Source organism: Leeuwenhoekiella sp. CH_XMU1409-2, assembly GCF_037029365.1.
In the GTDB taxonomy this organism is placed as follows: Bacteria; Bacteroidota; Bacteroidia; order Flavobacteriales; family Flavobacteriaceae; genus Leeuwenhoekiella; species Leeuwenhoekiella blandensis.
In genome coordinates, this window is the sequence record NZ_JAYMEI010000011.1 from 57,672 (window position 1) to 165,689 (window position 108,018).

The 108,018-nt window shown below is 41.5% G+C and carries 88 protein-coding genes and 1 tRNA gene (1 of these 89 cut by a window edge); 39 read left to right on the forward strand and 50 right to left on the reverse strand.

All coding sequences use genetic code 11. The features are described from left to right. The 3 genes in view from WA338_RS12470 to WA338_RS12480 are tightly spaced (each overlapping or abutting the next) and all read left to right on the forward strand, a layout consistent with a single transcriptional unit that may run on beyond the window. Window positions 1–670 carry the 3' portion of a DegT/DnrJ/EryC1/StrS family aminotransferase gene (locus WA338_RS12470; RefSeq protein ID WP_272985649.1) on the forward strand. The gene continues 431 nt to the left of window position 1, outside the view, so only the last 670 of its 1,101 coding nucleotides appear in the window; the start codon falls outside the window, past its left edge; its stop codon occupies window positions 668–670. Next, complete coding sequence (locus WA338_RS12475; RefSeq protein WP_272985650.1) at window positions 663–1,955, forward strand: O-antigen translocase; 1,293 nt, start codon at window positions 663–665, stop codon at window positions 1,953–1,955. The genes WA338_RS12470 and WA338_RS12475 overlap by 8 nt, the downstream gene beginning before the upstream one ends. Further along, a complete protein-coding gene (locus tag WA338_RS12480) occupies window positions 1,949–2,956 on the forward strand; it encodes an acyltransferase family protein (protein WP_272985652.1) in 1,008 nt (335 codons plus the stop codon). Before WA338_RS12475 ends, WA338_RS12480 begins: the two co-directional genes overlap by 7 nt. On the opposite strand, the gene WA338_RS12485 is transcribed toward WA338_RS12480, so the two are convergent. Beyond that, window positions 2,874–4,076, reverse strand: coding sequence for a glycosyltransferase (locus WA338_RS12485; protein ID WP_272985654.1), 1,203 nt, complete (start codon window positions 4,074–4,076; stop codon window positions 2,874–2,876). The genes WA338_RS12480 and WA338_RS12485 overlap by 83 nt on opposite strands. Before the next feature lie 58 nt (window positions 4,077–4,134). Here WA338_RS12485 and WA338_RS12490 point away from each other — a divergent pair, with 58 nt between their 5' ends. Both WA338_RS12490 and WA338_RS12495 read left to right on the forward strand, forming a co-directional pair. Continuing rightward, complete coding sequence (locus WA338_RS12490) at window positions 4,135–5,214, forward strand: glycosyltransferase (RefSeq protein ID WP_262494762.1); 1,080 nt, start codon at window positions 4,135–4,137, stop codon at window positions 5,212–5,214. Further along, the gene (locus WA338_RS12495) at window positions 5,207–5,599 is read left to right on the forward strand and encodes a sugar 3,4-ketoisomerase (RefSeq protein ID WP_009780885.1); all 393 of its coding nucleotides are present in this window, start codon (window positions 5,207–5,209) and stop codon (window positions 5,597–5,599) included. Before WA338_RS12490 ends, WA338_RS12495 begins: the two co-directional genes overlap by 8 nt. Here the strand turns inward: WA338_RS12495 and WA338_RS12500 are convergent. The 3 genes from WA338_RS12500 to WA338_RS12510 are packed head-to-tail and all read right to left on the reverse strand — an operon-like array spanning window position 5,586 to window position 8,097. After that, window positions 5,586–6,515 carry a glycosyltransferase family 2 protein gene (locus WA338_RS12500; RefSeq protein ID WP_009780884.1) on the reverse strand — a complete coding sequence of 310 codons (930 nt, stop codon included), beginning with the start codon at window positions 6,513–6,515 and terminating at the stop codon, window positions 5,586–5,588. The two genes, WA338_RS12495 and WA338_RS12500, sit on opposite strands and share 14 nt — an antisense overlap. Further along, window positions 6,502–7,398 (reverse strand): glycosyltransferase family 2 protein, encoded by an 897-nt coding sequence (locus tag WA338_RS12505; RefSeq protein ID WP_009780883.1) that lies wholly within the window; start codon window positions 7,396–7,398, stop codon window positions 6,502–6,504. The genes WA338_RS12500 and WA338_RS12505 overlap by 14 nt, the downstream gene beginning before the upstream one ends. A 15-nt stretch (window positions 7,399–7,413) precedes the next feature. Beyond that, window positions 7,414–8,097: a cell division ATP-binding protein FtsE gene (locus tag WA338_RS12510; RefSeq protein WP_009780882.1), complete on the reverse strand. Its 684-nt coding sequence runs from the start codon at window positions 8,095–8,097 to the stop codon at window positions 7,414–7,416. Window positions 8,098–8,330: 233 nt separating this feature from the next. On the opposite strand from WA338_RS12510, the gene WA338_RS12515 reads away from it, so the two are divergent. The 3 genes from WA338_RS12515 (at window position 8,331) to WA338_RS12525 (ending at window position 14,880) form a co-directional block, all read left to right on the forward strand. Further along, the gene (locus WA338_RS12515) at window positions 8,331–11,354 is read left to right on the forward strand and encodes a tetratricopeptide repeat protein (protein WP_009780881.1); all 3,024 of its coding nucleotides are present in this window, start codon (window positions 8,331–8,333) and stop codon (window positions 11,352–11,354) included. A 29-nt stretch (window positions 11,355–11,383) separates the two neighbouring features. Further along, window positions 11,384–13,147 carry a TonB-dependent receptor gene (locus WA338_RS12520; protein WP_230199268.1) on the forward strand — a complete coding sequence of 588 codons (1,764 nt, stop codon included), beginning with the start codon at window positions 11,384–11,386 and terminating at the stop codon, window positions 13,145–13,147. Window positions 13,148–13,245: 98 nt separating this feature from the next. Beyond that, entirely contained in the window at window positions 13,246–14,880 is a 1,635-nt protein-coding gene (locus WA338_RS12525) for an amidohydrolase (protein ID WP_272985657.1), read from the forward strand. A gap of 3 nt (window positions 14,881–14,883) precedes the next feature. Here WA338_RS12525 and WA338_RS12530 read toward each other — a convergent pair whose 3' ends face one another. From WA338_RS12530 to WA338_RS12550, 5 genes are all read right to left on the reverse strand, one after another. Then, window positions 14,884–15,549, reverse strand: coding sequence for a hypothetical protein (locus WA338_RS12530; protein WP_154648939.1), 666 nt, complete (start codon window positions 15,547–15,549; stop codon window positions 14,884–14,886). Window positions 15,550–15,665: 116 nt separating this feature from the next. Continuing rightward, entirely contained in the window at window positions 15,666–15,899 is a 234-nt protein-coding gene (locus WA338_RS12535; RefSeq protein ID WP_009780877.1) for a hypothetical protein, read from the reverse strand. Window positions 15,900–15,938: 39 nt separating this feature from the next. Continuing rightward, window positions 15,939–17,063, reverse strand: a complete 1,125-nt coding sequence (locus WA338_RS12540; protein ID WP_009780876.1) for a lactonase family protein — start codon at window positions 17,061–17,063, stop codon at window positions 15,939–15,941. Window positions 17,064–17,270: 207 nt separating this feature from the next. Further along, entirely contained in the window at window positions 17,271–18,074 is an 804-nt protein-coding gene (locus WA338_RS12545) for an MBL fold metallo-hydrolase (protein WP_272985663.1), read from the reverse strand. 72 nt (window positions 18,075–18,146) lie between these two features. Further along, a complete protein-coding gene (locus WA338_RS12550) occupies window positions 18,147–18,608 on the reverse strand; it encodes a GNAT family N-acetyltransferase (RefSeq protein WP_272985665.1) in 462 nt (153 codons plus the stop codon). Window positions 18,609–18,738: 130 nt separating this feature from the next. Here WA338_RS12550 and WA338_RS12555 point away from each other — a divergent pair, with 130 nt between their 5' ends. The 3 genes from WA338_RS12555 (at window position 18,739) to WA338_RS12565 (ending at window position 20,850) form a co-directional block, all read left to right on the forward strand. After that, window positions 18,739–19,914 carry a trans-sulfuration enzyme family protein gene (locus WA338_RS12555; RefSeq protein WP_009780873.1) on the forward strand — a complete coding sequence of 392 codons (1,176 nt, stop codon included), beginning with the start codon at window positions 18,739–18,741 and terminating at the stop codon, window positions 19,912–19,914. 56 nt (window positions 19,915–19,970) lie between these two features. Beyond that, entirely contained in the window at window positions 19,971–20,687 is a 717-nt protein-coding gene (gene bshB1 / locus WA338_RS12560) for a bacillithiol biosynthesis deacetylase BshB1 (protein ID WP_273017150.1), read from the forward strand. An 87-nt stretch (window positions 20,688–20,774) separates the two neighbouring features. Next, a tRNA-His gene (locus tag WA338_RS12565) sits at window positions 20,775–20,850 on the forward strand. A 51-nt stretch (window positions 20,851–20,901) separates the two neighbouring features. On the opposite strand, the gene WA338_RS12570 is transcribed toward WA338_RS12565, so the two are convergent. The 5 genes from WA338_RS12570 to WA338_RS12590 form a co-directional block, all read right to left on the reverse strand. Next, window positions 20,902–21,468, reverse strand: a complete 567-nt coding sequence (locus WA338_RS12570) for a hypothetical protein (protein WP_009780871.1) — start codon at window positions 21,466–21,468, stop codon at window positions 20,902–20,904. A gap of 56 nt (window positions 21,469–21,524) precedes the next feature. Then, window positions 21,525–22,070, reverse strand: coding sequence for a DUF1697 domain-containing protein (locus WA338_RS12575; RefSeq protein ID WP_273017151.1), 546 nt, complete (start codon window positions 22,068–22,070; stop codon window positions 21,525–21,527). Further along, window positions 22,067–22,675, reverse strand: a complete 609-nt coding sequence (locus WA338_RS12580) for a GNAT family N-acetyltransferase (RefSeq protein ID WP_273017152.1) — start codon at window positions 22,673–22,675, stop codon at window positions 22,067–22,069. The genes WA338_RS12575 and WA338_RS12580 overlap by 4 nt, the downstream gene beginning before the upstream one ends. 95 nt (window positions 22,676–22,770) lie before the next feature. Continuing rightward, the gene (locus WA338_RS12585; RefSeq protein WP_273017153.1) at window positions 22,771–23,817 is read right to left on the reverse strand and encodes a M28 family metallopeptidase; all 1,047 of its coding nucleotides are present in this window, start codon (window positions 23,815–23,817) and stop codon (window positions 22,771–22,773) included. A gap of 103 nt (window positions 23,818–23,920) precedes the next feature. Continuing rightward, on the reverse strand, window positions 23,921–24,616 hold the full coding sequence (locus tag WA338_RS12590; protein ID WP_273017154.1) for an HAD family hydrolase: 696 nt from the start codon (window positions 24,614–24,616) through the stop codon (window positions 23,921–23,923). A gap of 169 nt (window positions 24,617–24,785) precedes the next feature. Here WA338_RS12590 and WA338_RS12595 point away from each other — a divergent pair, with 169 nt between their 5' ends. Then, the gene (locus tag WA338_RS12595; protein ID WP_336093574.1) at window positions 24,786–30,053 is read left to right on the forward strand and encodes a CHAT domain-containing protein; all 5,268 of its coding nucleotides are present in this window, start codon (window positions 24,786–24,788) and stop codon (window positions 30,051–30,053) included. A 20-nt stretch (window positions 30,054–30,073) separates the two neighbouring features. Here WA338_RS12595 and WA338_RS12600 read toward each other — a convergent pair whose 3' ends face one another. Then, entirely contained in the window at window positions 30,074–30,730 is a 657-nt protein-coding gene (locus WA338_RS12600; protein ID WP_272985677.1) for an endonuclease III domain-containing protein, read from the reverse strand. Between the two features lie 89 nt (window positions 30,731–30,819). On the opposite strand from WA338_RS12600, the gene bcp reads away from it, so the two are divergent. After that, complete coding sequence (gene bcp, locus WA338_RS12605) at window positions 30,820–31,275, forward strand: thioredoxin-dependent thiol peroxidase (RefSeq protein WP_040532804.1); 456 nt, start codon at window positions 30,820–30,822, stop codon at window positions 31,273–31,275. 181 nt (window positions 31,276–31,456) lie between these two features. Here the strand turns inward: bcp and WA338_RS12610 are convergent, their stop codons facing one another. Then, window positions 31,457–32,542 carry a M57 family metalloprotease gene (locus tag WA338_RS12610; RefSeq protein ID WP_272985679.1) on the reverse strand — a complete coding sequence of 362 codons (1,086 nt, stop codon included), beginning with the start codon at window positions 32,540–32,542 and terminating at the stop codon, window positions 31,457–31,459. Window positions 32,543–32,672: 130 nt separating this feature from the next. Between WA338_RS12610 and WA338_RS12615 the strand changes: the two genes are divergently transcribed. The 3 genes from WA338_RS12615 (at window position 32,673) to WA338_RS12625 (ending at window position 34,774) form a co-directional block, all read left to right on the forward strand. Continuing rightward, window positions 32,673–33,716 carry a cytochrome-c peroxidase gene (locus WA338_RS12615; RefSeq protein WP_050759329.1) on the forward strand — a complete coding sequence of 348 codons (1,044 nt, stop codon included), beginning with the start codon at window positions 32,673–32,675 and terminating at the stop codon, window positions 33,714–33,716. A 74-nt stretch (window positions 33,717–33,790) separates the two neighbouring features. After that, entirely contained in the window at window positions 33,791–34,153 is a 363-nt protein-coding gene (locus tag WA338_RS12620; protein WP_009780859.1) for a hypothetical protein, read from the forward strand. A 111-nt stretch (window positions 34,154–34,264) separates the two neighbouring features. Next, window positions 34,265–34,774 carry a hypothetical protein gene (locus WA338_RS12625; RefSeq protein ID WP_009780858.1) on the forward strand — a complete coding sequence of 170 codons (510 nt, stop codon included), beginning with the start codon at window positions 34,265–34,267 and terminating at the stop codon, window positions 34,772–34,774. A gap of 76 nt (window positions 34,775–34,850) precedes the next feature. Here the strand turns inward: WA338_RS12625 and WA338_RS12630 are convergent, their stop codons facing one another. Together WA338_RS12630 and WA338_RS12635 are read right to left on the reverse strand one after the other, a co-directional pair. Then, the gene (locus WA338_RS12630; protein ID WP_009780857.1) at window positions 34,851–37,097 is read right to left on the reverse strand and encodes a S9 family peptidase; all 2,247 of its coding nucleotides are present in this window, start codon (window positions 37,095–37,097) and stop codon (window positions 34,851–34,853) included. A gap of 3 nt (window positions 37,098–37,100) precedes the next feature. Further along, window positions 37,101–38,492, reverse strand: coding sequence for an aminopeptidase P family protein (locus tag WA338_RS12635; RefSeq protein WP_009780856.1), 1,392 nt, complete (start codon window positions 38,490–38,492; stop codon window positions 37,101–37,103). A 317-nt stretch (window positions 38,493–38,809) separates the two neighbouring features. On the opposite strand from WA338_RS12635, the gene WA338_RS12640 reads away from it, so the two are divergent. After that, window positions 38,810–39,388 carry a hypothetical protein gene (locus WA338_RS12640; RefSeq protein ID WP_009780855.1) on the forward strand — a complete coding sequence of 193 codons (579 nt, stop codon included), beginning with the start codon at window positions 38,810–38,812 and terminating at the stop codon, window positions 39,386–39,388. Window positions 39,389–39,480: 92 nt separating this feature from the next. Here WA338_RS12640 and WA338_RS12645 read toward each other — a convergent pair whose 3' ends face one another. The 5 genes from WA338_RS12645 to WA338_RS12665 form a co-directional block, all read right to left on the reverse strand. Next, a complete protein-coding gene (locus WA338_RS12645; protein WP_009780854.1) occupies window positions 39,481–39,873 on the reverse strand; it encodes an acyl-CoA thioesterase in 393 nt (130 codons plus the stop codon). A 170-nt stretch (window positions 39,874–40,043) separates the two neighbouring features. Next, window positions 40,044–40,523, reverse strand: a complete 480-nt coding sequence (locus WA338_RS12650; protein WP_009780853.1) for a hypothetical protein — start codon at window positions 40,521–40,523, stop codon at window positions 40,044–40,046. A gap of 22 nt (window positions 40,524–40,545) precedes the next feature. Further along, window positions 40,546–43,569, reverse strand: a complete 3,024-nt coding sequence (locus WA338_RS12655) for an AAA family ATPase (RefSeq protein ID WP_009780852.1) — start codon at window positions 43,567–43,569, stop codon at window positions 40,546–40,548. 1 nt (window position 43,570) lies between these two features. After that, window positions 43,571–44,788 (reverse strand): exonuclease SbcCD subunit D C-terminal domain-containing protein, encoded by a 1,218-nt coding sequence (locus tag WA338_RS12660; RefSeq protein WP_009780851.1) that lies wholly within the window; start codon window positions 44,786–44,788, stop codon window positions 43,571–43,573. Between the two features lie 108 nt (window positions 44,789–44,896). Then, on the reverse strand, window positions 44,897–45,961 hold the full coding sequence (locus tag WA338_RS12665) for a ligand-binding sensor domain-containing protein (RefSeq protein WP_336093579.1): 1,065 nt from the start codon (window positions 45,959–45,961) through the stop codon (window positions 44,897–44,899). Window positions 45,962–46,153: 192 nt separating this feature from the next. Here WA338_RS12665 and WA338_RS12670 point away from each other — a divergent pair, with 192 nt between their 5' ends. Next, window positions 46,154–47,710 carry a M61 family metallopeptidase gene (locus tag WA338_RS12670; RefSeq protein WP_336093581.1) on the forward strand — a complete coding sequence of 519 codons (1,557 nt, stop codon included), beginning with the start codon at window positions 46,154–46,156 and terminating at the stop codon, window positions 47,708–47,710. 36 nt (window positions 47,711–47,746) lie between these two features. On the opposite strand, the gene WA338_RS12675 is transcribed toward WA338_RS12670, so the two are convergent. Beyond that, on the reverse strand, window positions 47,747–48,931 hold the full coding sequence (locus WA338_RS12675; protein ID WP_336093583.1) for a BamA/TamA family outer membrane protein: 1,185 nt from the start codon (window positions 48,929–48,931) through the stop codon (window positions 47,747–47,749). 200 nt (window positions 48,932–49,131) lie between these two features. Between WA338_RS12675 and WA338_RS12680 the strand changes: the two genes are divergently transcribed. From WA338_RS12680 to WA338_RS12690, 3 genes are all read left to right on the forward strand, one after another. After that, window positions 49,132–49,596: a (2Fe-2S)-binding protein gene (locus WA338_RS12680; protein WP_009780847.1), complete on the forward strand. Its 465-nt coding sequence runs from the start codon at window positions 49,132–49,134 to the stop codon at window positions 49,594–49,596. A gap of 6 nt (window positions 49,597–49,602) precedes the next feature. Beyond that, window positions 49,603–51,792 carry a xanthine dehydrogenase family protein molybdopterin-binding subunit gene (locus WA338_RS12685; protein ID WP_336093586.1) on the forward strand — a complete coding sequence of 730 codons (2,190 nt, stop codon included), beginning with the start codon at window positions 49,603–49,605 and terminating at the stop codon, window positions 51,790–51,792. Window positions 51,793–52,271: 479 nt separating this feature from the next. Continuing rightward, window positions 52,272–53,735 (forward strand): alpha/beta hydrolase family protein, encoded by a 1,464-nt coding sequence (locus tag WA338_RS12690; RefSeq protein WP_009780845.1) that lies wholly within the window; start codon window positions 52,272–52,274, stop codon window positions 53,733–53,735. A gap of 452 nt (window positions 53,736–54,187) precedes the next feature. Here WA338_RS12690 and WA338_RS12695 read toward each other — a convergent pair whose 3' ends face one another. The 3 genes from WA338_RS12695 to clpB form a co-directional block, all read right to left on the reverse strand. Continuing rightward, entirely contained in the window at window positions 54,188–54,442 is a 255-nt protein-coding gene (locus WA338_RS12695; protein ID WP_009780844.1) for a hypothetical protein, read from the reverse strand. A gap of 328 nt (window positions 54,443–54,770) precedes the next feature. Beyond that, window positions 54,771–56,180, reverse strand: coding sequence for a KAP family P-loop NTPase fold protein (locus tag WA338_RS12700; RefSeq protein WP_009780843.1), 1,410 nt, complete (start codon window positions 56,178–56,180; stop codon window positions 54,771–54,773). A gap of 177 nt (window positions 56,181–56,357) precedes the next feature. Further along, window positions 56,358–58,961: an ATP-dependent chaperone ClpB gene (gene clpB, locus WA338_RS12705; RefSeq protein ID WP_009780842.1), complete on the reverse strand. Its 2,604-nt coding sequence runs from the start codon at window positions 58,959–58,961 to the stop codon at window positions 56,358–56,360. Between the two features lie 203 nt (window positions 58,962–59,164). Between clpB and ytxJ the strand changes: the two genes are divergently transcribed. Beyond that, window positions 59,165–59,557: a bacillithiol system redox-active protein YtxJ gene (gene ytxJ, locus WA338_RS12710; RefSeq protein ID WP_272985689.1), complete on the forward strand. Its 393-nt coding sequence runs from the start codon at window positions 59,165–59,167 to the stop codon at window positions 59,555–59,557. A gap of 190 nt (window positions 59,558–59,747) precedes the next feature. Here the strand turns inward: ytxJ and WA338_RS12715 are convergent, their stop codons facing one another. Continuing rightward, window positions 59,748–62,192, reverse strand: a complete 2,445-nt coding sequence (locus tag WA338_RS12715) for an outer membrane beta-barrel family protein (protein ID WP_336093593.1) — start codon at window positions 62,190–62,192, stop codon at window positions 59,748–59,750. Between the two features lie 489 nt (window positions 62,193–62,681). Between WA338_RS12715 and WA338_RS12720 the strand changes: the two genes are divergently transcribed. Beyond that, window positions 62,682–63,047, forward strand: a complete 366-nt coding sequence (locus WA338_RS12720) for a CoA-binding protein (protein ID WP_336093595.1) — start codon at window positions 62,682–62,684, stop codon at window positions 63,045–63,047. Here the strand turns inward: WA338_RS12720 and WA338_RS12725 are convergent. Then, entirely contained in the window at window positions 63,018–64,463 is a 1,446-nt protein-coding gene (locus WA338_RS12725; protein WP_009780838.1) for a sodium:solute symporter, read from the reverse strand. The two genes, WA338_RS12720 and WA338_RS12725, sit on opposite strands and share 30 nt — an antisense overlap. A gap of 194 nt (window positions 64,464–64,657) precedes the next feature. On the opposite strand from WA338_RS12725, the gene WA338_RS12730 reads away from it, so the two are divergent. From WA338_RS12730 to WA338_RS12745, 4 genes are read left to right on the forward strand one after another with little or no spacing between them, the layout of a single operon-like run. Continuing rightward, a complete protein-coding gene (locus tag WA338_RS12730) occupies window positions 64,658–64,888 on the forward strand; it encodes a hypothetical protein (RefSeq protein WP_009780837.1) in 231 nt (76 codons plus the stop codon). Then, window positions 64,889–65,461: a phosphatase PAP2 family protein gene (locus tag WA338_RS12735; RefSeq protein WP_336093597.1), complete on the forward strand. Its 573-nt coding sequence runs from the start codon at window positions 64,889–64,891 to the stop codon at window positions 65,459–65,461. A gap of 1 nt (window position 65,462) precedes the next feature. After that, the gene (locus tag WA338_RS12740) at window positions 65,463–66,407 is read left to right on the forward strand and encodes an NAD-dependent epimerase/dehydratase family protein (RefSeq protein ID WP_336093599.1); all 945 of its coding nucleotides are present in this window, start codon (window positions 65,463–65,465) and stop codon (window positions 66,405–66,407) included. Window positions 66,408–66,418: 11 nt separating this feature from the next. Next, the gene (locus WA338_RS12745) at window positions 66,419–66,682 is read left to right on the forward strand and encodes a hypothetical protein (RefSeq protein WP_336093601.1); all 264 of its coding nucleotides are present in this window, start codon (window positions 66,419–66,421) and stop codon (window positions 66,680–66,682) included. Here the strand turns inward: WA338_RS12745 and meaB are convergent. Further along, window positions 66,679–67,716: a methylmalonyl Co-A mutase-associated GTPase MeaB gene (meaB, locus tag WA338_RS12750; RefSeq protein WP_336093603.1), complete on the reverse strand. Its 1,038-nt coding sequence runs from the start codon at window positions 67,714–67,716 to the stop codon at window positions 66,679–66,681. The two genes, WA338_RS12745 and meaB, sit on opposite strands and share 4 nt — an antisense overlap. A gap of 176 nt (window positions 67,717–67,892) precedes the next feature. Here meaB and WA338_RS12755 point away from each other — a divergent pair, with 176 nt between their 5' ends. The 5 genes from WA338_RS12755 to WA338_RS12775 all read left to right on the forward strand — a co-directional run bounded on the left by WA338_RS12755 (window position 67,893) and on the right by WA338_RS12775 (window position 72,123). Next, window positions 67,893–68,318: an organic hydroperoxide resistance protein gene (locus WA338_RS12755; protein ID WP_009780832.1), complete on the forward strand. Its 426-nt coding sequence runs from the start codon at window positions 67,893–67,895 to the stop codon at window positions 68,316–68,318. 224 nt (window positions 68,319–68,542) lie between these two features. Next, entirely contained in the window at window positions 68,543–69,034 is a 492-nt protein-coding gene (locus tag WA338_RS12760; RefSeq protein ID WP_009780830.1) for an RNA polymerase sigma factor, read from the forward strand. Continuing rightward, window positions 69,018–69,617, forward strand: a complete 600-nt coding sequence (locus WA338_RS12765; RefSeq protein WP_273017158.1) for a hypothetical protein — start codon at window positions 69,018–69,020, stop codon at window positions 69,615–69,617. Before WA338_RS12760 ends, WA338_RS12765 begins: the two co-directional genes overlap by 17 nt. 4 nt (window positions 69,618–69,621) lie before the next feature. Beyond that, window positions 69,622–71,340, forward strand: a complete 1,719-nt coding sequence (locus WA338_RS12770; RefSeq protein ID WP_336093607.1) for a hypothetical protein — start codon at window positions 69,622–69,624, stop codon at window positions 71,338–71,340. A gap of 90 nt (window positions 71,341–71,430) precedes the next feature. Then, entirely contained in the window at window positions 71,431–72,123 is a 693-nt protein-coding gene (locus tag WA338_RS12775; RefSeq protein ID WP_009780827.1) for a peptidoglycan DD-metalloendopeptidase family protein, read from the forward strand. Here WA338_RS12775 and WA338_RS12780 read toward each other — a convergent pair. Next, on the reverse strand, window positions 72,120–72,965 hold the full coding sequence (locus WA338_RS12780; RefSeq protein WP_272985698.1) for an AraC family transcriptional regulator: 846 nt from the start codon (window positions 72,963–72,965) through the stop codon (window positions 72,120–72,122). The two genes, WA338_RS12775 and WA338_RS12780, sit on opposite strands and share 4 nt — an antisense overlap. Before the next feature lie 464 nt (window positions 72,966–73,429). Between WA338_RS12780 and WA338_RS12785 the strand changes: the two genes are divergently transcribed. From WA338_RS12785 to eutB, 4 genes are all read left to right on the forward strand, one after another. Beyond that, window positions 73,430–75,760: an alpha-L-arabinofuranosidase C-terminal domain-containing protein gene (locus WA338_RS12785; protein ID WP_272985700.1), complete on the forward strand. Its 2,331-nt coding sequence runs from the start codon at window positions 73,430–73,432 to the stop codon at window positions 75,758–75,760. Window positions 75,761–75,772: 12 nt separating this feature from the next. Then, entirely contained in the window at window positions 75,773–78,469 is a 2,697-nt protein-coding gene (locus WA338_RS12790; RefSeq protein WP_272985702.1) for a DUF5695 domain-containing protein, read from the forward strand. 3 nt (window positions 78,470–78,472) lie between these two features. After that, complete coding sequence (locus WA338_RS12795) at window positions 78,473–80,143, forward strand: M1 family metallopeptidase (protein ID WP_336093611.1); 1,671 nt, start codon at window positions 78,473–78,475, stop codon at window positions 80,141–80,143. A 241-nt stretch (window positions 80,144–80,384) separates the two neighbouring features. Further along, window positions 80,385–82,724: an ethanolamine ammonia-lyase subunit EutB gene (gene eutB, locus WA338_RS12800; RefSeq protein ID WP_336093613.1), complete on the forward strand. Its 2,340-nt coding sequence runs from the start codon at window positions 80,385–80,387 to the stop codon at window positions 82,722–82,724. A gap of 9 nt (window positions 82,725–82,733) precedes the next feature. On the opposite strand, the gene WA338_RS12805 is transcribed toward eutB, so the two are convergent. The 11 genes from WA338_RS12805 to WA338_RS12855 form a co-directional block, all read right to left on the reverse strand. Further along, on the reverse strand, window positions 82,734–83,345 hold the full coding sequence (locus tag WA338_RS12805; protein ID WP_336093615.1) for a DUF1684 domain-containing protein: 612 nt from the start codon (window positions 83,343–83,345) through the stop codon (window positions 82,734–82,736). 70 nt (window positions 83,346–83,415) lie between these two features. Next, window positions 83,416–84,183, reverse strand: coding sequence for a hypothetical protein (locus WA338_RS12810; protein ID WP_336093617.1), 768 nt, complete (start codon window positions 84,181–84,183; stop codon window positions 83,416–83,418). Between the two features lie 186 nt (window positions 84,184–84,369). After that, window positions 84,370–87,612: a S41 family peptidase gene (locus tag WA338_RS12815; RefSeq protein ID WP_336093619.1), complete on the reverse strand. Its 3,243-nt coding sequence runs from the start codon at window positions 87,610–87,612 to the stop codon at window positions 84,370–84,372. Between the two features lie 33 nt (window positions 87,613–87,645). After that, a complete protein-coding gene (locus WA338_RS12820) occupies window positions 87,646–90,345 on the reverse strand; it encodes a prolyl oligopeptidase family serine peptidase (protein ID WP_009780818.1) in 2,700 nt (899 codons plus the stop codon). Window positions 90,346–90,524: 179 nt separating this feature from the next. After that, complete coding sequence (locus WA338_RS12825) at window positions 90,525–91,010, reverse strand: hypothetical protein (protein ID WP_009780817.1); 486 nt, start codon at window positions 91,008–91,010, stop codon at window positions 90,525–90,527. 209 nt (window positions 91,011–91,219) lie between these two features. Continuing rightward, a complete protein-coding gene (locus tag WA338_RS12830; RefSeq protein WP_009780816.1) occupies window positions 91,220–92,548 on the reverse strand; it encodes a DEAD/DEAH box helicase in 1,329 nt (442 codons plus the stop codon). Window positions 92,549–92,719: 171 nt separating this feature from the next. Continuing rightward, window positions 92,720–93,598: a transglutaminase-like domain-containing protein gene (locus WA338_RS12835; protein ID WP_009780815.1), complete on the reverse strand. Its 879-nt coding sequence runs from the start codon at window positions 93,596–93,598 to the stop codon at window positions 92,720–92,722. A 44-nt stretch (window positions 93,599–93,642) separates the two neighbouring features. Continuing rightward, window positions 93,643–94,518: a CPBP family intramembrane glutamic endopeptidase gene (locus tag WA338_RS12840; protein WP_009780814.1), complete on the reverse strand. Its 876-nt coding sequence runs from the start codon at window positions 94,516–94,518 to the stop codon at window positions 93,643–93,645. 17 nt (window positions 94,519–94,535) lie between these two features. Continuing rightward, window positions 94,536–95,546: a hypothetical protein gene (locus tag WA338_RS12845; protein WP_272985711.1), complete on the reverse strand. Its 1,011-nt coding sequence runs from the start codon at window positions 95,544–95,546 to the stop codon at window positions 94,536–94,538. 137 nt (window positions 95,547–95,683) lie between these two features. Then, the gene (locus WA338_RS12850) at window positions 95,684–96,880 is read right to left on the reverse strand and encodes a DUF418 domain-containing protein (RefSeq protein ID WP_009780812.1); all 1,197 of its coding nucleotides are present in this window, start codon (window positions 96,878–96,880) and stop codon (window positions 95,684–95,686) included. 38 nt (window positions 96,881–96,918) lie between these two features. Further along, entirely contained in the window at window positions 96,919–97,962 is a 1,044-nt protein-coding gene (locus WA338_RS12855; protein ID WP_009780811.1) for a serine hydrolase domain-containing protein, read from the reverse strand. Window positions 97,963–98,186: 224 nt separating this feature from the next. On the opposite strand from WA338_RS12855, the gene WA338_RS12860 reads away from it, so the two are divergent. Then, window positions 98,187–99,554: an alpha-L-fucosidase gene (locus WA338_RS12860; protein WP_040532794.1), complete on the forward strand. Its 1,368-nt coding sequence runs from the start codon at window positions 98,187–98,189 to the stop codon at window positions 99,552–99,554. Window positions 99,555–99,693: 139 nt separating this feature from the next. Here WA338_RS12860 and WA338_RS12865 read toward each other — a convergent pair whose 3' ends face one another. From WA338_RS12865 to WA338_RS12875, 3 genes are all read right to left on the reverse strand, one after another. Then, window positions 99,694–100,245: a DinB family protein gene (locus WA338_RS12865; RefSeq protein ID WP_009780809.1), complete on the reverse strand. Its 552-nt coding sequence runs from the start codon at window positions 100,243–100,245 to the stop codon at window positions 99,694–99,696. 17 nt (window positions 100,246–100,262) lie between these two features. Continuing rightward, window positions 100,263–100,922, reverse strand: a complete 660-nt coding sequence (locus WA338_RS12870; protein WP_230199264.1) for a CPBP family intramembrane glutamic endopeptidase — start codon at window positions 100,920–100,922, stop codon at window positions 100,263–100,265. Window positions 100,923–101,086: 164 nt separating this feature from the next. After that, a complete protein-coding gene (locus WA338_RS12875) occupies window positions 101,087–101,476 on the reverse strand; it encodes a hypothetical protein (protein WP_009780807.1) in 390 nt (129 codons plus the stop codon). A gap of 276 nt (window positions 101,477–101,752) precedes the next feature. On the opposite strand from WA338_RS12875, the gene WA338_RS12880 reads away from it, so the two are divergent. Further along, window positions 101,753–102,595: a tyrosine-type recombinase/integrase gene (locus tag WA338_RS12880; protein WP_336093628.1), complete on the forward strand. Its 843-nt coding sequence runs from the start codon at window positions 101,753–101,755 to the stop codon at window positions 102,593–102,595. Beyond that, a complete protein-coding gene (locus tag WA338_RS12885; protein ID WP_272985715.1) occupies window positions 102,595–103,746 on the forward strand; it encodes an IS91 family transposase in 1,152 nt (383 codons plus the stop codon). Before WA338_RS12880 ends, WA338_RS12885 begins: the two co-directional genes overlap by 1 nt. Window positions 103,747–104,036: 290 nt before the next feature. Here WA338_RS12885 and WA338_RS12890 read toward each other — a convergent pair whose 3' ends face one another. From WA338_RS12890 to WA338_RS12910, 5 genes are all read right to left on the reverse strand, one after another. Further along, window positions 104,037–104,753, reverse strand: coding sequence for a carboxypeptidase-like regulatory domain-containing protein (locus tag WA338_RS12890; protein ID WP_272985716.1), 717 nt, complete (start codon window positions 104,751–104,753; stop codon window positions 104,037–104,039). Window positions 104,754–104,978: 225 nt separating this feature from the next. Beyond that, the gene (locus WA338_RS12895) at window positions 104,979–105,620 is read right to left on the reverse strand and encodes a DUF6843 domain-containing protein (RefSeq protein ID WP_272985718.1); all 642 of its coding nucleotides are present in this window, start codon (window positions 105,618–105,620) and stop codon (window positions 104,979–104,981) included. A 152-nt stretch (window positions 105,621–105,772) separates the two neighbouring features. Continuing rightward, window positions 105,773–106,336 carry a hypothetical protein gene (locus WA338_RS12900; protein ID WP_272985720.1) on the reverse strand — a complete coding sequence of 188 codons (564 nt, stop codon included), beginning with the start codon at window positions 106,334–106,336 and terminating at the stop codon, window positions 105,773–105,775. Between the two features lie 176 nt (window positions 106,337–106,512). Then, a complete protein-coding gene (locus WA338_RS12905) occupies window positions 106,513–107,376 on the reverse strand; it encodes an IS3 family transposase (RefSeq protein WP_272985721.1) in 864 nt (287 codons plus the stop codon). Continuing rightward, window positions 107,373–107,753, reverse strand: a complete 381-nt coding sequence (locus WA338_RS12910; RefSeq protein ID WP_272985723.1) for a helix-turn-helix domain-containing protein — start codon at window positions 107,751–107,753, stop codon at window positions 107,373–107,375. The genes WA338_RS12905 and WA338_RS12910 overlap by 4 nt, the downstream gene beginning before the upstream one ends. Between the last annotated feature and the right edge of the window lie 265 nt (window positions 107,754–108,018).

The window sequence follows — 108,018 nt, forward strand, 5'->3', positions numbered from 1 at the left end:
TGCTGCCGCTTATGCTCAAAAACACAATTTATTGTTTATCGAAGATGCGGCTCAAGCGCACGGAGCCACTTTCAATACCAAGAAAGCAGGAAATTTTGGCGATGCGGCAGCTTTCAGTTTTTACCCTACTAAAAATCTGGGTGCATTGGGAGACGGCGGAGCAGTAACTTCTAATGATGAAGCTTTAATAGCGGTTATCAAAAGCTTACGTAACTACGGGAGAACGTCTTTTGCTGAAAATAGTCATGCCGGTTTCAATTCGCGTCTCGATACCTTACAAGCGGCTTTTTTAAGTGAAAAACTGAAAAACTTGAATGCTGACAATCTGCAACGCAGAGCGATCGCAACACGTTACCTCGCTGAAATCACCAATCCGAAAATCACTTTGCCGTTTTGGGATACATCAGCGCAGCATGTTTTTCATCTCTTTGTCGTTTTGGTAGAAAACCGGGAGCATTTCCTCGATTATTTGAAATATTCTGAAATCGGTTTTGGAGTGCATTATGCCATTCCGCCGTATCAGCAAAAAGCATTGAAAGCCTATAACCATTTGAAATTTCCGCTAACCGAAAAGGTAGCCCAGACCTGCGTGAGTATTCCTTCGAATCCAACTTTAGATGCTGAAGCAGTGACTCAAATCATCAGCGTTTTAAATAGGTATAATGCTTAAATTTTTACGCCAACTTATCGCGCAACATGTTCTGCTTAAAGTCAGTTCGTTTAATGCTGTGGGTGTTGGTGTGCGCTTGGTTTGCGGACTTGTAACGTCAAAACTTATTGCCTTTTATTTGGGGTCGACCGGGATGGCGGTACTTGGCGATTTACGCAATTTTATAAGCTCGGTGCAAAGTATAGGACAATTGGGCATCAGCAACGGTGTGATCAAATACAGCGCCGAATTCAAAACAGATAAAACCCGATTACAAAAACTGATAAGTACGGTTTTGAAAGTCGGTTTTCTAACTTCGGTATTTTTGGGTGTTTTGCTCTTTTTTACGGCTTCAGTCATCAACACCCAAGTTTTTAATGCTGGAACAAACTACACCACGATCATTAAGGTATTTGCGGTGGTGCTGCCGTTTTTTACACTCAATGCATTAATGCTGAACATCATCAACGGCATTGGGAATTACAAAAAAGTAATTCTGATCAACAGTATCACCAACGTGGCCGGTGTAGCACTTAGCGTGATATTAATTGTCAACTATCAGCTTTATGGGGCGATGCTCGCCGTGGTGCTAAGTGCGGGTATTGGTTTACTCATTACGCTGAGCACTGTTTTTAAAAAGCAACGTCTTTTTAGGGAATTGCTTCAAGAACAGATTGATGGCTCTATGCTTAAAAGATTAGCTTCTTACGGCGGAATGACCCTGTTTTCTGCAATTGTTTCTCCTTGGGTGTACATCGCGATTCGCCAAGAAATTATTGCAGTTGACGGACTAGAAAATGCAGGATATTGGGATGCGATGCTTCGGTTGTCTGATTATTATTTAATGTTCGCGACTACCTTGCTTACACTTTACATTTTACCGAAACTGTCTGCTGCGACATCAAAAAGGGAATTCAGAGCTGAAGTATTTCGGTTTTACAAGACGTTTTTGCCACTATTTGGAGCGGGATTGATCGTTCTGTTCTTTATAAAAACTTGGATTATCCGGCTGGTTTACAGTCCTTCTTTCTTAGATATGCAGCCTGTTTTTATCTGGCAGTTGGCGGGTGATTTCTTTAGAGTCGCAAGTTTGGTGATCGCCTACCAAATGCTAGCAAAAAATAAATTCTGGCTTTTTATAGGTACGCAAGTGCTCTCGCTGAGTATTATTTATTTTAGTAGCGTCTTCTTTATTCAGGATTACGGTTTTGTGGGCGCAGCAATGGGACATTTTCTAAGTTATGTGCTGTATTTGTTGGTATTGTTGCTTATTTTTCGAAACGCTTTATTCGGTAAGTTGTGTTAAAATCTCTGGCCTCATTACGATTTGTTTTTGCGTTTTTGGTGTTTTTGCATCATATAAATGTGCTGCAGGATGCTTTAGGTCACGCCTTTTTTTACGCTTTAAGCGGTTTTATATTGTCTTATGTGTATGCCGAACGCTTCGCGGAACAGCAAATTAGTTTAAGCCGGTTTTTAAAATTGCGCTTAAGCAGATTATATCCGCTTTATGTGTTGACTTTGTTGGCTGCGGTTCCGTTGAGTTTGGGATTTTTAGCGAGTAATGCAGAACAGTGGATGCTTCAGTTTGTGGCAAATTTGTTTATGTTGCAAAGCTTTATCCCAAATGCCGAATATTACTTTGCATTCAACAGTCTGGGCTGGAGTATTTCAGATTTATTCTTTTTTTACACGCTGTTTCCCGCGTTATTATGGGGATTCAGAAAATATACGCATCGAATCATTAATGGAGTTTTCGGCTTATTTTTTCTGCTGATCTTAAGTTTGATGTATATCGTTCCACAGGAACTGCAGCACTGGTTTTTCTACATCAATCCGTTATTGCGTCTTTTTGATTTTGCTTTAGGAATGTTGCTTTTTCAGCTCTTAAAGAAAGCTTCCTTCGGAAAATTCGATTCGAGATTTACCTGCTATGAAATTGGGTCGCTTGTATTGCTCGTGATCTTTTACGCTTCCGCAGCTTTTTTTCCGAAAGTACTAAGATATTCTGTGTATTACTGGTTGCCGATGTTGGCCGTGATCGGAGTTTTTGCACAGCAGAAAGGTGCGTTGTCAAAACTACTTTCAAAACCGGTGTTTCTCTTTTTAGGCAATTTAAGCTTTGGATTTTACCTCTGGCATCAGCTCATTTTAAGATACGCACGACGCGCTGTGAACCATTTTGAAATCACACTTGCAGATTGGCAATTCTACAGTTTCAGTTTTATGCTAATTCTGTTGGTTTGCTATTTTTCGTATCGCTTTTTTGAGCTTCCGATGAAGCAGAAACTGCGTCGTCACTTTTGATACTTTTCCACGTGTTAACATAGTGCTCAGCGACTTTTAAATAGTCGTGATGCTCTTGAACAAAACGCATGGCACGAGTTCCTATTTCAACAATTCGTTGGGGATTTAGAATAAGTTCTTCCAAGTCTTGAGCGATTTTTTCAGCGTCCGGAATGGTGTGAATCGCTACGCTGTTGGGTTCTACTTGGTAACGCTCACAAAACGAAGCTCCGGCGCCGGTGAACACCACTTTGCCTTGAGCCATCGCCTCCAAGGCATTATAACCTTGATCTTCAGCATAGGTTTGATCAAGGATGATATCGGCCTCACGATAGGAGTCAATATATTCTGCATAGGGGAGACTGGTTACGCAAATGAGTTTAATGCGATCACTGAATTTTTGCCGAATGATACACAAAGCCGAATCAAAGTAGTAATTGCCCTTTTTGTAATAATTACTTCGGTTAACACCGTGAAAAATAACAATGCGCTTGTTGGCTGTGTTTTTTAGATTGTCGAATTTATCAAGCTTGATCGGATTCGGAATTAGACCGAAATAATCTGTTCGGCCTTTGTAAATAGGGTGATAATCCAGATCTGTGCTGATGATCAAATCTTTCAGTTCAAATACCAATTCGTGATACTTTTTATGTGCCGCAGTTAAATATTTTTTGCTGTACGGAAAGTCGATATCCGGGTGTTGTAAAATAGGATGATAGGTCAGTTGATCAATGTTGTTCAAATAGATATAATCATCGCCGCAGGCTAAAATAACGAGTTTTGGTGTAAGCTGTCGCAAGCGTTTTATAATGCGTCTTTCAATAAAATAGGGTGTTTTGAAAGGATATTCATTGATAAGCTGAATGACATCAAATTGGGTTTGATCAACCAGCCAATCGAGCGTGCGATAACCTATTTCTAGTGTGGCAATATCGAATTTGGTGATTTTGAAAACTCCTTTTCTAAGCGTCTGCAATAGGCGACTTTCTTCAATGCGTTTGGCCTTGATCAGCACATCTGAAGGAAGTTTCTTAAACGCATCGCCAGTACTTATGAGTGTGACCTCGTGTCCGTTTGCGAGCAAGCCTGCTTGCAAACTATTATGCAAATTGCTGTATTCTCCCACTAAAAGAATTCTCATAAATGCGCTACATTTAAAGCGAAAAGATACGTAAACTCTGAAATCAAAACCTCAAAATATTTGTGTTCTCGTTGAATCACTTGCCGGCGGTGGGGCAGAGCGTTCGGCGGCTTTGTTGACCCAAATGCTTTCAGATCTTGGTTTTGAGATTCACCTCGTCACGATCACCGATAAAATAGGTTATGAATTTTCGGGTAGGCTTTTCAATCTGGGAAAATACAAGAATGCAACCAACGGCATCTTCAATAAATTAAAACGGTTCCGTCGTTTTAAAAAATACTTGCACGAGCAGGAAATTGATGTTGTTCTGGACTTTAGAATGCGTCGCAATGCCTTAAAAGAATTTTTAATTCAGCGGTATTTGTATCCGGGATTTAAAGTTGTGTTTATGGTGCGTAGTGCTAATTTTGGCTATTATTTTCCGGAGCCAGATGTTGTTGCAAAGCAACTTTTTAAAGATGCAGAACTCTGCGTACTTACCGAAGCTATGAAGCAAAACATAGAGCGACGTTTTGGTTTTGAAAAAATTAAGGTACTTCCCAATGCAATTGAGTTGTCTGCTTACGAGCGAAATTATCCTGAACCCAATGATGTAACTCATCCGTATATTCTAGCGAGTGGAAGGTTGCAAAGAGGGGTGAAGCAATTTGATAAGCTTATTGAAACCTATGCAAAAAGTGAATTGCCAAAACTAGGCATTGACCTGTATATTTTGGGACAAGGCGAAATGCTTTCAGGACTTCGGCAACTTGCTAAAGATTTGAATATAAGCGATAAAGTTGTTTTTAAAGGTTTTATAAATTATCCCGAACCTTATGTAACCCATGCGCTATTTTCAGTTTTGTGCAGTGCTTTTGAAGGTTTTCCGCGGGTGATCTTAGAAAGTCTCGCGTGCGGAACTCCGGTAATTTCAACAGATTGTCCTACCGGTCCGCGCGAACTTCTTGACGGTACCAATGGAATTCTGGTTCCGCATCAGGATTTTGAAGCTTTAAAGGAGGCGATGAATTGTCTGGCGCAAGAGGAGCACACAAGAAACCGATTTAAAGCTGCAGCCCGAGCGAGTATTCGTAAGTTTGATGTCGCACAGATTGCACCGCAATGGCAAGGCTACCTTAACGCACTGTATAATGATTGAACGTATAAAACTCCCTAAAATAGAAGATCGAAGAGGTAACCTTTCGGTGCTTGAAAAGGATATTGTGCCTTTTGAATTCAAGCGGGTGTACTACTTGTATGACGTGCCCAGTGGTGCATCTCGTGGTGGACATGCCCATATCGAGCAGAACGAATTTTTAATCGCGCTTTCGGGAAGTTTTGATGTGGTTATTCACGATGGGAACAATACCCAAACATACACGCTTAATAAACCGGATGAAGGTTTATTGATTCCCAACGGCTATTGGCGCGAGCTTCATGATTTTTCGAGTGGAGGTATTTGCCTGGTTCTGGCGAGTGCTGTTTTTATCGAAGCAGATTATATACGGGATTTTGAAGCATTTCTCCAGTTTAAAAAGCAGTAAGGCGAATCCCGCGCTTTAAAAAGAAGATCTTCACTTTTCTAATACTCACAAGTAGGATGCGTGGAGCATATAACAGAAAGCGTTGTTTTTTATTTAATACTGAAGTATCAAGTTTGGCCTTCAGTTTTTTGAAGAGATCTTTTCTGCCTTCCGTTTTATAAAAGATACAGAGAAAATAGCGTTTGGTATGAATGTAAATGCGCAACGATTGATGATCGGGATGTGCTCGTAGCAGTTTACCAAATTTAGGTGCTTGCAACTCGCTCTTCTTTTGACTACTGATCTGCCCCGGGACTTCGGTACGGTAGGTACAGGTGATCTCAGGATGAAATGCGGTTTGAAACTCTAGATGCGCTCTGATCAAAAAATCTACATCTTCAGAATAAGTAGTTTGCTCATTAAATCCTGCCAGCGTGTTGAAACTTGCTTTTGTAAAAGCCAGTGCGCTGGGAATGATCAGGGGTTGATACAAACTTTCGGTAAAAAAATCAGTGAGTATATACGGGTGCTTGTGTGCCGTATTTAATTTGGGTTTTACAGTCTTCCCGGAGTTGAAGAGCTCTTGATAACCTGTCGCAAAAAGCTGTGCTTCAGGAAAATTTTCAGACAGTTCTACGAGGTGTTTCAGATGATTAGGTAACCAAAGATCGTCTGCGTCGAGAAGGGCGATAAGTTCGTATTGGGCTTCCGCTACTCCGCGATTCCGGGTTTTTGATAGTCCGTGATTTTTCTGATCGATGATACGTATGCGTGTATCCTCAAAGCTTCGCATAATGTTGAGGCTGGCGTCTGTAGAACCGTCGTTAATAAGTAAGAGTTCAAAACTGGAGTAGGTTTGTTGGAGTACAGACGTGATGGTTTCTATCAGATACGCCTCTTTATTAAAAACCGGAATGACGATACTAACGTGTTTCATCTTCTCGCTTTAACTTTAAATAATAGCACAGCCGGTACAGGTCAAAAAGTCTTAAGTTGGGATTGCTTCCGCAGAGATTTTTTAAAATACGATGCTCGTAACGCGTAAACTGTCGAAGTAAAAAGGGGGCTAGTTTGCGTTTTTCCAGGGCTTGTCTCACGCGCTGAAGCGGGCGATAATCTGGCGGAATCAACTGTTGCTCTTCTAAATGAACAAGCGTCTCCAGGGCCTGATGCGTTTTTAATAAATAAGCAGCCGAAGTTTCAATGCCGTGATGCACGGTGGGATTGTCTAGATGTAAAACCGAAACCTGTTGTTGCTCTAAACGATGCGAAAAATAGGGATCCAATCCGTAGGCTTTTTCTTGAGCCGGATTGCATTTTAGGAATACCGATTTTTCAATAACTAAATGCTGACTGATTAAAGCCAAATAGGTTTTTTGATTACGCTCAGACACCGATTTTACCTCCCGGTTTTTACCATACGTATAATGCAAGGCATTTTCCTTTTGAGGAAGTGTGTTAGGATAGGCGATACCGCCAAAAACCACCTGAGCTTGATCAAGATGTTCAACACACGACGTTAAGAAGTTTTTCCGTAACGGAAGCACATCGGCATCGAGAAAGAGTAAATGATCGTAGTGCGCTTGGGTTGCAAGAAATTGGCGTGTTGCGGTTCTGCCACGATTTTCACTAAATCGGGTATACCGGCAATTATGCTGCGCTGCAAGTAGCTTATTTGCTTTTTGAATTTCACTAGCTGTCGAAGCATCATCTGCAATACAGATCTCAAAAGCGATCTGCAAATCGCCGGTCATCTTAGACAAGCCGGCTAAAAGTTTATCTAGTGCATCATTGTAGACGGGTATGAGAATGGATAACATATCCCGAAATTAGAATTAAATCGTCTTTTGTACGACTTCAAAGATTTTATTTCCGTCGCATTTGAGGGTTTTGGAAGGGTATTTTAAAAGCAGTGCATAATCGTGCGTAGCCATTAAAATGGTATTTCCGTTTTTGTTGATCTCCTGCAAAACACCCATAACTTCTACAGAAGTTTGCGGATCGAGATTTCCGGTTGGCTCATCGGCAAGAATCAATTCTGGGTCGTTCAAAAGCGCACGCGCGATAGCTACCCGTTGCTGCTCACCGCCAGAAAGTTGGTAAGGGTATTTAAAGCCTTTAGTTTTCATTCCTACTTTATCCAGCACCTTATCGATTTTGTCGTCCATCTCGTTTTGGTTTTTCCAGCCTGTGGCTTTCAAAACAAACTTGAGATTTTCTTTTACGGTGCGATCATTCAGCAGTTTAAAATCCTGAAAAACAACGCCCAGTTTTCTGCGTAGGTATGGGATTTGCTTTTCTTTTAAAGTCGTCAGGTCAAAGTCTACAATGGTTCCCTGGCCTTGCTGTAATGGGAGATCACCGTAAAGCGTTTTCATAAAACTACTTTTACCGCTTCCGGTTTTCCCTATGAGGTACACAAATTCGCCTTTATTGATCGTAAGGCTTACTTCAGAAAGAATAAGACTTTCGCGTTGAAAAATAGAGGCATTTTGAAGTTGCAGAACCGGTGTAGACATAAAGAAGCTTCTAATATTTGATAATTAGCTAACGTCAAAAGTACAATAACTATTTCATTTGTATAGTAGCTTTAGGGTCTATTGAATGAAGCCTTTAAATTCCTGAAAGGAAGTTCTTTTTAAGAAGCCTACTGTAGATATAATTATCCTAGTTTTGTAACGTTATTAACAGTAGTCACTTTTTAAAAAACATACTTTTGAACGTGCTGCTTTTGCAACTTAACCTAGAACATATGATCAAGAAATATGCCTGTATAGGGCTTCTCACACTGCTCACAATGCCGCTTCTCTTGGCACAGCAGTCTGCCGCTTTTACAAACGATCTGGCAAAATACAACAAGGCGCTCTCGCTGTATAACAGCAAACAATACCTCGCCGCGCAAACACTTTTCAACGAAATAAAACAGGAAGCAGACGATCCTACGATCAAAGGAGATTGTGCGTATTATATCGCAAATGCTGCGGTGCGCCTCAACCAAAGTGGTGCCGATGCCGCGATGCAAAAATTTGTTGAAGAATATCCTACGAGTACCAAGCGCAATTCTGCTTATAAGGATGTCGCCGATTATTACTACGAGAACGGGAAATATTCGGTAGCTAAGCGCTGGTATGAGCAAGTAGACCTGTCTCGCTTGAACTGGAGCGAGCTCGAGCGCTATAATTTCAATATGGGGTACATTCATCTAAAAACCAACAGACCTCAGGAGGCCAAAGTGTATTTTAGCCGTGTGCGCAATTCTGAAAAGTACGGAGCGCAGGCGAAGTATTATGAAGGTTTTATGGCGTATGAAAATGATGATTATGAAGAGGCGAGTCAGCTTTTTGAAGAAATAGAAGCCGAAGAAGGAACCCGCGAAGACCTGAGTTATTTTAAAGCCGATCTAAACTTTAAACAAGGTAATTTTGAAGAAGCGATCCAATTGGCCAAAGAACAACTTCCTACTGCAAACCGACTCGAGCAATCTGAATTGAATAAGATCATTGGAGAGAGTTATTTCAACTTAGGACAATTTGATGAAGCGCTTCCTTACCTAAAAGAATATCGCGGTAAACGTGGACGTTGGAGCAACACCGATTACTATCAACTGGGCTATGCGTATTACAAGCAAGGTGATTATGACAGCGCCATAGGGGAGTTCAATAAAATTATAGATGGAAAAAACAGCGTTGCTCAAAATGCGTATTACCATCTTGCTGATGCCTATTTAAAAACCGGTAAAAAGCAGGAAGCTTTAAATGCGTTTAGAAATGCTTACCAAATGGATTTTGAACCGAAGATCAAAGAAGATAGCGGACTCAATTACACCAAGTTGAGTTATGAGATCGGGAATGCCTATGAGCCGGCTCCGCAAGCCATTGGTAACTATTTAGAACAATATCCTGACACTCCCGAGCGTCAGCAATTGCAAACTTTACTCATCGACTCGTACATCACTTCTAAGAATTATGAAGGAGCGATGGAACTCATTGAGAATAACCGAAATTTTGAAGATAAAGTAGCCTATCAAAAGGTGGCTTTTTACCGCGGAATCGAACTTTATAATGACGGCGACTACCAAGAGGCGATCATCAATTTTGAAAAATCTTTAAGTGAACCACGCACTCCGGAGTTCACCGCACGCGCGCTATATTGGAAAGCCGAAAGTGAATACACCATAAACCGTATTGATGATGCGTTGTTGACGTTTAAGCAGTTTGAACAGAACAGCGCCGCACGCTCGTTACCAGAATATGACAACCTAGCCTACAACTTGGGCTATGCCTATTTCAAAAAGAAAAACTACAATCAGGCGACAAAATACTTTAGTCAGTTTACCCAATCGGGAACGGATGATAATGTGAGAAAGATGGATGCCTATATGCGTCTGGGTGATAGCCATTTTATTGAAAGTGAGTATTGGCCGGCGATGGAAGCTTACAATGCCGCTATCGCAATGCCTGGTGGAAATAAAGACTATGCGACTTTTCAGAAATCGATAAGCTACGGTTTTGTAGATCGCAACGCGCAAAAGATCGAAGGCTTAAGCAATTTTGCTAACGTTTTTCCACAGTCGAGCTACAGAGATGATGCTTTGTATGAATTAGGAAACACTTACGTTGCTACAGGTGATAATGAGCGTGGTATTCAGGCCTACGATCGTCTGGTGCGTGAGATTCCAAAGAGCAAGTTCGCAGCAAAAGCCCAGCTTAAAAAAGCGCTTATTTACGACAATACCAGTAGAAGCGATCAGGCATTGAATTTATTCAAGCGTGTAGCTCAAGATTACCCGGGAACGCCTGAGGGTGTGCAGGCGGTAGCTTCAGCAAAACTAATTTATATAGACAAAGGTCAGGTTGATGAATACGGAAGATGGGCCAATACCCTAGATTATATTTCGGTTGAAGATTCAGAATTGGACGATGCGGCTTTCTCTTCTGCAGAGCAGCAATTGGTAGGAAGCAACAACGCGCAAGCAATTCAGAATTTCGAAAAATACCTGAGAGAATACCCTAACGGACAACGTGCGATGGAAGCACATTTTTACTTAGGTCAGCTTTATTTTGGTCAGAATGAATATGCAAAAACAAAGTCGCATTATAAATATGTGATCGACAAAGAACGCAGCGAATTTACCGAGCAGGCCCTGGCACGATTGGGTCAGGTGTATTTGAGTGAAAGCAATTATGCCGATGCGGTTCCTGTTTTAAAACGTCTGGAGACCGAAGCGGATAGTGCACAGAACGTGATTTTTGCACAAAGTAACTTGATGAAATCCTATTACGAGTTGCAGCAATATGCCAATGCTGTAAGTTATGCCGATAAAGTATTGGCGAATTCCAAAATCGATAATAATGTAAAAAGTGATGCGCAGGTGATTATCGCGCGTAGCGCAATGCAAACCGGTGATGAGAATAAAGCAGCCGCAGCCTATCGCGAAGTTTCAAAAATTGCAACTGGTGCCTTAGCCGCAGAAGCCTTGTACTACGATGCGTATTTTAAGAACAAGAACGCTGACTATACCGGTTCTAATGCATCGGTACAAAAGCTGGCTAAAGATTATAGTGGTTATAAAGAGTACGGAGCAAAAGGTTTGGTCTTGATGGCTCAAAACTTTTATGAGTTGGATGACGCGTATCAAGCGACTTATATATTAGATAACGTGATCACCAATTTTACAGATTATCCTGAAGTTGTTGCTGAAGCGCAACAAGAACTTACCCGTATTAAAGCTGCAGAATCTAAAACCAATTCTTCTTTAGAGGAAGGAAATAACTAAAGTTGAGGTTTATGTGCAAACAATCATTAATGAAAACATCTATGAAGATTCAATATATAAAATCCATTTTCACGCTCACGTTGATGCTGGCAGGGCTAAGTCTTGCGCAGGCTCAGGATAAAGGGAATCTGGGAACCGAAGTAGTAAATGTGGTTAAGCCCTACACTCCAGAGATTGGTGATGCATTTAAAGTCAAAGCGACTCCGGCTTTAAATGATTCTTTAAATACGGCTAAGAAAAAAGTAACCTACGGTATTTTTTCGGTACCGGTAGCTTCTACTTTTACGCCTGCAAAAGGAAAGGCTGCTCAGGTAGAAAAAGCAAAACCTGTAAAATTATACGACAATTATGCGCGTTTGGGCTTTGGTACCTATACCACTGCTTTGGCTGAATTTTACAGCAATTTTGAGATCGACCGGGATTCTAATTTCGGAATATACCTCAATCATAATTCGTCTCAGGGAGAAATTGATGGTGTTGTGCTGGATAATCAGTTTTACGATACCGATTTGAATTTGAGTTATGCTACACGAGATCGCGATTATAATTGGTATGCAGATCTTGACCTGGGCCACAAACTTTTTAATTGGTACGGCCTTGATGAGTTTGTAGCGGCTTCACCTACATTGGTTGAAAGTATAGATCCTGTACACAGCTATTTCCAAGCCGGATTAAGCGGAGGTGTTGAATTTAACGAAGGCTTTTTTGAAGGAGCCACAGCACGTTTGGGATATTTTGGTGACTCATATGAGTCGAGCGAAATACGCGCAGTCATTGCTCCGGAATTTATGATTCCTATTACCGATCAGAAAATAAGCATCGATCTCAAATTGGATTATTTAAGTGGAAGTTTTGATCGTAACTATCGCAATTCAGAAGCTATAGAATACACGCATTTTATAGCGAGTGCCAATCCTAGTTTGCAGATTTTATTAGAGGATCTTAGGCTGGATCTGGGAGTCAATGTAGCCGCAGATCTAAATCCTGACGCAGACAAAACAGATATCAATATTTATCCAAGTGTACAGGCTTCCTACAATGTGGTAGATGAATATTTTATTGCTTATGGTGGTCTTGAAGGAGGTCTGATGCAAAACAGCTATCAGGAGCTTGCTGCCGAAAATCCGTTTGTGTCTCCAACATTAGATTCACTTTCACCAACCGATCAGAAATACGATCTATTTGCGGGAATTAAAGGAAAGTTAAGCAGCGCAATGAGCTATAATTTACGCGCCAGCTATTTGGCAGAGGACAACAGATTATTGTACAAAAACAACTTCAGATCGGTAAGTGAAGGAACACTTGCAGGAGCAGAAAATTATCAGTTTGGTAATTCTTTTGGTATCGTGAATGACAACTTGAAAACACTTTCCATTTTTGGAGAGCTCAACTTTGATGTGAATAGCAATTTAAAAATGCGCATCAACGGGGAAGCTTTTAGCTACGATACAGATATGGAAGAAGAAGCCTGGAATTTACCCGATTTTCAAGCTTCATTCTTTGCAGATTACCAGATCGATGAACATTGGTTTGCCGGGGTGACGTTGTTCTATGTGGGCGCACGTAACGATCAGGTAGATGTACAAACCAGTTCGATTGTGTCTAATCCGCAGTTGGTGGAGTTAGAGAGTTACTTTGATGCTAATGCGCACGCGGGTTATCGCGTTAATGATCAGTTATCATTTTTTGCGCGTGTAAACAATGCTTTTGGTAATAATTATCAGCGTTGGGTTAACTATCCTGTACAAGGAATTCAGGGAATGGCAGGTGCTACCTACCGCTTCGACTGGTGAAAAATCAGGACCATTACAATATAAACTCCCAATTTTGGGAGTTTTTTTGTTTTAGGCAATGCCGTCTTAATTTGTACATTCGCAAAAAAATACAGACTATGCGCAATGTTCTTTTTGGTTTATTAGGTTTTCTGGTGTTGTTGAGTTGTGAAGATAAGGCTTCAGATAAGGTTGAGGTCGATGCTATTTTTTACAACGGAAATATATATACTGTAGATTCGGGTTTTTCTAAGGCCGAAGCTTTTGCAGTAAAAGATGGGAAATTTGTAGCAGTAGGTTTAACCGATTCTATCCAGGCAAACTATTCGGCTAAAACGATGACCGATCTTGCCGGAAAGACCGTACTTCCGGGACTCATCGATGCGCATTGTCATTTCTACAGATTTGGTGAGTCGTTGCAAAATGCAGATCTGGTAGGTACCCAAAGTTATGACGAGATCATAGATCGACTTGCCGCTTTTCAGAAGGAAAAACCTAGTGATTTTGTTTTTGGTCGCGGTTGGGATCAAAACGATTGGGAAAATAAAGCCTTTCCTACTAAAGCAAAACTAGATTCTCTTTTTCCGGATATTCCTGTAGCGCTTCAGCGTATTGACGGTCACGCCTTATTGGTAAATCAGAAAGCTTTAGATCTTGCTAAAATTGATAACACCACAATTACCGAAGGCGGCGAAGTCATTCAGGAAGGCGGAGAAGTAACCGGCGTTTTGATCGATAATGCAATGGATCTGGTCTATAATGTCATGCCAAAATTAAGTAGAGAACAAAGTATACAAGCGCTAAAGGATGCACAAGACTATTGTTTTGATTATGGTTTGACCACGGTAAATGATGCCGGTCTCGATCGAAACACGATTTTACTTATAGATAGTTTACAAAAGGCAGGAACGCTTGAGATGCGTATGTATGCGATGATCAGCAATACCGCAGCCGATGTAGATTATTTTATTGAGAACGGAATTTTAAAAACTGAAAAACTCAATGTAAGATCGGTTAAAGTCTATGGCGACGGAGCTTTAGGTTCTCGTGGTGCTGCTTTGCGTGCACCGTATTCTGACCGTCATAACCACTATGGAGCGATGGTAACGCCGGTAGACAGTATTTACAGTTTGGCTAAAAAATTGGCAAAAACCGATTTTCAAATGAATACGCATGCGATTGGTGATTCGGCAAATACGGTGATCTTAAACGCCTATGCCGAAGCTTTAGAAGACCAGTCTGATCGTCGCTGGAAGGTAGAGCACGCTCAGGTGATCTCGCCAGATGACTTTGATTACTTTGATGATAATATTTTGCCATCGGTACAGCCTACACACGCCACCAGCGATATGTATTGGGCAAAAGAGCGTTTGGGAGAACGCCGAATGAAAGGCGCTTATGCGTATAAAAAACTATTGAATGAAGCCGGAGTGATCGCATTAGGAACCGATTTTCCGGTAGAGCGTGTCAATCCATTTTACACGTTTTATGCTGCCGTTGCCCGTAAGGATCTGATGCAGTTTCCTGAAGGTGGTTTTCAGAAAAAAGATGCTTTAACGCGTGAAGAAACCTTACGTGGTATGACCATCTGGGCTGCCTATTCCAATTTTGAAGAGAACGAAAAAGGAAGTATCGAAGCCGGTAAGTTTGCAGATTTCATCATAATGGATCAAGATATTATGACCATCGATGAAGATGCTATTCCTAATCTAAGTGTCAATCAAACCTGGCTAGGCGGGAAGCAGGTCAAGTAAGGATTAGATACAGCTGTTTTTAGCATAGGAGAAAACGGCTCTACCCAGCTCAATAATTTTACCGTCTGAATCAATGCGCAAATGAACTTGGTCTGTTTGATAAGGAAGGCAGCCACTTACAAGTTCAGAAACTAAAAGTTCAAAATGGTCGTCTACTTTTCGGATGGCCCCCGTTTCTTTACTGCTAGAACTGTGGGAATACCCGTTTACATTAGCCCAAAGTATAGCTTCAGATGCACTGTCTATTGTACCTAAGAATGTCAAAAGTTGCTCTGGCGTGTTCAAAATTGCATTGGTGCCCTCTTCTTGCAATTTGATATATAGAAAACAATAGGAAGGTAGACAACCTCCTGCAAAACCAAACATCGTCTCCATAGCGTTGAATGATTCAGCACACGTATCAGCATCAGAAACATTAGCGCAAAGAGTACCTTCGGAGGTAATAAGTTCTTCATCTGCATTACCTTCTATTGAATACAAAAGTTCATAGTAATTAAAGGTAACCTCCGGATTCAAATCGGTATATGGAAAACGTTCAGTAATTGTATCGAACTTTGATAAGTCTACGTGTATCGAATCATCTTTACTACAACCTAATACAACAATTGAAAGAAAAAGGTAGCTGAATATTTTGGCCATACAAACAGTGCGTTTTGAAAATAAACTCATGGAGTTTATTTTTCAGTTATTAAACTCTTATTAAGATGCTTAACTGTTTGATTGGTTGCGTAGAAATGTCGTTGTTTTTCAGATTATGTTGACGAATCAGTAAGTGAACAGCACGTTTAAACCACCCAACTTTTACCCACAAGCATCCAGGAGATCAGGGTTTGTTTTTTACCCAATTGGGAATCTATTTTTTGAATTCGTGGCGTTAAGATCACAGTAACTACAGCACAAGTTGCGGCTTTAACTGCACCATCAAAGCTAGGAAACAGCCACTGCAGCAAATACCAAATGCCTACATAGCTGATAAAGAAAGCAAACGTACTTAGAAAGATAACTGTAAAACGGTTCATGGTTATAAGATTTTGTTTGAGATAAGATAAAAAATAGATCTATTCAAACAAAATACAAACCGGAGTAGGAGCAGTGATTTCTGAAGCGTAGGTCATCAAACCGCTTTCAGGATCTCGGGTGTAAGAAACGAGGTTATTGCTGTTTTGATTGGCTACGATCACAAACTTTTCATCCGGTGTCAATTGAAAGTTACGCGGATCTTTTCCTTTTGTAGGCTCGTTTGCAATTAGGGTTAAACTTCCGTCTTCTGTCACCTCAAGAATAGCGATGCTGTCGTGACCGCGGTTTGAAGCGTAAATAAACTTGCCGTCTTTACTGATGTGTATATCGGCTGCTTTACTGAAGGCATCAAAGTCCTCAGGTAGTATCGAAGTCACTGTTTTAACGCTATAACGCTCATTCTCTTTACCTATTTGTGCTACGGTGTTGTCTAACTCATTCAACACATAGATAAAGCCGTTGGATGGATGAAAAACCAAGTGCCGCGGACCAGCACCTTCTGGTAAATCCAGCTTTTGTGGTTCAGCAGGTTCGAGTTTATTTGTTTGTGTGTTGATCTTTGAAAACCATAATTGGTTGGTTCCTAAATCAGCAGAGACGATTCCGCTACCATCGGGTAAAAACCAAGCGGAATGTGCGTGTGGTCCTTCCTGACGATCGGTAGTGCCTTGGCCTTCGTGTTGTTCCACATCAAGCAACTCTGAAAGACTGCCGTCTTGTTCATTCAATTTTAAAAGTCCGACGTTTCCCCCGGTATAATTAGCAACCAGTACATAATTGGCTTCGTTTATCGTTACAAAACACGGATTTGCGCCGCCACTGTTTTGTTCGTTAATCGGTGTTAAGGTATCGCCTGCAACTTTAAAAGTTCCTATTTTCCCTTGTTCCCTTTCGGTAACCGAAAGCAAAATGTCTTTAGCATCATTAAATGCGAGGAAAGAAGGGTTAGCAACTTCTGCAGCAAGTACCGGTTTGGTAAAGGTGCCATCTGCTTCAAGACTTGCTTTATAGATTCCTTGGCTATCGCCATCGGTATAGGTGCCAATATAAAAGCTGGTATGCTCCGTATTTTGAGTTTCAGTCATTGGAGTTTCCTTTTGAGATTCGGTGTTTTTACAGGAAATTAGCGCAGTTAAGCAAAGACTTAAGAATACAGCTTTCATGGATTGTTTTTTTAATTATTCCGCTTTAGCGAACTTTAAAAATACTGTATTTATTGGCGTCGCCAAAGGATTTATTTCTCATAGGCTTGCCTTGAAATAGATTACTTGATCCTTGAAGCTAATGCTTTTCCACTTAGGTTGCCCTAAAAGAGTATTGCATAAAAAAATCCCAACACGTTGTATTGGGATTTTATACTTTTTGAAAGTTTATTCGGCGCCGTTAGGATACCAATCGAGTAGCATCACTTCGGTGCCAACATTTGCAGAATCTACAATTCCTTTAAATTTTTCTACATCGCTTAAGCCGTCCTGACCTCTAAAATGATACGGATACACCTCTTTCGGTTTGAATGCGATCACACCATCTGCAGCACTCTCAACAGTCATCGTATACGGAAGATTCATACAAACGTATGCTTTATCGATGTTCTCTAGATTACGCATCTCTGGGATATCTTCGGTATCTCCTGAGAAATAAACGCGCATTCCATCTTTTTCAAGTACATAGCCATTACCTCTTCCCTTAGTGTGAAATTGTTTGGCTTCTTCTCTCAAGTTATACATAGGTATCGCGGTCAACGTATAGCCATCCCAAGATTTAGATTCTTCATTATTGATTACGGTTACTTGAGCGCGTATAGGACCTTCAAGTTGATCAAATACCGCTTGCGGCGCATAAATTGTAGTCTCAGACGTCGCAACAGCCTTAAGTGTGGCTTGATTTAAATGATCGCCGTGAATGTCTGTAACCAGAATTACGTCTGGAGCCGGTTGGCCTTCAAAAGCTTCTGCACCACCTACAGGATCGATATAAAAAACGCTATCTCCAAATTCAAAAACAGCAGTAGCGTGCTCAATAGGTGTAAGGTTGAATTCTGCTTCTGCTTCTGAAGTTTCAGTGGTCATCGCTACTTCTTCGGTTTCTTTGGTAGCATCATCTGCGGTCTTGTTTTCATTTTTACAGCTGAATAAAGCGGTAGCTGCAAAAACAGAAAGTATTAATTTTTTCATAGTCGTATTAAATGGTTTAGCTACAAAGGAACTAAGAAAAATGAGCTTTATCTATTAAAAAAATCGTAAACCTTAAAGCTTGATTTTCATTTTAATATCGGCACGCTCATAGGGATTTGGGGTTTCTAAAGGGATTTCTTCAAAGCCGAATTTACGATAGAGGTAAATCGCATTACCTAACTTTCGGTTCGAATATAAGATGAGTTGGTCAAGACCTTTAGCGCGTGCAAAATCAAGCGTATACTGCAATAATTTTTGACCTATTTTTTGTCCTCGAAGGTTTGAATCTACGGCCATTTTTGTCATTTCAAAGACTCCATTCTCATCGGGCATTAAGGCTACTACACCGGCAACCTTTTCTTCTAAGAGAACCACGAGAATATCGCCGCCGGGTTCAATAATGAAACGATACGGATCGCTCAGTACTTCATCGTCGTGTGGTTCTACCACAAAGTATTGCTCCAGCCAATGCAGATTAAGTTGTTTGAAAGGAGCATCATATTCAGTCTTATAGGTGTCAAAAACAAGTTTCATAGGGTAAATTTAGGGCTGCAAAGTTAATACAGAAGGAATTGACGCATTCAATTTGATGCTAATTAAAGCAGTCTTAACGCGATGTTCAGTCGGCTTTTTGTAAATTCGAAGCAGACTAAATAACCCTATTATGACCGATCAAAAATTAGGTTTAAATACCATTTGCACTCACGTGGGTGAGGTGAAAGATGAGCAATTCAAAGGCGCAGTGTCGCCCATATATATGTCTACTTCTTACGCTTATGAAGATGTTGAAGTAAAGCGTTATCCAAGATATTTCAATACGCCTAACCAAGAGATGCTGGGTAAAAAGATCGCTGCCCTTGAGGGTGCCGAAGCCGGGATGATCTTTGGTAGCGGGATGGCTGCGGTGAGTACCGCTTTACTCGCTTTTTTAAATGCGGGCGATCATATTGTATTACAAAAGACGCTTTATGGCGGCACCTTTAATCTCGTGGAAGAAGAATTCTCAAAAATGGGAATCGAGTATACGTTCACTTCTGGGCTAGAGCAAGCCGACTTTGAAGCTGCAATCAAAGAAAACACCAAAGTGGTGTATATTGAAACACCATCAAATCCGTTGATGACGGTGACCAATATGCAAATGGTAGCAGATCTGGCAAAGGCTAAAGGCATAATCACGATGATTGATAACACCTTTGCTTCTCCGGTTAATCAGAATCCGGCTGAATTTGGCATCGATATTATTTTGCACAGTGCAACCAAATATATGGGCGGTCACAGTGATATTCTTGCCGGTGCTGTTGCCTGTTCTGAAGCGCATATGGATAAGATCTGGAATAAAGCCAAGAACCTGGGCGGAAGCTTAAGTGACTTTTCGGTTTGGATGCTTGAACGTAGTTTGAAGACGATGGTTTTGCGCGTAAAGCAACAAAATAAAAATGCTAAGAAACTTGCGAAATGGCTTGAGCAAAACGGGCATGTAAAAGCGGTGTATTATCCCGGTTTAAAAACTCATCCCGATTATGAACTCGCTAAAAAGCAAATGAGCGGTTTTGGCGGAATGCTTTCTTTTGAACTTTCAGACGAGTTGGATGCTTCTGCTTTTATGAAAGAATTGAAGTTGATCAAACCCTCGATGAGTCTTGCAGGTGTTGAGTCGACCATTCTTTCGCCTACACAAACCTCACATGCTTTGTTAAGTGCTGAAGAACGCGAAAATCAAGGAATCGCAGACGGCTTGTTGCGTTTTTCTGTAGGCATCGAAGAGAAAGAAGACTTGATTGCCGATCTCAAGCAAGCGCTTGAAAAAGTGGTGAAAGACAGTTTAAACTTTAGTATTTAAGTTAGGTTCGCTGTTGCTTGCCGACAGAAAATAGATACGATTTAAAATAACAACTATTGAAATTAGATATACTTGCCATTGGTGCGCATCCTGATGATGTAGAACTTTCCTGCAGTGGTGTTCTTGCCAAGGAAGCCAGCCGCGGAAAGAAAACAGGAATTCTAGATCTTACACGTGGCGAACTGGGAACACGCGGTTCAGCAGCAATCAGAGATCAGGAGGCAGCTGCCGCAGCAAAAATTTTAGGATTAAGCGTGCGCGAAAACATCGCTTTGGCCGATGGTTTCTTTGCCAATGATAAAGAATCACAGTTGCGTATTATTGAGATCATACGTAAATACCGCCCGGAGATTGTGCTGTGCAATGCTATTGATGATCGACATATCGATCACGGTAAGGGAAGCAAATTGGCCAGCGACGCGTGTTTTTTAAGCGGTTTGAAAAAGATCGAAACAACCTTTGAAGGCGAAGCTCAAGAAGCCTGGAGACCTAAACACGTATATCATTACATTCAATGGAAAAACTTGCAGCCCGATGTTGTGGTAGACATTAGCGGTTTTATGGATGTAAAGATGGAATCTGTACTTGCTTACGGTTCGCAGTTTTATGATCCTAATAACCCGGATAACAATACGCCGATATCGAGCAAGAACTTTCAAGATAGCGTAAAATATAGAGCGCAAGACTTGGGAAGACTTATAGGAACAGACTATGCTGAAGGCTTTACGGTAGAACGTTATCCTGCGGTAGATTCAATTTTTGACTTGATCTAAATTTTTTTGATAGAATGTATTGCTCATAATGTGGATTTGCATTACATTTGCACCCGCATAAATCGCTAGCGAAATATGCTTTTAAATGGTGGTTGTAGCTCAGTTGGTTAGAGCGCCTGATTGTGGTTCAGGAGGTCGTCGGTTCGAGACCGATCTTCCACCCGAAAGTAAGAATCCTCACAGCAATGTGGGGATTTTTTCGTTTAGGGCGGTTTTAGATTTCTTCAATTAGTCTGTCAAAAACTTCAAAGTGATGTTTATCTGATCTCAGCTCAATACTAAGTTCTTCATTTTTCATATTTACCTCATAGAGTTCTTTGGAAGAAAATAAGCTTTCTAAGCTGGTTAAAATCTTATGGTAGAGACTGGGTAGTCCATTTTTGTATTCGACAATATACTTAGGATAGTGTTCTACCTTTTTCAATTTTGTATTGAAAAGCATTTTGATGCCATCAGTAGTTGTTTGCTTTCTAATCTTAAAGTCATTCGCTTCTCGTGAAACATATTTTGTTTTCCATTCAGCAGCGACCAGTAAACTCTCATAGTTTGATGAGAGGAATAAGTTTCCTGTAGATGTAAATGTTGCTTTCTTGTAGCCTAACGTCCACAATTTTGGATGAGCAACCTCTCCAAAAATCAAATAGGATGAAGCATTAAAGACGCCTTTAACCTTTCCATTTTTATTGGCTATAAAATGTTCAAAATGATTACAGAATTCTTCGTTGGCCTTAAAAAAGGGAGAACTCGTCTCTTGAGGAGAAGCGTTTGATTTGATTATCATTGGTTAAATTGAAGTGCTACAATACATTAGTAATACTTAAACAGATTTTGTTACTATTAATATGCTTGTAATAACTCACTCAACTTCAACACCGTCTTCCAATTGCGGGTGGTGGCGCTAACTTTAAGTTTTTTCTCAAACAGGGCGTTAGAGAGCTTGGTTTTATGGTATTTCCCGGGAATGTTTAAATAGATCCATGTGTTTTGATGATCAAATTGATCCGGAGCATAATCCATTGCTTCTAATGCCGTTACCTGTGATTCCTCTGGTGTTTCACTTAAAAAAGTAAGATGTAAGTTTTCTATCGGAGTGCTTTCGGTAGCAAACGGATTGTTCTTTACAGCGTGTTGAAGCCTTGCTGCCTCCAAGCAGATTACAGGAACCTCAAAACCAAAGTACTCCAAAATCGCTTTCTGAATCTTTTCTGCAAGTTGCACGGTGTCCTTTGTGTCAGTATTAAAAATGATATTTCCGCTTTGGATATAGGTCTTGACCTGATCAAAACCCAAATCGGTCATCAATTGGCGCAATTCGGCCATTGGGACTTTTCGGTGTCCGCCTACGTTGATTCCGCGTAACAGGGCAATTTTGGTCGCACTCATAAGCTTGCTTTATAGGTTTGCATTTTATATTCTAGATTTTTCTTGACTCCGTGCCACTCTGAATTTGTTATAGAGAATACCACAGTGTCCCTGTAGCTACCATCGGCATTAATACGGTGATTGCGTAAAACACCGTCTTGTTTAGCTCCTAGTCTGGCGATGGCTGCACGCGATCTTAGATTGAACCAGTCGGTTACAATTTGAACAGCAATACAGTTAAGTTGTTCAAAGGCGTAACCGAGTAACAGTCGTTTGCAGGTTGTATTCACACCGGTACGTTGTACACTTTTTGCATACCAGGTGTAGCCAATTTCCAGTCGTTTGTGCTGGGGTTGCATCCCATAAAAGCGTGTGCATCCTATGATCTTTCCGCTTTGCGCATCAATAACAGTAAAAGGATATTCTTCGCCTTTTTCTTTTTGATCCAGTGCGGTTGCAATATACGTGTCTATTGTAGCTTCAGAAGGTACCGAAGTATACCACAGTTCCCATAAATTTCCATCAGACGCAGCAGCAAGTAAGCCATCGCGATGCTGCTTTTTCAGCGGAATAAGTTTAACAGTATCATCCCCTAATTCCAGTGGATGTTTGATCCATTTAGACATAAAATAGGTGTTCCATTCTTATTTATAAAACTACTAGAAATGCATAAAAAAAGCCTCTTAAAAAGAGGCTTTTGTAGTTTCAGTCAATTAATTCCTTACGGAGCTTTATCAACAATGATACGGTCTTCGCGATTTGCAACTTCCCAAGCGGTTAAGAAAACGAGCTGCGCACGTTTTGCAAGCATGGGATAATTGATCTTATCTGGTGTGTCAGATACTCTGTGGTAATCTTCGTGAGTCCCATTAAAGTAGAAAATGATAGGCACACCTTGCTTCGCAAAGTTGTAATGGTCAGAACGGTAGTAAAAACGATTAGGATCGTTCTCATCATTGTAGGTATAATCCAGATCGATGTTCATATACTTGTTATTTACAGCAGTCGAAATGCTGTCTAGCTGCGTACTTAACTTGTCTGAACCAATTAAATAAACATAGTTCTCATTGTCTTTATGTGCATCGTCTACACGACCTATCATATCGATGTTAAGATCTGCTACCGTATTCTCGATAGGGAAAATAGGATTTTCGGCATAGTATCTAGAACCGTAAAGTCCTTTTTCTTCACCGGTTACGTGCAAGAAAACAATAGAACGTTGTGGTCTGTAACCTGCTTCAACCGCTTTATTAAACGCTTCAGCGATCTCAAGAACCCCTACGGTTCCCGAACCGTCATCATCGGCACCGTTAAAAACTTCGCCATCATCACGTACCCCTACGTGGTCTAAGTGTGCTGAGATCACAACATACTCTTCAGGTTTGGTACTTCCTTTAATAAAAGCCACTACATTTTCAGAAGCTTTGATTCCGCTTCCTGCTCTAAAGAAACTCTCAGGAACGGTTTGAAAGTAAGTATCTTCAAGTGCAGAAGGTATTCCTTGATCGATATAATAGTCTTTAAGATATTCTACAGCTTTCTTTTGTCCAGGCTCTCCGGTATTACGTCCTTCAAACTCATCAGAAGCATATACATAGAGCATTTCTTTCAGTTCCTCTGGAGAAATACTTTCGGCAAATGGCATAGGATCAACATCGGTCAACGCGACATTTTCTCCGGAATGACTTCCAGACTCGGTCATTTTTGGCCCACAATTTACTAGCAATACGCTGGCAAGAATGCTGGCTGTATAAACAATTTGTTTCATAGGTTATTTTATTATTTGTGCGATAAAAATACGTTTTAGTAAAATGCTTTTAACAGAAATGAAAAGATTTTTCTGTACGGCACGCTTTAAATGCTGAAAAATTCTAAACGTGCAGGTAAAATTTACCGTCTGCTTCTTTGGTAAGTTTTAAATCTCGATAGTCAAGCATAAAATGCTTGATCTGCTCAATATGTGCAAATTCGTCCTGAGTGTGGGTTGTATTGAGAATGATAGACTGTGCATTTCCGTTTGCTGCGGCTTTTGCTCCGGTGGGGCTGTCTTCAAAGATCAAACAGTCTTCGAGGTCAACCTGAAGCCGTGCTGCAACCATCTCAAATACTTGTGGATCTGGTTTTCCGCGATCTACCATATCAGAATGCACGACGGTTTGAAAATAAGGTTCAAGATGTAAAGCTTCCACAGCAAATTCGGCATTTTCTTTAGGTGCAGCAGTACCAATGCCCATAGGGATCTGTAATGCTTTTGCAGTATCTAAAAACTGTTGAAGCCCCGGAAGCATTTTGATCTTATCAGCATAAATTTCACGATAGGCAGCTTCTTTGTCCCAAGCGATTTGTGCGATTTCTTCTTCATTAAATCGATCACCAAAAAGTCGCTTAATGATCTCGCTGTTCACCCCGTGAATATCCCGTTTGACTTCGTCTAAGGTCATTTCCAGCCCCAGTTCTTTTAGTTTTTTTTGCCAGGCCCGGTGGTGAATCATCATGTTATCGATCATTGTGCCATCCATATCAAAGATGAGCGCTTTTACCGGTATTTTGTGTGTTGCTGTTGCCAATATGTAGAATTAAAAGTAATGGCTCAAAGATACGGAAATGGTCTGCGTAAGCTAAAATTTACGCGTTTCCCCCTTGGTAAAAGGGGCGTTTGCCCCTAATTAAAGCGGTTAAGGTTTTGATAATGTGTGTTTTATTAATTTAGTTTTAGTCTTTTAAACCAATCTTGTCATGAGCAAAGCACTTGTTTACGGAACTGAGCAAAAGCCGGAAGAAACCAAACTATCGGGGATTTATGCTGAATTTGAAACGGTAAAAACCATTCGGTTGGCACAAAGCAGAGCCGAAAGTAAAGCCATTCCGCTAGATCTAAAAGAGGAAGATATTATTCAACTGACTTTTGCTGATGATACTACGTGGATTGGTAATGCGCTCGATATTGAAGAAATCTATTCAAATCCTGCAAAAAGCAGCAGGTCTGAAGCGCTTTTTGTAATTGATGCCCAGGTGACGGGTACGGCGGCTTCTCGTGGCGGAATAGGCAGTGTGCTTATAAAAGCATTGCATTTATTAAGACCTAAAGTTGCTGACGTGGCAGCACAAACCGCCGCAAAACTAGCTGTGGCCTACGATAAAAAGTTGATGCCGCAACCGGGAGTTTTCAAGATGGATGCATCGTTTCAATACATACCGGCAGGAAAAGTGGTTGTGCAACCCAGCCCTTATCTGTTACTCATCCACGGGACGATGTCCAACACTTTTGCTGCTTTTTCAGAATTGCGCGTAGGAGGGAACCCCATTTGGGATCAGCTGCGAGCGCATTATCCTTCAGGCGTTTTAGCTTTAGAGCATCGTACGCTTTCGGTGAGTCCGTTGCAAAATGCACTTGATTTTTTAGAACAGCTCGATAAAAATATAAGCATTGATATTTTAAGCCATTCGCGTGGCGGTCTTGTAGCTGATATTTTAGCAAAATGCGATTGTCGCAATCCTATTGTAGGCTTTAGCGATCTTGAATTGGAGATGATGCGCAAGGAAGATGATGCGTCTTATAAGCTTATGCTCAAGATCAATACGCTGGCAGCAAAGCTTCAGCTTACAGTTAATAAAATCATACGTGTTGCGGCGCCTGCCAGCGGCACGACGATACTTTCTAGACGCTTAGATCATTTTCTTAACGTTGTGATGAATGCGCTGGGTCTGGCACTTGGAGCGCAGGCAAACGTACTTTATACCACGGTACGCACGTTTTTGCTCGAAGTGATCAAGCAGAAAGCAAATCCCCAAGCGATGGCGGGTTTATACAGTATGGTCCCCGACAGCGCTTTTCAAAAAATGTTGAATTATTCTTCAAATGCGGTGGTTAACGAACTCTATGTTATTGCAGGTGATGCTGAGGTGGGTGCCGGTCTGGTAGATGCTATGAAAGTAATTCTTGCCAATCTGTTTTACTGGAAAGCCAATGACCTTGTTGTAGATTCTAACCGTATGGAGCAAGGCGTGCCGCGCTTGAATGGAATCAACTATTTGCTTTCAAAAGACGCTGCGACTAATCATTTTAACTATTTCAGTAATCAAAATACCTGTGATGCTATTTTGCAAGCGGCGCTTACGCAAGTGGGAGAAACTGCAAATTTCTTTGTGCGTAAAACTCCGGCTGTTGCCAGCAGAGGCGTACTGCTCAGTTTAGTGTCTATGAAAGGCGTTCATTATGATAGCGTAAGCGGAAACAAGCGTATAGCCGTTGTGATCCCGGGAATAATGGGCTCAAGCCTTGATCATAACGGAAATCCGCAATGGATCGATTTTAGAGAACTGAACCGCGGTGCGATCAAAGATGATCTACATATTAAAACCAGCGATGTTTCGGCAAGTGGTGTGATCAAAAAGTATTACGATGATTTTATACAGCATTTGACGAAAACGCACGATGTGGTGACTTTTCCTTTTGATTGGCGTAAAAGCGTTTCTTTAGCAGCTAAAGCTTTTTCAGAAAAGATGGAGGAATTGCTTCAGCACAACCAACCGGTACAACTCATTGCGCATTCTATGGGCGGACTCGTAGTACGACAGTTTATGATCGATTTTCCGCAGCAATGGAAGACGTTTATAGAAAAACCTTCTAATAAGTTTGTGATGCTAGGTACGCCCTGGCTGGGTTCTTATCTAATTATGGAAGTGCTCACCGGCCACAGCAGCCGCGTCAAGCAATTGGCGATGATGGACTTTAAAAACAGCAAAAAAGAGTTGCTTCAAGTGTTTAGAGAATATCCGGGTATTTTTGAATTGCTTCCTATCGAAAACAATGAAAAACGCCCGTTTTGGGAAACGCAATTTTGGAAAGAACGCCAGGAAGAATGCGATGATGCGATGGTGATTCCGCTTAAAAAAGAACTGGATGCTTTTAAGAAATACCGAAAAACCGTTCTGGATTTTGTTACTCAACTGAAGGATGACGACCTCAAAGATGTATATTATATCGCAGGTCACGCTGAGCAAACCGTTTATGATTACACCACAAAAAAGCGGTTCTGGTCTAAAAAGAAAAAACTGGTCTATCTCGCGACTACTCACGGTGACAGTAGTGTGACCTGGGTCACGGGAATCCCTTCGCGCTTGCCGGAGAACAATTTGTATTATAGCGAAACCTCACACGGCGAACTCGCCAACGATCCCAAATTATATGACGGTATTGTTGATATTTTACTCGAAGGAAAAACCAACCGCATCTCAAAAACCAAACCCGTAAGCAGAGCAGGAGAAGTTATTACCGAAGTGTACAGCACTCCAGAACCCTTTAGCGATCTAACGACTGCGGGAGATGCTGTTTTTGGAATTCCGGCGAAGCCTGTTGTTGCTGCGAGTGCACAAACCAAATTTAAAGTAGAAGTCATCAACGCCGATTTGAAAGTGGCGCGTTATCCTGTGATGGTAGGCCATTTTAATAATGATGGCGTGCACAGTGCAGAAAAAGCACTCAACCGTTGTCTCGGCGGGAGGTTGATGCAGCGCTACGATATGGGGTATTATCCGGGGAAAATTGGCGAAAGTGAAGTCTTTTTCAATTTGAACACCAAGCCTCACGGTGCCATCGTTTGTGGTTTGGGCAACACTCAGGAACTAACCCATTATTTATTGGCCAAAACCACCGAGATGGCAACTTTAAAATATGCCATGTTTATGCGCGATAACTACACATTACCGCGTGCCAAATCCTTTGCTGAAGGTATCTCTTTTATTTTTATAGGCACTGGGTATGGCAGATTGCAGGTAGAAGATTCGCTAAAAGGAATTTTGCTCGGTGTGAGTAATGCCAACGCTTACATACGCGATCATAAAAATGGATTGATGGAAATTAAGCATATTGAACTGATCAATCATTACGAATCCTTATCTAGCCAGGCGTATTGGGGACTCACCCGATTGAAGCACGCTGATAATCGCTTCAGTTTTGAGTTGGTAAAAGGGGTGAAAAGTAAAGAAGGCGCCAAGAAAAAAAGAGCCTTTATAAGCGATCGGGATGACTGGTGGCATCAATTCAATATAGAGAGTATTCTTACGCAAGATTGTGTCAAAGGTTTTGCATTTAATTCCTCAAGCGGTCTGGCACGTATTGAAGAGGAAGAAGTGCATAATGGCTTAGATCAGGTTGAGGTGTTGCTAGAACGTATGTCACACAGTTCAGTTTGGGATAAACGCTTGTCAAAAACCTTGTTTGAGTTGCTTATTCCCAATCGCTTTAAAGATATCATTCGCAATCAAAATAACATTTTGCTCAAACTCGATCTGGAAGCGGCACAATTTCCATGGGAATTGTTTCACGATTTTGAGTCTGATGAAACACCGGCAGCTGTCAATAGCGGATTGATCAGGCAGCTGCTCACCTCAGAATATGAGTCGATGCAGCTACGCGCGGCAACAGATTCTGCTTTGATCATAGGAGATCCCATTTATGAGGAAGAAGCCTTGCCGCAGTTGCCGGCCGCTAAGCAGGAAGCGCAGTTGGTTGATGCTAAGTTGAACGAGGCTTCTTTTGAAACCCATGCGCTCATTAATGCGCAAGCTGCCGAGATTATGCTGGAGTTGTACACGCGTCCTTATAAAATCCTTCATTTTGCCGATCACGGTTTGTACGATATGGAAAACGATCGCGTGGGTATCGCCATTGGTGGCGGAATTTGTATCAACCCGGCGATGATCAAACAATTGAGTTATGTGCCCGAGTTCGTTTTTATCAATTGCTGCTATTCAGGAACCTTAAATGCAAAGGATGCAGCGTATACGCAGTCTCGCTTTAAACTGGCAGCAAACGTAGGTACACAGCTGATTCGTATGGGAGTCAAAGCGATCATCATTACGGGCTGGGCAGTCGATGATGCAGCGGCAGCAACTTTTTCAGAAAATTTTTATAAACGTATGCTTATGGGCTATGAATTTGGTGAAGCGGTACAATTTGCACGTAAAAAATGCTATCAGAATCACGGCCATACCAATACGTGGGGCGCCTATCAATGCTACGGAAATCAGCACTATAAGTTCAATGACCGAAGCAAGCAACAGGAAGACGATTATGATTATGTGCTCAGTTCGCAAGTGTACATCGATTTGGAAAATCTGTATTCTGAGATCAAACAAAATGCGTCAAAACCTAAACGTGGTAAAAAACGACTCCAAGCTATTTTGGCTAACGCAGAACGCAACTACCTTATTGATGGCGTGATCAGAGAAAAAGAAGCTTTGATCTACGATGAGTTGGGCGACCCCAAAAAAGCTTTAGAAACCTTTAGTTCTGTATTATTGCTTGAAGATGCTAACTTCTCGATGAAAGTGCTCGAGCATTTCTGCTTGTTACGCTCGCATAATTTTTCTGACAAAGCAGAAGAACGGCTTGAGCAGTTAGAACAAGTCACCAAGTTGGCCATGATAGGTAAGACCACACTGCGCCTGGGCGTTGTGGGGAATGCCTATAAATTTGCCTCGATGAAGGAAACGCCCAAGAAACGCGATCTCTACCTGAAGTTTGCGCTAGATTATTATTCTGAAGCCTTTTTGATGAATAATGATCTTTACGACGGGAACAGCCTGGATGCTTTTTCAAATATGGTGTTCATCGGTTATATCTTGCAAGGGTATGAGCAAGCCGATTTGTCAAAGATTTTCCAGCAGTTTACAGATAAAGATCCGCTGACGTATCTAAAAGACTTTCATAAGAATCTCGATGATTTTGACCCCGAAGATCTGGATATCTCGGTACTCTTAGGAATGACCGAAGTAAGCTTTTGTTTGTTATTGCTTCAGGAGGACGGTCAGGAAGATCAGACGCTTTTAGATGAAATAAATAAGCGTTTTTCTGAAACCTTCTCGCTGCTGCACAGCACCCGGCAAATACGCATCGAGATCGCCCAAATTGATTTTTTACTGAGTCACCCACAGGTGATCGACCAGAATAAACAAGATGTACTTTCAAAGATACGCGAAGCCTTGTTGCGTTATAAATAGCAGCAGTATTTAAAAGCAGCTTACTTTTTTCCTTTGTAGTATTCTTTTAAAACGCTTTTGCGACCAATGGTTGCTGTGATAATATCTTTTTCCAGATCCCAACCGCGCGCCGGACTGTACTGTCGCCCGTACCAGATGATCTGTAGGTGCAGTTCGTTCCAAAGATCTTTTGGGAAAAGACGTTTGGCATCTTTTTCGGTTTGTACTACGTTTTTTCCATTGGTTAAATTCCAGCGATACATAAGGCGATGAATATGCGTATCAACGGGAAAGGCAGGAATATTAAAGGCCTGAGAAACCACGACACTTGCTGTCTTATGACCAACCGCAGGGAGCTGTTCTAAAGCTTCTATACTCTCGGGAACTCTTCCATCGTATTTATCGATCAGAATCTGAGAAAGTCCGTGAATGCCTTTTGCCTTCATCGGCGATAATCCCACCGGCTTGATGATCTCCCGTATTTCTTCCACAGAAAGCTTGATCATATCATACGGATTATCGGCAACTTCAAAAAGAAGCGGCGTGATCTGATTGACCTTAACATCGGTACTCTGCGCACTCATCAAAACGGCGATAAGTAAAGTGTACGGATCTTTATGATCTAACGGAATGGGAATCTGCGGATAAAGTCGCTTTAACGTATCTATAACAAAGGTTACCTTCTCGGCTTTAGTCATTATCTGTAATTTTGAAAACGAAAATACAAAGAAGCGAATTTTTGATATCTTAAAAAGAATCAATTCTACACATTTAAATATAGAAAACCATGAATATGCTAAAAGAAGGAGATCAAGTACCTGCATTTACAACCAAAGATCAGGACGGAAACGAAGTACAATGGAGCGATTATGCAGACAAAAAAGTCGTTGTGTTTTTCTACCCAAAAGCGTCAACGCCGGGATGTACCGCAGAAGCTTGTAACTTAAGAGATAACTATAAAGAATTACAAGCAGAAGGCTATGAGTTACTCGGTGTAAGTGCCGACTCAGAACGTCGCCAGACCAATTTTAGAAACAAGTATGAGTTTCCTTTTCCGCTCTTAGCTGATGAAGATAAAACCGTGATCAACGCCTTTGGTGTTTGGGGTCCTAAAAAATTTATGGGTAAAGAATACGATGGAATTCATCGCACCACCTTTATCGTAGAAAACGGAACCGTAACCCGTGTAATAGGTAAAGTGAAGACTAAAGATCACGCCGCGCAGATTCTGAACTTGGGGTAAATTTTTAATAAAAAAGGAGTGGCTAGAAAGAAAATAAACGCGCTGAGAATAGATTTTTTGAGAATTTTTCTCAATTAATAATACCTACCCGAATAAAAAGAGGCTGTCTTGACTTTATTAGACAGCCTCTTTTAATACTTCTTAAATAAGGTTAAGAATTTAATTTTAAATCAAGATCTCCTTAGTCAACAAACATATTGAAATTTACTTCAAAGAAATTATTTGGATTGTCAATTGAAGATATTCTTAGTCTAAAATTTCCATCATTATCATTGTTCCCACCACCAAATTTTCCACTTGGATAATACCAGCTACCATCATTCTTTACGTTTTCATTAATTCTTAAAACTTCATTGCCAGAACCAAATTGATCAAAATAGACTTTTATATTAACATAATCTTCTTGACAAAAATAATGAGGTGTCCAAGAGGTAGACCAATCTCCACTTCCAGAAACTAACTCATCACCTTCTTTAGGGTATTTTATAGCGATATTATCATAAAGCCAAAGAGTTGCTTTTTCGTCATAAATAGAGAAACCATCCCAAGAATTTAAAGCTGTACCTCCGTTCATAACAGAGTTTGAATCTGTATCAGGTGTACCCACAATCTTTTGTAAATACCAAGTATTTGGAGAGTTTGTATGACCAAAACCAATATTATGTCCTATTTCGTGAACCATATTATAAACTTTTTTTGAATGAGGTACATTATAATTGTTATAAAAATCTAAGTTTATAATAATTGTTGAACCAACGTTACATCCAATTGGAACTGATCCCATAGCTATGGTGCCATTTTGTAATTGACCATAATCAGATCTTACGATAATATCAGAATTTGTACTATTAGAATAGGATATATTTATTTGAGATGATGTTCCTTGATACTCTAAACTATTCCAAAGATTAGCTGCTTCTTGAACAGCAATTCTCCAGTTATCTGTACCCGAAGACGGGATCGAATTGTCAACATAAATAGTAATATTATTTATATTCTCTTTAGAAACTAATGAATCATTTTTCCAACTAAATTGTTTTGACTGATTTTTTGAAAAAAGTTTCTCTTTAGGTATCATTATATCTCCCTCTATAACTATATAATTTTCAAAATCAAAGGTATCTACAGGAATAGAAACGTTTGATTTGATTACATCCAGATATTCTATATTTTCTGAATTAGATAGTGTATTATCCTGATCTATTGAACATCCGTTTATCAAGATAGAAGAGGTAAACAAAATTAAAAGGTAGCGATTTTTCATCATAAATTGTTTAAAAGGTTTGTTGGAGTAAATTGCCAGATTTCTATAAGTTTTTTATTTACAAACAGTTATATTTTTTTTTATTCACTTGTTATTTTTACATTAATATTTTAACCCCATTACGCGCAGTTGGGTGGCGATACGCAAAGCTTCAGACTTGTGGGAACCGGTAACCAACAAACCTTATAATTTTGATGCTCCAACCTTCTTTGAAGAAGATTCTTTTAATGTAGAATACTTTCGAGCGATCACCAATCGCAATCCTTCTGAAGCAAAAATCGCTCTGGGAAAATGCCTCTTTTTCGACAAAAACTTTTCTAAAGGAAAAGATATGGCTTGTGTGACCTGCCACGATCCCAAACTGGCTTACACAGACGGGAAGGTGACCAATATGAATAATACCGGTTCGCCGTTAAAGCGCAATTCACCTACCCTGATCAATTCAGTTTTTCAACGGGCATTTTTTTGGGATGGCAGAGCGGAAACTTTACTTGCTCAAATTTCAGGCGTATTTACTAACAAAGAAGAATTCAACAGTACGGTACACGAATTTTCTGAAGAAGTCTTAACCGATTCGACCTATTTTGAAGCGTTTAAAGAAGTATTTGGTACGCGCAGAAGCTGGACCAACGAGGAGACCATCAAAGCACTTTCGGCATACATCAGTACACTTAATGGGTTCAGTTCGAAATTCGACAAGAATATGCGGGGTGAAGCAAACACCTTTACTCCAGAAGAACAACTGGGATTAAATCTGTTTATGGGAAAAGCGCTTTGTGCTACCTGTCATTTTATGCCGCTCACCAGTGGGACGGTTCCTCCTTTTTTTACTGATACCGAGAAGGAAGTGATCGGAGTTCCGGAAACTTCAGCCAATAAAAAACTCGATGATGATCTTGGTTTTTATTTTATGTACGAAGAGCCCATTCAATTAGGAATGTTCAAGACGCCGACTGTGCGCAACGCAGCACTTACCGCACCCTATATGCATAACGGTGCGTATCAAACTTTAGAAGAAGTTATTGATTTTTACAACAAAGGTGGCGGTGGCGGTCTTGGTTTTGATCTGCCACATCAAACGCTTCCTTTTGACAATCTTGAACTTACCGACGAAGAACAACAAGCGCTTGTTGCCTTTTTAAAAACCTTGACAGATATACCAGAGGAGTATAATTAGTTAAATAAAGCCTATAAAAATTTAAAAACTTTAGCAGCAACTTAACAGGTTGCTGCTTTACCTTTGTGCCTGAAATGAAAGCAATTATCTATTCATTATTTATGTTTTTGTTCTTGCTCTTAGGAGCAGGACAAACTTCGTATGGTTTTGATATAGATATGAGGTTGCCTCTAGACAGCTCAGAGCATACTGCAAGTGTTGAGCGCGCCAATGATAAAGCAGTTGCCGTAGAACAGCTCACGCTGACAGCGCCAGAAATCTCTGTTAATTCAGAGGAGTCTTATGCACTCTCCGGGCTTGATCTTTGGGCCGGCAATTCAACGTCTTCCACTGCGATAGCAGACGTTGTAGATCTCAACTATTTAAGCTTCAGTGCTTCGATCATACCATCGTTAAGCCGTTTGGATCTCATTTTTCCTTTTCACCTTTTTCCGTAAAGATTATACTACGTAGTTCAAATTCTGAAGTTTAGAAATCCATCTGATCTCTAAACACCCTGAAGATGCTTGCATCTCAACATTTTAAACAACAGTATATTCTTTTACATTATGAAATTAAATATGATCTTGGTTTTTGCCCTTGTGGTAGGAGCCGTAGCAATACCCTATATCTTTTTTGTTTTTTCGGCCTCCAATGCAAAAAAGCTGAGTAACTTTTTTAAGGCACAGGCTGCAAAACAAGGCTTGTCCTTTAATTTGAAAGAGCAGTGGAGCAACCGAATCATCGGGATCGATACTTCAAAAAACGTATTGCTCTACACCCAGTTTATACAGGGCGAATTCAAACATCAACAGCTTGACTTGAATGCAGTAGCCCGAGTACATATTCTTGAAGATCTGCAATCTAAACGCATTGAAGGAAAGCTTAGTTCTACCTTAGAAAACCTTGCTCTAGAACTTGTTCTAAAAGGAAATGAGGCTTCTATTATTCTTAATTTTTACGATTCGTTGCTTGATGCTTCACAAAATTTTGAAATGAAGCGCGCCAATAGCTGGAAAACCACAATTGAAGATCTATTAAAGCAAAATGAAAAGGCTACACACGTGCGTGCAGCCTAAAGTGTCTTTTACCCCTAAAAGACCAAAGCCTCAGTCTTGATAGACTGAGGCTTATTTTTTTGGAATATGCTCTAAATTACTTTCCGTTGTGCTCAAAAAGATAATTGGTGAGCAAGGTATATAAATGTCTGCGGGTATTCATTCCTTCGTAAATTCCGTGGGAGCGGTTAGGATACGACATCATCGTAAACTGCTTGTTTTGTTTGATGAGTTCGTTTACCAAATATTCCATATTCTGATAATGCACGTTATCGTCGCCGGTACCGTGAACCACCAGTAGATTGCCTTCTAAATTCTTAGCATAAGTTACCGGTGAACCTTTAATAAAATCTTCGCGGTTTTCCTGCGGAAGTCCCATATAACGCTCTTGATACACGTTGTCATAAAACAGCTGATTGGCCACTGCGGCTACCGCCATTCCGGTTTGATAAATTTCAGGATAGCGGAATAGTAAGTTCAACGTCATCGAGCCACCACCGCTCCAGCCCCAGACTGAAATGCGATCTTCATCAAGAAAACTCCATTTTTCCAATAAAGCTTTGGTTGCCATCGCCTGATCACGCGAATTGATCACACCCACTTTGCGATAAATAGATTTACGCCACGCACTACCTTTTAAAGAAGGTGTGCCGCGGTTATCCATATTGATGATCACAAAGCCTTGCTGGGCTAAAAAGATATCGTACAAGCCGATAAAATTGTCGGTGGCCATTTGTCCCCAAGGTTCGCCATATACGTGAAAAAGCACAGGATATTCCTGAGATTCATCAAAACCTACAGGTTTGGTGATTCTACCTTCAACTAGAACGCCATCTTCAGTCTCTACCTGAAAAAATTCGGTTTTAGGAAGCGCCAAGCTGCTTAGTTTTTCTTTTAAACCGGCATTGTCAACCAAGACTTTTATGGTTTTGTGATTGGGCAGACTTATCAACCGTACAGTCGTTGGCTCATCAACACTGGTATGCGAATGAATCGCATACTTACCGTTGGGAGCGATTTGATAGGTATTGATCCCTTCAAACTCTTCAGGCGTAAGGCGTTTGGGAGTGCCTTTTCCTTTTAACGAAGTCGAAAACAAATAACGCTGCGCAGGATCTTCCGGCGAAGCCGAAAAGAATACTTCCTTGTTTGTTGCGGTATAAAAAGCCGCCACATCGTAGTCACCCGGAGTTAATAGTTTACGCTCGCCGGTTTCTAAACTTACTTTGTAAATATGACGCCACGCATCATTTTCGGTCATTCTTAAAAACTCAGACTTATCTGGCGTTAGGAGCAAATCATTTTTACCCCATTGGTTGGCAGAAACATCGGGATAATCAAGATCTACCCAGGTTTCTTCGGTTTCGGTATATACTTCTTTTAGGGCTTTAGAAGAAGGTACATAGGTGTATATCTTCAGTGTGTTTTGCTTGCGGTTCAACTGCTGAATCAACAAAAGATCTTCATCAATCCACTGTAAAGCCGGTAAATAATGCTGTACAGGATCACCGGGAACCGGAATCCAAGTAGTCTCTTTGGTCTTAGTATTTACAATGCCCACTTTAGTCGAAGAAGGGTCGTAACCTACTTTTGGGTACTGCAACGGAATAGGCTTTGCATACACAGAATCGGTGGTGTTGATCATATAGAAGGTTCCGATTCCTGAAGCGTCCAGTTGCCAGTAGGCGATGTGTTTTCCGTCAGGATTCCATCTAAAACCATCACGCGCACCAAATTCTTCTTCATAAACCCAGTCAAAGGTTCCGTTGATGATATCGCCCGTTCCGTCTGTCGTAAGCTGGGTTACTTCGCCGGTTTTAAAGTTCTCTTCATAAAGATTGAAACCCGAAACATAAGCTACATGTTCATTAGAATCAGAAAACTTAGCAAACATCAACGAGGACGAAGGAAGCGCCGCGCCCAATTGCTTCAAAGCTTTGGTATCCAGATCATACACCCAATAGTCACCTTTGGTATTTGAGCGCCAAACCCGACTGGTGTTGGTGAAAATAAGCACCTTGCTTTCATCGTTAGAAAGACTGAAGTCGGCTATTTGTAGCGCTTGATCTTCACCCGATGGCGTAAGGGCTTCCGCGCTTAAAAAGATCTCTTGAGCATTTGATTTACTCTCATACTTGATGAGTTGGTCTTGGCCGTCTTCGGTTTGCTCGATGGTAACAAAGGCATCTCCATCATGGATCCAACTTATAGATCGTGCGCTTTCTCCGCGAAATTCAGAGGAATAAATGCGATCTAGTGTTAATTGAGAGGCGTCCTGTGCAATTGCTTTGCTATTTAGTGCAATAGTAAATAGGCAAAGCAGGCCTAGTTTTATAGCTTTCATAGGTTAGTTGTTTCTTAGTTTTTCGATGGCTTCAGGTGTTTTGGCAAGTGGTTCGCCCAATAGTTTGCTTCCGTCTTTAGTAATGACAAAATCCTCTTCGACGCGTATGCCGCCAAAAGATTTGAATTTTTCCACTTCGTCATAATTCACAAAGTCCATATACTTTTTCTGTGCTCTGCGCTCATCGATCAAGAATGGATTGAAATACAAGCCGGGTTCTACGGTAAGCACAAAATCCTCCTGTAGTTCTTTCCCTAGACGTAGTGACTTTAGTCCAAACTCAGTGCTTTTCTTCAGCTCAGGAGTATAGCCCACGTATTGTTCCCCCATATTTTCCATGTCGTGAATGTCTAAGCCCATCATATGACCTAAACCGCATTGAAAGAAAAGCGTGTGAGCACCTGCGGCAACTGCCTCGTCAGCGTCGCCTTTCATCAGGCCAAGATCGGTAAGACCTTCTACAAGTTTCTTGGAGGCCAACAAATGAATATCTTTAAAACGCGTGCCGGGTTTTAAGGCATCAATGGCGCTTTCGTGCGCATTAAGCACGATATTGTAAACGTCTTTTTGCAACGGACTGAACGTTTTTCCGGCAGGGAAGGTGCGGGTCATATCACCACCGTAGCCCATCGTATTATACGCGCCGCAATCGCAAAGCACCAGATCGCCTTCACTCAATACCGCGGTGGTTGCGTGATTGTGGAGATATTGGCCGTCTTTAGTCAAAATAATGGGGAAAGCGAGTCCGCCACCGCCGCTTACCGCGATACCGTTAAGTGTTCCTGCCATTTGCATTTCGGTCATTCCCGCTTTAGTATTGATGATCGCATACTCGTGCATTTTGCGGGTAATATTCACTGCTTCTTCAAGTTGTACCAATTCTTCAGCCGACTTGCGCTCGCGTTGTGTAACGATCGCTTGAATCAAGGCTACAGATTTTTTAGCTTCTACTTCTTGAATCGGAATATCTAAAAGTTCGCTGATCGCAATTTTTTGAGCCGAACGATAGGGTGGAAGGTAATGCACCTGTTGCCCTTTGGCTACTTGCGTTTTTAGATAAGAAGCTACCTGATCTAAAGGTTTTACAGTGCTGAAGCCTGACTTTTCAGCAAAGCTTTCTAATTTTTCAGCAGAACCGATCCAAACTTTTTCTTCCGGAGTAGCATTGTTTCCGAAGAGGATCTCTTCGCCGGTATCGATGTTGATCAGGAAATACAGATCAGGAATATGATCGATCCCCGTATAATATAAAAAGCTGCTATCCTGTTTAAAAGGATACCAGTTATCGGCATAATTCATCGAGCTTTCTCCATTGCCGGGAAAGAGGATGATGCCACTTTTAAGCGTTTGTTTTAGGGTATTTCGTCTATTGACGTAGGTGTTTTTAGGAAACATAAATTGAATTAATTTTTTAAAAGTCAAAGTTTGAAGCCCTGCAAAAAAGGCCGGTTTTGACGATTTGCTGCTAAATTATCGAAATGCAATTAGAAACAATTACCGGTAATTGCCCATTTGTATGCATTTGTTAGCAGTATTTCACGCTTTTTTTGAATTATCAGGTGAATTTTTAATCTGCCTTATGCTTATTTGCTTAAATCCTTTAACATTTAACCTTATCAAGGTTAATAACGTATCAATTGAGAAGCTTTTAACGGAGCTGCGGAAAGCTACCCTTTAAATTGCGTTCAGTTACTAACCAATAAATGATAACTATGAAAAGAATTATTTTACCAATAGGATTAGCATTAGCACTATTTACAAGCTGTGATATCAACAAAAAAGATTCAGCAGAATTGCCTGAAGTCGATGTTGATGTAGAAACTGAAGCAGGTGAGTTACCCGAATATGATATCGAATGGGCAGATGTAGACATCAGCACCAAAACAGAAACGGTAGAAGTGCCTAAAGTTGTGGTTGTGATGGAAGAAGAAGAGGTTGAAGTACCTACCATAGACGTAGATATGCCCGATGAGGAAAATGTTGAACAAAGCCTTGTCGTAGAAGCTGAAATCACCGATACCGAAAAAGATCTTGAAATTCAGGAAGTACGTGCTAGCAATAAGATGCTATATGTAATTGCCAATCTTGAGGATCTTGGAACCGATATCGAAGATCAAACCATGCGTATTCAAGATCAGGTAAACTTAAATGCTCCTGATATGAGTGTAAAATATATCATCGTAGGAGAGCGTCCAGACCGTGTATTCAATAATAAAGATGCATATTATAACACGATGAGCGACTTGCCACAAAAAATTCAAGAGGCTGATGTGATCTATTCAAGAAGCTAATTTATACTAAGAGATATAATACAGAAATAGTACAGAAAGAGAGACCACATTTGTGGTCTCTTTCTTGTTTCAGTTGTTTGCCATTTATAAATCTATTTATCCTCCAAACGGTCTTTTACGTATTCTACTTTTGTTTTTCCGTGGGGTTTGGCGTTTCCGTTTTCATCTAAGCCTACCATCACGATCTTATCGATGGTGATGATGGTCTCGCGCGTCATTTTGTTACGTACCTCACATTTTAAGGTCAGGGAAGCGGTACCAAATTTTACCGGTTCGATACCAATTTCGACAATATCCCCTTCGCGAGCACTAGATTTAAAATCTATTTCACTGATATATTTAGTAACCGTTCGCGGATTCTCTAATTGTATGATGGCGTAAAGCGCCGCCTCTTCGTCGATCCATTCTAAAAGTCGGCCTCCAAAGAGCGAACGATTGGGATTAAGATCTTGCGGTTTGATCCATTTTCGGGTATGAAAATTCATAGTTTTTTCTCTTAAAATTCTAACGTAAAGTTAGGATTTATCAAGGCTTAAAAGAGCTTCATACGGAAGCTTTAGCCTATGCTATGATAACCAATTTATATAGGATTATACGATTTTCAAACTGCTATAACCCTGCCCATTTTGCGTAAGATTAATTAGTTAGATGTAGATTAAGAATCTGGTAAATAAGTAGTCTCTATTTTGTATATTTCATTCAATAGAATTTCTGTTGAAGTTTCTAAAACCGTCTCAATTGTTGTTTTCTCATTAGTTAGTCGAAGAGTTCCTGATCCATTTATTGTTTCACTATAAACAATTTCTGCTTCTAAACCTTCAATCTCAATTTCCTGTCGAGCATCCCTGAAGTATTTATAATCTGCCAAGTATATAATTTTATTTTTTTGAAGATAAAGAGTTTCTTTTCCAAAAGAATTCCATAAATAGCTGCGTAGCATCATAAATCCTAGTCCCCAAAAAAGAAAGAAGATAAAAAACACACCTATATGCAGACCTTTACGATTGAGAATTACCACGCTCAAAGCAACTATCGGAATAAGCGCGCAGACTAGCACTAATAATCCTAGAAAGAACCTTATTATTAATGGGGTTTGCTTGTGATGAAATGTTATAATATCTAATTGCTCATTCATATTTATCGTATTAAAAGATTGATCAAACCACCTTTAAACTGCTATAACCCTGCCCGTTTTGTGTAAGTTGAATTTGCGTTGCAATACGCTCTTTTAAACTGTCTACGTGACTGATCACGCCGATCATTTTTGAGGATTCGGCTTGCAAAACTTCAAGTGTATCTAGTGTTTGGTCAAGGGTTTCGGGGTCGAGGGTACCAAAACCTTCATCAATAAATAAGCTGTTGATCTCGATATTGCGGGATGCTAGATCAGATAGTGCTAAGGCCAGTGCCAGACTTAGAATAAAAGTCTCACCACCGCTCAGCGTTTTGATCGAGCGGCGTTGCCCGCCCATATGCTCATCAATCGCAACCAGACTGTCATCTTCATCCTCAGCCGGTTGGTCTATTTGATAACGGTCGGTAAGGCGCATTAGACGTTTGTTAGCCAGTTGCAGCAGTTGTTGCAGCGTTAAATCCTGGGCAAAATTGTTGAATTTATCTCCTTTTGAATCTCCGATTAGATCAAACAACACTTGCCAATGCTTAGACGATTCTAATTCTTGATCGATCTGTTTTTGAAGTTTTCTAATCTGCTCCAGATTGTCCTTGTGATTTAATAGTTGGCGAGATAAAACGGAAGCTGAATGTTCATTTTGTTGATGCGCTTCTGTTTGTTTCTGATGTTCCTCTTGAAGCGCTTCAAGCGGTGTTTCGCCCACGGTATCTTTTAAGATTTGAATTTCTTCAATGAGCTTATTGCGCAGGGTTTTTAGACGTAAAGCATCTTGTTTGATCTGTTCTAGTTCGTGCTTCCAGGTTTGAGCCGTTGCAGCATTCAAGCGCATTTGCAATGCATCTTCAATAGCATCATAGCCTTTCTCTTTCAATTGATCTAGCAGGCTAACCGTGAGACTTTCTAATTTTTTTGCAAGATCACGTTCTGCTTCTTTAGCTGCATTGAGCAGCTGTTCTTGCTGCTTTGCTGTTTGCTCGTTACGATTCCAGGAGGTTTCCAACTGACTGACGTCTTGCTCAAAATCTTTACCAGAATACACTGCGGAAATGGACGCTGCTATTTTTTTGCCTTTGGCCAAGAGCGCTTTTAAATCGCTTGTTTGCTGCTCAATTTGCCCAAGTGTTTTGATGTTTTGCTGAAGTTTTTCAGCGGAATTTAATTCCTGTTCTTGCTGTTCCAGTTGGAGCTCCAATTCGTTAAACGTGGCGTTACCTTTGGTTTGCATCAGGTTTTTAAATTGGGCATCAAAAGTGGTTTGCTGAGCACTCAGTTCTTCATCGAGAACTTTTATACGCTGTTCGAGCTGTTGTGTTTGTTGCGTTAATTGCTGAAGCGAACTTTCTTTAGTCGCGAGTTCTTTGTTCAGCGTTTTTAATTCGTGTTCTAATTGAAGCACCGCAGCTTTGAGTCCGTTTTCTTCTTGCGGAATATGGGCTGCGAAAGGATGATCAAGGGAACCACAAAGCGGACAAGGTTCATTATTTTGTAGGTCTTTGCGGTAATCCTCAAGTTGTTTTTGTAGCTGCGCTACTTCCAGAGTTTTTTGCTTAGCGGTGTGCTGAGCTTCTTTTAGCTCGATCTGCTGTTTCAGCTGTTTGATCTCTTCCGGTAGAGGGGCTTGTTGCTTTTGCAGAGCAACGTGTTCTTTGCTGCGTTCTTTGCGTTGGGTTTCTAAAGTGCTTAAAGCCGTATGCGCTTTTTCAGCTGCGCGGATGTTTTTCAGCTTAGATTGAATTGCTGCCAGACGTTCTGCTACCGAAGCATTTTTGAGGTCAAAGCGGTTCTCTAAATCTGCATATGCAGATTTAGTCTTCGTAAATTTCTCCTGTAAAGCAGTTTCAAAACCCTTGAGATCTTTTAGGTCTAAACGTAAATCGAACTCCCTAGCTGCCGTTTGCAACGGATTTTTACTGGTTTCGAAAGCGGTGCGCAAGGCATTGCGCTCATCGATCAAGGCACGGACTTCCGCTTTATAACGTTCCATTTTTTCCGGAAAATCAGTTGGCGTGACCGTAAGTTTGAATTGCTCGCTAAGTTGTTGCGTTAAGCGCTCTCGTCGGGTTTTTGCAGCTTCTAAAGCTTCCGTAGCCCTAGTGATTTCGGTTTGCTTTTCTTTTTGCTTTTCCTGCAAACTTTGCCAATGATTGAGTTCTTCTGCAAAAAGTTGAATTGCTTCGTGATGCTTCAGTGCATCTCCTTTTTCTTTTTCGAAGTTTTCCTGAAGCGAGACCACTTCGCTTAATTCTTTCTGTGTTTTTTGCAGTTCGCCTTCTTCGACTTGCAGTTTCTTTTTAAGCTCGATCTCTTTGGTAAATTGTTCGATCGATTGCTTTAATTCCTTTTGCCTCTCGGCTAAAGTTTCAGCTTCTTTTTGCTTTGCTGCGAACGAATCTTCTTCCAACAATTGCTCCCTGAAAGTCTCAATTTTAGCGCGTTTAGCATCAATTTCCTTAGCACGCTCTTTATTCCGAAGAAACACTTCTATCCCAATTCTGCGATAGATATCAGTGCCCGTGATCTTCTCAAGAAGCGCGCCACGTTCCTTTTTGGGCACTTGTAAAAATTTAGCAAACTCGCCCTGCGCCAATACAACAGACTTGATAAACTGATCATAATTCAAACCGATCAGCTCCTCATTTTTTCCCGGCACATCCGACTTTTTTAAATCGAGAATTTCGTTGCTTACTGTGTTTATGAGCTCCATATGATAATCGCGCAGATTACCATTTCGGTTGGTCGAAATTTCCCAGCGCGAGGTAAAAATCCCTTGATTGCATTGATAGGTAATTTGCGCATTTGCGTCTTCCTGATTGCGGGTAAGAATAGCTCCTTTTTTGAGCACCTCGTTCGTACTCATCTTCCCTAAACGTGGCACGTGATTGAATAACGCCAGGGAGATCACATCAAGAATCGTGGTTTTTCCGCTACCGGTTGGGCCTGTGATCGCAAAAAGACTGTTTTGCAAAAAGGGTTCTTGGGTAAAGTCGATCTCGTACTCTCCGCGTAGCGAATTGATGTTTTTAAAAGCAATTTTTAATATCTTCATGTTAAGCGGGATCTGCGGTATTGAGGTGTTCTACAAGTTCTTGAAACGCTAAAGTTACTTGCGTCTTGGTTTCTTCATCATACGAGTTTTGCTCGAGCATTTTGGTAAATACTTCCAGCGGTTTTAGGTCTTCCAAATGTTGCTGGGCGTCAAACAATTTTCCGGTTGCTTTTAGTCGGTTTTTAAAGGTCGCGCGATGCTTGACGATCTCGAGTCCCGGAGTGTCAAATTCGGTAACCAGCGTGTCGAGTTGTGCAATACGATGGGCATCAAAGTTCTCTTCGATCAACTCCACTTCGATGAGGTTGGTGAGTTCACCTTCAGGAGTCAGCGTTTGCAATTTGCTTTGTATACGTTCCAGATCGCCGCTCACTTTGTTCAGCTTTCTAAACGTAGGAATCGCAACACTTTTAGGTTCAAAACCCGTTGAAGTATTTAAGATCAACACCCGTTTTTCATCGGTACGCTCGCTGAAGGAAAGTGGTAAAGGTGAACCACTATAAAAAGCGGGAATTGCTGCGCTTACGCGTTGGGGTTTATGAATATGCCCCAGCGCTACATAGCTAAAATACTCCCCAAACTGACTCGCCTGAAAAGCAGCCTGATTACCGATCTGTATGTCGCGTTCACTCTCTGAAGGCTCAATGCCTGCTGCATACAAATGCCCCATAGCGATCACCGGTAGTCCGGGGAATTTTTGCTTGCAAGTTTCTGCCGCTTGCGTAAAGACGGCTTCAATTCCTTTTCTAATGGCTTCAATGCGGTTTTCATAGGTAACGCCAGATTCTGCCGCACGAATATCTCCATCCCGTAAAAACGGAATTGCAGCAACGACAAGCTTGTCATTATCCTGTTTTCCTTGAACGGGAATCAAGCAGTCTTCCAGATTTTCCGGCATTCCGCCAAGGATATGTACATTTAATGCTTCGAGTATTTCGCGAGGCGCATCGAGCATCGACGGTGAATCGTGATTTCCACCGGTAATGATGAGTTTACAATTGAGATTGCTCAACTGTTTTAAAGCTTTGTAGTATTGTTTGCGTGCTTCAGCAGAAGGATTAGCGAGGTCAAAAACATCTCCGGAAACCAAAACGAGTTCGATGTTTTCCTCTTGAATAATTGCAATCAGCCAAGAGATAAAGCGTTCAAAATCGGTGTATAAATAGTGTTTGTGCAGCTTTTTGCCAATATGCCAGTCGGCCGTATGCAAGATTTTCATGGGCTTAGATTTAATCGCGTAGGAGGAAGCGTGAAGTTACGAAAATTGAGAGGTAAAAGGGATTGTAACTTTTGAGTAATTCTAAGGGTTCATGAAAAGGAAGCTTTTTCAAAACACCTTATCAAAACGCATCCCGTTAAAGGCATAAACTTCACCATTGTATAACCCAAAAAGAAGTCGGTTTGTAGTGTCTTTGTAAATGCTCCAGATCATTATGGAATCTAGAGTATTGTTTATGGAATGATGTTTTACTGATTTTCCATCATAACTCCAGGCGCCGGTGTCCCGATCTCCAAACCAAATGTTTCCGTGAGCATCTTCAGCAATTGAAAAAACGTGCTCTAAAGTACCGGCTGGAGAATGTGCCCCTCTTCTGGAACTTTCGGGATGTATGAGTCCGTTTTCTTCTGAAAAATTGATAACAGTGTCTCCATCGATCAATAAAACGCCAATCCCGTTATTGCCTACCCAAATACGCCCTTTAGAGTCGGCAAACACGCTTCTTATATGAATGTAATCTTCAGGAAGTAGTGCCTTTTTGATCTTCTCAACCGGTAGTAGGTTTTGCCCATCAAAGACGAATAATCCGGCATAGGTACCAAACCAGACCTGGCCTTGGTTGTCTTTTGAAATCCCGGTAATTGCATAAGAATTTTCAAGATCGTCAGAAATTGGTTTAGGAAAGGGTACGTAATTCAGCTGTTGCCCATCCCACCAGTTAACGCCCGGCAGATTCCCGGCATTAAACCATAGGTTTTTTGAAGAAGCTTTAGCAACAGGTTCTGGAAAACCTGTTTCGGTAGTGTAATTTGTAAAGTGTGTACCGTTGAATTTACTTACGCCGTCTGCGGTGCCCAGCCAGATATTGCCTTGCGCATCTTCCTGAATGCTGCGGATTTGATTCTCGGCCAAACCATTTGCCGTGGTAAAGTAGCTAAAGCGCGTTCCGTTATAAACAGCCAAGCCTTCGTTGTGACTTCCTAGCCAATAATTCCCATTTGAATCCTGAAAGATCGCACGAACTCCTGAGGTGAATTTCAACGTATCAGATGTCAGTGGTTGTATCAATTCAGTAAGAGCAGCTGCGTCTGTTTTTTTTGTTTTCTTTTGGGTGCAGGAAGTACTCGTAAAAGCAATACACAGCATAGGGAGTAGGAAGATAAAGGCTTTCATATGGTTTGATTGACGCTCTAAATATAGTCTTTAAATGTTTAAAAATAAGTAAACTAAGCGTGGTGGATGTTTTGAATAAATGGGGTGAAGCGGTTAATATCGTATCAGCACTTGCGAATAATAGACCGTAAGGAGTTCGCGTTTTTCAATCTGCAATCTGTAATTTTCCTAAGGATATAAAAATTGAATATTATGGTTTGCAGAGCATATGCTTTACTTGTATTGTTTTTGTTTGCAGAAACTCTTTTTGCGCAGAAGGGCGATCCACAAATGCAGTATCAACTATCCTTTCCTCAGGCGGAAGCGCATTATGTTGCAGTGGAGTTGCATCTGGACCAGCAGGATACTACCGAAACCACACTCGTTTTGCCGGTTTGGACTCCGGGATATTATATGATTCTCGATAACCCTGCGCATATTATTGATTTTGAGGTGCAAGCTTCTGAAGGTGTTGCGATAGCCTGGAAGAAAACTTCTAAAAACAAATGGACGATCACACATCCTAAAAATACCGAATTAGAGGTAACCTACAGGGTTTATGCTAATCGTACTTCGGTAGCAGAATCTAATGTGAAGGATAGTCGGGCTTTTCTCGCGAACACCGATATATTTATGTTTCCTGAAGGGCGAAAGGAAGCACCCATTTTGGTAAGCTTTCAACTTCCTGAAGCTTGGGAAAACATCGCTACGGGACTCGAAAAAGTAAACCAAAATACCTTTTACGCCGTATCGGCAGATGTGCTTTATGACAGTCCGTTTTACCTCGGAAATCAAAAAATGATCGCGTTTCAGCAATTGGGCAAAGACTTTAGTCTGACCATTGCAACTCCCAAAGGTTTGAATGAGCAACAGTTTGTGGGTGATTTGCGAAAGATCATTTTACGCACAACCTATTTGATGCAGCACATTCCTTTTGAGGAATATGCGTTTATTATGATGGAACCCGGCGGCGGCGGACTCGAGCATGCCAATTCGCAAGCGGTATTTACCTACGGAAGTTTTGATTTTAAAACCGATGCCGATTATAAGGCGTTTCTCAATTTTATCACCCACGAGTATTTTCATCTATATAATGTAAAAGCTTTGCGACCTATTGAATTAGGACCTTTTGATTACAGCAAAGAAAATTACACAACGATGCTTTGGGTGGCTGAAGGCTTTACCGTGTATTACGAATATCTCATTATGCGCGATGCAGGATTGATCAGTGAAGCCGAGCTGCTAAAGTATTTAAGCAGCCATTTTAAGGCGATCGAAAATAAGGAGGGAAAAGAACATATGTCTTTAGAACGCTCCAGTTATGATGTGTGGAATCACTTCTTGAATACTGACGCCATTACCGATGCCACTACGATCTCCTATTATCATAAAGGCCCAATGCTCGGACTTTTGCTTGATCTTGCCATTCGTCACGAGAGTGCAAATGAAAAGTCTCTAGACGATGTGATGCGCGAAATGTATACTACTTACTATCGGGAACAACAACGCGGTTATACCGAAGAAGAATTTTGGGATACGGTAGCGCAAATGGCAGGTAAGCCGCTAACCGAATTGCGTCGCTATGTAGAAACAACCGAAACACCAGATTATGAGAAGTATTTGAGCTATGGGACCTTGTCCTTAGATCTAAGCCTAAACGATGATCCGGAAACAGAACGTATAGAACGCGCTTATGAATTGCAGCGCAAAGCCCCCGAAAATAAACTGCAAGAAGAAATCCGTAAGACGCTTTTTAGAAATCGTCTTTAACCTAAATTCAAGATTTTAATGCAATGAAGTGACATCCTAAAAGGCTTCACCTATGCTTAGGTAAAAATTGCTTCCGTCTCTGGTAAAGGCATAATCAAAGCGAATAAAAATATCTTTTTCTCTAAAGATCAGGAAACGCGCACCGGCACCGGCAGACCATTTGATCTTGTTCATCTCCAGTTCGTTCCAATCGTCAAAAACTTCGCCTACACCGGTAAAAACAGTCGCTCCTAAACGGTCTGTAAAACCGAGTTTAAGCGGTAGGAAACGGTATTCTACTTGCGCAGCGATCTGATTGCGGTCTCTAAACCTTCCGCTAAAATAACCGCGCATAATACTCTCTCCACCTAAGTATGAAAGTTGGTTGAATGGAACATCACCACCAAAGCTAAACTGACCAATAACCTGAGCCGCCAGCACATCTCGCTTGCCTATAGGTGTAAAAAAACGGTTGTCTGTAGTGATGGTCTGATATTTAACATCGCTTTTCCAGAACGGATTGTAATTGAGGTAAGCCAATTCGCTAAAAAAGGCATTCCGCTCATTCAATACATTGTGCCGGGCATCGTAAACCAGACCGGCACCCATACCAAAGCTGGTCGTTCCTTCGGCACCAAAGGGAAGCTCAATGTCCAGAGCTTCGTCGCTGTCTTCGGGAGCTTCAAAAGAAACGTTAGACAGACTTCTAAAGTCGGTCTCGAGACCTACATAAAAGTTCTTTACAACCTTGCGTAATACCCGTTCTTTAATCTGAATTTGCGTTGCATCTACTAATGCGATATTGTCTTTAGGAACATCATTCCCTATCCCGTAATATTTTAGCGGAAAGCGTTCTGCATCAAGATCTCCTAAGAAAAACCATTTGTCCTGGTCAGAATAGACAGCATGATTGATGCGTATGCCATATTGCCCGTTGAAGGTAAAAAAGGCATAAGTGTTGATCTCGCTAAGGCGGTTGTTAATATCCTCATTGGCATAAAACACAAAGAGTGGTGCCACGGCAAATTCCAGACCTGTTTCAGGACGTATACCTAACACCGGATAGATCAGGAATTGTGGTTTTTCCTTAGATACGGTATCATTAAACACCCTATTGAGGTAGCGGGAAATAAACCCTTTTTTGGGAGTTTCATTAGGAATCGTAGTCTCCTGTGCTTGCAGTTGTAATCCCATAAGCAAGAGACCTAGTGTACATAAAAGAAGACGTAATGTTCTCGGCATTGTCAATTTTCAGGTAAAAGTAGCCTTTTAGTCACGGAACGAATCAGCTCAAATTGTAAGGAAATGCTAATTTTTAAGCGGAGGCCATCCCACATTTGGTTTGAAAAGTGTAAGGAGTGATCGTTAAAATTAGTTAACTTTAGAGCAGTGCGTTTTGCTATAACGCTTAAAAACAGACGTTTCATTAAAATCATAATGCTATGCCACAGTATAGTTTGTACATTAACGAGAAAGAACATCAGGTTGATGTTGCTGCAGATACCCCGGTGCTTTGGGTCTTGCGGGATCATCTTAATATGGTAGGAACCAAATATGGCTGTGGTATTGGCCAGTGTGGTGCGTGCACCATTCACCTTAATGGTAATGCCGTACGCTCGTGTTCGCTCCCTGTAAGCGCCATTGCAAACGCTTCGATGAAGATCACCACGATAGAAGGACTTTCAGAAAGCGGTGAGCATCCTGTGCAACAAGCATGGATCGAAGTTGATGTGCCGCAATGCGGGTACTGCCAGGCAGGACAAATTATGAGTGCAGCAGCCTTGCTCAATCGCAATGCGAATCCTTCTGAAGACGAGATCAAAAACGCGATGAGCGGTAATCTCTGCCGATGCGGAACCTATACACGAATCAATAAAGCTGTCGCACTGGCAGCAACAAAAAAATAATCGATTATGGCACTTATCAAGACAAAACACAACCGTAGATCGTTTTTAAAAGTTTCTGCAGCCGGGGGCGCAGGACTGATGTTGCAGTTCAGTTGGTTTTCAGGTTTGGCACAAGACACAGCAACTCCTGCTGAGGCTGCCTTTGACCTCAATGCTTACATCAAAATGAATGAAGACGGGACGGTGACTATTTTTTCACCCAATCCTGAAATCGGTCAAAATGTAAAAACCTCGATGCCGCTTATTGTAGCCGAAGAGTTGGATGTGGCCTGGGATCAGGTTAGCGTAGAACAGGCACCATTAGATACAAAAAAATTCAGTCGTCAAATCGCCGGTGGAAGTCAGTCTATTCGCGCCGGTTGGAACGGATTGCGTATGGCCGGGGCTACCGCGCGTTATCTTTTTGTGAGCGCCGCTGCAAACCTGTGGAATATTCCTGCAGAAGATCTGGTAACCGAAGCGGGTATGGTAAAGCACTTGCCTACCAATAAAAGCATCGCGTATAAAGAGTTGATCGGTGATGCTATCAGTATCGAACTTCCTGAAGAAGTGAAGCTGAAAGAACCTAAAGACTTTAAACTTATTGGGACCGCGGTTAAAAACGTAGACGGGGTTAAGATCGCTACGGGAAAACCATTGTTCGGTTTAGATTATATGGAAGAAGGCGCCGCCATTGCGATGCTTATTCATGCGCCTGCTTTTGGGATGCAACTTAAAAGCTTTGATGCTGCCGAAGCGAAAGGGATGCCGGGGATCAAAGAGGTGTTTACGATAAATACCTCGTTAGAAAAACCCAGTTGGGCAGATGTGAATGCATTTAACGAACTCATCGTAGTCGTGGGCGACAGCACCTGGCAGGTGATGCAGGCGAAGAAAGCGGTAAAAGCCGAATGGGAACGCGTATCTGCCGCTGAAAGTTCTGCAGCGCATTTGGAGCAATTTGCTTCTGTGTTTGAAGGAAAGGGAGAAGTAGCCCGTCAAGATGGAGATCCTGATGTAGCTTTTGCCAATGCCGATACCGTGATCGAACGCACGTATTTTGGTTCGTTTTTGGCACACAACACCCTGGAGCCGATGAACTTTTTTGCCGATGTTAAAGCAGATTCAGCGCGCTTGATCGGTCCTATTCAAACGCCGGAAGCTTTACGCGGTTCAGCTGCTGCAATGCTTAACATTCCTGAAGATAAGATCCACGTAGATATGACCCGTATGGGAGGGGGATTTGGTCGCAGATTGTATGGAAACTTCGGTCTCGAAGCTGCTGCTATTTCGCAGAAGATAGGAGCTCCGGTAAAACTCATTTACACCCGGGAAGATGATATGACGCAAGGTACTTATCGTCCATCATATACTTTAAAATATAAAGCCGCATTGGATGTCGATAAAAACCTGACGGCCTTTGAAGTGCAGGGAAGCGGTATTCCGTCAAGTCCGGTGTTTGCCAATCGCTATCCAGCGGGAACCTTAGCCAATTATCGCGCGGAGAACTTTGGTATTGATACCAATATTTCAACAGGAGCCTGGCGTGCGCCGCGTTCTAATTTTACCGCTGGAGCAGAGCAATCCTTTATCGATGAGGTTGCTGAAGCAGCAGGTAAAGATCCTATTGATTTTAGATTGGAGCTTTTTGATAATGCGATCGCCAATCCGGTAGGGGAGCGCAACGATTATGATGCCGAGCGTTATGCCGGAGTTCTAAAACTCGTGCGTGAGAAGAGTAATTGGGGAGCCGAGATCGACGGCGTTTACCGCGGTGTTTCGGCATATTACTGCCACAATTCGTACGTAGCACAGGTGATCGACCTCGTGATGGATGATCGTGGAAATCCAGTAGTGAAAAAAGTATGGTGTGCTGTAGACTGCGGAATTGTGATCAACAAAGAAGGCGCATTAAATCAAATTGAAGGTGGAATCGTAGACGGATTAGGACACGCGATGTACAGTCAGTTGACCTTTAAAGACGGTATGCCGGAGCAACAGAACTTTGACCGCTACCGCTTGATCAGAAACAACGAAGCCCCGCTGGAGATCGAAGTGTTCTTTGCAGAGAACCAGATCGCACCCACAGGATTGGGCGAACCCGGCTTACCTCCGGTTGCAGGAGCTCTGGCCAGTGCCTTGTATAAAGCCACTAGCAAGCGTTATTACCGTCAGCCGTATATGATCCTGGAGCAGGAAACGCAGATCTTAGGTTGATGGTTTTATTCCATAATTTTAAAAAGCTACTTCTTACCGGAGGTAGCTTTTTATGTTTTACGACTTTTGTATAGGGAGATTCAGAAGGCTTATGGCTATAGTCTGCTTGTTCCTTTATCCATCCTTAAAGGTTTACTGGCTGTAACCATACCGCTACCATAGCTTAGGTATGCTTTTGCTACGCGTGAAGTACGGGTGAACCTCGGGTGAACTACGAATGAACGACGGGTAAACTAATGCCTGGGGAGCTTGGCAACTGCTTTGAAGCTTTAAAGTAGTTTAGCGCAGTTTGGAACTGCTGTGTTAATATACGCAAAATGAAGTTTAAGTTTTTACCACGCGATGCAATTCCCTATACGCTGTGCGTTTTTCTTAACTGCGGGTTTTGAGCGACAGATAACCCGATCGCTTAGGGATTCTACCTCGCAATCCTTAAAGGGATCAGGTAGTTTTATAGTCTGTAATTTAAAACCAAAACTATGCGTTTTTTTGAAATTGTATTACTGCTCGTGCTTACGGGGTTGCCTTTTATATGGAAGCCTCTTGCACGGCGTATACCACTCGTACTTATTCTCGGAGTACTTGCTGCACTAGTTGTGCTTCAGCTTGTGCTCGAAGGCTATCGCTGGCAGTTGTTGCCGGCTTATGTTTTAGTACTTATTTTAACGGCACGTATTCTGTTAACCGACGCCACACAAGCTTTTCGGTTTTCGGTGCTGGCTGTTTTAAGAGGCTTAGGTTACGGTATTTTACTGGGTGTCGCCTGGGTTTTGCCGGTAGTGCTTCCTGTTTTTGATTTGCCGCAGCCCAGTGGTGCTTATGCCGTGGGAACCGATACCGTACTTGTGCAGACAGCCAGAGACGAACCTATCACTGCAACGCCTGAAGATCGGCGTAAGTTTATGGTGAAGATCTGGTATCCGGCAGCTCCCAAGGCAGCAACTACTACGCCGGAAGCTTACGTAGATGATGCCAGTAGAGCCGGTTTTGCGACGAAGTACGGCTTGCCTGCTTCAGCACTGAATTATTTAGACCATATACAAACCTATGTTTATCCTGAAGGCAGCATTGCAGAGGGCAGCTTTCCCGTGTTGCTGTTTTCTCACGGGTATGGCTCCAAAGCTACGGGCTATTACGCTTTGCTCAGCGAATTGGCCAGTCAAGGCTATGTGGTGATCAATATGAATCATACCTATGAAAGTCTGGGTGCGGTCTTTCCAAATGGTGAACATGCCTATTTTGATTATGAATATCAGCAACGTCTTGCAAAGGATGCGATGCAAACCATCACACCCATTCAGGAGGCTTTTGCTAATGGATTAACTTTTGAGCAGCGGCATCCCATTGTACAGGAAGCGGTTCAAGATTATTTTGAAGGCGCTATTCAAGCGCGTTGGGTGGCCGATATGCAAAGTGTTTTAAAGCTATTGCCGAGGTGGAATGCTAACGGAGCTTTGAAAGGACATTTACAACTGGATGCCGTGGGCGTTTTAGGACATTCGGTAGGAGGGGGCGCTGCAGGCAGGTTGGCACTCGTAGATGATCGCATTAAAGCAGGTGCTAATTTAGATGGAATACAATGGGGCAAAAAGATCGATACAGTTTTTCAGAAACCTTTTTTATACGTTTCGGCAGATTGGCCGCCGGAACACGAGGATCTCAATGCACATATTTATCATAAAAAAAGCACTTCGGTTTTTTATGAATCCAAAATCTTAGGATCGGGACATCCTAATTTTATGGATATTCCTTTTATGATTCCTGTGCCCTCGCTCTCCGGAAGTGGAAGCATCGATCCCGAACTGGGAATGGAAATCATCACTCAATTGGTCGCCGGTTTTTTTGACACGCATTTAAAGCATCAAGAATCCGTTAACCTGAAGGCTTTAGCAGAACGCTATGAAGCGCTAGAACTAAATGTTTATGAAGGAATGGAGGAGTAGTAAATTGTGCGTTCTTAGTCGGTTTAGTTAGTGGAATACCACGCGATACAATTGCGCGGCAACTGGGCAGCGCCATAATAGGGAAACGCGACAACAATATCTACTCCTCAAATGTAAATTTTCTAACTTTCTATTGCTCCTGCGCGATTGCATCGCCGCGCAGAGGTTATTAGCGATTTCGGTATCTTTTTGAACATCTTAGGTAGTGTTAATGTAAAAGTCAGGATTAAACTTTGTTGGTCTTTACCACGCGATACCATTCCCTATATGCATAGGGGCAGGAAGTTCGGTAACAGAGGAACCGAACCTAAGTTTAGATTTAGTAAAGAGGATTATTTTTGGTTTTACCACGCGATACAATCGTGCGGCAACAAAAACAACGCCTACATCAAAAGATATAGGCGTTGCTGCGTTCTGGTTGGTTGTTAGCAGTTCTCTGAATGTTTTGAAGACTAACTTTCTTCTTCACCCACTTCTTCAGCTTGGGTGGTGACCGAGCCGGTGCTGGCGTTACCATAAACCGGCGTTTCATTTCTTAGGATGTCGATGACGCGGGCAAAATTTTCTGCGGTCATATATGGCGTTTCTTCGCGTTTCCCTTGAAAGGTGGTAAAATAGAATTTCCCCATATCGATCTTAGGATCCCAAAGCGCTTGATAGCCGTTTAATTTGGTCCATCCTGAAGTTCCTTGTGCATAATGTGGCATAACTTAAGTTTTTTTGGATTCGTTTGATACAAACTTAACGAGGCTATGCATCACATTATCAGAGCGGTTGACCCTTTTTGAAAAGGAAATCGCTCTTATTTTTTTACGGGAAATGACCCTGAAGGTAGTGGGTAGGATCTTCCCACGCGATACCATTCCCTATATGCATTGGGACAGGCAGCGCGGTAACAAGAGGGTAACTCGAGATGGGTTTATTTTTTTATGTTGCTCCTGCGCGATTGCATCACGCAGGGATTATTCTAGCTTCTTATAATTTTTTATCGTGTGGCAATGTGGGGACGATATAATCTTGTGATTATGAGAAATGCTAGATGGTTAATTCTTTCATTAAATCAATTCTATTAATGAAATATCCTAAGTCTAAACCTCCTTCTCTAGAATTAGAGAGATTTTCAAGGATTCTAAGCAAACTGTTGTTTTTGTCTTTACAAATTACACAATTAATCAAGAGCTCATTACTACCTGTCTCTTCATTAAACTTAAAAAGATTATTTTGGTAATAATTTAAATGTAAGTAATTGTTATAAAAATTAATTAGATGTGCTTCTAATAAAATAAGTGCATTCTCAGTTTTCTCTGTTTTATTTGATATAACTGTTTTTAAAAAATTTTCCTGTAACTCATGAATATTTAGTTTTTTAAACTTTAGATCATCAAAAAACGACCTTCTATCAATTTTTAAATAAGATAAAAACAATAATATTTCAGGTATTACGTAAGAGTTTGAGTTAAAACTACGCAAGGAAATTCTAGCTAGACTAAAAATTTTTTCTTGCTGTCTCAAAGTCAGATTTTTGTTTGTAAATATCAAGTCGGTTACCTTCAAAAAATAATTTGAATCATTTTGTAATTCTCTCAACTGCTTTCTTTCCGGAGAATCAAAAAAGTCTTTAAACTTAAAGTGTTCAAATAAGTATTTATAGAATAAATCTTTATTTGGTTCTGGGATCGAATATTCTAAGTCAATAAACTTTCGTAAGTACTCTTCTGAATTTAAGGAGTCACTACCATACACACCTTTTACAGCACTTCCTAATTGATTTTTATCAATCGATAAAACGAAGATTATATTTGGTACCGAAAAAAAATGTTTGATTTGTTCAAGTATTGAGACAGCATAATTAGGTCTACACCTATCCAATTCATCAATAATAAAGATGAAAGGTTTACCATTGTATGCGTCAACTATAAAATCTGCAAGACTTGTCTTAAACTCATTAATACTATTTTTTCTGTCTACATAATCATTCACCTCATTTTCAAATATATCAGTAAGGCCCTTGGTGATTTCTGTAATAGCTTCCTTTATAGTCTTTGTGTCAACGTATTTATCAGCAATGGATTGAACAATTGCAGGGCCAATATGCTTAGACATAATAGCCGCCTTTTTAAGCGTAGATTTAAACTTTTGATTATTTGCAGATTTAGTTAACGACTTCAATTCACCCATTATAGCAGTTAATGGGTTATTTTCAAAGTCATTTTCCCAGGCATTAAAATAAATTGATTTATGGCCTTCGTTAATGAGTTTTTGTTGCCACATTTTTACAAATGTCGTTTTTCCTGTACCCCATTTGTTATTGATAGCTAGGACAAAACCGTTAGAGTAGGAGTTAACAATATTGGTTAGAATATCAGCATATTTTTCTCTTTCCAGTTTACAGTTTGCAAATGGGTTTGTGGCTGGTATTTCTAAATCAGGATGCTTTATATTCATACAGATAAAATATGATTAGTTACCATAAAACTACCCAATTAAAAACACGCAACTACCACACAGTCAATATTGTTATTAATAATTTATCAACGAAATGTGATTACTTTCGCGTCAGCATAAAACAAAAAAAAGCGACATCAATACGATGTCGCTTTGGGTTTATACGAGCAATGCTCTTCAGTCATTTTCTACCAGATCGCTTTGATTGCGAAACACGAGTTCGTCATCAAACGCATCCAGTAAGATGATACTGTCTGTGGTGACCTTGCCGCCTAAGATCTCTTTAGACAGTTTGTTCAACACTTCTTTCTGTATGGTACGTTTTACAGGACGAGCCCCAAACTCCGGTTGAAAACCGCGGTCTGCCAAAAACTTGATGGCTTCGGCCGTAGCATCTAGCGTGATGCCTTGTTTAGCCAACATACGGGTCACGCCTTTGAGTTGTAAACTCACGACCTGCTCGATGTCTTTTCGCGTAAGCGGGGTAAACATCACGATATCGTCTATACGGTTTATAAACTCAGGACGTATGGTTTGTTTCAACATCCCCAGCACTTCGGTTTTTGCACCTTCCATCGCGGTCTCAGGATCTTTGATGGTCTCAAATTTCTCCTGTATGATATGACTTCCCATATTTGAGGTCATAATGATGATGGTGTTCTTGAAGTCGGCAAGGCGGCCTTTATTGTCTGTAAGTCTACCTTCATCAAGCACCTGTAACAGGATATTAAAAGTGTCTGGGTGTGCTTTCTCGATCTCGTCAAGCAAGATCACACTGTAGGGCTTGCGACGTACGGCTTCGGTCAACTGCCCGCCTTCATCATAACCCACATATCCCGGAGGCGCGCCTACCAGACGGCTCACGCTGTGACGCTCCTGGTATTCACTCATATCTATACGGGTGATGTTGTTCTCATCGTCAAACAGGTATTCTGCCAGTGCTTTTGCGAGTTCGGTTTTACCCACCCCGGTGGTCCCGAGGAATAAGAACGAACCTATAGGTCTTTTTTGATCCTGCAGGCCGGCGCGGCTTCTGCGCACCGCATCACTCACGGCGATGATCGCTTCTTCCTGGCCTACTACACGTTTGTGCAGTTCGCCCTCCAGGTGCAGCAATTTCTCGCGCTCGCTTTGCAGCATTTTGGTCACGGGGATTCCCGTCCATTTGGCTACCACTTCGGCGATGTCTTCGCTGGTCACTTCCTCTTTAATAAGGCTGTTATCGGCTTGTGCCGCCAGTTGCTCCTGCAATTTTTCCAGCTCTTCCTGTGCCTGTTTGATCTTACCGTAGCGTAACTCGGCTACCAGACCATAATTGCCTTCGCGCTCGGCACGCTCGGCTTCCAGCTTAAAGTTCTCTATATCCTGCTTGGCGTTCTGGATGTTGTCTACCACATCTTTTTCGCTCTTCCACTTGGCGTTGATCTCGTTGCGTTCTTCTTTAAGATTGGCAAGATCGGCGCGTAAGGACTTGAGTTTATTCTCATCCTGCTCGCGTTTGATCGCCTCGATCTCGATCTCGAGTTGCATAATCTTACGGTCGAGTACATCAAGCTCTTCGGGCTTGGAGTTGATCTCCATACGCATTTTTGAAGCCGCCTCGTCCATCAGGTCGATCGCCTTATCGGGTAAAAAGCGGTTGGTGATATAGCGTTGCGAAAGCTCTACCGCTGCAATGATCGCGTTGTCTTTGATGCGCACCTTGTGGTGGGTCTCATACTTTTCTTTGATCCCACGTAAGATGGAAATCGCAGACTCGGTATCCGGCTCAAAAACACTCACTTTCTGGAAGCGTCGCTCTAAAGCTTTATCCTGTTCAAAGTATTTTTGATACTCGTCGAGTGTGGTTGCACCTATGGCACGTAATTCTCCACGAGCCAAAGCAGGCTTTAAGATGTTTGCAGCATCCATCGCACCCTGACCGCCACCGGCACCTACAAGGGTGTGGATCTCGTCTATAAACAAGACGATATCACCGGCACTGGTAGTTACTTCTTTGATCACGGCTTTCAGACGCTCTTCAAACTCACCTTTATATTTTGCACCTGCGATCAAGGCTCCCATATCCAGCGCCCAGATCTGCTTTTCCTGAAGGTTTTCTGGTACATCGCCGTCGATGATTCGGTGGGCGAGACCTTCGGCGATCGCGGTTTTACCGGTACCGGGTTCACCGACCAAAATCGGGTTGTTCTTAGTTCGACGTGAAAGGATTTGCAGAATTCTGCGTATCTCTTCATCACGGCCAATCACCGGATCGAGCTTCCCGTCGCGGGCAAGTTGGTTGAGGTTTTTGGCGTATTTGCTTAGCGAATTATAGGTTTCTTCAGCACTTTGCGAAGTCACGCGGTCGCCTTTGCGCAATTCTTCAATGGCAGCTTTCAGGTGTTTTTCGGTAACGCCTTGGTCTTTTAAGATCTGTGCGATCTTGCTGCTCGATTTAAAGATCGCCAGGATCAAATGCTCTAAAGAAACATACTCATCGTTCATTTTTTTGGCGATGTTGCTGGCTTCGGTTACCGTTTTACCGGCTTCACGAGAAAGCATAATATCGCCGCCGCTTACTTTAGGAAAACTGGTAAGCGTGCTCTCCAAAATCTGCTTCAACAGATTTACATTCACATCCAGTTTCTGGAGTAGAAACGGAGTAACGTTCTCATCAACTTCAAGAATGGCTTTAAAAATATGCTCATTCTCGATCTGCTGATGGCCGTACCCTTGAGCAAGCGCCTGGGCTTGCTGTACGGCTTCTTGTGATTTTATGGTAAAATTATTAAAGTTCATCGTGTTTGTATTTCGATGTTGATATGGCAATAGCTGTACCAAATGTTAAAACCGACTTTTAGTCAGTTATTTTCGGTTTTTAGCTGTCTTTTTGTCGGTTGTAGTGCTTTGGATTTTCTTAATACAAAAGCCGATTAAGTTTCCTTAAATTTACAAACGACTTGAGTTTACAAGCGTTAACAAACCTTAAAAAGAATTAGATTATGGGACTTTTTGATCTGTTTAAAAGTCAGCGAGATATTGCAAAGGAAGAGATAAAAGAAATGAGCTGGATACCGCTTGAGCGCATGGAGCAGCTTGACGAGATCGCTGAGCGCTCTAAAGCCGTACCGGTGGTTATTTTTAAACACAGTACCACTTGCGGCATCAGCCGCATGGCGCTGCGTAGTTTTGAAAAAGCTTACGCTTATGATAAAAAGCAGCTAGAACCTTATTTTCTGGATCTTAAAGCGCATCGCGACATCAGTAACGCCATCGCAACAAAATTCAATGTGCAGCATGAGAGTCCGCAATTGTTATTGATCAAGAACGGAACAGCCACCTATCATACGTCTCACGGCGCGATAGATGCCGCAAGTCTGGCCGATAAGTTATAAACATTCAACTATTTAAAAAGCAAAACCCGGAGCAAGCGCTCCGGGTTTTTTTATACCTATTAAATGGTTATTTCTGTTTGTAGAAGGCTAACTCTAATAAACAATAACCGTAGATTTTAACAGGTCAGTTGATAATGAGTTTGTGAAAACCCAATATTGTTACAATTATAGTAAAAAAATTAAAATTATGTTAAAATAAACCGCCGCCATCTGCTTCATTATCATCGCGGTTCTTGCGCTTCTTCGCTCTAAACTTACTGTCGCCAAAACGGTAGTTGAATCCAACGTAAACCGTGTTGCTTTCCCAATTGAATTGACCTTCAAGCGCATACGGACTCACAGCAGTAAAGCGGGCTTTCATCGTATTGAAGATATCATTGTAGTTCAAGCTGATGGTTCCTTTTCCTTCAAAAACGCTGTAACGTGCGCCAACATTGGTCATAAACATCGATTTGTTGCTAAACTGGATGCTTTGTCCCGGGCCTCTGAACATTGCAAAAGCGGTAAAGGTGAGCTTCTCGGTCGCTGTAAAATTATTGATGACGCGGGTATTAAACACCGAGTTGGTCACTTCGCGTTCGGTTAAAATAATATCATCAACCGTTGGATTGTCGATATCGGTATCTAAAGCTTCTGAAATTCCGCTTTGCGTCTGACTGAACAGGTCAAAACTCGCATTGACACTCCACCAGCTGAACGGCTTATAATTGGCACTTACTTCAAAACCGTAGGCAGTCGTCGAGTCGAAGTTGTCATTGGTCAAGACTGCACGATCCAGATTGAACCGGTCTACATAAACCGCCTGATTGATCTGATCTTCGATGATGCGGTAAAACACACCGGCAGTAATGCTTCCTTTCCCCAGCGATCGCGTGTAATTTGCTTCTAACGAATTGGTAAACTGCGGACGTAAATTCACATTTCCGTATTGAGTTACCAGCGGCGAACTCCATTCTCTAATAGGATTTACCTGCCCAACACCGGGACGGTCAATTCTTCGGCTGTAACTTACCTGATACTGATTTTTTTCCGAAGGATTAAAAGTTACATAAGCCGAGGGATACAACTCAAAATAATCGTTGGTAAACGCACGCACACTATTGGTATCTGCAACCACATTTACCTGCTCTGCTCGCACACCGGCTTGATATGACCATTTCTCATAGTTCTTTCCATAGGTTACATATGCCGAATAAATATCTCTGCTGTAGTCAAAAAGTGTGTTAGGCGTAGGAACCAGATTGCCTGCTGCATTGTAAGATTGTCCGGTACTGCTGTAGCCAATATCGGTGTTGAACAAGATCGCTTGTAAACCAACTTCCAGTTTTTCACTTTCAGACAGCGGATTTACATAATCTAAATTTAAGGTAGTGCGATCGCGCTTGGTATCTACAAAATCTTCATAGTCTGCAAGTGGTGTTGCGCCGGTAAAGTCAAAGAAGGTGTCTTCGTCTGCGTCAAACGTATTGTAATCGGCTTCAAACTCGATGTTGTGTCCTTCTTTTTCAAAATCAAGCTTGTAGTCAAAGTTGTACTGCTGCGAGTAATTATCCATATCTGCGCCAAAATCCTGCATCAGATTGCGGCTCATATCATCGGCATAAACAATGTTGATGTTTCCGCCGGGAGCGCCTTTAAAGCTGTTTTGAGAAGTGAATACCGAAAGCGTATTCTTATCATTAAGGTACACGTCAAGACCCACTTTAAGCAGGTGTGAATTCTGGTCGTTCAGCATATCAAAAAATTGTGTTGAATTATCGCCTTCGCGATAGATCGTCCCATAATTCGCACGTTTTGCGATGCTGTTGCTGTAATTAGAATACAGGTTGAATTTACCGTTGCGGTAGTTCAAATTCAAACCACTGTTAAACTGCGGATTTTTCTCATAAGCCAGACCGGCGCTTACATCACCATTAAAACCGATGTTCACATTTTTATGCAATACAATATTGATGATCCCGCTCATTCCATCAGGGTTGTATTTGGCGGAAGGATTGGTGATCAATTCGATCTTTTTGATCGAGTTAGACGGAAGCTGTTTTAATAACTGATCTGCAGGAATGTTAGATAATTTTCCGTCAACCATCACTTGCACGTTGCTGTTTCCGCGTAGCGTGAGTGCCCCGGATTGCTGATCGAGATTCACCGACGGAATGTTATTCATAATATCTGCTGCTGAAGCTCCGGCAGTGGTCAGATCTTTCCCTACGTTAATCACCTTACGGTCGATCTTTTGCTCGATCGTGGTGCGTTCTGCGACAATATTTACTGCGTCTAATTCTGCGGGAACCGCACTTAAATTGAGTTTGCCCATATCGTTGGTACGGTGCTCGCGGTCGATCTTCAGGTCGCGTTCAAAGGCTTCATACCCCATAAATTGCACTCTCAGGGTGTAAATACCTTCTGGGATCTTGTTGATCTCAAAAACACCATCGTCGTTGGTGATCCCGCCGGTTACGGTTTTTTCACCTGCGTTGATCACTACGGTGGCGTAAGGAATAGGTTGGTTAAGGTCGGCATCCATCACCACGCCGGTTACCGAGCCGGTCACTACTTCATTGGGCTTAGGCTGCGCAAAAAGCAGAGTGGTACAAAGGGTGAGCATAAGGCATAGAAGCCCTTGGTTAAGTTTCATAACTGTTCGAATTTTTGTTGATTGATAAAACATAATACTTTGTAATGCATACTAGCAAAACCAAAGTACCCCGTGATTAGCGGTTTATTAAAAGACGAACGTGTATCAAATCTGTTACAGTAAAAGTTACCTTTATTTTTGAATAACTAATTTAAATGTTTTCATTCGACTGAATGTAAGTGGTTTATTGAAGTTGTCGAGGTGCATATTATTTCGATACTTTGCTGAAAATTTGTTCAACTTAAGTCCGGAAGTGTCCCGAGTTCAATTGTTTTTTACTGCGGAAAAATCAGGGTTAGAATATGAGGAAGTTTAAAAAAAGAAAACCCGAGACCGCTAAACCTCGGGTTTTCAAGCTTGAACGCTAGAAATTAACACTAACCATCAAAACTAATTTATAAACGATTCAAACTTGGAAGTCGACTTCTATTACATAGACCGTATAAAAAAGATATTGTTACAGCTGCAGGAAACCTTTAACTTTGATTTATGAAAGCAAAGAAAACGCTGGTGCTTGGCGCCTCTCTAAAACCTATACGCTACTCGTATATGGCGATACATAAACTGGTAAAGAATAATCAACCTGTTGTGGCGATCGGTTTAAGGGCGGGAGAAGTCGCCGGAGTATCCATAGACACAGGTAAGCCGGAGTATGAAGATATTGACACAGTTACGTTGTATCTCAATGCACAGCGTCAGGAAGCCTATTACGACTACATCATAGGACTGCAACCCAAACGCGTGATCTTTAATCCCGGAACTGAGAATCCGGAGTTTTATAAACTACTGCAAGAAGCAAGTATTGAAGTGGATCCTGCCTGTACCTTAGTGCTTCTGAGTACGAATAGCTACTAAGCCCAAAAAGGTCAGGAGTCCGTTTAAGATCAAGATAAAGAATCCAAATTCAAAATTGAGATACGTCAAGGTTAACTGACTTATGGTATATCCTAAAATCGGCGAAGCGACGGCAGCAATTGGAACTAGCTTGTCTTTTACCTGCCATTTTGTAAATAAGCCAAAAGCGTATAGGCCTAATAAAGGTCCGTAGGTATACCCTGCAAAAACAAACAATCTGGCGATTACGCTTTCATCGGCGATCAGGTATTTAAAGCCTATAATGACCAGGATCAAAAGCAAGGAGGCGGCCACGTGTATTTTTTTACGAATCGCAATTTGCTTCGCCTGATCATACTTTTTCTCGATCCCTAAAATATCAATACTAAAGGACGTCGTGAGCGAGGTCAGTGCGCTGTCTGCACTAGAATAAGCCGCAGCGATCAAGCCCAAAATGAAACAGATGGCAATTCCAAAGCCTAGTCCGCTTTTTGTAGCGATGTATGGGAAGAGGTCGTCCTTTGAAGCTTCAATCCCGTTTTTTTGTGCATACACGGTGAGCAAGACACCAAGGGCGAGAAATATAAAATTCACCACGGTGAGTACGATCGTGAACCAAAACATATTTTTCTGAGCATCTTTCAGACTTCGGCAGGTAAGGTTTTTTTGCATCATATCCTGATCGAGACCGGTCATCACAATGGCAATAAAGGCCCCGCTGATGAATTGCTTAAAGAAGAAGTCTTCGCTTTTCCAATCGTCAAAAAAGAACATTTGCGATAGATCGCTTTCCGCAATAAAATTAAAAAGAGATCCCGCGCTTAATCCCAGGTCGGTCGATACAAAATAGATCGCCACGCCCAAGGCGGTAAGCATAAACAAGGTTTGCAGCGTGTCTGTCCATACAATAGTTTTGATTCCACTTCTAAAGGTATAGAGCCAGATGAGCAAAATTGTGATGGTCACGGTCACCCAAAACGGAACCTGCATGCTGTCAAAAACCAGCAGTTGTAGCACATTAGCCACGAGGTATAATCTAAAACTCGCACCAACTACACGGCTTAGCAAAAAGAACGACGCCCCGGTTTTATAAGAGGCGGTTCCAAAACGTCCTTCGAGATAGGTATAGATCGAAGTTAAATTCAAACGGTAGTAGAGCGGAAGCAGGACGAGACTGATGACCGCATACCCCACGGTATACCCTAAAACCACCTGAAAATAACTGAACTGAGAAGCTTCAACCCAACCCGGCACCGAAATAAAGGTCACGCCAGAGAGTGAGGCGCCTATCATCCCAAATGCCACCAGATACCACGGCGACTGCTTACTCGCTTTGAAGAATTCTTCGTTTGATCCACCTTTTCCGGTGAAGTAGGAGATGAGCATTAGCGTGATAAAATAGCCAGCAATTAAAAGGAGAATTGTTGTGGGTTGCATAGCGTTTTCAGGGTTTAATAGAATCGCGCACGAAGATACGGTATAAAACTTCAAATCACTTCAAGCAGAAAATTTAAAGGGGTGGCGTACTTTTGTAGTCTATAAATACCATTGTGCTTCAAAAGCCAATAAACGATTTTGAATGCGTATCTTCGCAGCCTTTTTACGGGTGATGAACCTTTAAACGTTTAATTATGGAACTTCCTAAGTTTATATTGGGTGATAATACCGATTATCCCGAATCGATTTTTGTAATACATACCGATTTTCCACGTTTTATCATCGACTTAAAAACCGATGATGTAGAATGGTTGGAGGATTTTGATAAAAACGATGAGGAAGAACTGGCTACCGAAGCCGAAGGTTTAATTCAAGCAGCTACCGATTTTTACGATAGAGAAGTAGCGCGCTACGAAGACGATTAAATGAATACGTTGAAGGAACTGGATCACGAACTCTTTCTCTTTCTCAATAATTTGGGAACAGAGACCTGGGATCCTTTCTGGTTGTTTTTGACCAATAAATGGTCGAGTATTCCGCTGTATGCCTTTTTACTTTTTCTCATTTATAAAAAGTTCGGTTTAAAAGGAACGCTGTACACCTTAGTCGCTGTAGCCTTGCTCATTACTGCAACAGATCAACTGGCCAATGTATTTAAACACGGTTTTGAGCGCTTACGGCCGTGTCGTCAGGAAGGTGTAATGGAGCAGGCGCGATTTATCGCTGTGCGTTGTGGGAGTTATGGGTATTTTTCGGCGCACGCGGCGAGCTCGATGGCTTTAGCGGTTTTTGTGGGCTTAATCTTAAAATCAAAATATAAATGGGTATTTCCTGTACTCTTGGTGTGGGCGCTGCTTGTAGGCTATAGCCGCATTTATGTGGGCGTGCATTATCCCGGAGATGTATTGACAGGGATCATCATAGGAGCGCTCATCGCTCTGCTGGTGTATGCGCTGCACCGTTTTGGCTTTGCCAAACTATTTAAAGAAACATATTAATATGAAAGTATTGGTAACCGGTGCCGCCGGTTTTATAGGTTCGCATTGTGCCGAACGCTTGAAGAAATTGAATTTTGACGTTGTGGGTATCGATAATTTCTCGCCCTATTACAGTCCCGATCTCAAAGACCGAAATGCCAAAGACCTGAAGGAAGCAGGAATCCCTATGGAAATGGTAGATCTGCGAGAGCCTAAAGATTTTGAAAAACTTCCTACAGATTTTAATTATATCTTTCATTTTGCAGCACAGCCCGGTATTGCAGCGACCTCAAGTTTTGAAGATTATTTGATGAATAATTTGGTCGCTACCAAAAACCTGATCGATTTTGCATTGCAATGCGAAGGGCTGAAACTTTTTACCAATATTTCTACTTCGTCTATTTACGGGTTACGCGCAACCTTGACCGAAGATGCAGCTCCTGAACCCGCTTCTTTTTACGGGGTGACCAAACTCGCTGCAGAACAGATCGTGTTATCTAAAACCAGAGAGCAAAAAATGAAAACCTGTTCCCTGCGTTTATTTTCGGTATATGGGCCGAGGGAACGTCCCGAAAAACTGTATACCAAACTCATAGGTTGCGGATTTTCCCATCACGAATTTCCTTTGTTTGAAGGCAGTGAGGCTCACGTGCGCAGCTTTACCTTTGTTGACGATATCATTGATGGTGTGGTAAGTGTGATCGGAAAAGAAGCTATTGTTGATGGTGAAGTGATCAATCTGGGAACCGAACAAGAACACACTACAGGCGAAGGCATCGCGATCGTTGAAGAACTTCTGGATACGCAGATCAGAAAAGATATTGTGCCCAGACGCGGCGGAGATCAAATGTTTACCAAAGCCAATATCGACAAAGCCCGACGCTTACTCGATTATAACCCTTCAACCACTTTAAAAGAAGGTTTGCAGAAGCAAATCGAGTGGTATAAAAAAGAATTTGTAGACTAAAGGAAAGCGCTATGCGATTGGATGAGAAAGACCGCAAGTTTGTAAAAGACTGGAAGGAAAAACGAGAAGGGAAATTTCAGTTTATTTCGGGGATCGTGCTGCAGGTAATTTTGGGAGCATTGACCTACAAATTGGTTGTTACCTACTTTAGCGGATCGATGTTTGACCAAATGGATTTTGTACTCTTTGGAGTGATAGGCTTGATTTTAGGAATCGTCGTGGGATTCTTGAAATACCGAAAGAACGAAAAACGCTATGCGCGGTTAACACGTTAGCGCAAGTCAAGTAAGCTTTGTGCCGCCTGAAACGCAGTAAGTTTCCCCTCATTGATCTTTTGTAAGAGTTGAGGCACTTGGGCTTTGACCTTGTCATTTGCATAAAACTGATCTTTTAACGCCTGTTCTATGCTTGCTTGTAGCCAATAGTTGTTTTGATGTTTTCGATTTTCTTCAAAAAAACCGTTCGCTTTTACCGCTTTGATATAGGCGTTGAGCATTTCCCAAATGGCTGCGATCCCGGTTTCCTTCAACGCACTACACAGCAGCACCTGAGGTTGCCAACCGCTGGCTTTGGCCCGGTACAAATGCAGCGCTTTTGAGAATTCGCTTTGTGCCTGCTTTGCTGCAGCTTCATTTGTCCCATCTGCTTTGTTGATGATTATGGCGTCTGCCATTTCCATAATGCCGCGTTTGATGCCTTGGAGTTCATCTCCGGCGCCTGCCAGTTTAAGAAGCAGGAAAAAATCGGTCATGTGATGTACGGCAGTTTCACTTTGGCCTACGCCTACGGTTTCAATAATAATCAAATCAAAACCTGCTGCTTCGCACAGACTTATGGTTTCCCGTGTTTTACGAGAAACACCGCCCAAGGCGTCACCAGCAGGAGACGGGCGTATAAATGCTTGGGGATGCGCTGCTAATTGTTCCATTCGGGTTTTATCGCCCAGAATGCTTCCGTGCGCAATGCTGCTGCTGGGGTCTATGGCCAGTACTGCTACTTTTTTTCCTTGATCGATGGCGTGCATTCCTAAAGCTTCTATAAAGGTGCTTTTTCCTACACCGGGAACACCGGTGATTCCTAAACGCATTGCAGGTTTCGCTTGCGGTAGACACTGCTCAAGAATCTTTTGAGCTTCTTGCTGATTGGCGACCGCATTACTTTCGATACGTGTGATCGCTCTGCTTAAGGCTGTGATGTCACCTTTAAGAATACCCTGGATCAATGCTTCGGTGGGAATGCTTTGTTTGCGCTTTGCGATGAGTTTTTTAGCGGCAGCGGAATCGATATGTTTAGGTTTTGAAGGTTTCAATGGAATAGTTCTGAAAACTTAAAGGTACGGGAAAAGCTAATTGAAGCAGAAATACAACTGAGAAATATTGGAATGTATCGGCTTGCTTGCATTTTTGTGAAATCTTTAAGAATCTCGCGTTGATTCCTCAAAATAGGAATGGTATATTCAAAATATTAATCAACGAAAATTTTATTATGAAAGCTTTATATAAGGCAAAGGCTACCGCCACAGGTGGTCGTGATAGCAGTGTTTCAACCGATGACGGCACATTAGACTTTGATCTCAGCGTACCTAAAGGCTTAGGCGGCGCCGGTGGTGACGGGACGAATCCTGAACAACTTTTTGCAGCAGGTTATTCTGCGTGTTTTGGTAGTGCGCTAGCGCACGTTGCTCGTGAGAAAAAAGTAGATCTTGGTGCTTACACGGTGACTGCAACTGTAAAAATAGGCAAGAATGAAGAAGATATGTTCCAACTTGCGGTGGTATTGGATTGTTACCTGCCTACAGTAGACGTAGAAGAAGGAGAGGAGCTTGTGAATGAGGCTCACGAAGTTTGCCCGTACTCTCGCGCTACAATGGATAATATTGATGTGACCTTAAACTTACTTTTAGATGAGTAGTGTAAGGCGCTTCTTAAAATTAAAACCCGCTCCTCGAGCGGGTTTTTTTGTGTCAAACTCTCATTTTAAGATTTTGCACTTAAGTATTCGAAAAAAAATGTCTCATTTTGCAACGCAGACGAAAAAGCTTCGTCTTTAGAAAAGGAATTAGCAACTAACCATTTACCATTTTGCAAATTACCGAAATACTTGAACGATGTAAGCAAAACGACCGGCGTGCACAGATGCAACTTTACAATAAGTATAGCGAAGGCATGTATTATGTTGCTTTTAGGTTTTTAAAGAATTCTTTTGAAGCCGAAGAAGCCATGCAGGAAGGTTTTGTAAAAGCGTTTACAAAAATGCATCAGTACAATGGTGAAGTGACTTTTGGAGCTTGGTTAAAGCGTATCGTGATCAATAAAAGTATCGATATGTTGAAGGCCAAAAAACTCGAGTTGGTCGCGATCAACGAGCAGGTTTTAGGTACGGTAGATGAGCATAATGACTGGTCTGTAGATGATGGGATTACGCTTGATCAGATCAAAGAAGCTATCGAAGAATTGCCAGAGCGGTACCGCTATGCCGTGATGCTCTTTTTGGTAGAAGGCTATGACCATCAGGAAATATCAGAAATCTTAGAAATTACCGAGGTCGCTTCGCGTACGCTGGTGCATCGCGGAAAGAAAAAATTGCAAGAAAAACTTAAAACAAAATATCATGGCACAGGATATTAGAGAATTGTTTAAAAATGATTTAAGCATTCCTGATGAGGGGCTTAAACGGGGTCATGAAGCACGCTTTAATGCGCGTCTTGATGCTCATTTTGGTAAGGCAGAAAAAGCCAAAGCAGAAGGTTATCTCTGGATGAAAATTGCTGCCGTACTGGTTGTGGTGATCGCCATTAGCGGTTTGCTTTTGAACAATCCGTTGAGTAGCGGGGCACAGGCAGAACAGCCTACCGAAGTACATGCTGTCGCAAATGCGCAACCTACCAAAGTACAACTGAGTGATTTTTCACCAGAATATAAACAGATTGAAGATCGTTACCTGGCGAGCATTCATATGGAGTTGGCACAGCTTAACGTGACAGAAGATAATAAAGCGATCGTAGATGCTTTTATGGGTCAGCTTGAAGAGCTTAATCAAGAATATGACAGACTTAATGCAGATTTAGTAGCTACAGGAGTTAATAATCAAAACATTCAAGCCTTGATCGATAATCTACAGTTTCGCTTAGACCTGCTTACCAAGCTCAAAGAAAAATTAAATGAATTACAAGAATCTCAAAATAATGAGATTCAGACCAACACCTTATAAATTTATGATTAGGATAATGAAGCCTTGTGCTTTCTTGCTGGCGGTATTGGTTTTTATTCCGCAGGCTCAAGCACAAACCAAAAGTACCAAACTTACCGAACGTTTTGATACCGCTGCAGATGTCGCCATACTTACCGAATCGCAGTACGCAGATATTGTTTTTGAAGATTGGAATAAAGATGAAGTTGAGGTCGCTGCGATCATTGAATCTGAAGACCTAAGCGAGGAAGAAATAGACCAACTTTTAAAAGGCTGGCAAATCAGTGTACAGGGCAACAGTAAAGCGGTGCGCATTGTAAGCCGTGGCGCGCCATCAACAGTTAACTTGGCTATGGGCAATGCGCCCGTGCGTGGTGTTAATGACTTGATCACCTCCTCTATGCAAATGATGCAGCCGGTGATGCAGAATATGCTTTCTCCGGTGCTTCAGCAGTTTTCTGGGGCTCAGATTCCTGCAGAGTTTTATAAAGGAATGAACGCCATCGCGTTTGATTACGAAGCCTATAAACGCGACGGGGCCAAATACCTAGAGCAATACAAGCGTAAGATCGAGCAAAATCTAGGAGAAGATTTTGACGTGGTGATGAAGAAATGGGAACAGAATAATAAAAAGCGGGTTGCCGCAGGACAAGGCGTTGCCGGAAGCAGTCTATTAGGAATGCCTAAATCTCCTTTTGGGAAAGATCTGAATTTTGACAGTAATGCTTTTAATCGCGACAAAAAAGCCTATGTGGCTGCGATGAATAAAAAATACGGTACAGATGTAAGTGTCGCTCAAGTAGATCAGTGGCGTGCTGCGATTGAAGCCTGGGGCGATGAGTTTAGTGCAGATATGAAAGCGTGGGGAGCACGTTTTGGTAAGCAACTCGGCGGTTCGACTGAAGCTTTAGGAGCTACTTTTGGTCGTGCCATAGAAAGCGATATGGCGGCTTTAGGACAAAATGTTGAAAAAGCGATGCAGGGCTGGAGTAATGACTTTGCCAAGAAATTAGAACAAATGGCCGAAGCTCAAGGCGGAAGTCTTCAAAAAACAGTTACTACAGATGCAAATGGTAATGTAAGCACCCAAATGACCTATACCTACACCGGTAATCCGGCGGGAGCTGCTGTAAAACCGAAAGGATCATTCACACGTAAGATCGTCGTGCGTATGCCTAAAAAAGCACAATTAGATCTTAATGTACGCCACGGAGACATCAAGATCTCTGAGGCTACAAACGCCCGGGTAACCTTGGCTCACGGTGATTTTATGGCCAATACGATCTCTGGTGAAAAAACATTGATCAATGTTGCGTATAGTCCGGTGGATGTGGCGATGTGGGATTATGGAACCCTGCGCGCCAGCTATCTTAAAAACTGTGTGATCGATAAAGCAAAAAGCATTAACGTAGACTCCAGAGCGAGTAGCATCGTGATCAATGAGCTTGAAGACGCAGCGGTGATCACAGGAAGCTTTGGCGAACTTTCAATACCTAAACTGGGTAAGAACTTTAAGACCTTAAACATTAGTGTAGAAAACAGTGATGTGGTGCTTAACCTGCCGGAGACTCCGTTCCATTTTAATTTTAACGGCGTTCGCAGCCGTCTAAATTATCCTCGGAAAATAGAAGCCAAAGTTATGGAAGGCTATAACAGCAGTATGGTTAACGGCTTTTATAAATCAAGAAATACAGACAGTATTATAGCGATATCTTCTAAGTATAGTGATGTCGTGCTTAATTGAGTTTTTTAGTTTTAATTATTTGAAAAGTCCGTTTCTGCCAAAACGGACTTTTTTGTTTTTTACTGCGGGCAGAATTGTATTTTTGGCGCGATGGAACACGCGCTTTTTTTAGACCGAATTGCAACACTTACTACCGGCTTTACCCCGGTGATCGATAGTATGTATACGGCTTCAGATTACCGATTTTTAGACCTGTCGGTTACTAATAAAATTTTAGAGGAAGTAGATACGAGTTCTGCGGAAGCCATTCAGCACTATATCAATACCTATCTGGCAAAAACCGGCGGTCGTGTGGCTTACGGAGGCTATCTGGAACAGCGCAGTATTTACGATCGCAGCTTGTATTTTCACAATGACAATCCCGATCTAAAACGGAATATCCATTTAGGAATCGATGTGTGGAGTGCGGCAGGAACTCCCGTTCTGGCTCCGGTAGCGGGTAGCGTGCATAGCTTTAAAGACAATACCAACTATGGCGATTACGGGCCTTGTGTGGTATTAGAGCATCACTTTGAAGACTTGCATTTTTATACCTTATATGGGCATCTTTCAAGAACCTCCTTAGAATCACTTAAAGTGGGGCAGGCTATTGCAGCAGGGCAAACGATCGCGCACTTAGGTACGCCCGATGAAAATGGAGATTACGGGCCGCATTTGCATTTTCAGCTTATAAAAGAACTGCAAGGCAATCACGGCGATTATCCCGGAGTGTCTACCTTAAAGAACCTTGATTTTTATAGAGCAAACTGCCCCGATCCTAATCTTTTGCTCAAGATCAATTAAGCAACCTGTAACCGATATTTTGACGGCGTGGTGTGTTTTAACTCTTTAAATTTTCGGTTGAAATTAGCGATATTCTGAAAACCACAAAGCTCTGATATCGCAGCTACCGAAAGCTCTCTTTCTTTATACAACAATTTACAAGCATGCTCTATACGCAGCTCGATCAAAAACTGTAAATAGGTTTTGTTGGTACGTCTTTTAAAATATCGGCAGAAGGCATTTTTGGTCATATTTGCGACCTCCGCGATCATATCGAGGGTGATGTTCTCCTGAAAATGATCTAAGGTGTATTGATACACGTCGCTCATACGTTTACCTTCAACATCGGTATATTTTTTATGATAGACAAAAGAGGATAAAGGTGTTTTTTCAGACTGCTGGATTAAATCAAGAATCTGTAAAAATGAAGCAAGACGCTCTATACGACTTTGATTTTTAAGCTTGGAGAATTTATTGATCAGTAAATCGGTATTCGAGGTGATTTTCATTCCGTTTTCTGCCTCATTGAAAAAACTGTCAATACCTGACATTTCGGTGAGTTTAAAAAACTCCTTACCAAAAGAATGTTTAGTAAAAAACAGCGTGTACATCACCGATTTGTCGGTAGCAGTATTATCGCTTCTAAAAACGTGCGGAACGTGTTCGCCAATGACCAATATATCGCCTTCGTGATACTCATTGATCGTATCGCCCAGAAGGAGGCTGCCTGATCCTTTAGCAATGTAACTGATCTGGATCTCTTCGTGCTCGTGTAACTTATCGTAAAATTTGAGTTCGTGGTCTTCTTGATAGACCAAGGCTTCTTTACCGGGTTTCGGTATTTTAAAAGGAAGAACTTTCATAGGGGTATGAAATCGTATCGTTATTGGCGCCTCCAGAGCAGATTATAACTCTAGACTTGCCTCATAATTTAAAATTTATTTTCATCAACTACCTCGTGTGCTTGACATAAGGCAGGCTATTTAGATGCTATAAAATTGGCACAAAATATAGGTTGAAAGCAAGTTTTGGGTTAATATCGTATCAGTATACGTTAATTATTGATCAAAAATGTGCAATTTTAACATTGTGACATCACAAATTAAAGGTGATCTTATTAATTCTGTTTTGTTTTAGGCAATTGTGATACTTGATTAACGATTAGATCTTTGTTCTATTTTAAATCGAGTTAATATCCTACTACCTTTCGCTAATTTTAACAAATTATAAAAGTTTAAATTCCTGTTACTTTAGTCTTTAGAATTTGAAGTATGGTATCGCTTTGTTGTGCTTCAATGTATCTTAAAGTTTGACCAATATTTCTTTTATGAAAATACACGCTGTTTTTACCCTGCTTTTGTTGCTTGTACTAAGCTGTGCTCCAATTGACAAAGACACTTCAACACTACTTTCTCCGGATTTAGAAACTCAATTTAAAGAAGCCGGATGGGAAACAGAATATTGGAGCAATCAAGAGAATTATTCAGACAGTACTTTTAAGGATACCGATGCTAGAGTTTTGGTGATCAGTCACGACAGTTTGCAGATGGGACGTATTTTTAAGAAAGTAAATGTAAAGCCCTATGCACAATATAAAGTCACCGGATTTATAAAAACGGAGCAAGTATCGACCGATAAACCCAATGCCGGAGCGGGATTTGGTTTGGGGAAATTTTCCTCTAAAACAGATACTGTTTTTACGGGAACTACAGCCTGGACACCGGTCGAAATGACGTTTAACACTGAAGGAGACGATAGTTTTATTATTGAATGTCTATTAGGGAAAAACGCGCCTGCTTCAGGAACGGCCTATTTTAAGGATATCAAGCTTGAAGAACTTTCATCGCAAAGCCTTGAACCTAATGTTAACATCGATCTGGAAGCGCAAAAGGAACCGATGTCGCCGTATATCTACGGACAGTTTATTGAGCATATGGGAAAATCTATTTACGGCGGATTATGGGCAGAAATGCTTACCGACCGTAAATTTTATCATAAACCCGGCACTTCAGCTTCTCCTTGGGAAGTTTCAGTAGACAGTACTGCGATAGCTTTAGACGCAAACAATGGCTATACAGAACAGGCATTGCCCGTTTTTAGTCTGAGTGAAGAAGAACTCGAAATAACTCAGGATTCTATACCTGTAAAGGAAGGGGTGCGTTATAATGGACGGGTCGTACTTAAGGTTGCCGGAGACCTAGAGGAACTCAGCGTACATTTCACTACAGAAGGAAAAGCACAAAAACAGGTTCTTGATGTGCAGAAAAATGCAATTGTGACCCTTCCGATCACTTTTGAAGCCGTAGATGCAGGTTATGCAGCATTAAAACTTCGATCTAAAGGAAGTGGGACTATCACACTCGCCGCAATTTCCTTAATGCCGGAGGATAATATTGAAGGTTTTCGCCCGGATGTGATCGCATTGTTGAAAGAATTAGATTCCCCGATTTACCGCTGGCCCGGTGGAAATTTTGTCTCGGGTTATGATTGGAAGGATGGTATAGGCAATCCCGATGCACGCCCTACACGATATGAGCGCGCCTGGAATGGCTTAGAATATAACGATGTGGGAATTCACGAGTTTATGCAACTCTGCAAAATACTAGATGCTGAAGCCAATATTGCCGTGAACACCGGTTTGGGTGATGCAGCATTGGCAGCAAACGAAGTAGAGTACTTTAACGGTGCTGCCACAACACCTATGGGAAAACGACGTGCGGCAAATGGTCATCCTGAGCCGTATGATGTTCAACTTTGGGCGGTAGGAAATGAGATGTTTGGCGACTGGCAATTGGGTCATATGCCTATTGAGGAGTATGTGAAAAAGCATAACAAAGTAGCCGAAGCAATGTGGGCAGTAGATCCAGATATAGATCTTATCGCCGTAGGTTATCCCGGGGAATGGAATGATATGATGTATCAGAATACTGCTGAAAATATGACTTACATCAGCGAGCATTTTTACCGTCAGGATTGGCACGCAGGCGGGTTGCTCACACACGTTAAGCAAATGCCGGATGCGATTAGAGAAATTGCAGAAGAGCATCGCCGCGCTCGTAGGGAAATTCCGGAGATCGCAGATCGTGATATTAAGATCGCACTTGATGAATGGAATTATTGGTACGGTCCGCACGAGTTTGGATTGTTGGGTACACGTTATTTCTTGCGGGATGCTCTAGGAATTGCCGCAGGATTGAATGAGTTCTCACGCCAATCTGAGATGTACTATATGGCCAATTATGCGCAAACGGTGAATGTGATCGGAGCGATCAAAACAACACCCACCGACAGCTGGCTTGAAGGAACGGGATTGGTTTTAAAAGTGTATCGAAAAGAATTTGGGACAATTCCTGTTGCGGTTTCGGGTGCTCCCGAGCCTTTAGATGTCGCGGCGACGCTAACCGAAGACGGAACATATTTAACGCTTTCGGTCATCAATGCTACGCATCAGGAGTATCAACTGACGCTTGACTTTATTTCAGAAAATATTCCAACGCAAGGAACGGCCTTTGTGATCACAGGATCCAACGATATGGTGTATAATGACGTGACGCATAAAAACAGTATTTACCTCGAAGAAACTTCTTTTGAGTTGGAGCATAACAGCTTACAGGTCGCTAAGGAGTCGGCAGGAATCTATAAAATCAAATTAAATTAGAAAGCAACGTATATGAACACGTATAAAAAAGCATTAGGGGTATTTATCCTTCTTTTTATAGGCATTACAGCCGCCGCACAAGCTCAAGAATATTGGGATAAGGTCAAAGAGCGAGAATCAACTTTAGGCTTAGCATCTGGCTTTGAAACCTTAGAAACCAATCAATTTATACTGAAGTTGGTCAAGGCTTCGCAAACGGTGGCTTCTTTGGTTCCAAAATCAGATCCTGAATTTGATTTTACTCCCGGAGACCGCTTGGAGATCAGAGCCGGCAACGGACTCTACCATTTGGGAGATATCAATTTTAGATACCGTTTAGAAGGTTCAAATGAATGGAATACGGTCTCAACCGCGACTTCTAGAAAACCTGTAGAAGCGATAGAAAAAGAAGGCGCTTTAGCTGCTGCCAATTTAGCCAATACCTTGCCGGAAGAGCTTCCACTTAGTATTACACGGTATTATGCGGAAGCCGATGGAGACTTGATCTTGGCTTTTGATTTTCAGAATAAAACCGATCAACCGATCGAGTTAGGAGCGTTGGGAATCCCGATGATCTTCAATAATATCTTGGAAGGAAATTCGCTGGAAGAAGCACACGCTACAAATGTATTTTTTGATCCGTACATTGGGCTGGATGCAGGCTATCTTGAAGTAAAACGCTTAGACGGAAAAGGCAAAACCCTGCTCGTTCTTCCTGAAAACAATACGCCTTTTGAAGCCTATCGTCCGTTGCTTGATGATCCTTCGCCGCGCAGCATTGTGTTTGAAGGGTTCCACGAGTGGATGGCCAATAGCAAGGCTTATGCTTCAGAAGAATGGGAAGGTGTAAAGCAATGGAATACGCCAACGTCAAGTTTCTTAAAACCAGGCGAACTCAAAACATTTTCAGTACGATTAATACTCGCTCCGGAAATCAAAAAAGTACAACAACAACTGACGGAAAAGGATATACCGGTGGCTGTTGGAGTACCTGGATATGTGCTTCCGCAGGATGTACAAGGAAAATTATTCTTAAAATATAATTCTGATGTAAGCAGTATTAAAGTGACTCCTGAAGGTGCGCTTTCGGTTGAGAAAGAAGCAGCTAAGAATGCTTATGATGTGTATACCGTTACCGGAAATCAGTGGGGAAGAGCGCGTGTCGAAATTCAGTACACGAATGGAAAAACGCAAAGCATCAATTATAAAGTTATTAAGCCGGAAAGTGAACTGGTTGCTGACTTTGGAAATTTCTTGTTCGATAATCAATGGTTTGATGACGAGGAAGATCTGTTCAACAGAGCACCTTCATTGATTTCGTATGATTATCAAAATAAGCGTCAGGTGACGCAAGACGGAAGGGTTTGGATCGCCGGATTGAGCGATGAAGGTGGCGCCGGAAGCTGGTTAGGCGGAATGATGAAACAATACCTTCAGCCCGATCAGGAACAGGTCTCAAAGTTGGAAGATTTTGTGAATCAAACCGTTTGGGGCGTGTTACAAAATGCTGAGGGTGAACATAAATACGGCGTGCGTAAAAGTGTGTTGTATTATGAACCGGAAGAATTTCCGGCAGGCACGTATAACGACACGATAAATTGGAATACCTGGGCAGCCTGGAATAAAGAAGGAGCTGCAGATCCGGGTAGATCGTACAACTATCCGCACGTGGTTGCTGCCTATTGGACGCTCTACCGCTTGTCACGCTATCACGATAATCTAGTCACACAAAAAGACTGGAAATGGTACCTGGAGCAAGCGTATCAAACTACACTGGCGATGACTACTCAGGCTCCGTATTATGCGCAGTTTGGTCAGATGGAAGGAAGTATTTTTCTGCACGTACTCGAGGATTTAAAACGCGAGCAACTCACAGAAGAAGCTACCAAACTTGAAGCCGAAATGAAAAAACGTGCCGACCATTGGGAGTCGCTGGCTTATCCTTTTGGTAGCGAAATGCCGTGGGATTCTACCGGTCAGGAAGAGGTGTACATGTGGTCTGATTATTTTGGGTATGACGCCAAAGCTGCGGTGACTTTGAGCGCTATTTTAGCCTATATGCCTACAATGCCGCATTGGGCCTATAATGGAAATGCCCGCCGTTATTGGGATTTTCTTTATGGTGGTAAACTATCGCGTGTAGAACGCCAGATTCATCATTACGGTTCCGGACTTAATGCGATTCCTGTATTGGACAATTATCGGGAAAATCCTGAGGATTTGCATTTGTTGAAAGTGGGCTACGGCGGCTTGCTAGGCGCGGTTTCTAATATTACGGAAGATGGTTTTGGAGCGGCAGCTTTTCACAGTTGGCCTTCAACGCTAGAGATCGATTACCTGTCTGGCGATTACGGTTCTAATTTCTATGGTTACGCGATCAATTCTTCGGCGTATTTGGTTGAAGATGCAGAATTGGGCTATTTGGCCTTCGGCGGAAATCTTACAGAAGAAAAGAATTCGGTTACAATGCAATTAACGACCGCTGCTAAAAATGCGGTGTTTGTTCAGCCGTTAGCCTTGTGGATCACTTTAGATGCCGGAGCAGTTCAACAAGTTAGCTTTGATAAGAAAACGAAAGAGGTTCAACTTAGGCTAGCGCCTAAAACGGAAATCACACCGTTTGCTTATGTAAACCTTCCGGAAGAATATGCACTAGATTATGAGAAGGTGCGCGGTGCATATAAAATTCCGCTTCAAGCAAAACCGATCACACTTACCCTAAAACACTAAACATTGAATAGAAAAGTCATTTTGCCGACAGTCTTGGGACTTATGTTGAGTCTTTCTGTCGCTGCACAAGAATTTACAAGAGCCGATAGTTTACGCGGAAGCATTACTCCACAACGGGCGTGGTGGGATGTGATGCGGTACGATATTGAGGTGCAACCCGATTATGACAAGCAGTTTACTACCGGGGCAAATCAAATTACCTATAAAGTGGTTCAGGAAAAGCATCCTGATGTGATGCAGATCGATTTGCAAGAACCGCTGGTGATCGACCGCATTCTTTTTGACGATGCAACCGAACTGCAATTTAAAAGAGAAGGCAATGTGTATTGGGTCAATACACTTCCGCAGGAATTAGATTCTGAGCATACCGTAAAGATCTTTTTCAGTGGAAATCCGCACGTAGCGGTACGACCACCTTGGGATGGCGGCTGGTCGTTTTCTAAAGATGCAGAAGACCGACCGTTGATGACTGTTACGTGTCAAGGTTTAGGCGCTTCTATCTGGTATCCAAATAAAGATCATCAAAGCGACGAACCCGATCGTGGTGCTTCATTAACGATGCGTGTTCCTGATGCGTTGACTGCTGTAGCTAACGGTCGCTTACTCGATAAAACCGAAAATCAAGATGGTACTACGAGTTATAAATGGGGCGTTGAAAACCCGATAAGTAATTATACGATTATCCCGTATATCGGGCATTACGAGAATTTTAAAGAGGTGTATCCCGGTGTAAAAGGCGATCTTGATCTCAATTATTGGGTGCTGGATTATAACCTGGAAAAAGCCAAAGAGTATATGCCTAAGGAAGTGCATAATATGCTGAATGCCTTTGAGTATTGGTTTGGGCCGTATCCGTTTTATGAGGATGGCTACAAATTGATAGAAGTAGACAATACCGGAATGGAGCATCAATCGGCGGTTTCTTACGGCAATTACTACGCCGGTGGCTATCGCGGTCGTGATGGCTCAGGCACCGGATTGGGCTTGACCTGGGATTTTATCATCATTCACGAAAGCGGTCACGAGTGGTTTGGCAACAACATCACCACAAACGATCTTGCCGATATGTATGTTCACGAGAGCTTTACCAATTACAGCGAGACCTTATTCGTAGATTATAACTACGGTCCCGAAGCTGCAAATGAATACAATTATGGTATTCGACAAGGGATTGGCAATAAAACGCCTATTATTCCAGCGTATGGCGTAAATGCTCAGGGAAGTGGCGATATGTATCCCAAAGGCGGAAATATGCTGCACAGCATTCGACACAGCATCAATAACGATCAATTGTTTAGAAATATTTTGGCCGGGTTGAATCAAACTTTTCATAATAAAACCGTTGATGGTAGTGAGGTGCAGGATTATATTTCGCGCAAAGCCGACTTTGATTATTCTAAAGTTTTTGAGCAGTATTTGACTACGACCGAGATTCCAACTTTAGAACTTTTTGTAGATGCTGAAAATAGTCAAATCAAATACCGCTATGTCAACTGTATTGAAGGCTTTGATTTGCCCTTAAGTCTGGTAGGAACGCACGAAGAGCTGAAAATATTTCCGGTAGCGAATACCTGGAAAGCGGTAGATATTACGATGAAAAATCAATACCTGTTAACGCCAGATCGTATTGAAAAAATGTATTACCTCAATGTAGTTTTAGTCAAAGAATTATAAGCTTATTGATATTTAAAATAGCAGCCCTGAAGTCCGTAGGATTTCAGGGCTTTTTTTGTTTTGCCAAAGGGTAAAGACTTTACTGTTTGTCTTAGTTGTTTTGCTAAAGCGATGCTTGGGTTTCTATAATCTCATTTTGGGCTTGGTATTTTGTAAAATCCATAAAATCAGATTGATTTAACGCTTTGGCAACAAACTGCGGAAGCTTTTTTTCTAACTTTAAGAGAATACAGGGAACACTATGGAAGCAATTTCTAGAAAGCATTTTTTAATTCAGATGGGACTTATGAGCACGGCAACACTTTTATTCAGCGGATGTAATTTTATAGGTGATGATGGCGAACCGCTAAAACGGGTTCAACTCCAACCTGCCAAGAAGGGCGAGGATATCTTTGCGTATTTGCAGCGCAATCAAGGCAAGATCGATACCGATCTCTATCGGAAGATCATAGGTGCCGCAAACGCATTTAAAGAAGGTGATTTGACTTTGGGACTTGCTGCTGCAGATGATACGAGTAGAGCGACAGCCCGAGAATTGCTGGGTAATACCAAAGTTGCTTCTATAGATAAACACTTAATTTTTCAGGATGCCTTGTATGATCTGGTGCGAGAAACCACGGCGACTGCTCCTCCCGAATTGGAATCCTTTAGCATTTTAGACCTTAAAACCTTTATTCTAGAACAACCGGAAGCTGAGGTCAAACGTATTATGCCGGCTTTGAGCAGTGATGTGATTGGTTGCGTGGTTAAGTTGATGTCAAATAACGAACTTATTCTGGTAGGTCAAAAGGTTTTTAATCCGCTGGCGGGAAGTCAGATCGGAAGTAAAGGTTATCTGAGTGCTCGTGTTCAACCCAATTCCCCAACCGATAATACCGATGATATTATCTGGCAGGTTTTTGATGCCTGGTCGTATGCTGTGGGAGATTTGGTACTTGGTACCAATCCGGTGTCTAGCGATCCGGTTTCCGTGGCAAAAATAGAAGCGGCGCTGTATGATATTTTGACCACTTTTGAGTTAGACGATACGTTGTCTAATTGTGTGCTTTCGCATATTGATGTGCAGGCAGAAGTAGAAGCAAAGCATCCCGGGACTACAGGAATCTGGTTTCAAAGTTTGGCAGGTACAGTTGCGGCCAATAAAACCTTTGACGTGAGCCTTGATAAAATGCAAAAGTATTCCCGGCAGCGTAACGGGCGCTACGGTTTGTATGCCGAAACCGGGCAAGGCGCCGATTTTACCAACGGACACGGATCAGGATTTGATATGGTGTTGCACGAGTCGCGCAAATATGGTTTTGTGAGAGCACTTCAAGAACAATTGAAAGTGCAAAACCAGGAAGGTGCACAGCCGTGGGTACACGTAAATGATGTCGCGGGATTTATAGGTCCCGAAGTTTTTAAGACCAAAGAACAACTCGTACGCTGTTGTCTTGAAGATACGGTTATGGGCAAATTACACGGCCTAACGATTGGCCTCGACATTTGTTCCACCTTGCATATGGATGTTTCATTAGAAGATTTGAGTTGGTGTATAGAACAAGTGATGCCTGCAAATCCTGCTTATTTGATGGCATTGCCTACAAAAAACGACCCGATGCTCAGTTATCTTACTACCTCTTTTGCAGACCATGTGCGCATTCGCGAAAAGTTTGGTTACAAGATCAATGACGCGATGTGGGAGTTCTTTAAAAAGCTAGAAATTATAGATGCTGAAGGAAAACCTACAGCACATTTTGGTGATCCTAAATGGGTGTATTATAAGTTTAAGCAAGCCCAAGGCGATACGCGCAGCAAAGCTGAAATCGATCAGGAAGCCGAAAAGACTTTAAAAGAAATTCGAGATCGGGGAGTAGCGATCGCAGAAGGTTTTGGTGAAAACGTTTGGGATTTGGATCCGGCATTAGAGGCCGAAGTTAAAAAGTTGTATGAAGACGCTAAGGAAAGTTTATGGACGCCAATGGATGCATCTTTTGCAGCTTCAATAGCGCAGGCTTTATTGATCAAGACCCGGTCAGAAGATCGAAAAGATTATGTATATCACCCGGAAAGTGGGGAAGAATTGTCGTTTGACGCCACCCTCAAACTCAAAGAATTGCGCCAAAGTTGGAATCAGATTCCTGATGTTCAAATCGTCATTTCAGACGGACTCAACGCCCGAGCTTTGATGGATGATGGTCATTTACTTCCATTTTTGAATACGCTAAAAGAGCAACTCCATAAAGAAGGCTATACTACGAGTGCCAAAAATCTGGTGATCACACACGGTCGGGTGCGTGCGGGTTATGCCTGTGGCGAACATTTGTTTGGAGCCGATGATTTTGCCGGGAACAAAGCAATTGTTCACATTATCGGGGAACGCCCCGGGAGCGGGCATCATAACTTCTCTGCGTATCTCACTGCCGCTCCGGCAGCGAGTTGGTCAAAAAAACGTTGGGTAGATCACGACATTTCACGCGTAGTTTCCGGGATCTCTGATACGGCGCTGCAACCGGAAGAAGCCGCCAAACAAACTGTCGCCATCCTAAAAACGCTTTTAGCGAAAGACGTCAAAGAATTAGAAGCGATGAAGAGTGCTTAAACGAAAAACTTAATGCCCTTCAGGTCCTCGTATTCCTGCTCTTACCTCAAGTTTTAGATCATTGGCTTCCGGAGGAATAGGACACGAATAGTTAGGGCTATACGCACAAAAGGGATTATATGCTTTGTTGAAATCAATTACAATCGTGTTGCCTTCGGGAATTCTAAGATCTATGTAGCGACCCGCACCATAGGTTTCCACCCCGCTGGTATAATCGGTAAAGGGTAAAAAGAGATAGTCTTTGTATTCCTCCATTTGGCGTAGCGCGTGACTTTGATATATGGGTAATTGATAGGTATTTCCTTTCAGTTCAAAAGTTGCAAGGGCATAGGTATCATAGGTTTTGATCGCACCTGATGAGGTTGGAAATTGAATTTCCTCCGGATCTTCTATTTTTTGAAATTGTGCCACAACCCGATAGGTCGAATCGATAGGATAGAAACTATGTCCTTTAAATTCCTTTTGCTCCTGTAGAGTTAAGGGCGATTCTTCCGGGTTTTTATATTCAGTATTTAAATCTTTTTGAAATTGAAGGATTTCGGCTTCGTAAGAAGTTTGAGCCGATACGGTTTTACCAAAAATGACGGAGAGCATCAGCACGCCTAGGAATTGCTTAAGCATTGAAAGGAATTTAGATTTCAATGAGAAAGATAAGCACAATTGTTACTAATGCTAAACGTAACAGCTAAAATTAGTCGGTAAATCGCATCACGGTAAGTTGCGCTGCATAGGAAGCACCGGTAGGTCTTCCATTAGCGATGATCGCGTTGATATTAAAAGCGGGTTGAAAGGCAAAATAGACTTCATCTCCGGCATTGTAATACTTAACATCTTTAAAAGTAATGGGAGCTCCTATATTTTGATTATCAGGTTCTCCTCCTGCGGGAATTCCTGCATATATTCTTAAAATGTCAGTTTCAGTAGTAGTATCTGCTTTGTTATTCTGCATATAAAAATTGATATAATACTTCAGGGCTTGATTCAAAGTTATTGACGTTTGAATCTCAAAAGTATAATAACCGTCTTCTGTAATTCTAAAATATTCATCACCGTTGGTTCCGGAAGGATCTATCACCTGAATAGCACTGGTTTTTTGGTATGCAATTTTTGGACTCACTAAATTTAACCGTAACTGTTGGCCTGCGTTGCACGGATTACAGCTGTTAAAAAATGGAATAAAAGGATCTGTAGTACCGTATTTAGCACTGAAGACAATTTCAGGAAACTTTACATCTTTTAGGATTTGATCTCGATCTACTGTAACCACATCTCCATTTTCATCAGTGGCCAGGACGCGCTGGGAAGCATCATTATCAACACCCGCCGGCGTATTGGTTATGCGCAAGCCACCTTCAATATGCAAGTCATTTTTAGGATCTGTAGTACCTATTCCTACTTGTGCACTCGCGGAAATCGTACTGCAAAAGCACAGTACAATTAGAAGTAATAATCTACTCATTTTCATAATGATTTGGGAAATCTAAGATAAAAAGAAATCGATGTGAAATTTAAAAATACAAGTGAATTTTTATTGCAATAGGCTGTTTTTTATGCTTTTACAAATTGAGGTTGGTTTTTATGTGAAAAGCAAAAAAAAAGTGTCTTAAACTTAAGTTTAAGACACTTTTTTCATTCGAGCATGAATTTAATTTTTGGTTTTATCCGGATATTCCGGAGTGGCGAGCGACTTCGGCGGATTTTCTTCAAGCTGTTGTAAGATGATCTCGATCGCTTTTTCTAACTGCGGATCTTTACCGGCGATCACGTCCTTTGGAGTTTGCTCCACTTCAACATCTGGTGGTGTTCCTACGTTTTCAATTCCGAAGCCTTCTTCATTATAAAAGGCCACGTTAGGCGCAGTGACATAACCGCCATCTATAAATTCAGGATATCCTAAGACTCCCACGAGTCCGCCCCAGGTGCGTTTTCCTACCAGCGTTCCCAAGTTATTTCTTCGGAATAAATAGGGTAAATAATCTCCTCCTGAACCTGCCGTTTCATCAATAAGCATCACCTTAGGTCCCTGAATAGAAGCGCTTGGTGCTTTCATATCCTTACCATATCTGAAATTCCAATAACTCTGCATCGGCTTGTTCAACAAGTCGATCACATAATCTGCCAGTTGACCACCACCATTAAAGCGCTCATCAACAATGATGGCCTTTTTATCTGCCTGCGGATAGAAATAGCGTTTAAAATACTCGTGGCCCGCTGTTGCTGTATTCGGTACATAGACATAAGCTACCTGGCCGTCTGTGGCTTCGTTCACTTTCTTGATATTGTCTTCTACCCAATCGCGATTACGCAACGCACGTTCTGAAGCGATCGTGGTTACTTCTTCGTTATGGGCGTTGCTTCCATTGGCATTGCTAGACAAGGTAAGGGTCACAATAGCTCCGGCTTTATTTTCAAAAAAGCGGTAGAGGTTATCTTCACCGGTTACTTCTTTTCCGTTTACCTTAATGATATAATCGCCTTCGCTGGCATTTACACCGGGTTCGGTAAGTGGGGAACGCAGATCTGGATTCCAATTGAGACCACCGTAGATTTTAGTGATCTGGTAACGGTTGTTCTTGATCTCAAAATCAGCACCCAGTAAGCCACCGTTGATGTTCTCTTTTTCTACGCGAGAATCGCCTCGGTAATCAAAGCGATGATGCCCAACTGAAAGCTCGGCAAACATCCAACTCATCACGCGGTAGAGATCACTTTTTGCAGGAACATCAGGAAGGAATACGCTGTATTTTTCTTTCATCGCATCCCAGTCTACACCGTGCATTCCCGGGTCGTAGAAGTAATCGCGGTTTACGCGCCAGGCTTCATTGAATATGTTTTCCCATTCTTGTTTAGGGTCGATCTTAACCTTGATCGCATCAAAAGCCAACGGACCTAAATCTGATTTTTTCCCGGTGTCAGAAACAAACCAGCTTCCATTAGCGTAATAAAACATTTTCTCTCCGTTCGCAGAAATTTCAAAAGCATCCACTTCAAAAAGTTCTTCGTCTTTTTGTTCGCCTAAATTGTACACATGCAGCATCGCAGGAGCATCATAGGAAGGATATGAAATGTAATACAGCATCCCTTCTTTAGGAGCAGCAAGCGACATAAAATTTCCTGTGCCTACCGGTACCGAAACCATACGATCCATAATACCGTCCCAGTCAATTTCTAAAGCGGACACACCTTCTTCTTTCTTATCTTCTTTTTGTGCTTCTTCAGCTTCGGCGATTTTTTCAACATCATTTTCTTTGGCAAAGGGCGACTTTACCTCCTTTTGAAGCGTAATTAAATACAGCGCATTTGATGAAGTCATATCTTGATTAGACTGGTCAAACCAATTCACTACCGGGCCGGCATCGGTAGAAGCAGTGAGGTACAGGTACTTTCCGCTAGGGTCAAAGGTAGGTTCGGTTACATTAGACAAGCCGTCTGAAATGGGATAGGATTTGTTTTCGCTAAGCGAATACACATACGCCTGTTCAAAGTTGGTATTGGTGATCAAGGTGTAGGCGAGCCAATTTCCGTCTGCAGACCAGCTTCCGAATAAATCCCTATAATCCCCCGGTTGATACAATACATCCTGAGCCACTTTTTGGGTTTTTCCTGTTGCTACCGTAGTGATGTATAAGTTTCTACCGTTATCAACGTAAGCGATTTTCTTACTATCGGGAGACCAGTGTAGGTGCGCATAAAATCCGGTGCCATCAAGCGCGATCGCTTTGGCAGCATCGGTGCTGTTTTGATCTTTTATATGCAGCGCATACTCGCCGCTGGCATCAGAAAAATAAGCAATATGCTTGCTGTCTGGCGACCATGCTGGGAAGGTCTCGTGAACTCCGGGAGTTTGAGTAAGATTTACCATATCACCCTTTTCTGAAGGAAGCGTTACAATTTCTCCTCTAAAATCGGCCACCACACGCGCTCCTGAAGGTGAAATACCACCGCTACGCACGTAATAACTCCCGCTTACAAAGCGTGGACGTAGCTCTAATAAATCAGTAGCAATTCCTATTTTAAGCTTGGTAAGCTGCTGGTTTGAAGGGTTGAAGCTATGCAGATAACCGGCTTGCTCTAAAATCAACATCCCATCGCTGCTTGCTTCTAAATCTTCCAGGCCAAAATCTTGAAAGTCGGTCAACTTACTCACTTGTTTTGAAGCCAGATCATAAGCGTAGAGGTTGAATTCCCCATCGCGGTCACTTCTAAAATACACGCTATTTCCTATAAATTCCGGTTGTGCATCGTTGCTTCCTGCTGCCGGTTTTGGGATTTCTACCACTTCTTGGGTTGCGGTGTCGTAGATGTAAATACGGGTTTGTGTTCCGCCACGGTAATGTTTCCATTGGTTGAAACGATCAGGAATTGGCGTATATGCGATGTATTTTCCATCTTCAGAATAACTCGCCCAATATGCATTTGGGATCTCCAATTCGGAAACCGGGCCACCACTCAAAGGCACCGTAAACAGCGAAGTATACCGATTGGTGAACAAGGTGCGCTGCGAGGCGAAAACCACACTTTTTCCGTCTGGCGTAAAATCTCGAGCAATATCCGGATAAGGGTGGAAGGTCAAGCGGGTAGGGACTCCACCGGTTACCGGCATGCTGAAAATATCCATATTGCCATCATACTCTGCACTGAAGGCGATGGTTTTTCCGTCTGGTGAGAATATGGGATTTGATTCTACACCTTCATCAATAGTCAATCTGCGGGGTTGTGAACCATCGCGATTGGCCACCCAGAGATCTTCGGCATAGATAAATGCGATATGCGTGTTGCTAATTGCCGGCGCATCCATAAGTCGGGTGTCGGTCTGATTGATTTGTGCCATTGCGGTAACAGAAAGCGTAGCTGCAATAAGGCTTAACATGTGATTATTGATTTTCATATTTTGACTGATTTTCTAAAAATTCTGGATTGATTATTCTTTTACTACTCTAAAGCCTACGTGTTCACTCTTTACGGGTTTTTGATCGTAAGGATCTGCGAAATCATACGCACTATAATCATAAGTTCCTGTGTTGCTGTATTCGGCAACATTTCCTCCCAAATCATAGAGTATTGCTTCGCCAACTTTTACACTTTTATTAGAACCCACCGGCTTTAAAAGAGAATAGGTTAAACTGTTTACTTTTTGACTTAGCATCGCAGCATCATCAGCGGTAAGATCGTATCCTGCCCAAGTATTCAGGTTGTTTTGTCCTTTGGCGCTTTCGGCTGCTTTTTGCTGAAGTTTTTCAGCTTCTTTAGCATTGGGAAGGCGATAGGTTTTTCCGGTTTGTGCTGAAAGCCAAGTTACATAGTCTTCGGCTTCTGTTTTGGAAACTACAGCCGGATAATTGTCTTTTCCGGCATCAAAAGAGAAAGCTTCTTTGAATGTCTTAAACTGTGCATTAGTAACTTCAAAACGACCTAAACTGATGGAATCTTCTTTCACCTGAACGGTTTCGGGAATCAGTATTCCTTTATTTAAAACTCCATATAATCCGTTCTGTTGTTTCGCTTCTTCAAGCTTGAAAATTTCCGCCAGCGGACTGTCCTCTTTAAAGGCTTCGTTTTCTGTAGGTTTTTTATCAAAAAGATAGGTGTCGATCCAGGCGATCTCTTCTTTCATTTTGCGCAGCTGATGCGTGATCTTTCCTAAACCGTGAGGTTGCCCCGGGAACCATAAAAATTTCACCGGCGTTTTGCCCACCTGCTGTAAGCCGCGGTAATACTCCCAACCCTGATCGCGAGGTACTGCGCGGTCTTCGCTTCCGTGGAAAATTATGGTTGGGGTTTTAATTTTTTCAATCTCAAAAAGTGGCGATTTGATGAGGTAATTCTCGTTATAGGTTTTGCCGTTGGTATCGTCCCAAGGCGCACCGCCAAAATAACTCTGGTCAAAACTCACCCCAAACTGGCAGGTTCCAAAATCTGAGGTCCAGTTCACATCGCCGGCACCGGGAGCCGCGACCTTAAACATATCAGGATATTTGACCGTAAGCATTGTCGTTAGGATCGCCCCGTTAGACCAACCCATAGTTCCCATTTGATCGCGATCTACTTTCCCTTCAGCAACGAGTTTATCGATTCCCTTGGTGATATCTTCTAGCTCCGGTTCGTAATAATTGCCCTTGATCGCCTCGACATATTCTAAACCATGATTGCTTGAGCCGTGATAATTGGGCATCAAGACAAACATATTCTTCTGCGTTAGGATCGATGGATAATATGCCCAACTGCCCGACCATTCGTCGGTATCCTGACTTGACGGCCCACCATGAATATTGAGCATTAATGGATATTTTTTCCCTTCCTCATAATCGTTAGGATAGTATAAAATTCCGGTTACTTCATCACCGTTATAGCCCGTCCAGGTCATGATTTCGCTTTTCGGCATATATTTCTTTTCAAGCTTTTTATTGAGCGCGATAAAGGTTTCCTCGTTACTTACTTTATTTTTTTTAAGGTCTGCAACGAAGTACAGCGGAAGTTTTGAAGCGGTAGAGTAGGTGTAAACGATTTTTGAAGCATCGTCTGCAATTGCATTGAGACTTACGTGCTCGTTCTTGTCATCAAAATCCATTTCAGAACGCGACCAGCTCGTCCCTTTTTTGGTGTAATAGGCCAACTTCATTGTGGCTTTGTTGGCCAGGGAAACGATCACGTCATTCCCGGCCACTGTATAGCCGCCGCCAATACCAAGTTCCCAATCCAGATCTACCTTAGTCGCTTTTGCTGAAGCGATATCATAATAGTATAATTCTATAATCCCGGCGCCATTCCATTCGGGGTCTGAAGAAAATCCGGTGCCGAAATAAAATCCGCTATCATCTGCAGAGAATTGTACACTGTAAATAGGAAATTCAAAGTCTTTTAAGATCTGCTTTTTGTCGCCTGTTTTAAGGTCAACAAGATAGCTGAAGGGATCTTTCTGCGCATCGGCGCCGTAACTTAAACTGCGGGTGATGCTGTAGTACAGCCAGTTTCCGTCGTGCGAAAGTTGGTAGCCACGTATGGGTTTTGTGTTGTCGGTAATTCGAGTGATCTTTTTGTCTTTAAGATCAAAAGCATAAATATGACTCGGTTGCCAGTGGAGTGAATCTTCAATCACCTGCACATTGTCTTCTTTTTCTTCGGCTTCCACATCGTAGAGCGTTTTTCCATTTTTAGAGGTGAAGAATAAGGTGTTTCTATCTTTAAGCTGAATGCTTGAAATCCCGTTATCAAACTCATGTATTTCTTCGGCTTCGCCCCCGTAAAGGCTAAGTTTCCAAAGTTTTTTGCCTTTATCGCGCGAACTCAAAAAATAAAGCGCCTTGCTGTCTTTTGAAAAAATAGGACTGTAGTCATTCTCGTCGCCTTGTGTGAGTTGCGTAGTAAGGAACTTACCGTCTTCTTGAATACCCAAACGTGTCAAATAAAGATTAGCAACAAAGCGATCTTTTTTCTTTACCGCTTTACTTTTACTCCAGACCACCATATTTCCGTCTGGTGAAAATACCGGAGCGCGCATCGACTCGGTGTAAACAATGTCTTCAGGCGTCCAGGCTTTGGGATCTTTGGTGTCACTTTGAGCAAAGGACTTAGCACCAATTAAGAAACTGATAATGAAAACGAAAGCGTATTTTTTATTCATGTATTTATACTGCTGGGATTGAACAAAATAAGTGCTTCAAGTTACTAAAAACTTGTATGCTAAGCCTTTAAAATCGTGTACAACCCATAAAAAAGTCCGTTGAATGCGTTTTTCAACGGACTTTTATCTCTTAAATAAAACAGTGTCAGTGTACTGAAATGCTTCTGAAAATGGTTGAGTTAATTTTCAGGTTCTTGATTTTTTAAGATTTCCTGTTCTGCTTCGATCGTTTTCAATTGTGTTTTGATCTGGTTTAAACGTGCAGCGATCTCTTCGTTATTGGCTTCCATATCCAGCAGTTGCTGCTCCATTTGTGCTACAGAAATACTGTCTGACATAAAGTAGTCTTTGAGTTCTGCGTGACTTTCAATAATTCCTTTCAGCTTTGCTAAGGTTTCATTTTGCTGCTTTAGCAACATCTGATGTTTTTGAACATCTGCCATCGCCACAGAATCTGTCTCCTCTACATCTTTTAATTTTTCACTTAAGGTGCGGGTATCGGCTCTTACCGCTTCGTGAGAAACCACCATCGCCTCGTGTACCACTTCTAGACTATCTGTGTGCATCACAAACTCAAGATAATCATCGTGTAAGGCTTTGCGGGTGTCATCACAAGAGGTAAAGAGTATTGTAGCAAAAACGCTTAATACAAGGTATTTTTTCATAATAAATGATCCTTTATTTTACGATTAAAGGTACTCCAGAAAACACCGTATTTGCTGTTAAATAATCGTTAGAATTTAGGTGGAGCGTTTTTGGGTAGGATCCTAAAAAAAATCCGCTGCAGCTTAAGCGTAGCGGATTTTTTAAAATATAAACCGAATGTTTATTGGCAGCGCCAAAAGGTTTACTACTTTGAGGCTTGCCCTATAGTTTACTCTGACTTTGGTTTTGAGTTGAAACGTTTGTTAGGCCTTCCCGCGGTTTGCTTTTTAGGTCTGTTGCTGCTATTTTTATTAGTGTTTCGATTCCTGTTACGGTTGCGGTTTCTAGAGCGATTACGGTTGTTGCGTTTGGGTTGCTCTTGCTCGTTGTTTGCAGCAAGCTGGCCCGCTTCTGAAGCTTCATCGCTTAAAAACGGATGTTCTTCAATCACGTGTATTTTTTGCTTGATGAGCTTTTCAATATCCTTTAAATATGCGCGTTCATCTGTAGCACAGAATGAAATTGCTATACCGCTGGCTTTAGCGCGTCCGGTACGACCAATGCGATGCACATACGTTTCAGGCACATTAGGCAGATCGTATTGAATAACGAGCTCAAGTTCTGAAACGTCGATTCCTCGTGCTGCAATATCGGTAGCGACCAGTACGTGAAGCTTCCCTTCTTTAAAGGCATTGAGCGCTTTTTGACGCGCAGCTTGCGACTTATTCCCGTGAATGGCTGCAGCCTGAATGCCGGCTTTATCCAGCACCTTTACGATCTTATTGGCACCGTGTTTCGTACGCGAAAACACGAGCAAGGTTTCGGGCTTCTCGGTATCGATAAGGTGCTTCAGTAATTTTGCTTTATTCTTTTTACTTACAAAATATACCGCCTGATCTACGCGCTCTGCAGTCGGTTTTTCTGGAGCGATGCTTACTTTTTCAAAATCGCCCAAAATAAGCTTAGAAAGATCGATGATCTCTTTAGGCATCGTGGCCGAAAAGAAAAGCGATTGCCTTTTGTGCGGTACGAGTTTGAGTATTTTTTTAATATCGTGAATAAAGCCCATATCAAGCATTTGATCGGCTTCATCAAGCACCAAATATTCAATAGTGCCCAGATCTATAAATCCTTGTTTTACCAGGTCTAATAAGCGTCCCGGCGTAGCGGTAAGCACATCAACACCCTTACGCATCGCTTGTACCTGCGACGCTTGTTTGACTCCGCCAAAGATCACGGTACTTTGGATTCCTGTGTATTTGCTGTATTCTTTTACGTTGTCTTCAATTTGAATCGCGAGTTCGCGTGTAGGCGTCACGATGAGTGCTTTAAGCTTGCGCTTTCCTTTGCCTGAACCAACCTTGTCATAAATCTGTTGAAGAATAGGAATGGTAAAAGCAGCTGTTTTACCCGTACCGGTCTGTGCAGATCCCAGAAGATCTTTTCCTTTTAAAAGTATTGGAATCGCTTGTCGCTGAATTGGAGTAGGGTGGGTGTATCCTTTATCGGCTAAAGCCTTGAGGATAGGGTCAATTAGACCTAATTCTTTAAATGTCATATAGTATAATAAGCAGCAAAGATAGGGTTTATCTTGTTGCTCTATGGAAATTTGAAATTTAAATACATCCTCAGCCAGTAAATCTATCTTGATTAGTTTGAATATCGGAGATTGGGCTCGATTTAATAAAAAAGAGCTTTAGCATTGTGGTGTGGGATCCAGTTAAATGTGCTAAAGGCTGGTGATGCTAATCTTCTCGTTTACACTTATTTTTTCACCCCAATAGGTATAACTCCAAAAATGACCGTTGTTGAGTTTTGGATTATTCCTAAGCGTACTTAGTTGAATATAAGTAGGTCTAAGTTTGGTAAAGTCAATCGCATTACCGGGAGTGGGATCAAAACGTATCCAGCCATATTCTTTGATATAAGCCTCAGGCCATGAGTGTAAAGGTGTGTTATTATAATCAGCTTTATATCCATCTATTACACGGGCTGGAATTCCATTAATACGGCATAGAGCTACAAAAAGATCTGTAAATTCAGTACAGTCGCCTTCTTTTTGACGCAAAGCTTTTGCAGCGCCAATGTCTGCCGTATTAAAGCCTCCATATTTTAGCTTTTTTGATACAAATTGATAAATATTTTTCACTGTTCCCAAAGTGTCATTATCTTTTAATTTCTGAGCTGTGGAAGCAATTAAGGGATCTGATAATTCAATAAAACGTTCTTCGATCAAGAAGGAATCTAAAGGTGTAGATTGTTTTAGTTCTAGTTTGTTGGGATGTGCTAGATCAGTTTCTTCAAGAGCAATTGTATACTTAATTTTTAGCGAAATGGGCTTGTGTATACCGGTAAAGAGAAAATTTGCATACCTGCTATCTCCCTCTTCAATAATTGATGTGGGTGCAATAGAATATTTGATGTTCTTTATCTTTTGGATGTTGGGGATATCCCTTGGGACCAGACATCTAAATTTTATTTTTTTAGTCTTTGCTGAAGGTGTAATCATATAGGCGATCTCTACTTTTTGGGTGGAAGAGGTTTGAGCAAAGGCCCTACCGTGAAAAAGAATTAGAGATAAGATAAGTGCATATTTTAGAATAGTCATAAGCTGGCGTATTACTTTTAAATATAATTAAAACAAATAAGGTTTTACCTTTTTGCTTTAAAATGTATTGCGATCCCGATGATTGCTAATACTTGAATCACAACCGAAAGCCAAGAGCCTTCAAAGCCGAAAGCTCCGCCGTTTAAGGAACTGTCGGTATTGATCTTAAATTGAACTACCGAATAAAATCCCTGACCGCTCACGTTGAAACCAAAAACCGATTGGAAGAAATTCCAGCTGAAATGCAAAGCAATGGGAAACCAAAGGTTTTTAGTATGCACATACGAAAGCCCTAAAAGAATCCCTGCAAGAAATATGTTGAAAAGCGCAAACATACTTGCATTAGGATTGAAGGCATGCATCAAGGCAAAGACCAGCGAACTCCCCAAAAGTGCAATGTATTTATTCATAGAAAGCATCAGGTTACGCAGGATGTAGCCTCTAAAAAGCATTTCTTCTATAAAGGCCACCAAAATAAAAAACACAACAGATTTAAGTAATTGCATTCCGTCAAACCGGATACGAACAAAACTGATCTCGTTCAAGCCAAGTAAAACCGAATATCCAGTAAGCATAATTAATAGTCCTAGAACCAAACCAAAGCCAATCTCCTTAGACCTGTGGCTAATGGAAAAGCCTAAAGCCTTAAAAGGTTTCTTATCTACAAAGGTCATGAACAGAAACAGAACGACACAGGTACCAATAAGGTCAAAGCTTTTAATGATGAGTCGCTGGTCAAAATCACGAGGCGCGGAGCTTTCCACATTCATCCCGGCAATGAGCATCCCGGTATATTGAAACAGCCCAACCACCACCAGATACGGAATGATGAAGGCTAAGATGTTCAACCAACCTTTGTGGGAGTAGTTTTGTTCTTGCATCAAGAATTCGGTATTAAAGGTCAAGCCTAAGACAATCAAGATCTATAATGCCAGATTTACTCATAGTATGTGATGTCCCGCGTAGTTTTTGAGACGATCGTATCGTTCTTGTAGTTTGTTTTTTCGGTCCAGTTCGCGTGGGTGTCGTAGGTGTATTGGGTGGTAAAAATATCCTTTTTAGGATCAGAATTAAAATTACTTGCGTGATAGGTGATGTCTCCGTGGGTGTTGTATTTCTGTATGATTATCGCATAGTTCTCAGCGCCTTTGGGCATTATGATTTCCTGCTGTAGTTTGCCATTAGGATGATAGGTATAGGTAATTTCAGTATAGACGCTGTCTGAAGTTTTATTACGTTCTTCACGGCTAAGCTGATCATCTTTATAAAAGAAGTGATTGGTATAGTGAAGTGTATCTCCGGTGTCTTTGAAATCGGTAATTACTTCCTTCACTTTTTGTCCGTTCTCGTTAAAGGTTCTGGAAATAAACTTATCAGGATGCGTTTCAGTATAATAGCTTTCTTCTCTGGTCAGATTGCCTTGCGTGTCGTAGGTCATTTTATACAGGGAAGCTACAGTATCATCCTGAATCACTTGCTTCAGAATAGGACGATTTTTAGCGTCTCGTTGCGTGTAATACGTCCATTGGTTGAATCCGTTATCAACTTCCATCTGTGTTAAACTATCTACTTCATTATACGTGTAAGCATAATTTGTTATAATAGGTTCCTTGTAATGACGGGTTTCCTTTCGGGCAGCGAGTAGCCCTTTTGCATTATAGGTGTAGTCATTGGTGGCAAATGGAGTAGGGTTGCCTCTAAATTCATGTGATAGTGTGAGGTATCCCGCTTCATTAAACTCCATATGTCTTGTTTTTACCGGTTCCAGCATTTGAGTTGCTTCAGGATTTGCCGGCTGTATTGTAAAACTGGTTATCGTTTTTACCTGAGCCTGGAGTGCCAAAAGCTGCAAATCTGTTTTTTTGTTTTGCTTTTCGGGAGTTTCGGTGTTTGTACAACTCCAGACAAATATACAACTGAGTAAGAAGGTTTTAATTTTAATGTTCATCACAAGGTAGTTTCTGATCTGGCTATAAATATATTCAAACTTGATGAGGATTACTTTTTAAAGGACTTCAGTTTTCAGCTTCTTTTTAGTATTGCATAGGTCTCAATTTGTACCTAGGAATGAATCGCTTATGCTTTCTAGCGTTTGATCTTGAGTAGGGTTTTGTAGCTGAGACAACGCCAAAACCATTCTAAAGGTCCGTATTTAAAATAGCTAAGCCAAAGTTTACTGAAGAATACTTGTACTATAAATACACTCACAGCGAGCAATGCTACTTGTGTTGGACTTAACTGCTCATACCAACCTAATCCCACTGAAGAAAACAGGAATAAGCCTATAGCGCTCTGTAAAATATAATTGGTTAAGGCCATTTGGCCGACGTACTTCAGCGGGTGCAGTAGTTTTTGAAAAGGCGTCATGTACCACAGCCAACCTAAAACCCATAAATAAAACAGGCCCATAGCCACGTCGCAAATCACCATCATTTTGATAAATGCTGAACGGAAGCCTTCGGTTTTATAGAGATCTAAAGAAGTGAACAGCGTAAGAAAAAGGATTCTATAGACATTGGTAATTACAGCAATAAGGAGCGCCGGTTTTTTGAGCTTCAGTATAAAGGATTTCAGATCATAAACCAGCTTGTTCTTACCTAAGTACACGCCTAGAAGGAACATCGCCAATGCAATAGGTGCCAGAAAACCATAAAGCATCGGGAGATTTACCACGTATTCTCGCAAGCGCAATACGAGCCCTTGGGTGTACGCGCCTTCTGTAATGATTTGATTGATGCGCTCACCGTCAAAACCCTCGAGGTAAACATAAGGATCAAAATGAATGCTGTTGAATAACCACCCCAACAGAAGATCGTAAAACGGAAAACAAAGCAAGAGCAGCGAGGACCAGAGCAAAACCTTATTAGAAGCTTTTATGCATACTACCGCAAACATCCCGAGCAGGGCGTAAAGGTGTATGACATCGCCAGACCACAAAAAAATGATGTGTGCTGCTCCAAATAGAAAAAGAAAACCCATTCTACGGCCTAGAAAGCCTGCAACCGGTTGATGTTCTTGACGGCGTTTGAGGATTTGCATCGCGATCCCCAAACCAAAAAGCAAGGAGAAAATAGGAAAGAACTTGGTGTAGAAAAACAACTGCAAAAGCTGCTGTGTACCACGATCATACCAACTCGTAAACTGAGCAAGATAAGCGTCTTGATTCACAAATGTGGAATGCATAATGACACTGTTCACCACAAAAATCCCAAATACCGCAAAACCACGATATACATCGAGCAGGTCTATACGGGATTTAGGTTTGACAGGAGTAAGGCTCAAATTTAAAAGGGCATATTTAAGTCTTAAAAGTACAGGTTTTAATTTGAAGTTTTCTTTTTCAAAATCTTGACAATACGACTATACATCACTTCTGAAAGATTCCAGTTATAGCCTTCAAAATCTACGGTATTGGTGAACTGAATGACCACCGCATCCAGCTCGTTGTGATACTTGGCAATACTCTGATACCCCGGAATCAATCCTGTATGCTCAAATTTATAAATAGAGGAATATAAGGCTTTTTCTTCAGCATCTTTAAAAGCCGATCCGTCATTGAGGGCACGTATAAAGTTACCTAAATCCTGCGCGGTAGCCAGCATAAGATCGTTGTCATCGGTTTTTAGATCTTGTTCATAGCCTACATAATAACCGCTCATCACGCGGTCGAGCTCCACATCGTGTATAGAACCATAGGTGTTGTTGAGGTTTAAAGGCTCAAGAATTTCCTTTTTTATGGTGTAAAAAGAAGTTTGACCTGTTACTTTTTTAATGAGTTCGTGAAGCAGCAAATAATTGGTGTTGCTGTATGCGTATTGGGTATCGGGAGCAAAAGCTGCCGGTTGGTCTAATATTAAAGCCAGCCGCTCTTCGTTATTGTCTTTAGGATTTGCCCAATACATATAGGTATCTGTGAAATTAGGAATACCACTACGATGTTTTACCATCATGCTTAGCGTTATTTGATCTGCATATTCAATACGATCTGCCAACTCGGGGAAGTAGTGTGCAAGCGTCTGGTCAAGGTCCAGTTTTCCGCTACTCACAAGTTTAGTAACAGCCAAAGCCGTATACAATTTACTTACACTGGCAATCTTAAACAGCGCATCGGGGCGTGCCGGTTCTTGAGTTTCTCTGCTGTGCGTACCGGCGGTATACCAGGCTGGGGCTTTTCCTGCTTGATCTACATAAACGATAATACCATCAAAACCATAGTCTGGCGCTTTATCAACTTGTTCCTGAATCGTGTCTGGCAAAGGTTTGATCCACGCCGTAACAATAGGCCAGGGGACAAAGTATAACGAAATGAGCGTTGCTGTAAAAAGTAAAATTCTGATGATGGTTGTTGTACGCTTTGAAGCCATTGGGTTAAGTCTTGTTATAGCCTATAAGTTTATAAACGGAAGAATTTGTTACACGTGGCGGGTGTTGTTTTTCTTTAAGATAACTCTTTGATACTTAGATAAAAGTGTGCTTGTTGTTTTGAGCTTCTAATGCGGAAGCTACTACTACACGTATTTGAAGAGCTTCTATTTATTCATATTGAAGCATTAATTGTTATATTTACTTATGAATATTAACAGAAATTATGATTAAAAAACTACTAATTCTATTGATTGTTTGCCAAAGCCTCAATGTTTTTGGCCAAGAGAAAATTTGGGAGGAGACCCCGGCACAGAAAAAAGAGCGTATGCAGTGGTGGACCGATGCCCGTTTTGGGATGTTCATTCACTTTGGGTTATACTCTCAGGCGGCACGTCACGAGTGGGTGATGCGCAAAGAAAAAATGAGTGTTGAAGAATATGAGAAGTATTTTGAGCTTTTCAATCCTGATTTGTATGATCCTAAGGTTTGGGCTAAAAAGGCAAAAGCTGCCGGTATGAAATATGCCGTGATTACTACAAAACATCACGAAGGCTTCACACTTTTTGATTCTGAATATACCGATTATAAGATTACCAATACCCCATACGGGAAAGACGCGATTCAAGAGTGGGTAGATGCATTTAGAGCAGAAGGTCTAAAAGTGGGCTTTTATTATTCGTTGCTAGACTGGCATCATCCGGAGTATACCATAGATCGTAACCATCCGCTAAGTCCGGAAAATGAAGAAGACTATGCAAAACTCAATAAGGGTCGCGATATGGACATCTACAGGGAATATTTGAAAAATCACGTACGAGAGATCCTTACCAAGTATGGAAAGATCGATCTGCTGTGGCTCGATTATTCATTCCCTAATCCGCATGGGAAGTTTGCCGAAGATTGGGATTCTGCCGGACTGATGAAAATGGTGCGTGAGCTTCAGCCTGAGATCATTGTGAATGACCGTGCGGATCTCAAAGAATATGAAGGCGGTTGGGACTTTACCACGCCAGAGCAGTTTACTGTAGAGAAGTGGTTGGAGTATAACGGGGAGCGCGTTGCTTGGGAAACCTGCCAAACCTTCTCCGGGTCTTGGGGGTATTACCGCGATGAATACACCTGGAAAAACAAACGGCAGTTGCTTACCTTATTGATCGAGTCGGTAAGCAAAGGCGGAAACGTACTGCTTAATGTAGGACCCACGGGGCGTGGAGCTTTTGATCCTCGAGTAGATAAAGCTTTAGCCGAAATGGGGGAGTGGATGGCCTATAACAGCCGTGCTATTTATGAGTGTACTCAAGCTCCCGAAGGATTTACGGCACCACCTAATACCGTGTTAACCTACAATCCTAAAAGTAAGCGATTGTATCTGCACTTGCTTAACTATCCTACAAAGAATCTCTTATTGAAGGATTTTAAGTACAAGATCAAATATGCACAGTTTTTACACGATGCTTCAGAAATCGAACTGACCGAGCCTTACAGTCATTGGATGATCGAGCAAGAGTTTGGTGAGAATGATATCAACCTCGTACTGCCGGTAACCAAACCCGATGTGGAGATCCCGGTGATCGAGCTCTTTCTAAAATAATTTAGAACGAAGAAAATCCGTGGTCTAAGATCACGGATTTTTTATTGGCGCCGCCAAAGGGTTTAATACTCCCAGGCTTGCCCTAAGGTAGTTTACTTGAATTCAAGAGCACAGGAAAGTAGTTTTATTAATTTAAGCTTTACTGATACAGCACATACCGAGGCGGTTGGATTTTGTTGAGGCGCATATTAACAAGCATTTGCGCCCTATGGTGTGTGATGTGATCTGCAAGTAAGAGTAAAATTTGTCGTTTCGTTCGGTTTGCTCCAAAGTAGTCCAGTCTTTCATCAAGAATATCGAGATCTAGGTTAGCAATGAAATGGATGGTGGTATCAAAAGTCTCTGCGATCGTAGCGATCATTTCTTTTTTTGATTTGTTGTCAACTTTCAGTGTGGTGTCGGTGTTCCAATCGCGTGCCTTGCGGCCACCAATTAAAGATTGACTATGCCAGTCCATCGCCCAAGCTATATGCATCAAATGCTCTTCAAAACTCATAGATTCTGCAGTTGCTCTGAATTTGTATTGCGCTTCGGGCATCGTTTCGGCTACAAGAATTAAGTAGGCCTTTGATTGTTCTAGCCGCTCTATATACTCCTTTATAAACACATTTTCCTGCGCACTTACCGGTTGCATACAAGCAGATAGGATAAAAACGGCAATTAGTATTAAGGTATACTTGATGTTTTTCATGAGTTTTGATTATCAATTTAAAGATTTGCCTCAGAGTCCTCTTGCACCGCTTCTTTTTTAATACCGTAACGTATAAACAACAGGACAATGATGGGGACGAGAATTAACCCACTTGTAAAATTGAGCAATGAAGCCCAATCGGTTAATTCCGTTTCACCTTTTGAAAGGAAAACGAGTTCGCCTAAGGGACCTTTAGAGAATAGGGTATTGTAAGTGACATTCCATCCCAAATGTAAGCCGAAACCTAACAGCATTGATCTGGTTTTTGCAAATGCCCAAGCCCAGGCATATCCCATCAATCCGGTTCCGATAAAAACGAAAAGCATTGCTATTAGATTTCCAAACACTCCGTAGGAGAACCAGTGATATATGCCAAAGGCGATTGCAGAAATTAGGATACTTTTCTTGGAGCCTATTTTTTGGATAAGCAGGTATAACAGGGCTCCGCGAAATAAGAGTTCTTCAGTCAATACCGATTTAAAATCCCACCACAAGGATTTTAGGACAATGCCAGAAGTGATCTTTTCATTCAAGATCCAAGACGAGCTTTTTAGATAGGCTTCTAAATACTGTACAAGCACGCAAAGTATCGCGGTAACCAAAAAACCTAAGCCCAATTGTTTTAAACGTTTACCCGGCGGAAGCACGCCCAATGCCAGAATGCTCTTTTTTTTCAACAAGATAGAGCAACAACCAAGAAATGCTAATTAAGACTAAAATTCCTATCATCTACTTCATCTTGGAGATTAAATGCGTGTGGCTTTTTTTGGTATTGTTTATTTATTAAAAGTAGCTGAAGAAAGGGAGTGATGCAACTAGATGTTAGGAGGAGAACTAGTTTTTAATTTTTTACAGGAATATTAAAATAAGTGCTAGTTTTTTGACCATTAAGCTCAAAACTCAACTTGATATCCAAGGTATCTGAGATCAAGTGATGCCTTTCTATATTTATTTCAGTTTGAGTGACTTCATTCTTTATTCTCAGAAGCTTTATTCCTGCTCCGTAGATCGAAACTGTTTCTGGTTCAATATTTTTCCATTCAAAATCTACTCTGATAGGAGTATTATAAGTCAGATAGTCATTTCCATTCAAGATTTTTAATTGCACGCTACTTTCTTCTATCTCATAAATGAATTTTGAAGTTTTTTTTATCGATTCCGTACAGGAATTCAGGCTCAGAATGAAAAGTCCTAATAGGAAAGTTTGATTAATCATCTTGAGGTTTTGCATATTGTGCACAACGGTTTTACAAAAAAATCCAACTAGTCCCGAAGCATCGGGATTTCGCCCGACTTAAAGATAGTAAAGTTGCCCAAATAAACTATGAGGAATTCAGCCGCAATGAGCTATACACTGTGTTGAACTAAACCTAAAGGTAGCTTCAAGAGTTGTCTAAATCTCTATTCACTACCTTTAGGATATATAAATCTAATAGTTAGCAAATTATGAAAAAAAAGTAGTACTCTGATTGAACGTGCTTGTGAATGTGTTCCGGAATTTCAGGAATTGTATCTCAAACTAAAACGTTCTGTTGAACTATCGGGCAAAAGCCAAAGTACCTTAACTAATTATGCCCGCTGTCTTTCACACATAGCCCTGCATTTTAAGTGTAGTCCACTGGATCTGGATGAAGAACAGGTGCTGGATTATCTACACGTTTTAAAATCTCGCAACAAGACTCCTTCGAGCAGCTTTTTTAAACATACCGTTTATGGCTTGAGATATGCTTACAGGATATCTAACCGTAAAGAAATGCAGTTGATGCTCCCCTCCATTGAGCGTCCCAAAAAGCTTCCGGTTGTCTTAAGCTTTAGGGAGGTAAAGCGACTCTTAAAAGCTCCAAAGTTATTAAAGCACCGTCTGGTCTTGGCACTGCTTTATGGTTGCGGTCTTCGGTGTTTTGAACTGTGTAACCTGCAGTTAAAAGATCTGGACTTTGACCGGATGATGCTCCACATCCGCCAGGGAAAAGGCAGGAAAGACCGGTATGTACCCTTGTCAAAGATGCAGATCCGCGGACTTCAAACCTACCTTAGGGCAGAACAGCCTTCCATCTGGTGCTTTACCGGTAATAATAGCGAAGGTAAAGCTGTCCCGCTTTCTACTCAAGGGGTGCGTTGGATCGTAAGTGAAGCCCGTAAGCATAGCGGCATAAGAAAACAAGTGACCACCCACAGCCTGCGCCACAGTTATGCTACCCACCTTCTGGAGATGGGTCTTGATATTATGAGTGTAAAGGATCTTTTAGGGCACGCAGACATCCAGACCACCCTAACGTATTTACACGTGGCTCAACTGGGCAGGCAAAAGTCCTTCAGTCCGCTTGATAAACTCTATAAACAAGACTGATGGCAAGGGCTACGTATGAGGTAGCTCAGGTATTAAATCGCAATACACAAGACTTAGCTGGCTGTTGTGCCACTAGCTGGCAGTTAAGAACTTTATACGCCTTGCGTAAATGCCGCACGGCTGCCCTGGGCGGTCACATTGACCGCTGCACCAATACCTCTTGCAATATCTTACACCTGAGTTATAACAGTTGTCGTAACCGGCATTGTCCCAAGTGCCAGGGGCACAAAAGGGAGCAATGGATTAGAGCACGGGAAGAAGAACTCTTGAATGTGCCTTACTTCCACGTGGTCTTTACCCTGCCTTGTGAGCTCAACCGCCTGTGCCTGTATGAGCCCAGACTCTTGTATGACTTGCTGTTCAAAACCGCTTGGGAGGTTATAACAGGGTTTGCTTCCAATCCTAAGTTTTTAGGGGCTAGTCCCGGAATGATCGCCATCCTGCATACCTGGGGACAGAACCTGTCCTTGCATCCGCACCTGCATTGTATTGTGCCCGGTGGAGGGATCACCAAAAGTGGTAAATGGAAGTCTGCCAAGAGCAAAGGGAAACCTGGCTGCCGTAAGGCACGCTACCTCTTCCCGGTCAAGGCTATGAGCAGGGTGTTCCGAGCGCGTTTTGTAGCAGGATTGCGTAAAAAACTTAAAACAGAACAACCACAGGACTTGTACCAAAACCTATTCAAAAAGGAATGGGTGGTCTATTGCAAGCGTCCGTTTTTAGGACCGCCTCAGGTGGTTGAATATCTGGGGCGCTATACCCATAAGATTGCCATTAGCAACCACCGCATCAAAAATCTGGATGACAGTGGGGTGGTGTTTTCGGTGAAGGATTACCGCCACGGGGGAAAGAAATCTCTGATGCACTTAAGCGACAGCGAGTTTATCAGACGCTTTACCTTGCACATTCTTCCTAAAGGTTTTGTGCGCATCCGTCATTACGGAATCTTAAGCGCTTACCATAAACGGGAAAGTCTTGACCACTTGCATAAAACTTTAGGGAAGGTACAGCTCCAAGAAAAACCGTCGCTGCAACACCGAATATGCCCAACCTGTAAAAAAGGAACACTAATAACCCTTGAAACCTTTACCGCACGGGGACCTCCGCCATACTGGATCAAAAAACTTAAAAAATATACTAAAGCACAGTAAAAAAACGCCCTTTGGAGGGGTTAGGGAGTTCTATGTCCTAAACAGACTAAAAGTGAACAAAAACACACCAAAAAGCACGGACTTCAAGAACTTCTAACAAGTGACACACATATCTTCAAGCGTATCAAGACTAAAAGTGTACACAACATACTCGATACTTACCTCTAAACCCTACCCAAAAACAAACTAAAACCCATAGTAGGCTGACCGACAGAGAACCGGTTCAGTCAACACGGCGTTCATGCTAGGTCGTACCGACCACACGAACGCTAGTTATTGGCAACAGTATTTTATTCTATTATTACTTCAAAATATTTCATTTCGTATTTAAATGTGCTGTCAATACTTAAAATCTCTCCTCTATATTCTAAAGAATCATAAGGTGTCATTTCCACAATTTTAATTTCGAGAGTTAACTTTCTTCTATTTTCACCTACGATTACTCCTTCAATTAAATATTTATAATCTTCTTCCGTGCAATTCTTACAAGGTGAATAATAAGTATTAATTTTCTTTTTTGATGTATCTAATCCAAATGGTATTTTTAAACTATCACCTATTTCTAAATCTTTAAAATCGTTTTTATTTTCTTTCGCTTGTTTCTTTAAAAGTTTAGCTATTCTGTCAAGTTCAGGTTTATACGGTTCAAAATTTCGGTTGACACAAGGTTTGTCTGTTTTAAACAGTCCCTTTTTGAAAGCCTGAAAATGTAATTCGGTTAATTTATCAAATCTTTTTTTCCGAAGGCGGTCGATTTTTTTTGATGACATAAAATCGTAAGTATATTCGAAGAACAATATTATTTCTGGGGTTTTACAATCATTCGGAATCGTGATTGTTGCCCATTCATAACCAAGTCCAGCAAATATTATCTTTTCCGTTTCTTTTGGTAATTCAATTTCAAAGTAACCATCTAGGTCAGCTTTTCCAATTTCGGTTGTGTCTTTATCATAAATCGTAACTAATGGTGCAATTTCCAAATTTTCATCAACAACTCTTCCGCTCAAAGTCCGTTGTCCAAAAGCGGAAAAAATACAGAAAAATAATAGTATGGAATAAGTTATGTTAAAGTTCAATGTCGTTTTTCAATATTGTTGCCAACGGCTCGGGTATGAAATGTAGGCATTTAGAAACACTTAACTGTCAGCCCGAAACCGAGCTTACTAAGACCCCAAAACTTGCGGAAAGCACTGTCCGCCCTATGTTTTATAACCATTGTTGCCACACGTTTTTTATTTTTCAATTAGTTTAAATATGTCAGTTTCGAAACTGTCCGACTTTGTTCCAATTGTTGCTTGTTGGTACTTAAATTTATTTCCTTCATTATCGTTCGCACTTCCCAATTGCCAATTATGAACATAAATCTTTGTGCTGTCAGGAAAAGGCTTATAATATGGAAAGGACTCAATTCTAACTCTTTGTCCATTGTCGGTTAGATAATAGTATTCACCAAAATTCGCTGTCTCACCTTTGAGTTTAAACTGTGTTTTTAGAATTCCGTTTTGTGGAATAAGATATAAACGTTTACTATTTTCATATTTCTTTTCAGTCCCATTTTCTTGTCCATAAATGACGACTATTGTCCCTTTGAAGTGTGCTGGAATGATAAAGATATCATCAGAGGCCTTAGTCATCTCAATGAATATGAAAAATGCCACTATTGGTGAAATCCCTATTAAAGTCTGCCAAATTTTAAATCTGGGTAGTCTTTTAGTCAGTCCGTTGATTAGTAAAAGAAAAATTCCGATTCCAATTGAAAGGAAGTATAGATATGTCGGCCACCAAGCACCAATAAACATCCAAATATTCATCACAAGTCCAAAGACTATGTAAAGAAGACCGATTATTCCGAGTGGTGTCTTTAGGTTTTTCATTCAAATGCGTGGCAACGGTTTCGATTATCGCAAGTAGCGGAGTAAGAGACACGGATTTGTCAGCTTAACCTTTTCTTGCTTTGATTCTAAAATTACACTTTTTTATCTAAAAGCCGCTATTTGCGATTAATCGTTGTTAGGCAAAGTATGAGTTATTCCTCATAATCTTCTGGTTTCAAAATAATATGGATATCTCTTCTTTTCTCCCAATTTGATTTTTCCAGTTGATGTCTTTCGTAATAATTTTGGATTCTTTCTTCTAAATTAAGGCAGAGATTTTTTAGATCCTTAATTACATTATTTAGCTCTGCTTTGATTACTTTTTTACCATTCACTGTATGCAGGGCAATATTATTGATTTTTTTATCGAATTGAGTAGTGTCAGGAACTATCCGATCCATTTCAGTTATTCTGGCTACGCCACTTATAAAATAATGAAGCTTATGTTTCTCAGTTTTGTTATTAAAATAGAACCACGATATAATTCCAAAAAAAGGTGTGTTCTTTTTTAATACTGCTGTATTTCTAACTCCTAAGTGCTGAAATGTGTTTCTAAAGTCTTTTAAATTATATAAGTTCCCTAAAATCTCTTTTTTATTTTCCCACGGGAGTTGGTATAATAAATCATTTATCCTATTCGCATAATCGATTATTGTCCAAGCGTTGTGAAAAGAATTTGAAACATTTCTCTTATTTGTGTCCGATGCTTTTTCCAATTCCGCGACTAATTTTTTGAAACTATCATCTATAATTTCTAGAGAAAATCTAACTGCATCAAAAATTAGAAATTCTTTCAGTTGAAATTCTTTCGGAAGATTATATAAAATTGATGTTGATTCTAGGATTGTCTTATACTGAAATAGGTTGACCTTTTTTGGTTTACTATTTTAATTTAGGTGGTTACTAATATCGGCATTTTTCTATACTGTTTGTAACTGTGGTTTTGATAGATGTGAGCAAAGTCTGGTGTTTTAAATTCCAGACTGTAATGCATTCGCTTTGAATTGTAGATCAGCACCGCTTTTTTGACCATCTTCTTGGCTAATTTCAAGTTTACGATTGTCTTACCCAATCCAAATTCTTGTTTTAATATTCCGTTAATTCTTTCGGCCACAGCATTTTCATAGGGATCGTACTGCTGAGTCATACTAATCTGGATGCCATTGATTTCTGCAAAACCAGTATAGTTAGGATTGCAGTATTGCAAGCCACGATCAGAGTGATGAATGAGCTTCTGATGACTATACTTTCGCTGATGGATCGCCATTTTCAGCGCATCTATGCAAAGGCTTGTTTTCATATGATCATCAATTTTGTAACCCATTATTTTTTTAGAATACGCATCTGTAACCAGTGCCAGATAAGCATTAGCCCCCTCAATCTTGATATAGGTGATATCGCTAACCCACAACTGCTCTGCAGCTGTAGGAATAAAGTTTTTAATAAGATTGGGGTATTTATAAAAATGATGTTTTGAGTCTGTTGTGATGTGTGCTCTTTTGGTTCTAGGCACAAGCAACCGATGTCTTCTTAGAAACTGATAAAAGCGATCTCTGCCTATTTTAATGTTTTTTTGAACCAATACCGGTTTGATAGCTTTATAAAGCTTTAAACCGCCTGTTTTGGGCATTTCTTTTCGTATGTTTTCAACAAGATCTAGAATCACCTGTTCTTGAAGGTTGGATGCTCTAAAAGTGGACAGACGCTTGTAAAAGGCTTGTTTGGATATCCCGAAGCATTGATAGACCCATTTCATTTTAAAAGGTCTCTTTTGCGTTTTTCGATTTCTTTGGCTAATGCTTCGGGCAAATGCTTTTTTGCCAGGTCCAGTCCTGAAAGGTTCTCTAGGTTAGCGATGTAATCCCTCTGGAACTCCTTAATAAACTCCAGTTCTTCGATCTTTTCCTTTAATTTTTTGATTTCATCTTGTTTACTCATACCTCGTTTCTTTTGTTCTAAGGTACTGTATTTTTTTAGCCAATAGTCAATGGAAGATCTTGAAACGTTATAAGATTTAGCCGCATAGTTAACGGAGATCTGACCATTTTGAATTTGGTCAATGATCATTAATTTAAGTTCAAAACTTACTTTTTGGTATTCTTTTTTTGGGCAGGGAGGTTTGTTCTCTTTCATCTTAATCCTGAATTAAATGATTGATTTTTGGTCAACCTATTTCAGGAAATGACATCTTTCAGCCTTGCTGGTAACGGTCTCGGCTATGAATAGTTGCGTGAGTTAGCACTTAACTTTGCAAGTACACACCAAACTGAAAATCCTCGCGGATTTTCAGAAGTAGGCGAGAACAAGCAATTACTTATAGCCATCTTAAGTTTGATTCTGTTTAAATTATAGCATTAATCAGAAAGAACAAAAGAGCAGGTTAAGGTTACTATAGCCG

Excerpts from the sequence above, each read along its gene's own strand:
- WA338_RS12475 (WP_272985650.1), top strand. The coding sequence starts at position 663 with ATGCTTAAATTTTTACGCCAACTTATCGCGCAACATGTTCTGCTTAAA.
- WA338_RS12485 (WP_272985654.1), bottom strand. The coding sequence starts at position 4,076 with ATGAGAATTCTTTTAGTGGGAGAATACAGCAATTTGCATAATAGTTTG.
- WA338_RS12495 (WP_009780885.1), top strand. The coding sequence starts at position 5,207 with ATGATTGAACGTATAAAACTCCCTAAAATAGAAGATCGAAGAGGTAAC.
- WA338_RS12500 (WP_009780884.1), bottom strand. The coding sequence starts at position 6,515 with ATGAAACACGTTAGTATCGTCATTCCGGTTTTTAATAAAGAGGCGTAT.
- WA338_RS12505 (WP_009780883.1), bottom strand. The coding sequence starts at position 7,398 with ATGTTATCCATTCTCATACCCGTCTACAATGATGCACTAGATAAACTT.
- WA338_RS12510 (WP_009780882.1), bottom strand. The coding sequence starts at position 8,097 with ATGTCTACACCGGTTCTGCAACTTCAAAATGCCTCTATTTTTCAACGC.
- WA338_RS12515 (WP_009780881.1), top strand. The coding sequence starts at position 8,331 with ATGATCAAGAAATATGCCTGTATAGGGCTTCTCACACTGCTCACAATG.
- WA338_RS12520 (WP_230199268.1), top strand. The coding sequence starts at position 11,384 with ATGAAAACATCTATGAAGATTCAATATATAAAATCCATTTTCACGCTC.
- WA338_RS12525 (WP_272985657.1), top strand. The coding sequence starts at position 13,246 with ATGCGCAATGTTCTTTTTGGTTTATTAGGTTTTCTGGTGTTGTTGAGT.
- WA338_RS12530 (WP_154648939.1), bottom strand. The coding sequence starts at position 15,549 with ATGAGTTTATTTTCAAAACGCACTGTTTGTATGGCCAAAATATTCAGC.
- WA338_RS12535 (WP_009780877.1), bottom strand. The coding sequence starts at position 15,899 with ATGAACCGTTTTACAGTTATCTTTCTAAGTACGTTTGCTTTCTTTATC.
- WA338_RS12540 (WP_009780876.1), bottom strand. The coding sequence starts at position 17,063 with ATGAAAGCTGTATTCTTAAGTCTTTGCTTAACTGCGCTAATTTCCTGT.
- WA338_RS12545 (WP_272985663.1), bottom strand. The coding sequence starts at position 18,074 with ATGAAAAAATTAATACTTTCTGTTTTTGCAGCTACCGCTTTATTCAGC.
- WA338_RS12550 (WP_272985665.1), bottom strand. The coding sequence starts at position 18,608 with ATGAAACTTGTTTTTGACACCTATAAGACTGAATATGATGCTCCTTTC.
- WA338_RS12555 (WP_009780873.1), top strand. The coding sequence starts at position 18,739 with ATGACCGATCAAAAATTAGGTTTAAATACCATTTGCACTCACGTGGGT.
- WA338_RS12570 (WP_009780871.1), bottom strand. The coding sequence starts at position 21,468 with ATGATAATCAAATCAAACGCTTCTCCTCAAGAGACGAGTTCTCCCTTT.
- WA338_RS12575 (WP_273017151.1), bottom strand. The coding sequence starts at position 22,070 with ATGAGTGCGACCAAAATTGCCCTGTTACGCGGAATCAACGTAGGCGGA.
- WA338_RS12580 (WP_273017152.1), bottom strand. The coding sequence starts at position 22,675 with ATGTCTAAATGGATCAAACATCCACTGGAATTAGGGGATGATACTGTT.
- WA338_RS12585 (WP_273017153.1), bottom strand. The coding sequence starts at position 23,817 with ATGAAACAAATTGTTTATACAGCCAGCATTCTTGCCAGCGTATTGCTA.
- WA338_RS12595 (WP_336093574.1), top strand. The coding sequence starts at position 24,786 with ATGAGCAAAGCACTTGTTTACGGAACTGAGCAAAAGCCGGAAGAAACC.
- WA338_RS12600 (WP_272985677.1), bottom strand. The coding sequence starts at position 30,730 with ATGACTAAAGCCGAGAAGGTAACCTTTGTTATAGATACGTTAAAGCGA.
- bcp (WP_040532804.1), top strand. The coding sequence starts at position 30,820 with ATGAATATGCTAAAAGAAGGAGATCAAGTACCTGCATTTACAACCAAA.
- WA338_RS12610 (WP_272985679.1), bottom strand. The coding sequence starts at position 32,542 with ATGATGAAAAATCGCTACCTTTTAATTTTGTTTACCTCTTCTATCTTG.
- WA338_RS12620 (WP_009780859.1), top strand. The coding sequence starts at position 33,791 with ATGAAAGCAATTATCTATTCATTATTTATGTTTTTGTTCTTGCTCTTA.
- WA338_RS12625 (WP_009780858.1), top strand. The coding sequence starts at position 34,265 with ATGAAATTAAATATGATCTTGGTTTTTGCCCTTGTGGTAGGAGCCGTA.
- WA338_RS12630 (WP_009780857.1), bottom strand. The coding sequence starts at position 37,097 with ATGAAAGCTATAAAACTAGGCCTGCTTTGCCTATTTACTATTGCACTA.
- WA338_RS12635 (WP_009780856.1), bottom strand. The coding sequence starts at position 38,492 with ATGTTTCCTAAAAACACCTACGTCAATAGACGAAATACCCTAAAACAA.
- WA338_RS12640 (WP_009780855.1), top strand. The coding sequence starts at position 38,810 with ATGAAAAGAATTATTTTACCAATAGGATTAGCATTAGCACTATTTACA.
- WA338_RS12645 (WP_009780854.1), bottom strand. The coding sequence starts at position 39,873 with ATGAATTTTCATACCCGAAAATGGATCAAACCGCAAGATCTTAATCCC.
- WA338_RS12650 (WP_009780853.1), bottom strand. The coding sequence starts at position 40,523 with ATGAATGAGCAATTAGATATTATAACATTTCATCACAAGCAAACCCCA.
- WA338_RS12655 (WP_009780852.1), bottom strand. The coding sequence starts at position 43,569 with ATGAAGATATTAAAAATTGCTTTTAAAAACATCAATTCGCTACGCGGA.
- WA338_RS12660 (WP_009780851.1), bottom strand. The coding sequence starts at position 44,788 with ATGAAAATCTTGCATACGGCCGACTGGCATATTGGCAAAAAGCTGCAC.
- WA338_RS12665 (WP_336093579.1), bottom strand. The coding sequence starts at position 45,961 with ATGAAAGCCTTTATCTTCCTACTCCCTATGCTGTGTATTGCTTTTACG.
- WA338_RS12670 (WP_336093581.1), top strand. The coding sequence starts at position 46,154 with ATGGTTTGCAGAGCATATGCTTTACTTGTATTGTTTTTGTTTGCAGAA.
- WA338_RS12675 (WP_336093583.1), bottom strand. The coding sequence starts at position 48,931 with ATGCCGAGAACATTACGTCTTCTTTTATGTACACTAGGTCTCTTGCTT.
- WA338_RS12680 (WP_009780847.1), top strand. The coding sequence starts at position 49,132 with ATGCCACAGTATAGTTTGTACATTAACGAGAAAGAACATCAGGTTGAT.
- WA338_RS12685 (WP_336093586.1), top strand. The coding sequence starts at position 49,603 with ATGGCACTTATCAAGACAAAACACAACCGTAGATCGTTTTTAAAAGTT.
- WA338_RS12690 (WP_009780845.1), top strand. The coding sequence starts at position 52,272 with ATGCGTTTTTTTGAAATTGTATTACTGCTCGTGCTTACGGGGTTGCCT.
- WA338_RS12695 (WP_009780844.1), bottom strand. The coding sequence starts at position 54,442 with ATGCCACATTATGCACAAGGAACTTCAGGATGGACCAAATTAAACGGC.
- WA338_RS12700 (WP_009780843.1), bottom strand. The coding sequence starts at position 56,180 with ATGAATATAAAGCATCCTGATTTAGAAATACCAGCCACAAACCCATTT.
- clpB (WP_009780842.1), bottom strand. The coding sequence starts at position 58,961 with ATGAACTTTAATAATTTTACCATAAAATCACAAGAAGCCGTACAGCAA.
- ytxJ (WP_272985689.1), top strand. The coding sequence starts at position 59,165 with ATGGGACTTTTTGATCTGTTTAAAAGTCAGCGAGATATTGCAAAGGAA.
- WA338_RS12715 (WP_336093593.1), bottom strand. The coding sequence starts at position 62,192 with ATGAAACTTAACCAAGGGCTTCTATGCCTTATGCTCACCCTTTGTACC.
- WA338_RS12720 (WP_336093595.1), top strand. The coding sequence starts at position 62,682 with ATGAAAGCAAAGAAAACGCTGGTGCTTGGCGCCTCTCTAAAACCTATA.
- WA338_RS12725 (WP_009780838.1), bottom strand. The coding sequence starts at position 64,463 with ATGCAACCCACAACAATTCTCCTTTTAATTGCTGGCTATTTTATCACG.
- WA338_RS12730 (WP_009780837.1), top strand. The coding sequence starts at position 64,658 with ATGGAACTTCCTAAGTTTATATTGGGTGATAATACCGATTATCCCGAA.
- WA338_RS12735 (WP_336093597.1), top strand. The coding sequence starts at position 64,889 with ATGAATACGTTGAAGGAACTGGATCACGAACTCTTTCTCTTTCTCAAT.
- WA338_RS12740 (WP_336093599.1), top strand. The coding sequence starts at position 65,463 with ATGAAAGTATTGGTAACCGGTGCCGCCGGTTTTATAGGTTCGCATTGT.
- WA338_RS12745 (WP_336093601.1), top strand. The coding sequence starts at position 66,419 with ATGCGATTGGATGAGAAAGACCGCAAGTTTGTAAAAGACTGGAAGGAA.
- WA338_RS12755 (WP_009780832.1), top strand. The coding sequence starts at position 67,893 with ATGAAAGCTTTATATAAGGCAAAGGCTACCGCCACAGGTGGTCGTGAT.
- WA338_RS12760 (WP_009780830.1), top strand. The coding sequence starts at position 68,543 with ATGCAACTTTACAATAAGTATAGCGAAGGCATGTATTATGTTGCTTTT.
- WA338_RS12765 (WP_273017158.1), top strand. The coding sequence starts at position 69,018 with ATGGCACAGGATATTAGAGAATTGTTTAAAAATGATTTAAGCATTCCT.
- WA338_RS12770 (WP_336093607.1), top strand. The coding sequence starts at position 69,622 with ATGATTAGGATAATGAAGCCTTGTGCTTTCTTGCTGGCGGTATTGGTT.
- WA338_RS12775 (WP_009780827.1), top strand. The coding sequence starts at position 71,431 with ATGGAACACGCGCTTTTTTTAGACCGAATTGCAACACTTACTACCGGC.
- WA338_RS12780 (WP_272985698.1), bottom strand. The coding sequence starts at position 72,965 with ATGAAAGTTCTTCCTTTTAAAATACCGAAACCCGGTAAAGAAGCCTTG.
- WA338_RS12785 (WP_272985700.1), top strand. The coding sequence starts at position 73,430 with ATGAAAATACACGCTGTTTTTACCCTGCTTTTGTTGCTTGTACTAAGC.
- WA338_RS12790 (WP_272985702.1), top strand. The coding sequence starts at position 75,773 with ATGAACACGTATAAAAAAGCATTAGGGGTATTTATCCTTCTTTTTATA.
- eutB (WP_336093613.1), top strand. The coding sequence starts at position 80,385 with ATGGAAGCAATTTCTAGAAAGCATTTTTTAATTCAGATGGGACTTATG.
- WA338_RS12805 (WP_336093615.1), bottom strand. The coding sequence starts at position 83,345 with ATGCTTAAGCAATTCCTAGGCGTGCTGATGCTCTCCGTCATTTTTGGT.
- WA338_RS12810 (WP_336093617.1), bottom strand. The coding sequence starts at position 84,183 with ATGAGTAGATTATTACTTCTAATTGTACTGTGCTTTTGCAGTACGATT.
- WA338_RS12815 (WP_336093619.1), bottom strand. The coding sequence starts at position 87,612 with ATGAAAATCAATAATCACATGTTAAGCCTTATTGCAGCTACGCTTTCT.
- WA338_RS12820 (WP_009780818.1), bottom strand. The coding sequence starts at position 90,345 with ATGAATAAAAAATACGCTTTCGTTTTCATTATCAGTTTCTTAATTGGT.
- WA338_RS12825 (WP_009780817.1), bottom strand. The coding sequence starts at position 91,010 with ATGAAAAAATACCTTGTATTAAGCGTTTTTGCTACAATACTCTTTACC.
- WA338_RS12830 (WP_009780816.1), bottom strand. The coding sequence starts at position 92,548 with ATGACATTTAAAGAATTAGGTCTAATTGACCCTATCCTCAAGGCTTTA.
- WA338_RS12835 (WP_009780815.1), bottom strand. The coding sequence starts at position 93,598 with ATGACTATTCTAAAATATGCACTTATCTTATCTCTAATTCTTTTTCAC.
- WA338_RS12845 (WP_272985711.1), bottom strand. The coding sequence starts at position 95,546 with ATGAACATTAAAATTAAAACCTTCTTACTCAGTTGTATATTTGTCTGG.
- WA338_RS12855 (WP_009780811.1), bottom strand. The coding sequence starts at position 97,962 with ATGGCTTCAAAGCGTACAACAACCATCATCAGAATTTTACTTTTTACA.
- WA338_RS12860 (WP_040532794.1), top strand. The coding sequence starts at position 98,187 with ATGATTAAAAAACTACTAATTCTATTGATTGTTTGCCAAAGCCTCAAT.
- WA338_RS12865 (WP_009780809.1), bottom strand. The coding sequence starts at position 100,245 with ATGAAAAACATCAAGTATACCTTAATACTAATTGCCGTTTTTATCCTA.
- WA338_RS12875 (WP_009780807.1), bottom strand. The coding sequence starts at position 101,476 with ATGCAAAACCTCAAGATGATTAATCAAACTTTCCTATTAGGACTTTTC.
- WA338_RS12885 (WP_272985715.1), top strand. The coding sequence starts at position 102,595 with ATGGCAAGGGCTACGTATGAGGTAGCTCAGGTATTAAATCGCAATACA.
- WA338_RS12895 (WP_272985718.1), bottom strand. The coding sequence starts at position 105,620 with ATGAAAAACCTAAAGACACCACTCGGAATAATCGGTCTTCTTTACATA.
- WA338_RS12905 (WP_272985721.1), bottom strand. The coding sequence starts at position 107,376 with ATGAAATGGGTCTATCAATGCTTCGGGATATCCAAACAAGCCTTTTAC.
- WA338_RS12910 (WP_272985723.1), bottom strand. The coding sequence starts at position 107,753 with ATGAAAGAGAACAAACCTCCCTGCCCAAAAAAAGAATACCAAAAAGTA.